Genomic DNA, 115,343 nt, shown 5'->3' with positions numbered 1-115,343 from the left:
CAGGATGAAACAGGATGTTATAAAGAATATATAGCGACTGTAGACGAGCCAACGTCGTTAGTACTTACTGAGGTTGAAGTATATCCTGAAATTTGTGAGAACGATGATAATGCAGCAATTCTTATTGATATAACAGGTGGTACTGCACCATACTCAACAAGTATGGATATGGACGAGCCGTTTGAAGTAGGTAAGGATATGTATACAGATCTTGATGGTGGACAAACCTATACCATTTATGTTAAGGATGCTAACGGATGTGTAGCCTCTATAGATGTATGGATTGATGCTCCAATAATGATTAACGCGCAACCGGAACTTGTTTACAACTGTGATGAAAATGTACTTACGGTAAATGTTGAGACAGCCGTACAGGGTGCAGTAACCTACTCACTAAACGGAGGTACTCCTCAAACAAGTAATACGTTCACTAATCTTGCAGACGGAACTTATGTGGTAGATGTACTTCATGATTCAGGATGTATAGACAGTACTGAACCTGTAACAGTAACAAATACTACTGCACTGGTAATGATACTTGCCGAATCTGATATCAATGAGATTACGGCAACAACAACAGGAGGTTCAGGAGGTTATACTTATACCTTAAATGGTGAAGATATGGGAACTGATAATGTGTTTGAGATTTATTCAACAGGAACCTATGTGGTAACTGTAACCGACAGCAGAGGCTGTGTGGCCGAGAAATTATTATACTATGAGTTTGTAGACATTATCCTTCCGGATGTGATGTCACCAAATGATGATGGTATTAATGATACATGGGCACCTGGCCATGCAGAAAATTACCCTAACCTTGAGTTCTTTGTATTTGACAGGTATGGCCGTAAACTGGCTACACTAAGACAAGGACAGGAGTGGGATGGTAGATATAACGGACAGGAGTTGCCAACAGGAGATTATTGGTATATTGTAAAACTAAATAATCCTGAGGATGACAGAGAGTTTGTCGGACACTTTACTATTTTCAGATAATAAATTCATAAATAGCCATGGCTGCTTTTTGCAGCCGTGGCTTGAATTAAATAACAAGGCCAAAATACACACACAATGAAAAAAACTTTTCTCCTACTAACTTTACTACTTACAGCATTTGTAATGCGTGCTCAGGAGTTAACAATACCAACACATACACAGTATCTGGCAGATAACCCTTATATTATTTCTCCTGCTTATGCAGGTATTGGTGACCATGTGAAAATAAGGCTTAACGGACTTACACAATGGGTAGGGATTAAAGATGCCCCTGATATGCAGTCACTGGCTGCAGATTTAAGGATAGCCGATAATACGGGTATTGGTATGTTTTTATATAATGACCGTAATGGTAATACCAGGCAATATGGTGGTAAAGTATCTTTTGCACACCATATTATATTAGATAAGTATACTAATCAGTTCCTTTCGTTTGGTATTTCGTATAACCTTAATCAGTTTAAGGTAGATATAGAAAATATTACAACACCCGATCCTTCTATAAACAACAATCGTTATGTGGTAAACCACAACTTTGATGTTGCATTACTATATAGAATAGGGGAGTTTTATATTAGTGCTACCGGTGCTAATATACTGAATAAGGATCTTGATATTTTTGCAATACAGGAGCCAAACAGACTTAGAAACTACCAGTTTTATACAGGTTATACATTTAAAGGAAGCGGTAATTGGGAAGTAGAACCATCTTCATTCGTTCAGTATTTTGAAAGTGACGGAAGGTCTACTACCGATATTAACCTTAAATTCCGTTATATGGATGGTGATGACTACTATTGGATAGGCGGGAGCTACCGTTTTCTTAACGATCAGTTAGGAAATCCAATAAATATTGGTCCAATGGTTGGATTAAATGTTTCGAATTTTTATTTTGCTTATTCATATCAGCTAACTACTAATGAGCTTCTTGCTTATAACAGTGGTACACATATGATAACTGTTGGTCTGGATATATTTCAGGGCATCAGTAACTGTCCTTGTACATGGCATTAAACACCTGCATCTGTTAATTGTTATGTTTGGGGGGATAACTAAAAATACGCTAAAAGAAAAAGAAAAGAAAGCTTAATGTTTCACTTAAAAATCTATGATTATGTATCAGGTTTTATGTTATTCGTTTGGAGCCTTCTTTTTATTAGCATCGGGGAAGCTAATCCTTGCGGGGATAGACAGAAACAATCTACGCTTTAGGAGTATAGGTGTTTTTAACCTGTTTGTCTCTGTAATCCTGCTTTTTGTAGGGGCTTGTTACCTTTGCTAAGGAAAAAACTGCTTAAACAAACAAAAAGAGCTGCCTTTTGGCAGCTCTTTTTGTTTGTTTAATGAAAGCTATAATTACTCTTTAGCATATATGAACAGTCCGTCTTCACCAAGATTTACATGAAGTTTTTTGTCTTTCATGTAAAACTCTACGTTGTCATCGGTACCGTCAGCATAAATTATTTTAAGTTTTTGCATCTCACCTTCGTTAACGATGCTGTATATACCTGTTTGTTCGTCACCCGGAACACTTTGTTTTATTTCATTTCCGTTTACAATCATTTTCATTTGTTTCAGCATATCTATTGTAGGAGCCATGCTTTCTTTAGCCTGAGCAAGAGCTTCCGCAGGAGCCTGTGCTTGTACTTCTTCCGAAAATTTTACGTCATTATTAGCAAGGTCTAAATAGATTCCCTGAGAACTTAATGCGTCTAAAGCTACCAGATTCCATGTACCCTGTAAGTCTTTATCGGTAATTTTTTGTGCAAATCCAACAGTTGTAGCCATACAAAATGCAAGGCATAGGTAAATTAAATTTTTCATAAATGTTTATTTTTCAGCGAATATAATTAAAAATAATTAGTATAGTGTTTTTGTATTTCACAAAAAAGCCTCACGCTAAGTGAGGCTCTCTCAAATTACAAAACTAACTCAACTTAACTTATCGTTTGTTCAACGATCTTAAATAATTACGGGTTTTAACACCACTTTCTTTCAAATCGTTTTCTTTCCACTCACCTGTAGAGGAGGCCGATTTTTGTAGCATACTACAGGTTTCATCCTTGTCGGATATAGACCATGTTATCCAGCTTAACCCGCGCTCTTCCATCCAGTCAATCCAGCGTTGCCATTCGTCATAATCCATGGGGCCGTCACCGCTGGCTTCCATACCAGCACTTTCAGATATAAATATCGGTAACCCCGATTCTATAGCCTTATCGGTACGGTCTCGTAGCTCCTGTTTGTGTGTCGCAGCATAAAAGTGAACGGTATACATTAGATTGTCAAAACCTTTAATAGGATCGGAAGCAGGGAGGTTAATGTCCTGATCCCAGTGTGGGCAACCTACCAGTATAATATTGTCAGGATCATTTTTCCTGATAACTTTTATAATCTGTTCACTGTAAGCCTTAACATCAGTCCAGTTTTCATCGTCCGGTTCATTAAATATCTCATAAATCACGTTAGGATAATTGCCGTACTTTTTTGATATCTGATCAAAAAACAGTTTGGCTTCTTCAAGATTAATATTATGGCTATGCCAGTCTATTATTACATAAACATCGTTTGCAATAGCACCTTCAACAACAGCCATTATTTTTTCTGTAGCGAACTGAGGATTTTGAATGTAAGTATCATTACCTACTTCAATGCCCATAGCAGCACGTACTACATTTACTTTCCAATCATCTTTAAGCCATTTTACAGCATCCTGATTGTAAAAACGGGGCCAAAAGCTGTGCCAGCCAAAACTAACACCTCTCAGCATTATATGTTTGCCTTTTTCATCTGTAAGTTTAGTGCCCTTTACACTTAACTGCCCGTGCTTTGAAACCTGAGCAAAAGCAGTAAAACCAAACAACAGCAAAAAAGCTATATGTTTTATTCTGTTTGTCATTTTTTATTTTTTAGAAAGTCTAAGTACTACAATATCATGCGGAGCAACTTTATCTTTAAATGCTTTTTTGGTTGTACCTGCTTTTTTATGATTCCATACGTCATAAATATCATAGGTTACAGAATCAAATGATGTTTCTAAATTAAAGATGTCGTCTTTAATGATGTGTTCTTTCCAGTTAAAGTTAATGCTCTTGTCTTCTTCGCTTCTGTTAAGGAAAGCAACAGCCCAGTCGCCATTTTCAAGTGGCTTAACCCATGTTTCAAGTCCGTTGTCATTTTTGTATCTAAAACCCTGTATGCCCAGTTTATCCTGATTAATGGCAATCATGTCTTTATTGGTAAGTATATCCAGAGTTTCTTTGCTCATGTTTCTAAAGTCGTTACCTGCAATAAGAGGAGATGCTACCATGCACCAAATACTAAAATGCGATTTATCTTCGGTATCGTTCATTTCGTTACCCACTTCCATCATGTCAAAATCATTCCAATGGTCTGGTCCCGAATATTTCCTGATACCTTTTCTCATATCAACAATTTTCATGAAACCCCATGAAGACCAGTTTTCAGGATGTTTGAATTCGCAGTCAAAACAAGGATAGATGTCGCCCGATATTCTCCACATGTTACCTAGTGGTTCACCCCATTCCCAAGGTTGGTTATCGCCCCATTCGCAAAGGCTGAAAAGTATGGGCCTTCCGGCAGTTTTAAGAGCATTGCTCATTGTAGTATATGCCTCTGTAGCATTAATACCTTCAGTATTACACCAATCGTATTTTAAAAAATCAATACCTAATGATGCATAAAAACGTGCATCCTGATATTCGTAACCTCTGGTTCCGGGATAACCTGCACATGTTTTAGTACCTGCACAGTTATAAAGTCCAAATTTTAAACCTTTAGAATGAACATAATCTATAAGAGCTTTCATTCCGCTTGGGAATTTTTTAGGATCGGGTACTAAATTTCCGTTTTCATCCCTTTCATGTGTCATCCAGCCATCGTCAAGCACTATGTAGGTATATCCGGCATCTCTCATGCCCGATGATACCATGATATCGGCAGTTTGTTTTACAAGGTTTTCGTCAATGTTGGTAGCAAAGGTATTCCATGAGTTCCACCCCATTGGCGGAGTCATGGCAAGGCCTTCAAATTTTGTAGGTTCCTGTTTATAAACATTTCCCTGAGCAAAAGCCGTTACACTTAGTGCCAAACTTAAAAAGCTGTAAATAATATTTTTCATTCTTAAAGTTTTATGCAAGGTTGTACTATATATTAATTATGCGATTTATTTTGGATGCCAAAAATGTTGTGTTTTCAATACTGTTTACAGTATTGGTTATTTTATGTTTGGTATTCATGCGGGCTATAAATGATTAAAACATTCCCTGATTTATAATCAGGGAATGTTTCACAAAAAACAAAATTACAATGTATGAGCTTATTAGTCTACGGTATAACCAAAGTTGTCAAAATAGTAATTGTGGGTTTCTCCGGTAAATTCCTGGAATGAAATATTTTGCAGGGCTTCAGGCATTCCGCCAAGCTCTTCCCATGTGAAACGTACATCAATCCATTCTTCGGTAGTTTCAAACGAATAATTTGCATCTCCCCAGTTATTACCATTAAAAATAAGTACCAGTTTACCTGCATCGTCAGAACGTACAGCAAAGTGGATCCCTGTGTACTGAGAGATTTGGTCATCCCAGTTCCAGTTACCCTGTATGTTATCCCATCCGGCAATTTCTTTTTTGATAAAAGTAGTTCCCTGGTAAGCATCGGCCTCATTTGTTATATATTCATGATTGTTCCATGCTTCAATATCCCAAGGGGCGTAGAAAGCATCATCATAAATAGCCGTACCAATGGCAGTATCCCACTCAGAAGAGCCTGATATAGTTTCAACCTGTACATATTTTCCGTTAGATCCCGCAGGAACAATCGCAACAATTTGGTTAATACTGCTTGAAACAATTTCTGCCTCAACGCCATCAATAGTAACTACCGGATCAAGGAAATACCTTCCGTATATGGTAATTTCTTCTCCTTCGGCAGCATTTATAGGCTGGAAGCTTTTAAGAGTAGGTGCCGGTGGAGCCACTACAAAAGCGTATATTGCAGTACCACGTGGAGTAACTACCTTAAGTTCGTTTGAAGCATTTTCATAAGGGGTATCTTCATCAATAGTTACAAAAATAACTCCGTCTGTTACTAGGGTTGGGTTGAAATAGGTATCAACGTCGTTAAAATATATTTTTTCGGTACCTGTAAAACCTGCACCACGCACAATGTACATGTTGTTTGCGTAGCCATATTCTACAAGCGAGTCGTTCTCTGCAAGGCTAACGCTTTCAATGCTCGGTTTTCCGGGTGTAATACTGTCGTCATCATTACATGAGACTACAAATAATATTGCGAATACAGAAAGTAAGCCCAATATATGTTTTAATCTAAAGTTCTTCATAACTCTGTTTTTTTAATATTAGTCAAATGAATATGGTACCGGATCTTCTAATAGCAAAGGGTTTTTAGCTACTTCATTATCAGGATAATCCAGGTAGAAGTCAGATTCATCCGGAGTAAAATGCTCTTCAAGATCTTTATTACCTCTGTTTTGTGCTGCCATTATAGCAATAGCCTGAGATCTTGGTATTCTTCCAAGGTCAAACCAAAAATCACCTTCAAAACAAAGTTCACGTCTTCTTTCAAGGAAAAGCTCATCAAAAGTAAATGAGGTAACACTTGGTAAACCAGCCCTGTTTCTTACAGCATTGTATGAGCTTAATGCAGCCGCATCTGAAGTGCTTCCCGCCCCGCCCAGGGTAGCTTCTGCATGTATAAGTAACAAGTCAGCATACCTCATAATGTAAGTGTTGTTTTCCATCATATTCCAGGCATCTATAGGGCCTGTAACATCACCATTAACGATACCTATACAGTATTTTTTAATGGCAGCACCGGCTCCCTGACCGCCTATTTGGTCTGCCTCAGGAACAACAAAACCTGTTTGTTCTTCAGTACCACTGTTAATACGAACCTTTATGTTAGGATATTCATCACCCGGCATCATGATAGTTTCTTTTCTTCTTACATCGCCCGGTTCAGTGTATACATTGAAAATTGCATCCTGAGAAGGACCGAATACACCACCATAAGAAGCGTTTGATGTAGTGATTGCTGCTGTACTGATACCAAACTGAGTGTTACAGTTGCTGGCAGAACCGTAGTTACCGTCGGTTACCCACTGGATAGCAAAAATTGATTCTTCATTGTTGTTGTTAGGGTAAGTAAATAAATCACCAAAACTTTTGTCGGGTAGCGATTCACCACCAAGTAATTTAAACTCACCGCTATTGATTACTTCTTCAGCTATTGTTTTAGCATCAGAATATCTTTGCTGATACAGGTACACCTTAGCCAGCATTGCTTTAGCTGATCCCTTAGATACACGAGCATTAGCGGTGTAGTTTGATGACCTTGTTTTGTCGTATAGATTTTCAATAGCTGCCTGATAATCCATTTCGATTAAAGTGTAAACATCTTCAATCCTGTTTTTATTGATTACAGGGTTTGCTGCAAAATCAAGGTTATTTTCAATAATTGGTACATCACCCCAAAGTCTTACTAAATAAAAGTAAGCAGTAGCTCTCATAAAATAAGCTTCCCCAATAGTGTTTTGAAGTACTTCCGGACTTACACCGGGTCCAACACGCTCTGGTAAGAAGTTAATAATAAGGTTCGCCTGAGCGATATTTGCCCATAGTGAACTCCATCCGTTAACAAGTTCAGGATCACTACCGTTTAGAGAAAAGGTTCTCATTGCATTAACGTCGCTAGATCCTGTATACATATTACCCGAACCTACTTCGGTAACAGCAAAGAAAAACTTGTTATGAAACTGGAACCAGGTTCTGGCATACATACCATTTGTGGCAGATGTAACCTGTTCGTTTGTGCTGTAGTAGCTGTCTAAAGAGATAGTATCTTCCGGCGGGCGGTTTGTAAACTCTTCGGCACAGGAGGCAAGCATTGTAAGCACTAATGCCAAACTACATATTTTGTATAGATTAAAAAATCTTTTCATTTTCATTTTTTTTAAAATTCTACATTAACTCCTACAGAAAAAGTTCTTGGTGAAGGGTATCGTCCGTTATCAATACCTGTTAGTAGCTGATTTTGGTTAAATGAACCAATTTCAGGATCATAACCTTTATATTTAGTAAAGGTATGAAGGTTTTGAACAGAGCCATAAATACGTACTCTTGACATTTTTACTTTAGAAACGATGTCCTGAGGTAGTGAGTAACCTAAAGTAAGGTTTTGAATTCTTGCATAAGATCCGTCTTCAACATAACGGCTTGATATCTGTACGTTAGTGTTAGCATTACCTGGAACTATCCTTGGAATATTTGTATCTGTATTCTCAGGAGTCCAGTAATTAGCAGCATCCGTAAGCGCATTTTGGTATAGCTGTCCGTTTTGTGTTCCGTTTCTGTAAGTAAGGTTCATTACATCGTTGCCGTAAGATCCCTGTACAAAAACAGAAAGATCGAAGTTTTTGTATTTAAAAGTATTAGTAAAACCAAAAGTAAAGTCCGGGTGAGGGTTACCTATAAATGTTTTATCATTTGCATCTATAACACCATCTCCGTTAACGTCTTTGTACTGAACATCACCAAGCCATGTTTGACCAACGCCCTCTCCAACAGACTGGTCAAACTGTATAGGAGCATTGTTAAGCTGATCCATAGTTTGGAACAGGCCTACTACTTCATATCCGTAGAACATACCAATAGGAGAACCTACTTCGGTATTAGTTACAACTACAGGCTGGTAACCGTTAGTGTTTACTTCCTGAGTTAGTGATAAACCGTTAGACAGGCTTGTTAGCTCATTTTTATAGTGTGAGAATACAAGAGTTGAACTCCATGAAAAATCACCTGAGCCTTTTGTATTGTAGTTTAAGGTAATATCATAACCTCTGTTTTCCATTTCACCAAGGTTAGAGTATGGAGCATCAACACCACCATATTGGCCACCACCACCTGTTAGGTATAAAGGCCACGGCATTTGGAAAAGGAATCCGTCTGATTTTTTAATATAGTAGTCAAGGTTAGCCGATAGCCTACCGCCAAGTACTGTAAAGTCAAGACCAAAGTTTGTTTGTTGCATTGACTCCCAGGTTAAATCAGGATTAGGGAAGTTTGAAGGAAGGAAACCAGGACCAATGCCAGAGTTTTGCTGACCAAGATAAGCAGTATACCTGTTGTTAGGAATTTGCTGGTTACCTGTTTCACCATAACCTATCCTGAACTTAATGTTGTCTATATATTTACGTGTACCCTCCATGAACGACTCGTTAGAAAGCTTCCACGAAACAGCAACTGCAGGGAAGTAACCCCACTGGTTATCTGTAGTTGGGTCAAATTTAGACGAACGGTCTGCCCTCCATGAAGCCGAAAGTCCGTAGCGATCGTTAAAGTCATAAATTAAACGCCCGAAAAATGAGTATAAAGCCTGGCTGCCTTTGTAGCTTGTTACTTTATTTTGTGCAGGGTCACTAAGGTTTAAACCGTAAACATTGTTAGTTTGGAAACCTGTACCTGTTGCAACAAGACCTTCCCAGTGACTGTCGTTAGCTTCCTGACCGGCAAGTAATGTGAAGTTATGTTTGCCTAAGCTTTTTGTATAAGTAAGCAGGTTTTTAATGTTAACCGAGTACCAGTTTTGTCTTCTTTCCATTAAGTCGGCACTTGGGTTAGTTTGTACACCCCAGCTGTAAGAAGGAGTAAAATCGGTATTTTCAGAGAATTCAGTATTAGCACCAACTTCAATTCTGTATTTTAGTCCGTCAATAATGTCAGCTTCAGCAAAAACATTACCAAGGAAATTTTTTCGTACCAGTTTGTTGTCTTTAACAAGCGCCTCAGCAACCGGGTTAAAGTAAGTAGAGTTAAGGTCGTTGCTTGTAGGTCCTGCAAAACTTCCGTCAGGATTTCTAACAGGGATATCAGGAGACTGTAGTAGCGTATTACTTATTATACCACCGTAACTCTGGTTAATGGTAAGTTTTTCGTTAGTAATACCGGTGTTTGCATTTACACCTACTTTTAACCAGCTTTTAACCTGTGAGTCAAGGTTAACACGCATGGTGTATCTTTTGTATCCTGATCCTAAAAGTATACCTTCCTGGTCAAGGAAACCGCCTGATATATAATATCTTGTAGCATCTTTAGCTCCAGAGAATGAAAGCTGATGGCTGTGTGAATATGCTGTTTGGTATACTTCATCCTGCCAGTCAGTACCTGATCCTAAAAGTTCAGGATGCTGGAATTCAGGACGGAAGTCTGATTCGTTAAAACCATAAGCCAGCCATAATGCTTTTTGCTGTCTGGCATAGCCCTGTAAGTCCAAAACGTCTAGTTTTTTGTAAATATTCTGGATAGAAGTGTAACCTTCGTAAGCAATTTTACCTTCACCCTTTCTACCTGATTTTGTAGTAATAATGATTACACCGTTAGCTCCCCTTGAACCGTAGATGGCTGTAGCCGAGGCATCTTTAAGGATGTCTATAGAGAGGATGTCGTTGGGGTTAATCATGGAAAGCGGACTCACAGCGTTGTTACCTGCGCCCCCGTTTGAAGAGAAATCACTGCCTGATATAGGTCTTCCACTGGTAGAAATATTAGTGCCGTCACCTGAAATTGGCACGCCGTCTATAATATATAAAGGCTCGTTAGTACCTGAAATTGATGTTGTACCACGAACCCTGATTGAAACAGCACTACCCGGCTGTCCGCTATTATTTGTTACCGAAACACCTGCTGCTTTACCCTGAATCATTTGGTCTACAGTGGTTTGTTTTAGGTTTTCAATGTCTTTCGTACGAATGCTGGATACCGCACTGTTTACATCATCTTTCTTTTGAGCGCCGTAACCAATTATGACTACATCGTCAAGAAGTTGTGAGTTTTCCGCAAGGGTAACGTTAAGTACGGTACGACCTTTTACCGCTATTTCCTGGGTTTCATATCCTATAAAGGTATATACAAGAACAGCATTTTCAGGCGCTTCGATGGCATAATTTCCATCAATATCAGTAGCAATGGCTGTGTTACTACCCTTAACGCTAACATTGGCTCCCGGTATACCAAAGCCAGTGTTATCTGTCACGGTACCTGTAACAGTGGTTTGCGCCTGCAACGCACTAAAAGAGCAAAACAAAAGCAGGTACAATAATGTATTGCCGCGTTTTAGCCAATTAGTAAAATAAAGTAATGTAATCCCCATAATTAATTTGTGTTAGGTTAGTTACTAATTTCTAAATAAATAAACACTTTAATTTTGCTTTCGGTAATTTTAGAGTTCATTTATTGATAAAAACAAATTTATGGGAGATGTTAAGCGTTTGTTAATATTATTTTATCATTTAATGATAATATTTTCTCTAACGTTTGCGTAAATAATATATCATAAAAATATACTTACTTTTGTAAGGATAATTAATGTATTGAGTGTCAGTGGTTAAAATATCGTAAAGCAAAGGTTTTAAGGTGTATTTTTTAGTCAGCTTTAGCTTATAAAAAGCGTTTCATTCCATAAAATTCGTCCCTGTATTGACTTGGAGTTGTGTTCTTTATGCTTTTAAATATGCGGTTAAAATTGGCAATATTGTTAAAGCCCGACTTAAATGCAATTTCTGATATGCTCAAATCTTTTTCTATAAGCCATCTTGCAGCATAACCTACTCTTATATCATTAAGGTAGTTAACAAATGTTTTTCCGGTTCGTTTCTTTATAAAACGGTTAAACGATACCGGGCTCATACTTGTAATGTCAGATACTTCATCAAGTGTAATCTTGTTAGAGAAATTTTTTTGTATGTGCTCGTATACCAGTTTCATTTTATCATCATCTTCAAAAGTATCATGATCTACGGTGAAGGTGGAAAGTAGTCGCTGGTTTCTGGAATTGGCCATGTCATGAAGTATGGAGATAATTTCCAGAAAGTAATCCATTCCGTCCAGTTTAGAAATACTTATCAATCTGTTAGCCAGTTCTTCACCTGTTTTTTTAGAGAACAGTATACCGTGGTTAGATCGGTTAAACATATCTTTAATAGGCATCATTATACGTCGTGATAATAAGGAATCGCTAAACAGATCATTATGGAACTGTATGGTTATTTCGTGTACTTTTTTGTTTTTGCAGGTATTCATTTCCCATCCGTGATGTAGGTTTGGTCCAACCAGGACCAGTTCAACATCATCTATTTCCTCTATATGATCTCCCACAATTCTTTTTACACCTTTGCCATTAAGTATAAAGTTAATTTCATACTCCGGATGGTAATGTATAGGGAAGTCAAAACTATCTTTAATCCTGTCAAAAACCAGGAAACTATCACCTTTAGATAGTGGCGGAATTTCTCTGTGAAATTTTTGAGTGTTCATTTGTGTGTTTTTATTTGCAATTATATGATATAATATTGATAAAATAATATTAACTTAAATTTAAGACTAAAATTATCTTTGACATTATCAAAAAAGTGCGTTTAAAATTGTGCTTTGTTAAATATTAAGGTCAATAAATTAAGAATTTATCAAGTTTAAAGCATTCTCTTTAAACCAACTACAAATTTAAATGAAAAATAAGATATCAATACTGTTACTTGCCTTAGCTGTAGTTTCCTGTGGGAAGTCTGGCAATAAAGAGGAGGTAACAACCAGTCAGGAAGAAAAAGAGATGGCTGTAAGTGTTTTAGCAGATAAAAATGCTACAGCACAAACAGTTACTTTGTATAAAAACTTATTTAAACTAAGGGATAAGGGATATATGTTCGGTCATCAGGACGACCTTGCTTATGGTGTGGAGTGGAAATATGAAAAGGGACGAAGCGACGTGAAAGATGTTACCGGAGACTATCCTGCCATATACGGATGGGATATAGGAAGGATAGAGAATAATGCCGATAAAAACCTTGACGGAGTGCCTTTTGATAAAATGAGGCAGTTTATAAAAGAGGTGTACGACAGGGGTGGTGTTAATACCATAAGCTGGCATGTGAACAATCCGTTAAGCGGAGGCGATGCATGGGATAATCCTGAGGGGACGGTTGCATCGGTACTTCCGGGAGGGGCTAAACATGAGGTTTACAAGGAGTGGCTGGATAATGCTGCTACTTTTCTTCTTTCGTTAAAAGGTAGTGACGGTAATTTGGTGCCAATTTTATACAGGCCATACCACGAGTTTACGGGCGACTGGTTTTGGTGGTGTAAAAATACTACCAGTCCTGAGCAGTTTAAACAGCTATGGAGATTTACGGTAGATTATTTTGAACAAAAGGGAGTACATAACCTTATATATATATACAATACGTCGGACGCTAATGTAAAAACCAAAGCCGACTTTTTGGAATATTATCCTGGTGATGATTATGTGGATATGATGAGCTTTGATGCTTATCAAACCGGAGAAGGCGAAAAGCTTAAAGAGTATACCGATAACGTGCATAGTTTAATTGGTATAATGCAGGAGACTGCCGAAGAACACGGTAAGCTTACTGCTCTTGCCGAGACTGGTTATGAGGCTATACCTTATGAAAAATGGTGGACAGAAACATTGACCAATGCAATAGGTGATTATAAAATATCATATGTATTGTTATGGAGAAATCACGGTTGGAACGAATATATGAATCCGCCAAAAATGCATTACTATGCGCCATATAGCGGGCACGCACACAAAGTTGATTTTGTTGAATACTACAATCAGGACAGGGTGCTGTTTCAAAAAGAAGTGACTAAAGAGAATTTATACCAATAAGTTAAAAGCTGTAATAGCAGCTATTTCAAGATATGAGATTAACAGCGATAGACTTAACAATAATAGCACTGTATTTTTTAATGATGATTGTTATAGGAATCATTATGAAAAACCGTGCAAAAAAGAGTAAGGACAGTTACCTTATGGGAGGTAAAAAACTTCCGTGGTACATGCTTGGGCTAAGTGATGCCAGTGATATGTTTGATATTAGTGGTACTATGCTTTTAGTGAGTATGGCCTTTTTATATGGTTTTAAAAGTGTTTGGATACCATGGATGTGGCCTGTTTTCAATCAGGTGTTTCTAATGGTTTTTCTTAGTAAATGGTTAAGGAGGAGTAATGCCACTACCGGAGCCGAATGGCTGGGTACCCGTTTTGGGCTTAGCGATAAAGGGGTAAAGCAAAGCCATGCTGTGGTGGTTGTTTTTGCACTTATGCTGTGTGTGGGCTATATGGCTTATGCTTTTGTGGGTGTAGGTGAGTTCCTGGAGATATTTATTCCTTATGAAAGTGTAAAAGAAGTATTTCCTTTCCTTGATCAGCATGTGAATGCTTTCCAGGTTGGAACTCCGGCTTATGAAACAGCTCTGTATGAAGCAAAAGATCTTACGGCAAAATTCTATGGTGTAAGTATATGTCTTGTGGCTACATTCTACAGTATTGTAGGAGGGATGCACGGCATCGTTTTGGCCGACTTTATCAAGTACATGATTATGATTGTGTGTTCGCTGTTTGTGGGTAGTATCGCCATGATGCATTTAGCTGATTCAGGAATAGCAATTAAAGATATGATGCCCGTAGGATGGGATAGCCCTATGTTTGGCTGGGAATTGGGGCTTGAATGGCAAAACATCCTTGCTGATGCACAGGTAAAACTGGAAAAGGATGGGTACAAACTATTCTCGGCTATTGTTGGGATGATGTTCTTCTCGGGTGTGCTTAAAAGTTTAGCCGGACCTGCACCAAACTACGATTGCCAGAAGATATTAAGTACTAAGTCTCCGGAAGAAGCCAGTAAGATGAGCGGATTCATTTCTATTATCCTGCTTCCTATTCGTTACTTTATGACAATGGGGCTTTGTATACTGGGAATACTTTACTTTAAAGATTTAACCCTTGGACAAACTGCTGACGGAATTAACTTTGAGAGTATAATGCCGGCTGTAATTAATAAATATCTTCCCGTGGGACTGGTAGGGCTTGTGCTTGCAGGATTCCTTGGGGCGTTTATGAGTAATTTCTCCGGCACGCTTAATGCAGGGCAGGCTTACTTAGTAAATGATATTTACCTGAAATTTATAAAACCGGATGCCGACAGAAAAAAAATCATCACCATGAGTTACCTGTCGGGTACAGTGATGGTTATACTGGGTGTTGGTTTAGGTCTTTTGATTAAAGATGTAAACATGATCTTCAATATCATTACTGCCGGACTTTACGGCGGGTTTGTATGTGCCAATGTGCTTAAATGGTACTGGTGGCGCTTTAATTCAAACGGATTTTTTTGGGGAATGCTTGCGGGTATTATCGCCAGCGCCATCCCTCCGGCATTATCAGTAAGCGGTGTAACCGATTATTTTGACGGTACCCGTATGTTGTATTACTTCCCTGTATTTATCATTATTCAGTTTGTGGCTTGTGTGATAGGTTCTTATGCGGCACCTCCTACAAATCAGGAAACACTTATAGACTTCTATAAAACAGTAAGGCCTTGGGGCTTCTGGAAACCAATTAAAGAGGCAGCTCAGGCTCAGGATCCTACTATTGTTGAAAACAAAAACTTTGGTGTCAACATGGCAAACGTAGCTATGGGTATTACCGGACAGATACTGTTAACATTACTCCCTATGTATTTTATACTTTCAAAATGGACAGGTTTTGCCATAGTGCTGGGACTAATGATAGTAATAGTACTGATAATGAAACGAACCTGGTGGAACAGGCTTACCGACTTCTAGAACAGAAAAACGAAAACTTGAATTTAATATAGATTATTATATGGCTAGTGAGATGATTACAAACAACCAGGTAAGAATACCTAACTATGAATCCCTGGTTAAAAAACATCAGGAACTGATTGAAAGAAAAAATACCCCGGTAGAAGATACCAACGGTATTTATACAAAATATAAAAACCCTGTAGTTACGGCAGCCCATACTCCTGTAGAATGGAGATATGACCTTAATGCGGCAACTAATCCGTTTGGCATGGAGCGCATTGGTATGAATGCTGCTTTTAATGCCGGAGCCATGAAATGGAATGGTAAGTATATTTTGGCTGTACGTACAGAAGGAGTAGACAGGAAATCGTTTTTCGCGATTGCCGAAAGCCCTAACGGCGTAGATAACTTTAAGTTTTGGGAAAAGCCGTGTGTAATCCCTCAGCTTGATGAGCCGGATACCAATGTGTATGACATGAGGCTTATTGAGCACGAAGACGGATGGATTTACGGTATTTTTTGTACAGAAAGAAAAGATCCTAACGCACCAAAAGGCGATACCAGTGCAGCAGTTGCTAATGCAGGTATTGTAAGGACTAAAGATTTGGTAAACTGGGAAAGATTACCTGATTTAGTATCTAATACAGGACAGCAGCGTAATGTGGTGCTTCACCCCGAGTTTGTAAACGGTAAGTATGCTTTATATACACGCCCGCAGGATGGTTTTATTGATGTGGGTAGCGGAGGCGGAATAGGTCTTGGTTTTATTGACGATATGACAAATCCGGTTGTTCAGGATGAGAAAATCATTTGTGGTAAAGTATATCATACGGTATATGAACTTAAAAACGGACTTGGACCTGCACCTATAAAAACAGAAAAAGGTTGGCTACATATGGCGCACGGTGTTCGTAACACTGCTGCCGGGCTTCGTTATACGCTATATATGTTCATGACAGATCTTAACGATATCTCTAAAGTAACACATCAGCCGGCAGGTCACTTTATGGGACCTGAAGGAGAAGAGAGAGTAGGTGACGTTTCTAACGTATTATTCTCTAACGGTTGGGTAGCAGATGAAAACGGTACTGTATATATTTATTATGCTTCTTCAGATACGCGTATGCACGTGGCGGTTTCTACAGTAGATAAGCTGGTGGATTATGTAATGAACACACCGGAAGATACTTTTACATCAGCAGGATCGGTAAATACAATTATTACTCAGGTAGAAAACAACAAAAAGTTTTTGTAATGGAATTAAAGTCACAAATGCACAATGAGCTACGCTCAATTTTGGACTATTGGGTTAACAATGCAATAGACGAAAAGAACGGAGGCTTTATTGGAACCATTGACTATACAGAGACAAAACAATATAATGACCCGAAAGGTTCAGTACTAAATGCCCGTATTTTATGGGCATTTTCTGCTTCCTATCCTATCACTCAAAATAAGGAACACCTGCAAATGGCCGAAAGGGCTTTTGATTATATAGCCTGTTATTTTTATGATAGGGAACATGGAGGGATTTTTTGGAGCCTGAATTATGACGGAACTCCAAACGATACCAAAAACCAAATTTATGCATTGGCATTTACCATATACGGCTTGTCTGAATTTTATACTGCTTCCGGAAATGAAGAGGCGCTTAAAATGGCTATTGCCTTGTATAAAAAAATACAAGAACACAGCTTTGATTCGGTACATAAAGGCTACTTTGAAGCCTTTACAAGAGACTGGCAGCCCATAGATGATTTGCGTCTTAGTGATAAGGATGCCAATGAGAAAAAAACCATGAACACGCACCTGCATATTGTGGAGGCTTATGCTAGCCTGTACAGGGTGTGGAAGGATGAAAAACTAAAACAGGTAACGGCAAATCTTCTCGAAACCATAGATAAGTATTTTATTAATACCGATACTAAACACCTGCGATTATTTTTTAATGAGGAATGGGTAGAGAAGGAAGTTGTTGTTTCTTACGGACATGATATTGAAGCAGCCTGGTTGCTGCAATGGTGTGCCGAAGTTATAGAAGATGAAAACCTTACAGCTATCTATAAAAGGCATGCTATGGTGCTTACCGAAGGTGCTCTTGAAGGGCTGGATAATGACGGTGGTTTGTGGTATGAACTGGAAATGCACAACAACCACATGATTGAGGAAAAACACTGGTGGCCACAGTCAGAATTATGGATTGGCTTAGTGAATGCATGGCAGCTAACAGGAGATAAAAAATACCTTGACCTTACCCAAAAGAACTGGGAGTTTGTTCAGGAGTATATACTCGATAAAACCAACGGTGAATGGGTTTGGGGAGTGAATAAAGATTATTCGCTTATAGAAAAAGATAAGGCCGGTTTTTGGAAATGCCCGTACCATAACTCAAGGGCATGTATAGAACTTATTAAAAGACTGCCTTAATTGAAGGAATAGTACGTCTTTTTGACAAAAAACAAGTAGTTCGAAAACGTTTGAAATCTTAATTTTCAAAAACCTAACACATTATAAAATAAGTGGTTTTTCTGCCCTGAAAAACCACTTATTCCTAAACGAAACTACTATGAAATCGAATTACAATTCAGTACTTGCGGCATTGTTTCTTACATGTATAACTTTTATAAGCTGTTCGTCAGACGGTGACAATAAAACTACAGAAGGAACAATTGATGAGCCCGTTGAAACCGTTGACGAACTTACCATAGCCAATGTACGCAGTTATATGGTGGATGCCAATGCTACCGATGAAACCGTAGCTTTATTCTACAATTTATACCACCTTTTAAAAACACAGTTTTTAGTGGGTCAGCAGGATGCCTTTAATGGTTTTTATAATAATGATGCGGGAGATTCAGACATGAAAAAGGCAACAGGCAATGACCCGGCTTTACTGGGGTCTGATTTTATGTTTATTACCGATGACCAGAATAATGAGCAGCCTGATAACTGGTTCTATCAGCAGGAAATCCTGATTACAGATGATGTTAAGGAAGCTTACAGTAAGGGAATGGTAAATATTTTCAGTTGGCATTTAAGGGAACCTTTTGAAGGTGAGAGCTTTTATACCAGTGATATGACCGACTACCAAAAGTACAATGCTTTCCCCAGTTTACTTCCGGGAGGTTTAAACCACGACTATTACAAAGCAAAACTGGATAAGGTTGCCAGTGTACTTTCTAACCTTAAGGATAATAATGATAAGCTTATACCTGTAATCTTCAGGCCGTTCCATGAGTTTGACGGAAATTGGTTTTGGTGGGGCAGTGCTTACTGTACTCCGGCACAATACCAGCAGGTATGGCAGTTTACGGTAGAATATTTAAGAGATACAAAACAGGTGCATAATGTGATTTATGCCTTCTCTCCCGATAATTCCTACACAACAGAGAGTCAGTATTTAAACCGTTACCCGGGTGATGCCTATGTGGATATACTGGGTATGGATAACTATGGTGATTTTAACAATCAGGGTACAGCAGGAGCAGTAACAGCAAATGCTAAACTTAAAATGATTTCTGATTTGGCGAAGGAAAAGGTTAAAATCGCAGCAATGACAGAAACCGGATTTCAAATAAATTCTTTAAATAGTCCTATTGACCATTTCTTTTCTGATTATATTTACAGCGCAATGACTAGCAATGATGTGGAATTGGCGTTTGTAATGTTTTGGGCAAATTCACAGGATGGGTATTATGTTCCGCCGGCGGGACAAACAGATACTCAGGATTTTGTAACTTTTGCCAACAAAGCAGGAAGCGTATTACAAAACGATATTCCTGATATGTATACTTTACCACAGTAATAAATGGATATGACAGAGACAAAGATGCTTCCGGCATCGTTAGAACAGTTTATTAAAGAAACAAGTATCGTTTCTTTTGCTCCGGGCAGAATTAACCTCTTGGGTGAACATACCGACTATAATGACGGTTTTGTTATGCCTGCCTCTATAGATAAAAGAATGTACTTTGTACTTACCCCAAGGGAGGACAGTACCATTAACCTGAAAAGCCTGGATATGAAACAGGATTTTTCAATAACAATTGAAAACCTCTCCAAAACAGATAATAAAACCTGGGCCAATTACATTTTAGGTGTAGTGGATGGTTTTATTAAAAAAGGTTTACAGGTTAAGGGGTTTGATGCCGTTTTTACAGGCAATATTCCTATTGGGGCAGGGGTATCATCTTCGGCGGCTTTAGAGTGTGCTGTTGCGGTAACTTTAAATGCCTATACTAATGCAGGTTTGGATAAAAGCACTTTGGCGCAAATCGCCCAAAAGGCCGAACATAATTTTGCAGGAGTACAGTGTGGTATAATGGATCAGTTTGCGAGTGTATTTGGTAAGAAAGATAGCCTTATAAAACTGGACTGTCGCTCGCTGGAACACGAATACAAGCCTTTAAAACTTGAAGGAGCAAGTCTTTTGCTGTTTGATAGTGATGTTAAACACTCCCTGGCATCTTCAGAATATAATGTGAGAAGAAAACAATGTGAGGAAGGTGTGGCTATGGTAAAAAAATATGTACCGTTGGTAGACAGTCTTCGTGATGTATCTCTCGAAATGCTTGATAAGTATGTATATCCAAATGATACGGTTGTATATAACCGTTGCCGCTATGTGGTAGAAGAAAACCAGCGTGTACAGCAGGTAGCTGCTTTTCTTGAAGCAGGGAACCTTAAAGCTGTTGGGCAAAAAATGTTTGAAACCCACGCAGGATTAAGAGGCCTGTATGAAGTAAGCTGTAAAGAATTAGATTTTCTGGTTTCGGCAGTAAGCGATAACCCTAATGTTTTAGGTGCACGATTAATGGGAGGCGGTTTTGGTGGCTGTACCATTAACCTTATAAAAACAGATGCTGTTGATGAGGTAATCCAACAGGTAGGAGAAAGTTATCATAAACAATATAATAAAGAACTGAAAGTATATCCTGTAAGTATAGGGGATGGCGCTACTGTAATAAAAAATGGATAAGAATTTAAACGAATACCCACACAGAAGATATAATGCCTTAACCGGAGAATGGGTACTGGTTTCTCCACACAGGAGCAAACGCCCGTGGCAGGGGCAGGTAGAGAAGCATTCGGCAGAGGTAAGACCTCAGTACGATCCCGGTTGTTATTTGTGCCCGGGTAATTCCCGTTCGGGAGGAGAACAAAACCCTGATTATAAGGATGTATATGTTTTTACCAACGATTTTTCTGCCCTATTAAAAGATTCACCTGATTTTGATGTTGTTGAAGACGATATTTTTAAAGCAGAATCAGAAAAAGGTATTTGTAGGGTAATATGCTTTTCGCCAGATCATAGCCTGACGGTTCCGCAAATGAAGGTGGAAGACATAAGGAAAGTAGTCGATTTATGGATTGAGGAATACCAGACTCTGGGTAGTGACCCCGAAATTAATTACGTACAGATATTTGAGAATAAAGGAGAGATAATGGGCTGTAGTAACCCGCATCCGCACGGACAGATATGGGCTTCCCAAAAACTTCCGGTTGAGCCTTCAAAAAAACAGCATTCACAGCAGGAGTATTTCCAAAAGCACGGGAGTACATTACTGTCAGACTATTTGCAAAAGGAACTTCAAAAAGACGAACGTGTAATTTTTGAAAACAACCATTTTGCTGCTGTAGTACCTTTTTGGGCAACATGGCCTTATGAGGCTATGATTATCCCCAAGCGTGCCATGGCAAGAATTACCGATATGACCGATGATGAGAAAACAGCTTTAGCCGAAACCTATAAAAGGCTCACCATGATATATGATAAGGTATTTGATGTTTCTTTCCCGTATTCAGCGGGTATACATCAGGCACCTACCGATGGTAAAGAACATAACGAATGGCACTGGCATATGGCTTTTTATCCGCCACTGTTACGTTCGGCTACGGTAAAAAAATTCATGGTGGGATACGAAATGCTGGCTACGCCACAAAGGGATATAACGCCCGAATCGGCAGCACAAATACTTAAAAACCTAAACTAAACCATAATATGAATAAGTTACTGGCAGGCTTGCTAACGTTGCCTTTATTGTTTTCCTGTGGAGACAAAAAGGAAAAAAACGAAGACACAGCTACGACAACCGAGATTGTTACACCCGAAAGAATAACTGTTAAAGGGACTGAACTGTACAAAGGGGACAAGCCTTATCATTATATAGGAACCAATTACTGGTACGGAACGCTGATTGCTGCTAAAGAAGGTGGCGACAGGGAACGACTGGCAAAAGAACTGGATATGATGAAGGAGTACGGTATAGACAACCTTCGTATTTTGGTGGGGGCAGAAGCCGGTACTCAGGATTTTACGGTTAACCCGGCACTGCAGCCGGAACAGGGTCAGTATGATAATAACTTGTTAGACGGACTGGATTACTTACTTAACGAAATGGCAAAACGCGATATGCATGCCGTATTATACCTTACCAATAACTGGGAATGGAGCGGCGGTATGGCGCAGTATCTTGAATGGAACGGTAAGGGGGAGTTTCCTAATCCTAATGTTCCGCCTCATACATGGCCTGAATTTATGGAGTATACAAAGCAGTTTCACAGCTGTGAGCCTTGTATGGAAGCCTTTAAAAACCATATAAAATTTATTTTAGGAAGATCTAACGCTTATAACGATAAGAAGTATACCGAAGACAATACCATTATGGCGTGGCAGGTAGCAAACGAGCCTAGGGTATTCACTGCAGATAATGAGGAGAAGTTTACATTGTGGCTTAACGATGTGGTAAACCTTATAGAAGAGTTGGATCCTTATCATTTAATATGTACAGGATCTGAAGGTAAGGCGGGCTCGGCAGATGATATTGCTATTTATGAACGTACGCACAACAATCCTAAAATAGATTACCTTACAATGCATATATGGCCTAAAAACTGGGGATGGTTTAAGCATGAAAATGCCGAAGAAACCCTGCCTGTTGCCATTGCTAATGCCCAACAGTATATTAACGACCATATCGCTGTGGCGCAAAAACTGAACAAGCCTATAGTGCTTGAGGAGTTTGGACTTCCGCGTGAAGGGGAGAGCCTTGATAAAAAGGCATCTGTAGCAAACAGGGACACTTTTTATAAGTCGATTTTTGGCAGGCTGGAGCAAAGCGTTACAAATAAGGAAGCTTTTGCCGGACTTAACTTTTGGGGTTTTGGCGGTATAGGTAAAAACAATCCTGAAAACGGTAAGTGGAATAAAGGAGATGATTTTACTACCGATCCTCCGCAGGAACCACAGGGACTTAATTCGGTTTTTGCAACAGATACTACTACTCTTAACCTTATAAAAGAGTACAATAAGAAATTACAGAAATAACAAAAGGGCTTTGCCCTTTTTTTAATGTATATTTACTGCCTTAATTTAAAACACACCATGAAAAAAGCAACATTATTTATTACCGCTTTCCTTATGGCAGGAGCCATGAAGGCACAGGATTCTGTAACACTTGATATACAGTTACTGCCAAGTAAAAAGTACGAGCAGGCATCTGTACAAAATATACAAATGGACGTGGAATATGGAGGAGGAGCCCAAAAAATGGATATGAAAATTTCTATTAACGGGGAGATTAATACTAAAAAAGAGACCAATGGGATGATACCTGTTGTTATGGGTACATCAATGTCTATGTCAATGGAAATGGAAGGTATGCCGGGAAATTCCAATGATGTTAAGATGGATATGTATGGTAAAGTTAAAAAAGGTGAATTTGTACCTGTTTTTGACTCTATCGTTGCGCCGGATATGCCTTCACAGGCTAAACAGCTGGCTCTTGAAGGCGTGAAAGATATGCTTACAAAAATCGATTACCCTAAAAAGACCCTTAAAATAGGAGAAACTTTTGTTCAGGATGTTCCTATTGATATGCCTCTTGGTGGCGGAGCTGTAAAAATAAATGATAAAATAACCTATACACTTAAAAAAGTTGAAAGTAAAAAAGCTTATTTTGATGTAGTTCATAATATCTCTATGGATGGAAGCCTTGCAGATGGTCTAAGTATGAAAGGCTCTGGTAATGGAACCGGTAAAATGGTTTATGATATAGATACTAAATATCCTGTTGTTAACAATGGAGAAATGAGTATGGACTTAGATATGGAACAGGGAGGGATGCCTATGAAAATGAAGATGGTTACCAAGGTAAGTCAAACGACTCAGGTAAGTAACTCCAAATAATATTCAATAAATAATAAAAAGGGCTTTAGCCCTTTTTTTTTGCACAAAATAGAAAACATGTCTTCAGTAAATTGTTATTGTGGTTCGGGTAAGTTATTTGTTAACTGCTGCCAGCCGTATATTAACGGCATCGAAAAAGCGCCAACAGCCGAAGCGCTTATGCGTTCCCGTTATTCGGCTTACGTGGTGCAAAATGCCGATTATTTATGGTTAACCACAGCACCAAAGGAAAGAAGGCATCATAGTAAGTCAGCCATGCTCGAGTGGTCCAGGAGCAACCAATGGATAAGGCTTGAAGTACTAAAAACTACAGAAACTACTGTTGAGTTCAAAGCGTATTACATTGATAATAACCTTACAGGGCAAATACACCACGAAAAATCTAATTTTATAAAACAGGGAGATAGCTGGTTTTATGTAGATGGGGAGTATTAATTTGCTTTTTATCGCTTTTTTATGCTGTTTATCAATTAAATAGGATTTTTTAAAACAAAAATCCTAACTTTAATATATAAATCCCACAGATTATGGAGCCCACACCCGAAATAATCAGGATTGTACAGCGTTACCTTACTTTTAAAAAGCTTAATCCGGGAGCTATTGATGGTATTGCAGGTAAAAAAACCTATGCCGCACTGGATAAGCTTAAAGATCTTCCCAAAAGCTGGAAAGAGGAAAGAAAACTGGTAGGAGCTATACAATTGTATGCAAAAGAGCAAGGCCTTGACCCCGGACCAATAGACGGACTATGGGGGCAACGTACCCAGTCGGCCTACGATCAGCTCAAATATATCCTTTTATATGGTGAAACTCCACAACCCTGGAGGGCAGAAGACAGGGAGCCTGTAAACCCTAATAACTGGCCGGTGCAAAGCCAGTCGGCATTAGAGGATTTTTACGGCAAAGCAAAACCTACAGGAAATAAAAACCTTACTACGTTTGCCATACCCTACCCTATGGTACTGGCATGGGATACTTCAAAAAAAGTTACTAAAATCACGGCGCATGTCAAAGTAAAAGACAGTATTCTCCGTGTATTAAATAAAGTTCACGATTATTACGGGCTAACCGAAATAAAAAGGCTTCGACTGGATTATTTTGGCGGATGCTTCAATTACCGTGTTATGAGAGGAGGTACATCATTAAGTACCCACTCATGGGGTATAGCCCTTGATTTCGACCCTATAAACAATCAGCTTCGCTGGGGTAGTGATAAAGCTGCCTTTGCCCGCCCGGAGTATAATAAGTGGTGGGAGTTTTGGGAAGAAGAAGGCTGGGTAAGCCTGGGACGTGAACGTAATTACGACTGGATGCATGTTCAGGCAGCAAAATTGTTTTCATAAATTGTGTTTAAGTGTATAGTTACTAGTTATTGGGGGCGAAAGCCCCCTTTTCTTTTTTAGGCTGCAAATGTTTTTTAGTATTTTTACACAAACCAATAATTCATAATATTTTAATGTATATAGTAGGGTTTCTTGTTAGTGCTGCAATTATATTTTTTGCCGGTAAAAAACTTTCTTTTTACGGCGATTTACTGGCCGATATGACCGGTATGGGTAAAGCCTTTATAGGTTTGATATTAATGTCTACCGTAACATCACTTCCGGAGCTTATGGTGGGTATAAGTTCGGTGTCCATAGTACAGTCGGCCGATCTGGCTATGGGTGATATATTGGGGAGCTGTGCCCTTAATCTTTGCCTGCTCTCGTTTATGGATGTTTTTACCTCTAAAAACAAGCCTCTTTTCTCACAGGTTTCGCAAAGCCATATACTGGCAGCTTCATTTGGTGTAATACTGCTGGCTTTTGTAGGGCTTGGGTTATTTTTTGAGACCGATATATTATTTTCCCATTCTATTGGGGTTACCAGTATTAGCTTTGCTGTATTGTATTTAATGTCGGTTCGTACCATATACAGATACCAAAAAGCAAATTCGACAGATAGTATCGAGGTTAACGATAACGGACATACCGAGGTGTATACATTACACGGGGTTATTTTAAGGTACTCTTTCTTTGCTTTAATTATTATTGTTGTAGCGCTTTCCCTGCCGTTTTTCGCCGAGCATATAGCCGAACAAACAGGACTGGGCAAATCGTTTGTGGGTACACTGTTTTTGGCAGTGTCTACATCACTGCCCGAGATTGCCGTTTCTGTAGCTGCTGTAAGAATGGGCTCTGCCGATATGGCTGTGGGGAATCTTTTAGGAAGCAACATATTTAATATATTCATCCTGTTTATAGATGATATATTATATACCAAGGGACTTCTTTTAAAAGATGCTGCCGATATTAATGTAATGACGGTTTTTATTGTGCTGATGATGACAGCTGTGGCTATTATAGGTTTTATATTCCCGTACCAGAAGAAAAGGATATTTATGGCTTGGGATACACTGGTTATATTTCTGCTTTATGTGTTTAGCCTTGTACTGCTCTATAACTTAGGTTAAAGGTGTAACAAATAGTGCTTTTTGACAACTAATAATTAATCAAATCAAAAAACAATAAAGAAAATGACATCACACGAAATTGACTACCATATATATGGTGAAGAAATGCAATATGTAGAAATAGAGCTTGATCCGCAGGAAGCTGTAGTGGCCGAGGCAGGTAGCTTTATGATGATGGATACCGGTATACACATGGATACCATTTTTGGCGACGGTTCTAACCAAACACAGGGTGTTATGGGTAAGCTGTTCTCGGCAGGTAAAAGGCTACTTACAGGGGAAAGCCTGTTCATGACAGTGTTTTTAAACCAATACCACGGTAAACGAAAAGTAAGTTTTGCTTCTCCTTACCCGGGTAAAATTGTACCTATAGACCTAAGCGAATACGGCGGACGCTTTATCTGCCAAAAGGATGCTTTCCTTTGTGCGGCAAAAGGAGTGTCGGTAGGGATTGAGTTCTCCCGAAAATTAGGCAGAGGTCTGTTTGGTGGTGAAGGTTTTATTATGCAGAAACTCGAAGGTGACGGTATGGCATTTGTACATGCCGGAGGTACACTGGCTCGCAAAGAATTACAAGCAGGCGAAGTACTTAAGGTAGATACAGGCTGTATTGTAGGCTTTACTAAAGATGTGCATTATGACATCGAATTTGTAGGCGGTATTAAAAATTCCATTTTTGGAGGTGAAGGACTGTTTTATGCGACGCTTCGTGGTCCGGGTGTGGTATATATACAATCGTTGCCGTTTAGTAGGCTTGCAGGAAGAATTTATGCTTCGGCACCTCAGGGTGGAGGTCAGCAAAGAGGCGAAGGTAGCATACTGGGCGGACTGGGTAACCTGCTTGACGGAGATAACAGATTCTAATTAAAAATAAACATAGTATACAAAAGGGCTTTTTAAGCCCTTTTGTATTTTAACACTGAGTGTTTTATTCACACCATAACTATATGTATATTTGATGCTGGCTTTAGGGGTATTCTGTAAAGAATTGAGAGAGTCCCTTTGAACCTGATTCGGTTTATACCGGCGTAGGGAAAAGCGTATCTGTATACACTTCTATATCCTGATTTCTTTTCGGGAAACTCTTAAGCCATATTTACGCACCATAAAAAACTTAAATATGAGAGAGTCCCTTTGGAAATCTGTTTTACAACTAAGGCAAAATTCCCCTTTGGTACATAATATTACCAATTATGTGGTAATGAACAACACGGCAAATGCACTATTGGCAGCAGGGGCATCGCCTATTATGGCACATGCCCATGCTGAGATTGAAGAGATGGTGAGCATTTGCGGAGCCACGGTTATAAATATAGGTACGCTTGACGAATACTGGATTGAAAGCATGTATAAGGCTGCTGCAAAAGCCCAACAATTGGGTAAGTCCTGGGTGTTGGACCCTGTAGGGGCGGGAGCAAGCAATCTTCGTAATACTACAGTGGCACAGCTACTGAAATATAAACCGACAGTAATTCGTGGTAATGCATCAGAGATTATGGCACTGGCCAATGCCGGAGGACAGTCAAAAGGGGTAGACAGTACGCATCAGTCTGCAGAGGCTATAGCTTCTGCCAAATGGCTTAACGAAAATACAGGAGCCGTAGTTTGTATATCGGGTGCTACCGATGTGATTGTTTCTGCAAATCAAAAGATATTTATCGATAACGGGCATGTAATGATGACAAAAGTAACCGGGCTTGGTTGTACAGCCACGGCTCTTATTGGTGCTTTTGTAGCTAGTGAACCTGATAATGCTGAAGGGGCTACAGCAGCAGCTATGGCATTACTTGCTATTGCTGGGGAGATTGCCGTACAACAGTCTGAAGGACCGGGTAGTTTGCAAATGCATCTGCTGGATAAGTTGTATAATCTTACCGAAGATGAATTCAACACTCATCTAAAAGTAACTATTAAAAATGACTAAGCCGTTTCCATATAAGCTATATCTGGTAATAAGCCAAGAAGCCTGCTGTGGCAGGGATATGCTTTGGGTTGCCGAACAGGCAGTGAAAGGCGGAGTCGATTTGGTACAGATAAGGGAGAAGAACAAAAGTTATCCTGATTTTCTTGAAAGCAGCTTAAGGCTAAAGGAAATACTGGACAGATATCGTGTACCGCTTATTGTAAATGATAATCCTTTAGTAGCAGTAAACTGTAATGCTTATGGAGTACATGTAGGGAATTCCGATTTACCTCCGTCTGAAATTAAAAAGAAATGGCCTGATTGTAATATGACAGGCTATTCGGTAGAATATTTGGAGCAGCTTTCAGGAACGGAAATTCAGTTTGCCGATTACCTTGGGGTAAGTCCGGTATTCAGTACGCCAACAAAAACCGATACGGTTACCGAATGGGGGTTGGAGGGGATAGCCAAGATAAAGAGTATTACAGATAAGCCTCTTGTGGCAATAGGAGGGATTAATGAAACAAATGCTCAAGAGGTAATACAGGCAGGAGCCGATTGTCTTGCAGTGGTATCGGCAATATGTGCTGCCGATAATCCAACTATTGCTGCCCAAACATTACGAAACTTAATTGAAACAGCATGAAAAAGAAATATACATACCCAACAGTGCTAACAATAGCAGGTACCGATCCCAGCGGAGGAGCAGGTATTCAGGCCGACCTGAAAACATTTTCGGCATTGGGATGTTATGGCATGTCGGTTATTACTGCTCTGGTTGCACAAAATACCACAGGCGTAAGGGGTATACATAATGTCCCTGCACAATTTGTAGAGCAGCAGTTGGATGCTGTTATGGAAGATATCCGTCCAAATGCCATTAAAATAGGAATGGTACATACCTCGCAGCTTGTTGAGGTAATTGCAGCCACACTTAAAAAGTACCCTGATATTCCGGTGGTGTTCGATCCGGTTATGGTGGCTACCAGTGGTGATGAGCTCATTGAGGATGCTACTATAGAGGTAATCGTTTCACAGCTTTTTCCGTTGGTTACACTAATTACACCAAATATGGATGAGGCTTCCTTGTTGGCCAATATGCCTATTGAAACCGTAGCCCAAATGCAGCAGGCAGGACAGGTAATAAACCGTACAGGTTGTAAGGCTCTTTTAATGAAAGGGGGACACCTGAAAACAAAACAGCTTACCTCAATCCTTATGGATAAGAACGGAATTGTAAATACCTATGTTTCCGATAAGGTAGATACCAATAATGTACATGGTTCAGGCTGCACACTGTCGTCTGCTATTGCTTCTTATCTGGCAAGGGGAGAGGAGTTGCAGGGTGCGGTTGCCCAAGCGCAGGAGTATATTAACGGTGCCATATACCACGGCAGGGATGTACTTATAGGTAACGGAAACGGACCTTTAAATCATTTTTATAACCCACAAACCATGATAAAAAATGAAATGGAGTGAAAAAGCATGGCAGGAAATTCTGCCTATTTATAACGATATTATCCAAATGCCTTTTATAACCGAACTGGCAAACGGAACACTGGACTTAGAAAAGTTTAAATACTATATGCAGCAGGATGCTCACTATCTGGAATATTTTGCACGAACACTGGCTGTGATTAGCGCCAAAGCTCAAAGTGTAGATACCATGCTGGATTTTATTCGCTTTTCAGAAGGTGCTATAGTGGTCGAAAGGGCTTTACATGATTCTTACTTCAAACAATTTAACGTGGGGGACAGGGTACCTATGTCGCCTACCTGCCATCACTATGTGCATTATATGCAAAGTACGGTGTATATGCAGCAGGTTGAGGTAGGTATGGCTGCTGTATTACCTTGCTTTTGGATTTATAAAAAAGTGGGTGATCATATACTGGAAATACAAACAAAAGAAAACAACCCTTATGCCGATTGGATAAACACTTATGGTGGAGAAGAGTTTGGACAGCTTGTGGAGAAATCCATTACACTTTGTGATGATGCTGCTAATAGTTGTACGAATACTCAAAGAGAGCAGATGACTGTGGCATTTGTAGATGCAAGCCGTTTGGAATACCTGTTTTGGGATAGCGCCTATCAATTGGAAAAATGGAAGAGGTAAATAAAAAAGCGTGGTAACAGCCACGCTTTTTTATTATTAAAAGAAACTGAATTTTATTTCAGTTCAAATTCAGTTTCCTGATTATCAACAGAACTGGTGCCTACAAACACTTTAAAAGTTCCCGACTCTACCAGATATTCACCTTCGTTGTTAAAGAAACCAAGCTCTTTATCGGTAAGGGTAAAGGTAACTGTTTTGGTTTCTCCTTTTTTAAGCGGAACCAACTCAAATCCTTTAAGCTCTTTTACAGGTCTTGACAGGCTTGCTGCTATATCCCTTATGTATAGTTGAACCACTTCCTTACCGTCATAATCTCCTGTATTGGTAACTTCAACAGATACTTTTACAGGCTCACCTTTAGCATAGGTTTTCTTGTCTAGCTTAACGGTACCATATTTAAAGGTAGTGTAGCTTAACCCGTGGCCAAATGCGAATAACGGAGTTTTTTCCACATCACTGTAGTGAGACCAGAAAACATTATTGTCGCTGTTAGTTGGTCTTCCTGTACTGTGTTGGTTATAATAAATTGGAACCTGTCCTACATTACGAGGAAAACTCATTGGTAATTTGCCACTAGGGTTATAATCACCATACAGTACCTGTGCTACGGCATTACCGGTTTCGGTACCTAAGTGCCATGCCTCAACTATTGTTGGTATGTTTTCTGCAGCCCAAGGTAAAGCTAATGGCCTGCCATTATTAAGTACCAAAACTATATTAGGGTTTACCTTATAGATTTCTTCCAGTAATTCCTGTTGTAGTCCCGGTAGGTCAAGGCTGGTACGGCTACGGCCTTCACCACTTTGGAAGCCGTGCTCTCCAAGAACCATTACCACAACATCGGCTTCTTTAGCTGCTTTTTTAGCTGCTTCAAATCCGCTTCTGTCGGTAGTATTGAAAACCAGTTCATCAAGGAAAGTAGTTTTACCAATGGTTATGTCGGCGCCTTTTTCATACACTAATGTGTTGCCTTTGTACTGCTGCATACCTTCCAGTACCGATACAGCCGTATTATCATCTGAAGCAATTCTCCAGCTTCCAAGCGGGCTCGTTTTATCATTGGCAAGCGAACCGATAAGTGCAATTTTCTGACCTTTCTTTTTAAGCGGAAGCAGGCTGCCTTCGTTCTTTAATAGTACAATTGACTTTTTAGCCATGTCCAGTACGGCTTCATGGCTTGCCTTACTGTATATGGTTTCTTTTTCGCGTTTTTCATCGCAGTAACGGTATGGGTCATCAAAAAGGCCAAGTTCAAATTTCACCCTTAAAATACGTCTTACTGCATCATCAATTAAGGCTTCGTCCACTTTGCCTTCTTCAACCAGTTTAACCAATTCGTAAACATACAGGTGAGATTCCATATCCATATCGGCACCTGCTTTAACTGCTTTTTCGCTGGCTTCGGCACCATCCTGAGCAAATCCGTGGGCAATCATTTCCCTTATCGATGCCCAGTCGGTAATAACAAAACCGTCAAAACCCCATTTCCCTTTCAGTATATCCCTTTGCAGGAAGCTATTTCCTGTTGCAGGAACTCCGTTAAGAATGTTAAATGAGTTCATGTAAGTACGCACTCCGGCATCATTAGCCGCCTTGAACGGAGGTAGTACAGTGTTGTATAATGTAGCGTTACCAATATCCACTGTGTTATAATCCCTACCGGCTTCTGCAAAGCCATAAGCGGCAAAGTGCTTGGCACAGGCTGCAATGGTAAGCGGGTTGGAAAGGTCGTCTCCCTGAAACCCTTTTACTCGGGCGATTGCCACCTGGCTTCCTAAAAACGGGTCTTCTCCGGCACCTTCCATAACACGTCCCCAGCGGGCATCACGTGAAATATCAACATTAGGGCCAAAGGTCCAGTTGATACCCGAAGCAGCTGCTTCAGAAGCTGCAGTTTTAGCAGAATTCTTTATAGCATCCATATCCCAGCTGGCAGCTTCGGCAAGTGGTATAGGGCTTAATGTTTTATAACCGTGTATTACGTCAAAACCTATAATAAGCGGAATACCCAGGCGGGTTTCCTCAACCGCGATTTTTTGTACAGCACGCACTTCCTTTACACCACGAACGGTAAGCATGGAGCCTACCCATCCTTTACGCAGGTGTTCGTATTTTGTGGCAGCGTTACCTTCTTTTGGTGACGGACCTGTTACATCCCAAAAGCCGTTATATTGATTCATTTGACCTACTTTTTCCTCAAGGGTCATTTTGGTCAGGAGTTCATCCACTCTTTGTTCTATATCCTGTTTTTTATCCATTAATTTCTTTTTTTGAGCATTAGCGGTGCAAACAGTAAGCACGGCAAGTATCAATAAAGTCCGTTTCATAATTATTCACTTAAAAAAGATGAGGCCGGTAATCCTGCACCGTTAAATAAATCGGGCTTAGCGGTGTTGTGCCATGCATAACGTACAGTAACCGGTTCTTTTACCTTTTTGGATGAAACTACTACAGTATTGTTTTTTATGGTTGCAGTTGCAGGGTAAAATTTACCGTCTTTTCCGGCTACTTCAAACAGTTCTGATTTTTTTGAAGAAAAATGTAGTCCTTCGGCATAATCAAAACGTATGGTTACTTTGTTTTTACTGATAGTGATGTCTTTATAAAGCGGACCATATACCACTCCTGTATCAATACCGTATTGTGATTTTAATACAAGGTTACCCAGCCTTTCGCCTACGGTTCTCTTATCACGTGGGTGTATATCATCGGTAGGGCTAACATCACCTACAACCACCATCCCGGTTTTAGGAACTTCATTAAGTACTTTGCGTTGTGAGTTACGTATTATTACACCACCGTATGTATCGTTCTCATAGTTAAACGGCGCTATTTGTATAAAATAGAAAGGGAAATCATCGCCCCATGCCTTACGCCATGATTTGATAAGTCCTGCCAGTGTTTTATCGTATACAGTACTACCTACATTGCTTTCTCCCTGATACCATATAGCACCTGCCAGCTTAAAGCCAACAAAAGGATTTATCATAGTGTTGTAGGTGCGTCCCGGTTCTGTAGGCCCCCAGGTAACCGGAGTAAGTTTTGCGGCTGCTTCGGCAAGTACTGGGTCTTTGGCGATATAATCTTCAGGCATCCAAATCTCTGCGGGAGTACCACCCCAGCTGGAGTTAATAAGCCCTATTGGAACATCTTTCAAATCCTTTTGTAAACGCTCACCAAAAAAGTAGGCTACAGCACTAAAGTATTTCATGGTTTCAGGAGTACATTCCTGCCAGTTGCCCACAATGTTCATTTGAGGTGAGGTACCCGCTATTTTTGGAGCTGTAAAGAAACGTATGTTCGGATAATTGGCTTTTGCAATTTCAGCTTCGGCATTGTCTATACCTATTGAAGCTGACCATTCCATGTTTGACTGCCCCGAACAGAACCATACCTCACCAATCATTATGTTTTTAATGGTAAGTTCATTGTATCCTTTAAAATGCAGGGTGTAAGGTCCGCCTGCTTCAGGAGTTTTAAGTTTTACTTCCCAGTGGGCCTGATTATCGGGCTTGATTTTAATTTCTTCTTTAGACCATCCTACAGTAAGGGTAACATCTTCAAAAGGGCTTGCCCATCCCCAAATAGTAACTTCGCTGTTGCGTTGCAGTACCATGTTGTCTGAAAAACAGGAAGGTAGTAATACATTTGCTTTTGCAGTTCCTGTAATTAGCAGGATGAAAAGCGACAGGTAAAAGCTTATTTTATTCATTTAAAAGTGATTTTAAGAATGGAGCTAACTCGTTTGCCATTTCCTGATGATCTTTTATATCAGGATGGTAACCACAACCGTGAGGAGTGATGTCGCTGAATTCAAAAACCTGGATTGGTTTATGTTTTTTATCGTCCTTATAAGCTGCCTGTACGCGTTTAAGACAGTTGGTAAAAACCTTGGCCTTTTCTCCTTTAACCATTGGGCTGGTTAATAATACGATTTGTGTGTTAGGGGAGTGACTATAAATGGTTTTAATAAAGTTTACATAGTTTTCCACATACTTGTCGGTATTGAATGGAAGCCTTTCCTTTTTGCCATCTCCGTCAGAGAAATCATTAGTGCCTAGCGCAATGCAGGTAATATCGGGATTGAACCCGAATTTATAAGGAACTGTTTTGTCAGAATTGTTCAGGTAGATGTTCTCGTATACATCAGGCATTATTTTTTCCTTTTCATGCTCGTCGTTCCAGTTACGGTAAATACCGATACCGGAAACCGAACTTAATACGAAATCGGCATCAAGGGTTCTTGATGTAACTGGGCCATATGCAAAATAAGCATTGTGTTGGTCAAACCATTCGCCCGTACCACACGGAATCTCTTCGGTTTCGTTGCCCATACCACAGGTAATGGAATCACCTATAAATTCGATTTTCTTTTTTCCTTTTTCTTTTTTGGTTTTTACGATATCTCCTTCGGCACCAGAGAATATAATGCTTCCGTTTCCGGCCTCGGTAGCTTTGTAAACCGTTACCTTATGAATGTCGTTTTCACCACTTGGTATGTTTATAAAAACATTACCGGGTTTGATGTTTACTTTTTCTTTCCCCATGTATTTACCGTCAACTTCAATAACTATATAATCATACTGGTTGTAGTTGTTAAGTGACTGTGCATTAATGGTGCATTGAGAACCTTTATAGCTGAAGGTAACAGATGATCCCGGTCCTACCAGTATTATCCTGTTGTCTTCGGTTTTATCGGTACGCCCCTGTGTAATGTATAAGTTGGGTTTTGAAGTAGGTTTGCCTGCAGATAGTGCTAATGCAGAAACCAATAGTAAACAAAGAGTTTTTTGTAGTATTTGCATGGTAATTTTTATAAGAAAGTAAATGTAGGTAAAAATGACCTTTTGCTCATGTATTATAATATCAATTCATTATAAAATTTAAACATATAGTATATTTTAATAAGGATATTTATGAACTGTGTAAAAATGTCTTTTGAAAAGTGTCAATAATTAATAATGAGGTGGTTGCTTGGTTTATATCCGTTTTTGTGCTACTAAGGTTGTGTTAAAGTGATAAGAGTTTGTTTTGAGCTTTAGTATTTTTAAGGTAAACAATACATACCTATGAAAAAGCTAGATGAAATAAACCTGCCTGCTGTTAAAAAGAACATTAGCGTGATGGAACAGTTGGTATCGGTATTGGGAGGTAGTTATCTTTTATACGATTCACTAAGGTATAAAAGAGGAGTAGCTGAATATGGGGCTGCAGCTTTTATGTTGTTTAGGGGTATTAGTGGTTTTTGTCCGGTAAGCGAATTAGGACATCGACTGTTGGATAAAAATTACAGGCATAACTCAAACGTGAATATACATACCCGAATGGTGATTGATAAGCCTATTAATGAGGTGTTTGATTTTTGGCGAAACCTAGATAATTTGCCTCTTTTTATGGATCACCTTAAAAGTGTGGAAATGTTAAGTGATACAACATCTGAATGGGTTGCTGTACTACCTGGCGGACTGGGTACTGTACAATGGCAGGCAGAAATTGTAGGGGAGGAAGCTAACCGTTTTATAGGCTGGCAGTCATTACCGGGAGCCGAAATTAAGAATGCAGGGAAAGTACAGTTTAAGGATGTCGGAGAGTTGGGTACACTTTTACATATTACTTTTTCCTATCACGCACCGTTTGGTGCTATGGGGCAGGAAATAGCCAAACTGCTTACTCCGGCTTTTGAAAAAACCATACGTGATGATATAGCTGCCTTTAAAAGCTATATGGAAACAGGTAGGGTAAAAACAAAAATAAAGCAGTCAAGAATTTATTCTTAAACACGATTGAATTAGTCGGTACAAAAATCTTCAGGGTTATACTCGTGCTGTAAGCCCGGGCTGAATTTTTCCTTTATTCTCCTGTGTCTTGATTCGTTGCCTGCATGAATTTGCTTTTCACTAGAATTTAAAACTACCTCATCCTGATTGTAGCTATTGAGGTTTTTGTCTGGTTGGTTCATGGTGATATTTTTTTGGAAGCATAAGGTAATGAATTTATTTTTAATTAGTTATGTTGGTTTTAATTGTTAATGCAGACTTAACCTGATTTGCTTTTTACAAACAGTTTCATAAACAGTATTATTCCGCACAGACTACCGGCAACAGCATTAGCTAATATTATGGGAATGTCTTTACGTAATATGCCATATATAACCCATGATATCATTCCGGCAAAAAGCAGGGCATATGTAGCTGCTGAAAGGCTTTTTGTAGACTTGGTTTTTATAACCTTGATTGCTTGGGGTATATTGGCTCCGGTAGTCAATATGGCGGCAATGAGTCCGAGTATTTGAGTATAATTCATTTTTCAGGATTTAGATTCAGGGCAAAAATAAAGGCTGTTTAAACAGCCTTTTACATGGTTAATGAGTTTTGTTACCTTTAGATATAACCGTCTTTGTCAGGATGGTTATCAGTTCTTGTAATGTGTTTACTCTGATCGTAATGATGATGATGATGTGGATGGTGATGTGAGATGTCTTTCCTTACCAGCTTGGGGAAGGTTGCAAGTTCTTGTGGATTTACTTTTGCCGGGTCTTCGTATGGTAAATATTCATAACCCCACATTTTACCATACATGTTTACGCCTTCATTTGGTGCGCCCTGATTGCCTGGATCCTGACGCCCGAAAAATTCATTTGCCATAATCGCTTAAAATTTAATTAGTTAAATATAATAAAAAATTAACGATTTAGCAACTTTTCTGTGTTAATAATATATATATTTAATATAATTATTATAAAAAATAATAATGTTTTAATAGAGAAGTGTTAAAAAAAAGCCCGAAAAGAGGCTTTCTCCTACATATAACTGTCCCTTTCAGGGTTGTCATTGGTATTTGTAATGTTTCGTCCGCTTCTTACAGCCGATTGTTTTCTGTTGGTCATATGGTTTTCCCTTTCCTCTTCCATGTCAGGATTATCAGTTTTTTTCTGTTTTGGGAAAGTTGCCAGCTCAACCGGATTTATGATTGCGGGATCGTTTGTAGGGATTAATTGTTCATCCGGATTATTTAGTGCATTATCGGGTTTGTTTGCCCTTTTTTTATCATCAGTTGCCATAACTTTCAAATTTTAATGGTTATTAATTTTTTGGTACAATCCTGCTATGATTGCTACTATAAAGTTACTAAAAGCTTACAGTGTAAATGATAATATTTTTCCAATTAACTCATCATTAACAAGTTGTGTGTTTTGTGGGCGTTTTATCCCAAAAAAACTCCATTTTAACGTTTTTTTGGAAGAATAGTCGGCTTGTAAAAATTACAAGTGTATGTTTGTGACAGGTTAGTTACGCAGAATTATTTTTTTCCAATTTGATTTAATCATAGGACACATTGATTTTTTTAGTAGTTGTGCCATCGGCTTTTTAGCCGATGGTTTTTTATTTATAACTTTACTGTATTAATTCAGTATAAGTATATGAAAATCACGTTTTACCTCCTGTCCCTGTTTTTGCTTTCCTGCAATAGTAACGATGTCTTACAGGAAAAAGGAAAGTTAGAGCTAAAAGAGGCTTCGGGCATTGAGTATGTACACCAAACCGGAAAGCTATGGGTGCTTGAGGATAGCGGAAACAAAAACAGTCTTTATAGTTTAGATGAGAATGGAAAAACCGAAAAGAAATTAAAAATTACCAATGCTAAAAATAAGGATTGGGAAGATTTAACATCTGATAAGGAAGGAAATATTTATATAGGTGATTTCGGGAATAATGATAACGACAGGAAAGATCTTGTTATTTACAGAGTAGATAAGGAAGAACTGGAAAAGAAAGAGGCGAAATCATCTTACAAAGTTTCGTTTTATTACCCTGAGCAAAACGAGTTTCCGCCAAAGCGTTCCAAAATGTTTTTTGATGTGGAAGCCTTTTTTGAACTTAACAGCAACTTCTACTTATTTACCAAAAACAGAAGCGCAAAATTTGATGGTACCTTCTTTGTGTACAAGGTGCCAAATAAAGAAGGGGAGCATGCAGCACAACGAATAGCTAAACTTAATAGTTGCAAGGTATACAGCAAATGTGCCATTACTGCTGCCGATATTAGTCCTGACGGGAAAACTGTAGCGCTTTTGTCTTCAGACAAAGTATGGTTGATTACTGATTTTGAAAATGATAATTTTAAACAGGAAAACATGTCGCAATACCCATTGGGACATATGTCCCAAAAGGAAGGTATTTGTTTTAAGGATAATTATACCCTTTATATTGTTGACGAGAAAGGAAACAAGGCAGGTGGTTATCTTTATGAATTGGGTATGGAAAGATTATTAAAATCCGAATAATAACCCAAAGGCTACCCTGCCACCATCTGAACCGTGGAAATAAAATGCTTTTGCCGTAAGAGCATCTACACCGTTTATCCATAATCCGCCACCGGCAGACTGGTGCCATTTTCTTGAACTATCATTTTCTATCCATACACGTCCGTAGTCATATCCGCCAAATATTCCATATTTAAAAGGGATAATACTACTTCTGAAATTTCCTAGAGTAAGTCTTAGATCAGTACTTTGTAAATAAGATTCCTTCCCTGTAAAACGTTGGTTTCTGTAACCGCGTAAATCACTATCTCCACCAAGTGTAGCGGCCTGGTAAAATTCAAAATTATTATTAAACAGTACATGCCCTTTAAAAGTAGTGGCAAACACCAGGTTCTCATCACGGGTAATTCTGTGGGTAAAGCCAAGAACGCTTTGCACATGGGGAAAGTTTCTTTCTGCCTGATCCATACTCATAGTCCATCCACCCGATATGGAGAACAACATTCCCATAGCAGGTAATGATTTTATGTCATAATTTTCAAATTTATACTTACCATTAATGGTAGCATATTGCCTGTGTTCCTGTAAATAATCAGGTATAACCCCTGGTTGACTTACTAAGCGGTTATTGCTTTCTTCTACCTCAATAGTCCTGAACATGGTATGTAATTCAAAGTAACTACCGTTAGGGGTTTCTTTGAAAAGAGCAGGGGCTACACTAAAGGTTTGTAGCTTTACCCTGTTATAATTCATGCCTAACTGATCGTCGTTATTAACAGTTTCATTCCCATAACCAAAAAAGTTAATACTAAAGGTAGGGCTTGTAAAGTGGGCATTAAAACCAAAATTCCACTTACTGGCTATGTTCATAAACTGACCGGTATAATCGAGCTCAAAACCTCCTGTTGCAAAATAAAGATTGGCTTTAACGGTGTGCTTGCGTGAAAACGGCCTGCGGTTAAAGCTGTTTACAGTATAGTTAGCAATCAATCCTAGTTTAAATCCGTCATCAGGGTTGTAACCTACAGTTGGTAAACCCGTATAAGCATTATAGGCTGGTTTTTTAAAGTTATAAGTATTGGTTTCATAATCATCGGTTAATAACAACTTGGTTTTACCGTCTACTTCATAAGTGTTTTTCTTGCTTTTAAAGTCGTATATCTTAACCTTTTTACCGTTTTCTATGATGTATTTGTCGTTATTTTGACCACCAAGTAAACGAACAAGTATAGGTTGCTCCGGTTTGCCTTTTACCTCAAAAACATCATCGTCGTCAAGACCGTATATCCAAAGTTCTTTCGTTTGTTTGCGGTTGTAGGTGTTATCACTAATAAGCTCTTCGTGGTGTTTCTTAATACTGTATATCTGCACCCTGGTTTGCCCTTCCGGAAGTCGGGTAATTACAAAGTGCTCGTCTTTATCGGTACCGGTAATAAGTACGGTTCTTAGTAAAACAGCACGGTATTCCAGTGCGTATTTTTCTACATCTTTCCGTCTTTTTTTCAGGTTAGACTTAATTTCTTCTATGGTTTCGTCCTGTACCTCAGGCGGGAGTTTACTAAAGGCCTCGTCTATAACTTCATCTGTAAGGTTTTCTTTCAGGTAGCGGGCTTCTTCCAGCCATGCCTGTTCACTGGAGTTCCTTATAAGTGCCATATCCATAGGGTAAGGTTCAAAAGCAAGCCATTTTACGCTCCTTATATGGTCTTTATAATCCTGCATATAACGAAGCGCAGGTATATTCATTATAAGAGGTAGTAATACGCCTTCATAATTAGGGAATGCCTGATCGCGGTCACGAGGTATGGGCTTATAAATTACACTATCATTCTCGTTAAAACGGGACCAACGCCATTGGTCAGTATGCCTGTCCCAGTCGCCTACAAGCATATCAAATAGCCTTACACGAATAAAAGCTCTTTCATCTATGGTGTATTTCGGACTCTTTCTAAGGTGTTCTAATACATCATCGGTACTTTCAATGTCGTCCGGACTGCCAAAGCTTTTAAGGTTTTTAAATTTACCCATAGGGCGTTCCTCTACCATGTACAGGGCATTACCATAATCAGCATTGTACTCCTGTAAGGCAGCCTGTTTAGGTATGTAAAACAGTTCCGGGTTTGTATGGTAAATCCCCACGGCTTCTTCCATATCACCTATAACGAATGGAGTATATGGGTGAGAGGAGGTATAAAAATCCATAAGGAAAGCCTCAGTAAGAGTATTGTTAAAATCGTCTCCTATATACTTGGTTTTAAAGGCAACGGTTTGCAAAAAACGGTCGGCACTTTTCTTTAGTCCTCTCATAACAAACTCCCTACCTTCAGGGTCTTGCATCCTTACTGAAAGCGATTGGTGTCCTCCACCTTCCCTAACAGGGGTGAGCCCGCCATGCAGGGTATCCAGGTTAACTGTGTTTACCTCAATAGGTATACTGAAGTACTTACGGTAGTAATTACCGAACATAAATTTATAAAACCCGCTTTTTTGGGTCATTTCAGGAGTGTATACAGATGCTTTTACCTTTGCAGGGAAATTGGAGTCAAATTTTTCGGCCACATATTTCTTTGGTCTTGGTCTTGTAATGTATTTTTCAAATACCTTATTCTCTACGCCATCTTTAACAGCATAGTAAGTCACTTTACAAGTATAGGTGTCATACACGTCCAGTACTGCATATCCCGATCCTCCGTATGAGAAATCCTGAGGATTTACAGTTGTGGCCGCTTCGGCTTTAGATCCTGCACCGCTTATAATCTGGTTAATATTGTCTTTATAGATGTATTGCAGATTGTGGTCATGACCGGAAACCACTATTACATTGTCCTTGCCCTGAACAAGTGTTTTTATTCTTTTGGTAAGAGCGTTATACTGCCTTCCCTGTATGTCCTGCGGACTAACCCCCGATGTTTTCCTGATCAAATTTAAAACCGAACCCAGTATAGGTAACGGAATGTCACTTTCCAGAGGGAAAAGTTGTTTTCGTAATGAAAAGTAGCCGCCGTGTGAACCATTAGTTATTAAAGGGTGGTGAATGGCAAGAATAACGGTTTTATTCTGGTTTTTGTTTAACAGGCTTTCCAGTTCGTTTAACATGGCGTCGCGGGTTTTAATATCGCAATCGTCATTAATGGTCGGGTAACGGTCCCAGTCTTCAATAAACCATTGGCTGTCTATGGCTATAACGGTAAGGCTGTCGTTTACTTTAAAGTCATCTATCCCGCAACCATTTCCGGGTAAGTAAGCTTTTTTCTGGTCAAGGTAATCTTTTACAAAATCTTCCTGTTCCTCAAGGCCTTTCAGTCCACTGTACCAGTCATGGTTACCCGGTATAAAGTGGGTAGTTCCTTTAAAAGATTCAGATAATTTTAGCTGAAACGTAAGGCTTTCTTCTGCAGCTTCTCTTCCTTTTTCACCTTTTGCAGGCATGCCATGTGGGTATATATTATCGCCAAGATAAAACAGAGAGGTGTTTTCGCCTGTTTCCTGAAGTTTTTCTTTGGCATAAGCCAGTACCTGTTGCGAATTGGGGCGTGCAGCATAGCCTGCATCGCCTATAAGTACAAAGCGGTGTGATATTGTGTAATTAAGAGTATCCTTTATAGGGAATTTAAAAGCTTCTTTTCCATATTTAGCCTCATAGGAAGCACATGAAAAAAGGGTGAACACAATAAAAACAGGTAACAGGAGTTTAATATTTCTGCACCTTATAATGTTAACCAAAAAGAATTTCATAATTTGGTGGTGTTAATTGCATACTTATGAATGTTGTTCAAAAAGCCGAAAGCTACGTTTTTCACTTATTCAAAGATAAACTATCTCCCGATTATATTTACCATAATTTCATCCATACTTTACGTGTAGTAAACAATACGAAAGCTATTGCCGATAATGAAAATGTAACAGGAGAGGAGGAAGAAATGCTTTTGCTGGCAGCATGGCTTCATGATACAGGCTACATTGTAAGCGACTTGGATCATGAGGAAGAGAGTGCCAAAATAGCAGAAGCCTTTTTGAAGGAGAATGGGTATGATGAGTCTAAAATAACTAAAATACAGTCGCTTATTAAAGTGACTAAACTAGGGGTAGAGCCCCAAACCCATTTAGAGAAAATAATTAAGGATGCTGACTGCTCGCATTTTGCTGATAAGGATTATTGTAGTCTTTCAGAGCTGCTTAGGGCCGAATGGAAATTAACCCACAATAAAAGCTTTTCTGATTTAGAATGGGCTACCATAAACAGGGGAGTGCTGTTAAACAAGCACCGTTTTTTTACGGGTTATGCCCAAAGGGAACTTCAACCGTTAAAAGAGGCTAATATTACCGAACTGCAAAACGCAATCAATAAGCTGGAAAAAGGCAATAAAAAAAGTGCTAAAGAAAAAATAAACCAGAAAAAACTGGAAAAAATGGACAGGCCTGAACGTGGTATAGATACCATGTTTAGGGTGACACTTAATAATCATACCAGGCTAAGTGATATTGCCGACAGTAAAGCGAATATCCTACTTTCGGTTAATGCTATTATTATTTCCATTTCACTTTCTACCTTAATTCCTAAACTTGATAGCCCTAACAATGCTCATCTTATTATCCCTACAATGGTAATGATGATGTTTGCAGTAGTTTCTATTGTGTTTGCTATACTTTCAACAAGACCTAAAGTTACCAGCGGTACTTTTACCCGTAAGGATATAGAAGATAAAAAGGTAAACCTTTTGTTTTTTGGTAACTTTTATAAAATGCCTCTTGATGAGTATGAGTGGGCAGTAAATGAGTTAATGAAAGATAGGGATTACCTATATAATTCTATGATAAAAGACCTGTACTTTCTGGGGAAAGTGCTCCATAGAAAGTACAAGCTTTTAAGAATGACCTACACTATTTTCATGATTGGGATAATAGTATCTGTAGGATTGTTTGTATATGCGTTTAAAATGATGTAGCGTAAAATTATTTCGTAGTCATTTCTTTTAAAAGGTCCTGGTAGCTGTATGTTCCGGATATATCAGTCTCGTCATAGATAATCTCTACTCTTAAGGCTCTTAGCCCGGTAACACCCTGTAGGTCTTCTACCTCAAAATTTTCAATAGTCTTGCCCAGCATATTTTTATGCTGTAGGTATTTAATGTACCTTCTGTACTCGGCTTCCTCCTGTTTTTGGGAATACACAATAGTAATTTTACCCTGTTGTGTAATCCTTTCCTGAGTACCTTTAATGTACGACTTGTCAATACGTTTTTTAACCACTTCATATCGGGCATTATAAGTGCCGTCTACGTCAAAGCGTTTTTCGTCCATCCTGAAACGTATTGATATAGGGGTACTGAAAACCAGTATCAGTGAAGTGACATCAAGGTCATATGGAAGGGTAGGGCGAAGTTTATGGTATTCGTTTTCCATTTCGCACATTGCCTGTAGCTGCCATAACCTAAGATTGTTTAGGTATAGCGGATTGTAAGACAGTTTAGGAGCTATAGAGGCACCTATATACAGGTTGTGTTCCACACCATCGGTTTTGAAACGCTCATAATAATGCGGGAAGAACGATTGAGCTTCGGCCTGTTTTTTGTCTAATACCTCGGCCATTTTCTTGTTGATAACAGAAAGGGCATCGTCAAAGTCCTTACGGTTTTCATAAACCATTTTTACCTTACCGTCGAGGCTTTCGAAATATTCCGAAATCCTTTCGTGTATCTTGGCATTGGTTGTGTCAAAGTGTCTAAGCAGTACATGGATTTCATTTATTATATATCCCTGTACTACCGCTTCGGTATCGGCTTTAAGCTCATGTTTTAGGTCTTCCTGTATTTTTTCCAGTTCGTAAGTATGCTGTTCGATAAGCGGTAGCTTCTCAAGCTCATTAATAAAACGGAACAGTACAATTAGTTTTTCAATCTGACGTATCAGGTCTTTCTCGGTAGATTCGTTACGTGCTGTAGATGAGCCTTTAATGTCAATTTGTCCATAAAGCGGATAAACCTCTTTAAATATAATTTCTTTATAGGCCAAATCAGGGCTGTTGCCGGCTTTAATGTGTGCCAGCGCCTCTTCCCTAAACTTCCAGTATACACTGTTATGTATTGCAGTATATTCGTTTTGGATAATAGCATCAATTTCGTTTTGAAGCTCAGAATAATACCTCTCTAACGTATCTGTAAGAAACGGAAGTATATAATTGAGTTTAATAGCGTTGATACTGTTAAGCTCTTTAGGTGTTGAGGAAACCAGTTCAATAAAGCCCAGCATCCTATCGTTTTTAATGATAGGAGCCAGTATGCAGCTTTTAATATTCTGTTCCAGTAACCTGTCGGCAAAACGGGTGTCATCAGGATTATTGGCCTTGTAAGCTTCCACATCCGATATTATAAGCTGTTGCTTTTCTCCCATCATGTTTTTCAGGGTAGAGTCACAAAACAGTTTATTACAGTTCATTTCTTCGCAATCCTGCAGAATATGGCTTTTAATATCCTTAAAAGATGCCATAGTGAAAACCTGGTCGTCTTCGTTAACTTCGGTAAAACCTATTCTCAGGTCGGATACTTTGTATATCGACTTAAAAATACTCTCAATGTCATCCTTAATTACTTCCTTAAACTCATGAGGTAATAACAGGTTTGATTTAAGGTTTGATATAGCATTCTCAACAGTTGCATCAAATAGCGAAATGATACCAAACCCTTTGGAAATCCAACTATTTTGCGGGAATTTCTCTTTCCATAACTCTAGGTTGTCAAAGTTATCTATAAGGATATCTACATCTTCCTGTGTTATTTTTATGGCTTTATCTGTAGGGATAATTTCAAGGAAATCGGCATTATATAAAATACGGTAATGTTTCATTATACCTTCGGCATCGGGTATATCGTAGAACAAAGGCTTGCTGAAGTCAAAGTTATAGCCATAATACATGTTTAAAATTAAACAACAGCAAAAAACATAAAACTGATGGTCGTCAAAATTTCTTATTTCAATGTCAAAATCCTCACCGGCATTTTCAAGTATTTTATTAAAACGCTCGGTATGGTTAAAAGTGATGTTGAAAAAAGGTATCGCAGCCGCTTTTATCTCATTATGAGTAAGGGCTGTCGGGAAAAGGTCGGCCAGCAGGTTTTTTATCAGTAGCTTGTGCTTTTCAAGAAGCGCAAGGTCGGTAATACCTTCGCGAAGTTCCGGGAAAGGCTCTGTGTGTCTAAGTAAGGCTTTAGCGTAGTCTGATCTGTAATCAACGTCCGATTCTGCTATTTCTTCGAGTTTTTCCAGTACTTTATGAAAGGATATCCGCGCAATTAAGGGGGTACATATTTCTTTAGAGCAGTCCATTTTCATGTGTGTAAAAAGTATATCAAAGTTACAAAATTTTAAGATACAGTTTAAAAAACATGATGTTTAACACATTTCATGATGTTTTTTAGATATTTTGTACTTATTTTGTGGTGTCTTTTTTGTTTTATGAACCAAACGGTACAAATTCGATTTCCAAAGAATATACATCTCGCCATAAAACGGGAAGACCTCCTTCACACCTATATATCCGGTAATAAATTCAGGAAGCTTAAGTACAATGTACAGGAAGCCAAAAGGCAGGGCAAAACTATGCTGCTTACCTTTGGCGGAGCTTATTCTAACCATATCGCGGCTACGGCAGCGGCAGGGAAAGAATACGGACTTAAAACACTTGGTGTAATAAGAGGGGAAGAGCTTGCCGGGAAGGTTAACGATAACCCTACGCTGAGTTTTGCCGAGGATTGCGGAATGGAATTTGAGTTTATAACACGTGAGGCTTACAGGCAAAAAAACGAAGAAGTGTTTATTGCTAATTTAAAAGATAAGTTTGGTGATTTTTATTTGGTGCCCGAAGGAGGGACAAACAGCTTTGCCGTAAAAGGTTGCGAAGAGATATTGACGGCAGAGGATACCGGGTTTGATTATATTGCCTGTGCTGTTGGTACAGGTGGTACAATATCGGGTATTGCAAATAGTGCTGCGCCTTATCAAAAGGTGCTTGGGTTTCCGGCTTTAAAAGCAGATTTATTTGCCGATATTGCTAAATTTGCCATAAAGGATAACTGGCAACTGATAACGGATTATCATTTTGGTGGTTATGCCAAAACTGACGAAAGGCTTATAGCCTTTATTAATGATTTTTATACTAAAACAAATATACCTTTAGATCCTGTGTATACGGGGAAAATGGTTTTTGGCGTTATAGATATGATTGAAAACGGATATTTTCCGGAAAGTTCCCGTATACTGGTTATACATACAGGAGGACTGCAGGGTATAGCCGGAATGAATAAAGAATTACATAAAAAAGGACTGCTTACAATTAAAATCTGATGCAAATGATGAAGAAAATTTTAGTTTTATTTTTACTTGGTTTAGTAGCCAGCTGCGGCTCACATAAATCGCGCATTCAAACCACTAAAGACGGAACTGCAAAGCACAGGAAAAAAGACAAAAAATCAAGGTCTAAAATAAGTACTGCTGATTCCCGTAAGGCTACAGCTTCAAATTCATCTAAAACTGAAACACTTGAATCCAGTTCAAAAACAGTAGTATATGCTGATGTGGTTAGTAATTATATTAACACCTTCAAATCAACAGCAGAGGATAATATGAGGCGTCACGGCATACCGGCAAGTATTACACTGGCTCAGGGTATACTGGAGTCTGGTGCTGGTAGGGGTACACTTTGTGTTAGTGCCAATAACCATTTTGGTATTAAATGTCATAACGACTGGGATGGGGATAAAGTATACCATGATGATGATGCAAAAGGAGAGTGCTTTAGGAAATATGAGGATCCTGCTGGGTCGTATGAAGATCACTCACTATTCCTTACTACCAGAAAGCGTTATGCTTCGCTTTTCGAATTAGATCCCGATGATTATAAAGGATGGGCGCACGGACTTAAAAAAGCCGGATATGCTACAGATCCTAAGTATCCTAATAAACTTATAGACCTTATTGAGCGCTATAATCTTGATGCTTTTGATGCTGAGGTTTTAGGTAAAAAAGGTAAACGCCGCAGGGAAGTAGAAAAACAAATAGAAAAGAACAGGGAAGATGCGGTTGCACAAACAGCTACACCTTCACGTTCTTCAAAAACATATAAGGTAATGCAGGGAGACACCTTGTATTCCATTTCAAAAAAACATAATCTGACAGTAGACGAGCTTATGAAATTGAATGACTTAACAAGCAATGCAATTTCTATAGGACAGATTTTAAAAGTTAAATAAAGATGTTATATCAAAGAAGCAGCCAGCTGTTTGCTGAAGCTGAAAAAGTGATTCCGGGAGGTGTAAACTCTCCGGTGCGTGCATTTAAATCGGTAGGAGGTACCCCAATTTTTGTTAAAGAGGCGAAAGGAGCTTACCTGTATGATGAAGACGGTAACCGATTAGTAGATTATATTAACTCATGGGGACCTATGATTTTGGGTCATGCTTATGAGCCTGTAGTAAATGCAGTTATAGAAAGGGCTAAAAAAGGAACCTCTTTTGGTACACCTACAGCTTTGGAAACCGAAATTGCCGAACTGGCAGTGAGTATGGTTCCTAATATTGATAAAATACGTTTTGTAAACTCGGGAACCGAAGCATGTATGAGTGCGGTAAGGCTTGCCAGAGGGTATACTAAACGTGAAAAGATTATAAAATTTGCCGGATGTTATCATGGGCACTCTGATTCGTTTTTAATACAGGCGGGTAGTGGTGCGGTGACTTTCGGTTCGCCAAACAGCCCGGGTGTAACTCAGGGGACGGCAAAAGATACTTTACTAGCTACATATAATGATTTACAGAATGTAAAAGATTTGTTTGAAGCCAATAAGAATGAGATTGCAGCTATTATCATAGAGCCTGTTGCAGGTAATATGGGTTGTATACCTCCTGCAGAAGGTTTCCTGCAGGCTTTAAGAGAGGTTTGTGATGCAAATGGCGCCCTGCTGATTTTTGATGAGGTTATGACAGGTTTTCGTCTTGCAAAAGGTGGTGCTCAGGAATTATTTGGAGTTAAGGCCGATATTGTAACCTTTGGTAAGGTTATAGGTGGAGGACTTCCGGTAGGTGCTTTTGCAGGAAGAAATGAAATAATGAATTATCTTGCTCCGGTTGGACCGGTATATCAGGCCGGTACACTTTCGGGTAATCCTTTGGCTATGGCTGCCGGACTTGAAATGCTTAAGGCTTTAAATAGTGATGAAGCAATATTTAGCAGGCTTGAAGAGAAAACTGCTTATTTGGAAAAAGGTATCCGTGAAAAACTTACTGCGGCTAATTTAGTTTATACTATAAACAGGAAAGGTTCTATGATCTCGGTTCACTTTGATGCTAATCCGGTAACTGATTTTAAAACCGCTGTAAACGGTGATAACGAAACCTTTAAGAAGTTTTTCCACGGCTTGCTTAAGGAAGGAGTGTATATAGCACCATCGGCTTATGAGACCTGGTTTATTACCGATGCCCTTACGTATGAAGATCTTGATTTTACAATCAACGCTATTGAAAAAGTAGCAAAAGATTTATAAAAAGAAAAGCTCCCTGAAAAGGGAGCTTTTTTTATGTTAGTACATTATATACTATTAATGACTTAAAACTTTAAGTAAGCCCGGTGTAGCAGCAAGTTTTTTGTTTTGCTCTGGTGTCAACGTAGAAGAGATTTTAGACTCAACAGATTCAGCTAAAATATCTTTACGCTCCTGGCTTAGGTCGTGAGATAAAACCTCATGTTTGTAAATGAAAAGATCCATGAAGGCTTTTTCCTGACTTCCCTGTAGTTCAACAACTTCTTTTAAGGCTTTAAGGTCTTTTTCTGCAGATGCTTTAAAACTCTCTTGTGTTTTGGCTGCAACTACCTGATTAGACGGAGCTTTTTTCTGGGCATTGGCGTTAAGACCAAAAGCCAGCATTACAACGAATAAAGCAATTATTTTTTTCATGATTAAACTGGTTTTTGTTTAGTGTTATGTACGCCAAATCTAATTAATTTATAAAACAACTCAAAACTTTAACAGAAAAAAAATTATCTTCTCTTTTCTTTTTTTAAGTTTTTACGTCTGTGTTTAAAATTATCCTTTCTTTTTTGGTGCATTTTTTGCCATTTTTCAAACTGTTCGTCATTTAAAACTTTTTTCATTTCGGCTTTCATGGCAATCTGTTCGTCCAGTCTTTTACTCTGCATTGCAAATCTTTCATCTTTTGTTGGAACTTTACCTGCTTCCCTGTCGGCTTTATGTTTAGCCATTTCGGTTTCTGCTTTTTTATTTCGGTCTAAAACCAGTTTTTGTATGTCGGCCTTCTGCTTGTCTGTAAGGTCAAGTTCAAGAGTCATCTTTTTAACCTGAAGTTCCGTGCGTTGTTCAGCCGTTAATTTTTCTCTCTCTTTATGATGATCGCCTCTTCCCGGTTGTGCAAATACACTTGTGCTAACACATAATACTGCTGCTAAAATCCATGTTTTCATAATCTTATTTTTTTAAGTTACATACTGTTAAGACATTTTTAAAAAGAAAAAGTTTAAAATGTTGAGCAAAAATTTTTTCGATAAGCCTTTTGATAGTACTTTTGTGTCGTGAAAAAATTAGTAGTCATATGTTCTATGGTGATATTCTTTAAACCGCTTATGCCGGTTTTTGAATATGTTTTTAACTATGACTATATTGCTAATGAGCTTTGTGAAAATAAAGCAAAGCCCGAGCTTCACTGTAACGGTAAGTGTCACCTGATGAAGGAGCTTGCTAAAGCTGCCGAAGACGAAAAACCGGTATCAAACAAAAAAACTTCACATCAGGAAACTGAAGTGTTATTTTTTCAGGATTCATTTAATTTTACTTTCAATACTGTAGTGCTTCAGCCTATAGAGAAAGTTACAATTCCTTATACAAATCTGTATTCTCATAATAACACGGGAGCTGTATTTCATCCACCCACATTTATTGGTTAAATAACTATGTAGTCAGGCAACACAATATGTTTTGTGTGTGCTTAAGGTGCTTTGCGGTTATGTTATAACTGTAGTAGTACAATTGGTCTGCGCGTACTTTTATGCGTGGCCGGGGAACATATATAAATGTAACAAATAAATTAAAATGAAATTTCAGTTAAAAAATACCATAGCCATATTGGCACTTACTTTCCTTTTTGTATCATGTAGTAGCGATGACGATTCTTTTTCGGTTACAGAAGGGACATCGGGCGATGTAGAATTATATTTTGATAACGGCGTTAATGGTGATGCTCTTATACTAGGAAGTACCTATACAAACTCTAATGGAGAGAGTCTAACAATTAACAGGCTTAACTATATAATAAGTAATGTAGTGCTTATTAAGGAAGACGGTACCGAATACACTTACCCAAAGGAAGAAAGCTATTTTGTTATTAGTGCCGAAGGTAATTTACTAACAGCTCATCTTGAAAATGTACCTGCCGGAGATTACACTCAGCTTAAATTTGGTATTGGTGTAGATGAACAACGTTACCTGCAGGGAGAAACGGCTCAGCAGAGTTTTTGGGATCTGGCTACAGAATATAACCTAACATGGACTTGGTCTACAGGATACCGTTTTATAAACTTTGAAGGAACTTATACTTCATCTGAGGTTGATGGTGAAAAAACATTCCAGGTGCATCAGGGTAGTAATACTGCTACTGATAATTACAGGGAGGTTACCTTATTATTACCTACTACTGCAAGGGTTAGGGAAGGTGAAATGCCTAATATACACCTTAAAACCGATGCTAATGTGATTCTTGATGGAGTGAACAAAATAAAACTTGCTGATAATATTAATGAGGCGCAAACGGCTACGGCTATTATGGGAGGTGAAAACCTTATAACCATTGCCGAAAATACACTTAATATGTTTGTTGTAGACCATGTGCATAACGGAGGCCATTCAAGTCATCAAGACTAATTGTTAATGCCTTGCTACAACCTGTAGCAAGGCTAACTTTTTATAGTATGAGAACAATTATTTTATCCCTTTTACTGGGGTGTCTTTTGGTGTCGTGTTCTAAAGAAGAGGAGTATACCGAAGTTGATAAGCCGTTAGATTTTCAGGTTCCGTCAAATTTTCCACCTCCGGCACAGGACATATCTTATAATATGCCTACGGAAAAAGGTTTTGAGTTAGGGAGAAAACTTTTTTACGACGGTCGGTTATCTGCTGATAATACTATTTCGTGTTCTTTTTGCCATGAGCAGGGATATGCTTTTACACATCATGGTCACGATTTCAGTCATGGGATATACGATCAGGTAGGGACACGTAATGCTCCGGCGGTTCAAAACATGGCTTTCCAAAGTGAGTATTTTTATGACGGAGCTTCAAATAGTATCGAGATGCTTTCTATAGTACCTATTCATAATCCTAAGGAAATGGATGAAACTTTACAAGGTATAGCAGAAAAGCTGATGCAGGATACTGAGTATGTAAAACTCTTCGGTTTGGCATTTGAAGATAAACAGGTTTCATCGGGTAATATATTAAAAGCACTTGGACAGTTTATGACCGTGATGGTTTCGGCCAATTCCCGATATGATAAGCATGTACGCAATGAACCGGGAGGTGATTTTACCAGTCAGGAAGAACAGGGTATGGTGCTGTTTCAGCTAAAATGTGCAGTGTGTCATAAAACCGATTTGTTTACCGATAGTGCTTTTAGGAATAATGGACTTCCGCCTAATCCCAATCTTAATGATTTAGGTAGGGAAATAGTAACCGGTTTTGCAACCGACAGGTATAAGTTTAAAGTTCCCAGCCTGCGTAATGTGGAACTTACTGCTCCTTATATGCACGATGGACGCTTTGGTTCGTTACAGTCGGTACTTAATTTTTACGCTAACGGGGTTGCTGATTCCGAAACACTGGATGATGAGTTAAGGCATGAAGATGTTTTAGGTATCCCGCTTACCCAGGAAGAGAAAGATGCTCTTATTGCTTTCCTGAAAACACTAACTGATGAGGAGTATATAAATAATCCTCTGTTTTACTATCAAACTTAATCGAAATGAAAAAATATATAATAGGTGTATTGCTATTGGCTACTCAGTGTTTTTATGCAGGAGTAGAAAGAGATACGCTTTATCCAAACTTCAGGCAATATGCTTATGAGTTTGAAGATTTTTGTGATGCCTGTGGCTGCTCTGCCAGTGGCGGGAGTATGGGATTTAGTTCCATGCTGGATCAAAACTTTGTAGGGGTACGCTATATGTATCAAAGCTATTCCAGTCGTGAGGGGATATTCAATAACTCGCCCTGGATAGACGAGAACTTTAATACCATACAGGCTTGGGCGAGGGTTCCGGTATTTAAAAATTTTCAGGTATCGGCATTAGTACCTTATCATTTTAATAACCGCACGCCTTCAACAGGAAAACAAACTATTGACGGTATAGGCGATATAACAGTGTTGGGTATGTATACCGTGTATCAAACCAAAACTGATACAGTGGCTTATAAACATACGCTTCAGGCAGGTGTAGGAGTGAAAGCTCCGACAGGAGAATATAACGGAAGTAACAACGGGAGTGTAAACCCAAGCTTTCAGTTAGGTACAGGTAGCTGGGATTATATGCTTGCCGCAGAGTACATTCTTAAAAAAGGGAATTATGGCTTTAATACCATGCTTAACTACACTTTTAAAACCGAAAACAATCAAAACTACCAGTTTGGTAACCAGTTTAATTATGGCGGAACTCTGTTTTATATGATAAAAGGGCAGAAGCTGGTAACGGTACCTCAGGTAGGGGTGGCCGGAGAAGTATATGCTTCAAACAGGCAGTATGGTGAGAGTATACCCGATACTAAGGGGGATATCTTTTTTGCTAAAGCTGGGGTAGAAGCCGGTATGGGTAAATTTTCTTTAGGAGTTAATGCGATGGTTCCGGTAAACCAAAACCTTACGGGAGGTAAGGTGGAAGCGAACTATAGGTTGGCAATAAATCTTAATTATAGCTTATAAAAAAAGGAACCGAAAGGTTCCTTTTTTTATACATATATATAATAGGTGTGTTATCCTTTAAATTCTACAGTTTTTACATCACCTTCAACAACAACTTTTACAAGTCCGTGTTTAGATAAACCTTTCATGGCAGCGTCCCATTTTTTACCGCTTAGTCCGGCTTCAGTTTTTAAAGCTCCGAGTTCAATTGAATTGTTGGCTTTAAGTATTTCGGTAATTAGCTTTTCGTCTTCGGTTAGTTCAGGTCCTTTTTTCTCAGGTCTCATTTGAGGGAAGAACAATACTTCCTGTATAGACTGGTTGTTGGTTAGGAACATGATTAGCCTGTCCATACCAATGCCTAAACCAGATGTAGGAGGCATACCATACTCTAAAGCCCTAAGGAAGTCGAAGTCGATAAACTGACCTGCTTCATCGTCACCTCTTTCGGCAAGTTTAAGCTGAGCTTCAAAACGCTCTCTCTGGTCAATAGGGTCATTAAGCTCTGAATAAGCGTTAGCGATTTCCTTACCACAAACCATAAGCTCAAAACGCTCGGTTAGTTCAGGGTTATCACGGTGCTCTTTACAAAGCGGACTCATTTCTTTAGGGTAATCGGTAATGAATGTTGGCTGAATAAAGTTGCCTTCACATTTCTCGCCAAAAATCTCATCGATAAGTTTTCCTTTACCCATGGTCTCGTTAACATCTATACCCATTCCTTTTGCAGCCTCAAATATTTCGGCTTCAGTTTTTCCGGTAATATCAAATCCGGTAAACTGTTTAATGGCGTCGGTCATAGTAACACGGGCATACGGAGCTTTGAAGTCTACTGTATGTTCGCCAAAAGTAGCAACGGTAGTTCCGTTTACTGCTGTAGCACAATGCTCAAGCAGGTTTTCGGTAAACTCCATCATCCAGTTGTAGTCTTTGTAAGCTACATATATTTCCATAGCCGTAAACTCTGGGTTGTGGGTTCTGTCCATTCCCTCGTTACGGAAGTTTTTACTAAATTCATAAACACCGTCAAAACCACCTACTATAAGTCTTTTAAGGTAAAGTTCATTGGCAATCCTCATGTATAAAGGAATGTCTAAGGAGTTATGATGAGTAACAAATGGTCTTGCTGCTGCACCACCCGGTATTGGCTGTAATACTGGAGTCTCAACTTCAAAATAACCTTTGTCGTTAAAGAAGCTCCTCATAGCGTTAAAAAGCTTTGTTCTTTTAACAAATACTTCTTTAACCTGAGGGTTAACCACTAAGTCTACATAACGCTGGCGGTAACGAAGTTCAGGGTCGTTAAATCCGTCGTATACTTTACCGTCGGCATCCGTTTTTGGCATTGGTAACGGTCTAAGTGTTTTGCTTAGTAGTGAGAAGTCAGTTACACGTACAGATTTTTCTCCTACCTGAGTAGTGAAAAGTGTACCCTCTACACCTATAAAGTCTCCAAGGTCAATGAGTTTTTTGAATACTTCGTTGTATTTTGTTTTATCATCACCAGGACAAATCTCATCTCTGTTGATATATATCTGTATACGTCCTTCACTATCCTGAATTTCGGCAAAAGAAGCCTTTCCCTGAATACGGAAAGACATTACACGGCCTGCAATAACAACCTTCTTGCCTTCAGCAAAATCTTCCTTAACCTGTTTAGACGTATGGTCTACAGGAAATAGGTTAGCGGGATACGGATTGATGCCGAGTTTTCTTAGCGTGTCCAGTTTTTCTCTACGAATGATTTCTTGTTCTGAAAGCTGCATGATTATTAATGTTTTTTTAAGCCTGCAAAGGTAGTGATTATTAATAAATAATCAATTTGATTTTTTAACTGTATCAGTGCTTTTTGTTAGGTTTTAAAAAGATTATATTTGGTATGAAATTAACAAAACAAACACCAATTATGAAAACAAGATTATTTTATGGGCTTAGCCTGTTAATGCTGATGTTTGCCACATCGTGTAATTTTACCGAAAGAGTTACAGTTAAAGACGACGGAAGTGGACAAATGAGTCTTGAGGTAGATGCATCACAGTTAATGGCTATGGCAGGGGATGAGATGGCTAAAGAAGGGGAGGAAAGAAAAGATTCTACTTTTACCTTTAAGGAAATTCTGGATGAAAAAAGAGATAGTATAGCAAAACTACCTAAGGCAGATCAGGAGAGGCTAAAGAAGCTTGAGAATTTCAAGGTGCATATGATGATGGATCCTAAAACTTCAGAATTCAAGATGGATATTTTTACCGATTTTAAAAAGGCAGAGGATATTACAGATATCATGCAGGCTTTTAGTGAGCTGAATAAGATGAATAGGCCTGGAGCTGCTCAGTCGGGGATGAATTTGGAGAAAAAAGAGTCTGATGTAAAGTATTTTTATGATGGTAAGAAGTTTGTGAAAACAATAAAATCAGGCAAGTCAAAAGAGGAAGAGAAAAGTGATGAAGATGCAGCAACTGAAGAGATGATGAAATCAATGTTTGAAGAGTCTACCTATACAGTTATTTATGAGTTTCCAAAGCCTGTGAAGTCTGTTTCAGATAAATCGGCAGTAATAAGTGATGATAAAAAAAAGGTAACCGTTACATATTCTTTGTTGGATTATTTTGATAAGCCGGAAGATATGGGGCTTGAAGTTAAATTTTAATAAAGATTTAGATGGTATTGTTAAACCGGATAGCCTCAAGGGGTGTCCGGTTTTTTTATAGGGTTAAACCGGGAGAAGTTTCGTAATTTTGTAATGAATTAGATATTACAGTTATGAATAAGCAGGTACAGTTCCTTGATTTAGGGATGAAAGACTATAAGGATGTTTGGGATTTTCAGGAAACCCTTTTTAGCGGTATACTTGATGTAAAGGTGAAGAACAGGCGTGAAGAGAAAAATGACCTTACACCAAATTACCTATTGTTTACGCAGCATCCTCATGTTTATACATTAGGTAAAAGCGGAGATATGCAAAACCTGTTGCTTAATGAAAAACAACTGGCAGATAAAGGCGCTACTTTTTATAAAATAAACCGCGGGGGTGATATAACTTATCACGGTCCCGGGCAGGTAGTAGGTTATCCTATACTTGACTTAGAGAACTTTTTTACCGATATACATAAGTATCTTCGTTTTTTGGAGGATGTGATTATAAAGGTGATGGCTGATTATGGTCTTAAAGGGGTTAGGAGTGAAGGGGAAACCGGAGTTTGGCTGGATGTAGGTACTCCGTTTGCCCGTAAAATATGTGCAATGGGTGTGAGGGCATCGCGCTGGGTTACCATGCATGGTTTTGCTTTTAATGTAAATGCTGATTTAGGATATTTTGATAATATAATTCCGTGTGGGATTAAGGATAAGGCTGTAACTTCCCTTAATGTGGAGTTGAGAGTGGATAGGGTAGATGAAGAGGAGATTAAACTAAAAATACTAAAATATTTCATTGAGCTTTTTGAAGCGGAAATAGTTAATGCAAAAGAAGAGCTTTTACTGAAGGTTTAGTTAAAATTTAATTAAACCTTGAAATCCAGTTCCAGTTGGTCAGGTAATAGTCTGAATGATTTACGGTGATACTTTGTTATACCATACTTTTTAATGGCTTCACGATGCTCAACGGTAGGGTACCCTTTGTTTTTCTTCCAGTTGTACATCGGGAATTCTTCATGAATTTTATTCATATACTCATCTCTGTAGGTCTTTGCAAGTACTGATGCTGCTGCGATGCTAAGGTATTTGCCGTCCCCTTTAACAATGCAGCTGTAGGGTATATTGTTTACAGGTTTAAACCTGTTGCCGTCTACTATTATATATTCCGGTTTAGGGGTTAGTTTAGTGATGCAGTCCTGCATTGCCTTAATAGAGGCGTTTAATATGTTTATTTCATCTATCACCTCTGGCTCAATATTTGTTACATGGTAGCATAAGGCCATTTCTTCAATAAGGGGTCTTAGTTGTTCTCTTATTTTTTCGGTGAGTTTCTTAGAGTCGTTCAGAAGTTTTAATTCAAAATTATCAGGCAGGATAACTGCTGCTGCAGTTACCGGACCTGCAAGACACCCGCGACCTGCTTCGTCAGTGCCGGTTTCAATAGGGAATTCTGAAAATTTTAGGGATAACATAAATCGATAAATGTATTTTTTACGTATAAAATTATACGCAAATGTAATTTAGTTGCGTTAAAATTGAAATTAATATAGGTTAATTTCTAATTATTTATATTTTTGCTTTTCTTTTTTAAAAAGGTTTCAAAATCTTTTGGTTTTGAGATTCTTGTAAAGAAAAGGTCTATTGGTTGTTTATTATTAATTTTTTTTAAAACAGTTATGAAAAAAAATACTGTATCAGCTTTAATGCTTTTGTCAGTTGGGTTAATGGCAGGTTTTTCTGCATCAGCTCAAAGTACACCAGAGCAGAGAGCTAAGATAGTTAGCCACTATAACCAGGCTGAAGTTAAAAAAGTAATTGAAGGGCTTGAGGAGGAGAATTTAAGAAGTTACGAAAGAGCTCTTGAGTTAGCGGAAGTGAATGGTTGGCCGCTAAAGGTTACTAATAAGAATGGTGTTGTTGCACGTTTAATGGGTGTTACTTCTCACGATGAGCCTATTTATAAGGCTCCTGATAATAATTTAGGACAAAAAAGTAGTGCAGCTACTTCGATGGTTACACATATTAGAACAGGAGGAGATATGGGGCTTGACCTTAATGGATCAGGTATGCTTCTTGGTATGTGGGAAATTGAAGGTTGTTTAGATGATCATGAGCAGTTAGTTGGTAGGGTTACTATAGGTGATAATGCATCTTTTAATGAAGAGGATTTTGAGGCTTCAGGTCACGCTACTCACGTTGCGGGTACTCTTATTGGTTCTGGTGATGGTGATATTGGTGCCAGAGGACTTGCATATCAGGCTGATTTACTTGCTTACGAAGCTTCTTTTGATAATAATGAAGCTTTAAGTGCGGCAACAGATCCAAATGTTGCTCTTCTTGTTTCTAATCACTCTTATGGTATACCATTAGAGAATGCTGCAGGGTGGATGCCTGGTGCTTATTCAAGTGAAAGCCGTGCGTGGGATCTTATTCATTATGCGGCTCCTTACTATCAGGCTGTAATATCTGCCGGTAACGATAGGGAGGGTGAGACAAGTGATTTACTTATTGGTAATAAGACATCAAAAAATGCTATCGTTGTTGCGGCGGTTAAGGGTGTAAGAGATATTCTTGCAGATCGTGATGTTAATGATATTTCAATGACTTCTTTTAGTAGTTATGGTCCAACAGATGATAAGAGGGTTAAGCCGGATATTGCTATGAAAGGTGAAGGAGTTTACTCTTCATATCCTACTGCTGGCGGTGGTAGTGGTTATGCAACATTACAGGGGACCTCTATGGCTTCACCTGGTGTTGCGGGTACTCTTATTTTGTTGCAGGAGCATTATTATGATACTAATGAGGAATATATGCGTGCTGCTACTCTTAAAGCCTTAATGATTAACACTGCGGATGAAGCAGGTTCTTGGGATGGTCCTGATCATAAGTTTGGTTGGGGGGTAATCAATGCTCAAAGAGCGGTAGAGGTTATTAATAATAATGGTGTAAGTTCGCTTATTGAAGAGAATGTTTTAGATAATGGAGGTGTTTATACAAAACAGGTAACTGCTCAGGGTGATCAACCTTTAAAAGTAACTGTAGTTTGGACAGATCCTGCTGCCGCTGCATTGGAGCAGGCTAATCAAAATAATCCAAGACTTATAAATGATATTGATGTAAGGGTTATGAAAGCAGGAGGTATATTGCCTACGTTTCCGTGGAAGCTTTCTAGTAATGTTATACTGCCTGCTGTAAGATCTGACAATGACAGGGATAATGTTGAGTATGTTGAGTTAACTGATGTTACTCCTGGTGTTTATACTATTACAATTAATCATAAAGGTAATCTTTCGGGAGGCTCTCAGGCCTATTCGTTAGTTGTTAACGGTATAACTGATGAGTTAAATGTAGTGGATAATCAATTCAATAAGGTGGCAATCTATCCTAATCCTGCTTCAGATGTAATCAATATTGATATGGGTGCGTTAGGTCAACCATCTGAAGGAAGTGTGATTATGTATGACTTACAGGGTCGTATTGTAAGACAGTTTGATTCTGTAGTTAATGCTGTGGATGTTTCTTCGCTTAATGCTGGTATGTATGTTTTAAATATCAACTATGATGGTTATACAGAAACAAAAAAAGTAATAGTTAAATAATATTTTATTTAACAGGTTAAAAATATGTTAACAACTGAAAAACTGCCTTTTAGGCAGTTTTTTTTGTTTTTGTAAAAAATCAACGCAACCTTTTAACAAAAAAAGTATCTAATAACTATATGATTAGCAAATTCTTGATAATGCAATTTTGCGTCTATTTAACATTATTATTCCGAAGTAATATTTGTTTTATTAATAAATTATTAAGAAGTTTGCGGTTAACTAACTCAAATTAATAAAGTATGAGATCGAAGTTTACTTGGATTATGACGCTTTTAATGGCGTTGACAATTAATTTCTCTTTTGCGCAGGAGAAAGTAGTGAGTGGTACGGTGTCGGATGAAACCGGTCCTCTTCCAAGCGCTAATGTATTAGTAAAGGGAACTCAGCGTAGTACTCAAACAGACCTTGATGGTAATTTTTCTATCAAAGTTAATGTGGGTGAAACTCTAGAGTTTACTTTCGTGAACCACACTACTCAAACAGTAGTTGTAGGGGCTCAAAATTCTTATAATGTTATACTTCCGGAAGGGACTCTTTTAGGTCCTGTTGTAAAAGACGTTTACCGTAGTATAACTAAAGAAAAATCAGCTATGGCTGTTGCTGGTATTACAGCAGAAGCTATTGAAGATAGAGCAAATGCTTCTGTTCTTCAAAACTTACAAGGTCAGATAGCTGGTCTTAATATTGGTACAGGATCTGGTCAGCCAGGTGCTGATAGTACAATTATTCTTCGTGGTATTGGTACAATTAATGGTAACGTAGAGCCGTTATTTGTTATTGATGGTGTACCGGTAGATGAAGATGGATTTAGAAGTATTAACCAGAACGATATTGCTTCTGTTCAGGTTTATAAAGATGCTGCTGCAACTTCTATTTATGGTAATAGAGGTGCTAACGGTGTAATCGTTATTACTACTAAAAGAGGTGGTTATGATGAGAAAATGGAGTTTAGGTATACATCACAATTTGGTTACAGTGAGCTTCAGCCGTTAAATATGGAGTTGATGAGCTCAAAAGAGTTACTAAGCTTCCAGAAAAGAGTTGGTGATGGTTTTGGTTCTACTTTATCTGATGCTGAAATTGATTTACTTTCAAAGCAAAACAATACTTACTGGTCAGATATTTTCTTTAGAAAAGGTGTTACTCAATCTCATAACTTAGCTATTACTACAGGTTCAAAGAATACAAATAACTTTACTTCGTTAAGTTACTTTGAGCAGGATGGTATCTTTATCAATACAAACTTTAAACGTTTCAGTGTTAGAAATAACTTCTCTGGTAAATCAGAAGATGGTAAGTTTAATTACTCATTTAACTTCAGTGGTAACTTCTCTAGATCAAATGGTGTAGATGGTGCTGGTTCAAATGCTATCTATTTTGCTCCTTTTAGAGCAGCTTTACATGGTTTACCATATTTATCTCCTTATGATGCTGACGGTAGTGTGACCAATACAGGAAGTCTTGTGTATGGAGATCCTTCTTCTATCGCGGTAGATAAAGCTCCTTATGTATTACTTAACTCTGTTCACATGAATACGGATGTTGAAGATGAGATTAAAATTCTTACAAGTTTTGCTGCAGATTGGAATTTTGCTAAAAACCTTACTGCAGGTTTCCAGATGGGTGTTGATTTTTCTAGTTTCAGGGCTCTTGAAATCTTGCATCCTAACAGTATTTTAGGTCCTTTCCAGGTAACAAGTACAGATCCTAATGATGAAGATGGTTATGCTGAATTTGGAGGTGTTCACAGTGAGTCGACTAGTAGAGATTTTAGATTTAACTCTGTTGCAAGATTAAACTATAACAATCAGTTTGGAGATCATACTATTGATGCTACTGCTTTTGTTGAGTATAATAAAGCGCATCTTGATGGTATTAGCTTTTCTCAACGTGGTCTTGATCCAAGGTTAGTTGGTACAGGTGCTGCATTTATTGATGGTACTGTAATTGAAGGAGAAGGTCAACCATATGTTCCTACTGTTGGTTCAAGTAAGGTTTCAGAAGGATTATTCTCTTACTTTGGTAACTTTGATTATGATTATAAAGGTAAGTATGGTGTTACTGCAACTGTAAGACGTGATGCTTCATTCCGTTTCATCGACGATAACAAATGGGGTACTTTCTGGTCTGTAGGTGGTAGATGGAATATCGATCAGGAAGATTTCTTTAGAAATAATTTAAAAGGTGTTGATCTTAAAATTAGAGCTTCTTACGGTACTTCTGGTAACCAACGTATAAGTAATGCTCAATATAGTTCTCTAAACTTAACCCGTAGTTTATATGGACAAGGTGGTACTTATGACGGATCTGTAAGTACAGTTCCAACTCAAATTGGTTACACTGGTTTAAGATGGGAGCAAACAGCTCAAACTAACATAGGTGTTGACTTTGGTGTATGGGAAAATAAACTTTCTGGTAGTGTAGATGTTTATAGAAAACGTACTACAGATTTATTCCAGCAAACTCCTGTATCTCCTGTTAATGCTACTTCAGGTATCAATACTAACATTGGTGCGATGGAGAACAAAGGTGTTGAGGTTACTTTAAAATATAACGTATTCCGTAATGAAGATTGGACAATACTTGTTAATGCTAATACTTCATACAATAAAAACTTCATTAGAGATTTACCGGATAGTTACAATGGTTTAGTGTTTAGTAATGGTTCTACTTCATTAATCGAAGGTTCTCCATTCAGTACTTTCTATGTAATTAAGTATGCTGGTGTTAACCCTGCAAACGGTAATCCTTTATTCTACACTGCTGACGGTGGTTTAACTGAAACTATTGATGATTCTGATAGGGTTAATACAGGTAAATCTACATACCCTGCATGGCAAGGTGGTTTTGGTACTGTTGTGAAATATAAAGGTTTCGAATTTAGTACTCAATGGAGTTACTTTGCAGATCTTTACAGAAATAATCTTGATTACGCAGAGTTAGAAGAAACTAGTAGTATATCTGATGGTTCTAACAGGGTTTCAACTACAGCAAATGCTTGGCAAAATGTAGGAGATATCACTTCAGTTCCTAGAATAAATGCTCCTTATGGTGCTGTAGATTACATTAACTCAACTGACAGATACCTTGAAGATGCGTCTTTCTTAAGACTTAGAAATATTTTATTCGGTTATTCATTCAGTGATGAGTTATTACGTGATTTACCAATTTCAGGTTTAAGACTTTATGTTCAGGGAGAGAACCTTTTAACTTTCTCTTCATACAGAGGTTGGGATGCTGAAGCTGGTTTCCGTTCTACAGACAGGGGTAACTATCCAACTCCTAAGATTTATACTTTTGGAGCTGTAATTAATTTCTAATAAAAGACAACTATGAAAAAAATATTAAGAATAAGCTTACTAGCAGCAATTATAGGGATGACTTCCTGTGAGGATGCGACTGATATAATTCAGGAGTCAGAATTATCAGAAGAAGTAGCATTTCAGACAGTAAACGATTTACGTTCTGGTTTGTATGGAGTTTATGCAGCATACAGTCCTGATAGCGGAGGTAATGGTAGTGGAGATCAAATTTTATTTAATGATCTTTTTACTGATAACATAAAAAGAGGTTTTGCTAGCTCTAATCAGGGTAATCAAACTTACAACTTTATCCTTCAGCCGGGAAGTAACTTCCCAACAACACTATGGGGTGGAAGATATGCGGTTATCAACTTTTCAAACAGGGTTCTTAGAGCTTGGGATAGAATATACCCAACACTTGAAACTGCTGATGAAAGAGTAGCAGCTAACGAAATTAAAGCTCAGTTATTAGCTATGAGAGCATTTTGCCACTTTGAGCTGATGCAATACTTTGTTTCAGATTATCAAGACTTAACTGCTCCTGGTGTTATTATTATGGACTTTGTGCCTGAAGTACTAGATGTATTTCCTCGTAACTCTGTAGGTGAAGTATTTGAATTTATTGATAATGATCTGCAGGAAGCAGCTTCTTTAATGGGGGATACTTTTGACACAGTAGGAGATTATGCAGGTGCAGCCGGAGAACAGAAGTTTTATGTTAACCCTGATGTAATTGTAGCAATGAAGGCAAGAGTAGCCTTGTTTGAAGGAGACTACACTACTGCTTTAAATAATGCTAATGAATTAATTGATGGAGGGGTGTATAGCCTTTCAGATGATGAGGATTTGACTACTTTATATGTAAATGATAATGTTGAAGCAGCTGAGTTAATTTTTGCTCTTTCTCGTCGTCAGGGTGATAACCAGATTATGGATCTATGGTCTGCAAATGGTGACGGTATTGATGGTAGTCCATTCTTTGAAGTTTCTAACAGCTTATTTAATACATTATCAGCTAACGATATCAGAAGATATATCATTATTCACTCTCAAAGTGTTATTGAAGGTTTTAACTCTCCGGATAACATTCTTCTTCAAGGTAAGTATATGGGATCTAACGATAATGCATTCATTAATGATGTTAAAGTTTTCAGATTAGCTGAGATGTACTTAATCAGAGCTGAAGCTCAGGCACGTGCAGGTAACCTAAATGCTGCTGCGGTAGCTATAAAAGCTCTTAGAGATGTTAGAACTGTAGGAGGGGGTAATACTACACTTCCAACTTATGCTAATTTAAATGCTGCTTTGCAGGATGTTTTACTAGAGAGAAGAAAAGAATTTGCTTTTGAAGGTCACAGATACCTTGACTTAAAGAGAATAGGTACTGAAATTGGTGTTGGAGTTAGTAGAGAAAGCGTTGACTGTGCTTCATTTAGTTCTGACTGTGATTTAGCTCCAACAAGCTATAAGTTCACTTTGCCTATTCCTAACTCGGAAATAAGTGCAAACCCTACTATACAGCAAAATCCTGGATACTAAAATTTAAAAAAAAGAGTATGAAGAATTTATTAAAAATATTTTGTCTGGCTGCTATCGTCGCTTCATGTGACGATGTTGAGCCAACGGTTTTCAATGGTGAAGACCCATCAAATGCAACTCTATTATCATTCTCAAGTGATGTTTATTCATTACCTGTAGAAAGAGATGCAAATGGTATTACTACTATTACTTTTACTTCAAGTACTTTATCTAGCTCAGACAGAGTTTTTAATATTGAAGTAATTGCCGGTACTGCTAATGCTGCTACTTATAATGTTCCTGCTTCGGTAACCATTCCTGCGGGTGGTTATGTAGGTACTATGGATATTACTGGTCAGGATAATAATCTTGTTGATGAGGAAATTAAAGACTTTACAATCAGAATTCCTGATTCAAACTTTGGTAATGAGTCTCTAGGTTTTACAGAAGCTCAAATTAGAGTGTATGAGGTTTGTCCTCTTCTTTCAGAATTTACAGGTAGTTATACAGCTTCGGCAACAGAATCAATGTTTACAGACCCTGTAATATTTGATGATTCAAATGTTACGCTTTCTGTAGGTGCAAATGCTTATGAGCGTGTTTTTGATATTAATCCTTACCCTGGATATGTAGGTTCTTCAAGAACTGTAAAAATAAACTTCCAGTGTGATTATCTTAATTTAGGAGGTACTGTTAGAACAGGTCTTAGGTGTACTGATGACGGTGATAACCAATTTACTTGGGGACCTGTAGATACTGGTGATCGCGCTCCCTACAATACTGAAGATGATTCTGTAATTAATGTTAACTTTATTGAGAACACTACTGGCGCTTGCGGGTATGGTTCAAATCAAAGTTCATTTACATTAACAAAAAACTAATTAAGATATAGTAAAATAAATAAATTTAAATTATGAAAAAATTTATATACGGTTTATTAGGTTTTGCAGCTATATCTTTAACTAGCTGTGATTACCATGATCCTAATAGCGATAAATTTGGTAACGATTCATCATCAGGATGGGTTCAGTTTGAAAGTGAAGGAGTAACTTATGCTAGTGTAATTCAGGGTACTGAATCTACTGTAACTGCTTCAATTCCTCTTGTAATCAAATCTGTTGATATAGTAGATTTAAATGGTAAGGTAACGCCTAATAATCCTGTTAATGAAGGATTAACTGTTAATTATACAATTGAAGATATTGATGGGTCATCGTCTTACATAAACATACCTGGATCTGTATACATACCTAAAGGGGAGTTAAGTGCTAACATCTCTTTTACGGTTCCTGCTTCAGCTCAGGTTGCTTGTTCTCACTTTAAAGTAACTTTAACATCTACAAGTAAATCTAATGTTACTGTTGGGTTTGAAGATTCTGATTTCCCTACACAAGAATTTGTAGTAAGTGCTCTTGATATTAATGATCTTGTTGGTACTTATAGTGCAGTTCGTGATGGTGCTACTCAATACACATCTAGCATTGAGTTAGGTGCTGAGGAAAACCAATTTATCATAAACAATATATATGGAGCTAACGGTACTACTACTGTTTACCTAAACAATGATGGTACATTTACTTACCCATCTCCAGAAGAGAACTTTCTTTTTAATGACAACGGTGGAGTTGGAAATGTATTTCTTGACGGTATTAACGGTTTTGCAACCTGCCTTAATGGAGGTACAGTTAATGTAAACTACAGGTTAGTATTTTCAGGAGGTTCTACTAATACTATCAATGTAGTGTTTACGAAACAATAATATAGAAATTGTTTATATTAGTTAAAAACCCGCTTTATAGCGGGTTTTTTTATATGTTTATATATCTTTAAAAAATTATCTTTGTCAGAAATTCCAATATTCAATGTTGAAGAAGCATTTCATTTTGTTGTTGTTTTTTTTTCCTATGCTTATGTTTTCACAAATAAGGGGAAAAGGAGCTGTAAAACCTAAATCAACCACCACAAAAGAGCAGGGTTCTTCTGTGCAACCTGATAATACTTCAACTTCAAAACCCTCAGGTGTTAAAGCGTCAGATTCTATAGCTACAGTTGATATGTATAAGATAATTACTATCGACAGAGATACTACTTATGTAGATACTACTTTAACTGTTCAAAATGATTATAAGGCTAATTATTTAAGGAAAGATAATTTTGGATTATTGGCTTTTCCTAACGAAGGTCAAACATATAATGTACTGGATTATGGACTTACAGAGTATAATGCTTTCCCTGAATTTGGATTTAAAGCTAAGCATGCTGCCTACATGGAGGTTAATGATATAAATTATTATCATGTACCTACTCCATATACTGATTTGTTTTATAAATCAGTTTTGTCTCAAGGGCAAATACTGGATGCTTTAGTTACCCTTAATACATCAGATAACCTAAACTTTGCTGTTGCATACAAAGGTATACGTTCAATAGGTAAGTATATTAATTCTATTTCCAGTAACGGAAATTTTAGGTTTATTACCAGCTATAATACCACTGATAAAAGATATATTTTAAAGCTTCATTTTACAGGTCAGGATATTTCCAACCAGGAGAATGGTGGTATTACTGATGTTGATTTTTTTGAAAGCGGCGAACCTCTTTATACAGATAGGGAACGACTGGATGTTTATAATAAAGATGCTACATCTTTAATGAAAGGTAATCGCTTTTTTGTAGATCATACTTTTAGATTAAGTAAATCAAACCCTAATAGTCTGGTTTTTCATCATCAGTTTAATTATGAGAATAAGTCATTCCTTTATACTCAGCCTAAGGCTAACCAAAGGTTTGGTGATTTTTATACCTCGTATATTAATAATAAAACACGTTATAACAGGTTGTATAATATGCTTGGTGCTGCTTATAGCAATGAGGATATTGGTATGATTGAGTTTTACCTTGAAGACTATACTTATAATTACTTTTATAAAAGGATCATTTTTGGTGACAATTTTATACCTAATGCTATTAACGATAGGATTAATACATATGGCGCACGGTATACTTATCATAAAGATAAGCTTAAAGGATCGGTTTTATTTTCAAACTCCATAACTAATCAGTCGCTGGCCAATATTCAGGCATCGGCCAGATATACTTTTGATGAAGAGAATGTTTTAAGTTTTAGGTATCAAAATATGAACAAACTACCTGATCTTAATTACAGATTATATCAAAGTGGCTATATAGACTATAACTGGTTTAATGAGTTTAAGAACGAAAAAATAAACAGCTTTGAATTTGAAGCTAAAACTAAATGGCTTGATGCCTCTATGCAGTACACAGTGCTTAATGATCATTTGTATTTTGAAAGGAATGAAGTCCCTTTTGACGAAGATGAAATAGAGCCTGTAATTGTTAGTCCGGCACAGTATGATGGTACTATAAATTACCTTTCTATCAAGGCTTCAAAAGAATTTAAGTTTGGTAAGTTTGGATTGGATAATACTGTGCTTTATCAAAATGTTACGCAAAGTGATAAAATACTTAATGTACCTGATTTTATTACCCGTAATACATTTTACTTTTCAGAGCACTTATTTAAAAAGGCCCTGTTTATTCAAACGGGTGTGACTTTCCAGTATTTTACAAAGTACTATGCTAATGATTACAATCCTTTACTGGGAGAGTTTTATGTTCAGGATAAGAAAAAGATTGGTGATTTTCCTTTAATGGATTTCTTTCTTAATGCGAAAATCAAGACTTTTAGAGTATTTCTTAAATACGAACATTTCAATTCTTCGTTTTCAGGATATAACTATTTCTCGGCACCAAGTTACCCATATAGGGATGCTGTAATCCGCTTTGGAGTTATTTGGGATTTCTTCTCCTAAGAATCTTTACATTAACTGTTTTTTAAACATTATCTGTATATCTTTGTCCTCATATTCAGGACACATTAATTATTGAAATGAAATACGCAAACAATATACTTGAAACCATTGGTAACACACCTTTAGTGAAGCTTAATAAAATAACTAAAGAGGTAGATGCTTTGGTTTTGGCTAAGGTAGAAACGTTTAATCCGGGTAATTCTGTAAAAGACAGAATGGCTGTAAAAATGATTGAGGATGCAGAGGCAGACGGCCGCCTAAAACCGGGAGGTACCATTATTGAAGGTACATCGGGTAATACAGGTATGGGGCTTGCGCTTGCAGCAATCGTTAAGGGGTATAAACTTATTTGTGTTATTTCAGATAAACAGTCTAAAGAGAAAATGGATATCCTGAGGGCAGTTGGAGCTAAGGTTGTAGTTTGTCCTACAGATGTTGAGCCAACAGATCCACGTTCGTATTATTCTGTCTCAAAGAGGCTGTCGGAAGAAACGCCTAATGCGTGGTATGTAAACCAGTATGATAATCCTTCTAACACATTAGCACATTACGAGCAAACAGGACCAGAAATCTGGGAACAGACTGAAGGTAAGATAACTCATTTTGTTGTTGGTGTTGGTACTGGTGGTACCATATCGGGAGTGGCTAAATATCTGAAAGAACAAAATCCTAATGTTAAGATATGGGGAGTTGATACATATGGTTCAGTTTTCAAGAAATACCATGAAACAGGAATATTTGACGAGAACGAAATCTACTCTTATATCACCGAAGGTATAGGTGAAGATATTCTTCCTAAAAATGTAGATTTCTCCCTTATTGATGGGTTTACTAAAGTAACCGATAAAGATGCTGCAATATTTACCAGAAAGCTGGCTATAGAAGAAGGAATATTTGTAGGTAACTCTGCAGGGGCAGCTATAAAGGGAGTGCTTCAGCTTAAAGAGAACTTTAAGCCGGAGGATGTTGTTGTAGTGCTATTCCATGACAGTGGTAGCCGTTACGTAGGTAAAATGTTTAATGATGACTGGATGCGTGAAAGAGGCTTCCTTGATGAGGAGCTTACTAAAGCTGAAGACCTGATTAAAGATCATGCCGACAAACCTCTTGTGGTAGTTAGAACAGAAGAATTGGTATCTCACGCTATAGAGCGCCTTCGTAAATATAAAATATCACAAATTCCTGTTATAGACACGAATGGGTTTGTAGGGTCGGTTGATGAGACAGATTTGTTTAGAAGCTATGTTGAAGATAAGGATATAGCCGAAAAACCTATCAGGGAGGTTATGGGTAAACCTTACCCGGTTGTTAAGGCAAACACCTCTATAGAGGAAGTTTCCAAACTTATCGATAAAGACAATCAGGCAGTGTTGGTTGATCTTGGTAACGGACGACATCACATTATAACCAAACACGACATTATAAGTTCAATAAAATAATATTGAGTATATTTGAAAAGAGCCTTATGGCTCTTTTTTATTTGATATGAGTACGTTTACAGCTATAGATTTTGAAACTGCAACCGGGCATCCTTATAGTGCCTGTGCTGTGGGTATCGTGACTGTGGAAGACGGAGTGATAACAGAGGAGTACTATACTCTTATCCAGCCTCCGGAAAACGAATATTGGTACAGGAATATTCAGGTACACGGCATACAGCCAAACGATACATTAAAGGAACCTACGTTTTATGAGCTCTATCCTGAAATAAGGAATCGTTTGCTGGGTAAAAAACTTGTGGCTCACAATGAAGTTTTTGATCGTAATGTGCTTTCCAAAACAATGGGGTTTTACGGGCTGGATTATAATGAACTTAATCTGGCAGAAAGATGGGAGTGTACCTGTCGCATTTACAGGAAAAAAGGGTATAAACCGGCTAACCTTAAATATTGTAGTGAACGTAATGGTATTGAGCTTACGCACCACGAAGCACTCTCTGATGCACGTGCCTGTGCTAAATTATATTTATTAGTACACAATCAAATTAAGCTTTTTTAAGTTTTTTCTGTATTTTAGAGGCTTATAACCACACCCTCATGAAAGAAGACTTCCTGCATTACTTATGGCAGTTTAAAAAGTTTGATATACTTAATCTGCATACCGTTAAAGGAGAAAAAATCGAGATTATCAATTCCGGACAATACCTGCAACAGGCCGGACCTGATTTTTTTAATGCCCGGCTTGCCATTGGTAATCAAAAATGGGCTGGTAACGTTGAGATTCATTTAAAGTCTTCTGATTGGTATATACACAATCATGAAAACGATTCGGCTTATGATAATGTCGTTTTACATGTGGTGTGGGAGCATGATACTGAGGTATACAGGAAAGATAATACCGAAATTCCTGTTTTACAACTTAAAGATTTTACCGATAAAGCTACTGTTGAGAATTACAGGGTGCTTACTACTCCTAAAACATGGATTTATTGTGAGAAGGAGCTGGCTTCCATAAACAGTTTTGTGATGTCTAACTGGAAAGACAGGTTGTTTTTTGAACGGTTGGAACGAAAATCAAAACCAATACTTGAGCTGGCTACTGAAACGGCTAACGACTGGGAAGCTGTGTTGTTTTGTTTTCTGGCAAAAAACTTCGGACTCAATACTAATGGAGAGGTGTTTTATGAACTTGCAAAATCAATTCCGTTTGCGGTGATAAGAAAAGAGGCTTTTGAAGCCGAAAATCTCGAGGCGCTTTTTATGGGTAGGGCAGGTTTGCTAAAGGCTGATAAACAGGATATGTATTTTAAGGATTTGAAGTCAAGGTTTGATTATATAACACATAAGCACAGGTTGCCGGAAGTATACTTGGATGAGCTTCAGTTTTTCAAATTGAGACCTGATAATTTTCCAACAATACGATTATCTCAACTGGCACAGTTGTATCATTTACATCAAAACCTGTTCTCTAAGCTTATAGAGGCTACTAGCCTTCAGGATATATATGATTTGTTTACTTTACAGGTAAGCGAATATTGGAAAACGCATTATCAGTTTGATAAAGAAAGCACAAAAAAACGAAAAGCGCTATCGCCTGCTTTTATCGATTTGCTTATAATTAATACCATAGTGCCGTTTAAGTTTGCATACAACCGCCATATAGGTAAAGAAACTGATGATGAAGTACTGGATTTACTTACTGTTTTAAAGTCTGAGAAAAATGCTGTAATTGATAAGTTCCGGTTTTATAAGGTTGCTGTAGAGTCTGCTTTTGATAGTCAGGCGTTACTTCAGCTTAAAAAAGAATATTGCGATCATAAAAAATGCATGCAATGTGCTTTAGGGCTAGAGCTTATTAAAAGTTAATTGTGTAAATTTGGAATCTAAACTAAAGCTATGTCATTTGTAACAAACATCAGGCATTTTTTTGAAAGGAACGGCTTTCATGTTTCCGCACGTCTTTCCGACAGGTTAGGTATGAGGGTGACTAATGTTAGGTTGTTTTTTATTTATATTTCCTTTTTCACTGTAGGGCTTTGGTTTGGTGTGTACCTAACACTGGCATTTTGGCTTAGGCTAAAAGATGCTGTGTATACCAAACGCAGTTCGGTGTTTGATTTATAAACATAACCTTCCTTTAAATTTTACCGAATGAAAAAGCCTTACGATTTCTTTTTGCGTTTTACCAAACAGCAGCAAAAAGGAGTTGTTGCATTATTGGTTTTAATGCTGGTTATCCAATTAGGTTACTACATATATGTATCGGTTTTATTTACCGGAGATAAATTTATTTCGCAGCAAGAGAAGGAATGGCTATCCCATCAAGCAGAAATAGATAGGCTACGATCACTAAAGTCTACCAAGAGGGATACTATATTTCCTTTTAACCCTAATTATATTTCAGACTACAAAGCGTATGTTTTAGGGATTAATCTTCAACAATTAAAAAAGCTAAACGAATACAGGCAAAGCGGTGCATTTGTAAATTCGGCTCAGGAATTTCAAAATATAACAGGAGTACATGATACTTTATTTGTGAAACTATCTCCTTATTTCAGGTTTCCTGTTAAACCGATTAGTAAACAAAGCGTTATTGGGCAGGATATTGTCTCTGTAACGAGTAACAAGGAAGAAATAACAATCATCGATATTAATAAAGCCACTAGAGAAGACTTGATTAAAGTATATGGAATAGGAGATTTCTATTCTAAGCTTATAATAGAGAGAAGAGAACAAATGGGTGGCTATGTAAGTATGGAGCAAATGGATGATTTTTCTCAGATTCCCCAACAAGCTATAATACTTCTAAAGGAGCGTTTTCAGGTTATAGAAATACCACAAACCTTAAAGATAAATGTGAATAACGCCTCGTTGAATCAGCTGTCCCGTTTTCCTTATTTTGATAAGGAGCTGGCGAGGGCTATTATTACCCATAGGAGTATGTTGGGAAAATTCGTTAAAATTGAGGATTTGTTAAAAATAAATGGTTTTCCTGCTCAAAAAGAAAAAATAATTGCGTTATATTTGGAATTCTAAAAAATAATCAGTCAAAATGAATTTTGAATATAACGAAACGCAAAAAATGATCGCTGACTCTATCAAAGATTTTGCAGAGCAGCACATACGTTCTAATATTATGGAATGGGACGAAAAACAACATTTTCCTGTAGATCTTTTTAAGAAGCTTGGTGAGATGGGCTATATGGGAGTTTTAGTCCCTGAAACATATGGAGGGTCTGGTCTTGGTTATCACGAATATATTACAGTAATAGAAGAAATATCAAAAGTAGATCCTTCAATAGGATTATCTGTGGCAGCACATAACTCATTATGTACAAACCATATCCTTACTTTTGGTAATGAAGAACAAAAAAAGAAATGGTTACCTAAACTGGCTACTGCCGAGTTTATAGGAGCTTGGGGTCTTACTGAACACAATACAGGGTCAGATGCCGGAGGTATGAATACCACAGCAGTTAAAGATGGAGATCACTGGATTGTTAACGGTGCTAAAAATTTTATCACGCATGCTAAATCAGGAGATGTAGCTGTGGTAATTGTTCGTACCGGAGAGAAAGGTGACTCAAAAGGTATGACAGCTTTTGTTTTTGAAAAAGGAATGGAAGGTTTTACCAGCGGAAGAAAAGAAGATAAACTGGGTATGCGTGCCAGCGAAACTGCCGAACTTATTTTTGATAACTGCCGTATACCGGATGCTAACAGACTGGGTGAGGTAGGAGAAGGTTTTATTCAGGCTATGAAAGTGCTTGATGGAGGAAGGATTTCCATTGGAGCCCTATCGTTAGGTATTGCAAAAGGAGCTTATGAGGCAGCTTTAAAATATTCTAAAGAGCGTTACCAGTTCGGTCAGCCAATCAGCAGCTTCCAGGGTATTGCTTTTAAGCTTGCCGATATGGCAACTGAAATTGAAGCTTCTGAGCTATTACTTCATAAAGCGGCTTACCTTAAAAATACAAATCAGAAAGTTACACTTGCCGGAGCAATGGGTAAAATGTATTCTTCAGAAGTTTGTGTCAAGGTTTCTAACGAAGCGGTACAGATACACGGAGGTTATGGTTATACTAAAGATTTCCCGGTTGAGAAGTTCTACAGAGATTCTAAATTATGTACCATAGGGGAAGGAACTACTGAGATTCAGAAACTTGTAATTTCCCGTAACATTTTAAAAGAGTAATTATTTATATTTTAAATAATTAAAAAGAGCAACCTGCATCAGGTTGCTCTTTTTTTTGTATAATTTATTAACATTACAACGTTATAGTTGGTTGAGAAATAAAAATTTCATAAAAAATTAAGGCTATTTTTTTAGATTAAATAAAATTTAATCCTTTTAATTATGAAGTACATATCTGTTTTATTGCTTGCTGCAGCTTTTGTAAGCTGTGGTGAGGAAGCGGATGTTAAGCAAGACATCCAGACCAACAATGAAATCCCGTCAACCGAGTTTAATGCCAAGGCTGCTGGGGGTAAAGTAATGATGCAGGCTTTCTATTGGGATGTGCCTGCCGGAGGAACATGGTGGAGTACTGTACAAGGGAAAGTTTCTTCCTGGAGTAGTGCAGGTTTTGATGCTATTTGGCTACCGCCTGCAACCAAGGCGCAAAACGGAGGTTATTCAATGGGATACGATCCGTTTGACTATTTTGACTTTGGTAGTTATAACCAAATGGGGAGTGTAGAAACCCGCTTTGGGTCACTTAGTGAGATACAGGCGCTTATATCGGCAGCTCATACTAATAATCTCGATGTGATTGCTGATATTGTTATTAATCATAACAGTGGAGGAGCTTCGCAGTATAATCCTTTTACGGGAGGTAATACGTGGACTGATTTCCAGCCGGCTTCCGGTATGTTTGTAAGGTCGTACTATGATTTTCATCCAAATGATTTTCATTCGGCAGATGCTGGTGCTTTCGGTGGTTTCCCTGATTTGTGTCATGATAAGCAGTATGTTCAGGATTGGCTCTATAATAATTCTAACTCCATTGCTAAGTATTACAAAAATGTAATGGGTTTTGATGGCTGGCGTTTTGATTATGTAAAAGGTTTTGAGCCATGGGTAGTAAAGAATTTTAAAAATGCAGTAGGAGGTTTTACTGTGGGAGAGTATTGGGATGGTAATGCTGCTACGCTTGAGTCGTGGGCTAGTCAGGCCGAGGCTAGTGCGTTTGACTTTGCCTGCTATTACAGGATGCGTGATGCCTTTATGGGGAACGACCTTACTCAGCTTAACGGAGATATGCTGTTAAAGCGTAATTCGTATAAGGCGGTTACATTTGTAGCTAATCACGACACCGATGAAATTTATAACAACAAACTTTTGGCTTATGCATATATAATGACTCATGAAGGTTATCCGTGTGTGTTCTATAGGGACTATGAGGAATGGCTTGATAAAAATAAAATGAACAATCTTATCTGGATACATAATAATAAGGCGTCGGGTTCTACCTCATACCTGTATGCTGATAACGATGAGTATGTTGCCAGAAGGAATGGTAGTCCGGGGCTTATAGTGTATATTAACAATAGTGACTCATGGCAGGAACGATGGGTAGATACCAATTGGGCGAATACCGTTATTAAGGATTATACCGGTAATTCAGGATGGGAGCCTACTACCCAGGCTGACACGTGGGTTAAGGTGGAGGCGCCGCCGCATGGGTATACAGTATGGTCGGTTAAATAAAAATCGAAATTAATTGGTTGGTAATCAAAAAATATTTTATAAGTTTGCACCCTTAACGAGAGGAGGTGTTATATTATGTTGATTATACCAATTAAAGACGGAGAAAATATTGATAGAGCTCTAAAGCGCTACAAGAGAAAATTTGATAAAACAGGAGTTGTTAGACAGCTAAGAAGTCGTCAGCAGTTTACGAAACCTTCTGTTGTAAGAAGAGCTCAAATCCAGAAAGCAGCTTACGTTCAAGGACTAAAAGACTCTCTAGAGAACTAGTAGTTTTTTGAACTAAAAATAATAACCGTTAGCAGAAAAGTTGATTAACTTTGCTGTTAACGGTTTTTTTATGGTTGATTCTAAACAGGCATATGGAGATTATTTGTTAAAGGAGAAAAATTATTCTCTTTTAACGCTTCGGGCTTATACTAATGATCTTTCTGAATTTGAAAAGTTTATAAAGCAGGAAGATGAAAGTATAATGCTTGAGGATGTGGTGTATGCGCATATAAGAGGGTGGATTGTTTTTCTGGTAGAGCAGGGCTTGTCCAATCGCTCTGTGAACCGTAAGATGTCATCGCTAAAATCATTTTACAAATTTCTGTTGCGTTCCAAACAGATAACGGTTAATCCGTTGCAAAAACACAAGTCTCTCAAAACTGAAAAAAAAGTACAGGTTCCTTTTTCTGAAAAAGAACTTCAGGAGGTGTGTACAGGAGTAGAGTATTCCGATGATTTTGAAGGAATAAGGGATAGACTTATTATTGAGCTTTTTTATACTACCGGTATGCGTAGGGCAGAGCTTATTGGGTTGAAGCTTTCTTCGTATGATAAAAGTGCGAATACTTTAAAGGTTTTGGGTAAGCGTAATAAAGAAAGAATTTTGCCTGTATTACCCTGTACGGCTGAACTTATTACAAAATATCTTACAGAAAGAAGTGAGCTTGAAAACTTTGTTGACAGGGATGTGTTAATTTTAAATAAGAGAGGGCAAAAAGTAAGTGAATCTTTTGTTTATAGGTTAATAAATAGTTACTTTAGTGTTGTCTCTGTGAAAGTGAAAAAGAGTCCGCATGTGCTTAGGCATACTTTTGCGACCCATTTGCTTAATAACGGAGCAGATTTAAACTCAGTAAAAGAATTATTAGGTCACGCAAGTTTGTCTTCCACTCAAATATATACTCACAGCAGTTTATCGGAGCTTAAAAAAGTGTATAAGGACACGCATCCCCGTAACCGAAATAATTCATAATGTTTAACTATTTAAAAGTTATGTTTATGAAAGTAAATGTTCATGCAGTCAACTTCAATGTTGACAGAAAGCTAATTGGCTATGTACAGACAAGGTTAGATAAGCTTGATAAGTATTACGACAGGGTAGTTCATTCTGATGTGTTTTTTAAGCTGGATAATACGAGTGCAAAAGTGAATAAAATTGCAGAGCTCAAAATTAATGTGCCGGGTGATGAGTTTATAGTTAAAAAGCAGTGTAAAACATTTGAAGAGGCTGTAGAATTGGCAGCTGACTCGATGGAGCGTTTATTAGTAAAGAGGAAGCAAAAAATTAGAGCCCACTCATAACTGAAAAAAAAGTTCAAAAATGTTTTGATTAAAATAAAAAATCTATACATTTGCAGTCCGTTAGAAATAGCGGACTTTTTTATTGTAAGTTGCCGGTGTAGCTCAGCTGGCTAGAGCAGCTGATTTGTAATCAGCAGGTCGTGGGTTCGAGTCCCTCCATCGGCTCAAGGTTTTTTTTGAAAAGCAACTGAAAATAAGGTTAGGGGAGATACTCAAGCGGCCAACGAGGACGGACTGTAAATCCGTTGGGAAACCTTCGCAGGTTCGAATCCTGCTCTCCCCACAAAATTGAAGGTAACGAGCCTTCAGGGTTAAGCCGGTGTAGCTCAGGGGTAGAGTGCTTCCTTGGTAAGGAAGAGGTCACGGGTTCAAATCCCGTCATTGGCTCGATATTAGTAAATATTTGAACACTAATTATATAACTAAGATTAAATTATTAAATCATGGCAAAGGAAACTTTTGATCGTTCCAAACCGCACTTGAATATTGGTACTATTGGACACGTTGACCACGGTAAAACTACATTGACTGCTGCTATCACTAAAGTATTAAGTGATGCGGGTCTTTCTGAAGCAAGATCATTTGATCAAATTGATAATGCTCCTGAAGAAAAAGAAAGGGGTATTACTATTAATACATCTCACGTAGAATATGCAACTGCTAAGCGTCACTACGCTCACGTTGACTGTCCAGGTCACGCTGACTACGTTAAGAACATGGTAACTGGTGCTGCTCAGATGGACGGTGCTATCCTTGTTGTTGCTGCGACTGATGGTCCTATGCCACAAACTCGTGAGCACATCCTACTAGGTCGTCAGGTTGGTGTTCCAAGAATCGTTGTATTCATGAATAAAGTTGACATGGTTGACGATGCTGAGCTTTTAGAGCTTGTTGAGATGGAAATCCGTGACCTATTATCATTCTATCAGTATGATGGTGATAACGGTCCTGTAATTAAAGGTTCTGCTCTAGGTGCACTTAACGGTGAGCAAAAATGGGTAGATACTGTAATGGAGCTTATGAATGCTGTTGATGAGTGGATTGAAGAGCCGGTACGTGATATCGAGAAGCCATTTCTAATGCCGGTTGAAGACGTGTTTACAATTACAGGTCGTGGTACTGTTGCAACAGGTCGTATCGAAACAGGTGTTGCTAATACAGGTGATCCTGTAGAAATCATCGGTATGGGTGCAGATAAATTAACTTCTACTATTACAGGTGTTGAGATGTTCCGTAAAATCCTTGATAGAGGTGAGGCTGGTGATAACGTAGGTCTACTTCTTCGTGGTATTGATAAAGCTGACATCCGTCGTGGTATGGTAATCTGTAAGCCAGGTTCTGTTAAGCCACACGCTCACTTCAAAGCTGAGGTTTATATCCTTAAGAAAGAAGAAGGTGGTCGTCACACTCCATTCCATAACAACTATCGTCCACAGTTCTACGTTCGTACAACTGACGTAACTGGTACTATTAGCTTACCAGCTGGTGTTGAAATGGTAATGCCTGGTGATAACTTAACTATCGACGTACAACTGCTTAACCCAATCGCTCTTAGCGTAGGTTTACGTTTCGCTATCCGTGAGGGTGGTAGAACAGTAGGTGCTGGTCAGGTTACTGAAATTCTAGACTAATTTATTAGTTTAAATAAATAAATTAAGGCCGGCGGCTTTTGTTCGCCGGCTTTTATAACAAACGGGTGTAGTTCAAGGGTAGAATAGCGGTCTCCAAAACCGTTGATGGGGGTTCGAATCCCTCCACCCGTGCAAAAACTAAAAATATATGGCAAAGGTTACCAATTATGTATCAGAGGCATTTGCAGAATTAAAGACAAATGTAACGTGGCCTGAGTGGGCAGAAGTTCAAAAGCTGACCATTATTGTTGCTCTTTTTTCGATAATATTTGCCTTGGCAACGTTTGGGGTTGATAGAGGGTTTGAGGTTGTTATTGCGAATATTTATAGTTTCTTAAAAAATTAATTTTATTACGATGACTGATAACAATGTCAAAAAATGGTATGTGGTTAGAGCGGTAAGCGGTCAGGAAAATAAAGTTAAAAACTACATCGAAACTGAGATAAGCAGGTTAGGAATGTCTGACTATGTTTCTCAGGTTCTTGTGCCTACAGAAAAAGTGGTGCAGGTTAGAGATGGTAAAAAAATTAGCAAAGACAGAGTTTATTTTCCGGGATACGTTATGGTTGAAGCTAACCTTACCGGAGAAGTTCCTCACGTTATAAAATCAATCTCCGGAGTTATTGGTTTCCTTGGTGAAACTAAAGGTGGAGATGCTGTGCCTTTACGTATGTCTGAAGTTAACAGGATGCTTGGAAAAGTTGATGAGCTTTCTGTTAAGACAGATAATGTTGCTATACCTTATACTGTTGGAGAAACGGTTAAGGTAATAGATGGTCCTTTTAACGGGTTTAACGGTACAGTTGAAAAAGTAAATGAGGATAAGCGTAAGCTTGAAGTGATGGTGAAAATTTTCGGAAGAAAAACACCGTTAGAGTTAAGCTTTATGCAAGTTGAAAAAGTATAATTTTTGTTACACTAATATAAAATCACATCATTCGCTTCCAATGAAGATGTGCTAAATCTTTTAAAGAAATGGCTAAAGAAATTAGTAAAGTAGTTAAACTACAAGTTAAGGGAGGTGCTGCGAATCCGTCGCCACCGGTTGGACCTGCTTTGGGGGCTGCTGGGGTTAATATCATGGAGTTCTGTAAGCAGTTTAATGCTAGAACACAAGATAAACCTGGCAAAGTGTTACCAGTTCAAATTACTGTGTACAAAGACAAGTCTTTTGACTTTGTTGTTAAAACGCCACCTGCAGCTGTTCAGTTATTAGAGGCTGCTAAAATCAAATCAGGTTCAGGGGAACCAAACCGTAAAAAGGTTGCTAGCGTTACTTGGGATCAAATCAAAGCTATCGCTGAAGATAAGATGCCTGACCTGAATGCTTTCACAATTGAAAGCGCAATGAGTATGGTTGCCGGTACTGCAAGATCTATGGGTATAACAGTATCAGGAACAGCTCCTTTTTAATCTAATTAAGAAAAAAAAGACATGGCAAAATTAACAAAAAAGCAAAAAGAGGCTGCTTCAAAAATTGAAAAGAACAAACTGTACTCTCTGAAAGATGCATCTGCATTAATCAAAACAGTTTCTTCTGCAAAATTTGATGAGTCTGTTGATATCGCAGTTCGTTTGGGTGTAGATCCTAGAAAAGCGAATCAAATGGTAAGAGGAGTTGTAACACTACCACACGGTACGGGTAAAGATGTAAGAGTTCTTGCTCTTGTAACTCCTGATAAAGAAGAAGAGGCTAAAGCTGCTGGTGCTGACTATGTAGGTTTAGATGAATATCTTCAGAAAATCAAAGACGGTTGGACAGATGTTGATGTTATCATCACTATGCCAAGCGTTATGGGTAAATTAGGTCCGTTAGGTCGTATTTTAGGTCCAAGAGGCTTAATGCCTAACCCTAAAACCGGTACTGTAACAATGGAAGTAGGTAAAGCGGTTCAGGAAGTGAAAGCTGGTAAAATTGACTTTAAAGTTGATAAAACAGGTATCGTTCACGCTGCTATCGGAAAAGTATCTTTTGATGCTGAGAAGATCACTGAAAACGCTCACGAAATAATTCAAACATTAGTTAAATTAAAACCAACTGCAGCAAAAGGTACATATATTAAGAGTATTCACATCTCTAGTACTATGAGTCCTGCTATTGCTTTAGACCCTAAAGCGGTATAATTGGTAGTTAAAAAGTTTTATTATGACCAGAGAAGAAAAATCAAGAGTTATTGAAGATTTAACTGCACAATTAGCCGGAACAAACGTAATTTACGTTGCTGATATTTCAGGTCTAGATGCAGAAACTACTTCAAACTTAAGAAGAGCTTGCTTTAAAGCGGGTATCAAGCTAGAGGTTGTTAAGAACACCCTGCTTGAGAAAGCGATGGAAACTTCTGAGAACAATTATGGTGACCTTCCTACTACTTTAAAAGGAAATACGTCTATCATGATTGCAGAGGTTGGAAATTCTCCTGCTAAAGTGATAAAAGAGTTCCGTAAAAAATCAGACAAACCTGTTTTAAAAGGAGCTTATATAGATGAAGCAGTATTTATTGGTGATGAGCAACTAGAGGCTCTTGCATCACTTAAATCTAAAGAAGAGGTTATCGGTGATATCATCGGCTTACTTCAGTCTCCTGCTAAAAATGTTGTATCTGCTCTTAAATCAAGCGGCGGTAAACTTGCAGGAATCATTAAAACATTATCTGAGAAAGAAGGATAATATTTACAGCGTGTACGCACTTAATAAATTATATATTTTTTAAAATTATTAAAACGATAGAAAATGGCAGATTTAAAACAATTCGCAGAACAATTAGTTAACTTAACAGTTAAAGAAGTTAACGAACTAGCTACAATATTAAAAGATGAGTATGGTATCGAGCCTGCAGCTGCTGCTGTAGCTGTTGCTGGTCCTGCTGCTGGTGGTGGTGAAGCTGCTGCTGAGCAAACTGAGTTCACTGTAGTTCTTAAAGAAGCTGGTGCTTCTAAATTAGCAGTAGTTAAAGCTGTTAAAGAACTTACAGGTCTTGGACTTAAAGAAGCTAAAGACATGGTAGACTCTGCTCCGGCAAACGTTAAAGAAGGCGTTGCTAAAGATGAGGCAGAAGGTCTTAAGAAAGCTTTAGAAGAAGCTGGTGCAGTAGTAGAGCTTAAATAAGCATACTCTTCGGTTTAAAAAACCCAGGTTTAGGCCTTGAGAAAGACTCTCAAAGGCCTAAACCATTTTTCGTATAATAAACATTTATACGTTTTCTTATAAAACTTTTTTAATCAAAATTTTGTCCATTGATGATAACAAATCAGACTGAGAGATTAAATTTTGCCTCTACGAAAAACATTCCTGCATATCCGGATTTTCTAGATATCCAGGTGAAGTCTTTCAAGGATTTCTTTCAACTGGAAACCAAATCTGACGAAAGAGGCAACGAAGGTCTTTACAACACCTTCATGGAAAACTTTCCGATTACTGATACCAGAAATCAGTTTGTACTGGAGTTCCTTGACTACTTTGTTGATCCGCCAAGGTATACAATTGAAGAGTGTATTGATAGGGGTTTAACTTATAGCGTGCCTTTAAAAGCTAGGCTTAAGTTATATTGTACAGACCCAGAACATGAGGATTTTGAAACAATTGTACAGGACGTGTATTTAGGTACTATACCATACATGACTCCTAGCGGTACTTTTGTTATCAACGGTGCAGAACGTGTGGTTGTATCTCAGTTACACAGGTCTCCGGGTGTTTTCTTCGGTCAGTCGTTCCACGCTAACGGAACAAAATTATATTCGGCCAGGGTAATTCCTTTTAAAGGTTCTTGGATAGAGTTTGCAACCGATATTAATAATGTGATGTATGCGTACATTGACAGGAAGAAAAAATTACCGGTTACAACATTATTTAGGGCAATAGGTTTTGAAAGGGATAAAGATATCCTTGAGATATTTGACCTTGCAGAAGAGGTTAAGGTTTCTAAAACTGGTCTTAAAAAGTATATAGGCAGAAGACTTGCTGCACGTGTTCTTAATACATGGCACGAAGATTTCGTGGATGAAGATACAGGTGAAGTTGTTTCTATCGAGCGTAATGAAATTATATTAGACAGGGATACTATTATTGATAAGGATAATGTTGAGGAAATTATCGACTCTAATGTAAAAACAATTCTGCTTCATAAAGAGGATAATAATCAGGCAGATTATGCTATTATCCATAATACTTTACAAAAAGACCCAACAAACTCAGAAAAAGAAGCTGTAGAGCACATCTACCGTCAGCTGCGTAACGCAGAACCGCCTGATGAAGAGACTGCTCGTGGCATCATAGATAAATTGTTCTTCTCTGATCAACGTTACAACTTAGGTGAGGTAGGTCGTTACAGAATGAACAAAAAACTTAGTCTTGACATCCCTATGGATAAGCAGGTGCTTACCAAAGAGGATATCATTACTATCGTTAAGTACTTAATCGAGCTTATCAACTCTAAAGCAGAGATTGATGATATCGATCACTTATCAAACCGTCGTGTAAGAACTGTAGGTGAGCAACTTTCAGCACAGTTTGGCGTAGGTTTGGCTCGTATGGCGAGAACCATTAGAGAGCGTATGAACGTTAGGGATAACGAGGTGTTTACACCAATTGACCTTATCAATGCTAAAACATTGTCGTCAGTTATCAACTCTTTCTTTGGTACGAACCAGCTTTCTCAGTTTATGGATCAAACCAATCCACTTGCTGAGATTACACACAAAAGAAGATTGTCTGCATTAGGGCCTGGTGGTCTTTCGAGAGAGAGAGCAGGTTTCGAGGTGCGAGACGTTCACTATACGCATTACGGACGTTTATGTCCTATTGAGACACCAGAGGGTCCAAACATTGGTTTGATCTCTTCTCTGGGTGTTTACGCTAAGGTAAACGGAATGGGCTTTATCGAAACTCCTTACCGTAAGGTTGAAAACGGTAAAGTTGATATTGTTTCAGAACCTATTTACCTAAGTGCAGAAGAGGAAGAAGGTAAACTGATTGCTCAGGCGAACATTGAGATGAACGATGACGGTAATATTACTGCAGAAAAAGTAATTGCCCGTGAGGAAGGTGACTTCCCGGTTGTTGAGCCAAACGTTGTACATTATACTGACGTTGCTCCTAATCAGATTGCTTCTATCTCAGCTTCGTTGATTCCTTTCCTTGAACACGATGATGCGAACCGTGCACTGATGGGATCAAACATGATGCGCCAGGCCGTACCATTGTTACGTCCTGAGTCTCCTATCGTGGGTACTGGTTTAGAGCGTCAGGTAGCTTCAGATTCAAGGGTACTGATAAATGCCGAAGGCAATGGTACTGTTGAGTATGTAGATGCTAACGAGATTACTATTAAGTATGACAGAACAGACCGTGAGAGAAGTGTAAGCTTTGATACGGATGAGAAAACATACAAGTTAATTAAGTTCAGAAAAACCAACCAGAGTACAAGTATTAACCTTAAGCCTATCGTTAGAAAAGGTGACAGGGTTGCTAAAGGACAGGTACTTTGTGAAGGTTATGCAACTCAAAACGGTGAGCTTGCTTTAGGTAGAAACCTTAAAGTAGCGTTCATGCCTTGGAAAGGGTATAACTTTGAGGATGCGATTGTAATTTCTGAAAAAGTTGTTCGTGATGATATCTTTACATCGATCCACGTAGACGATTATTCACTAGAGGTAAGGGATACTAAGTTAGGTAACGAAGAGTTAACTAACGACATTCCTAACGTAAGTGAAGAGGCTACTAAAGATCTTGATGAAAATGGTATGATCAGGATTGGTGCAGAAGTTAAGCCTGGTGATATCCTTATCGGTAAGATTACTCCAAAAGGAGAATCTGATCCAACACCTGAAGAAAAACTACTTAGAGCAATCTTTGGAGATAAAGCAGGTGATGTTAAGGATGCTTCGTTAAAAGCTTCTCCATCATTACATGGTGTTGTTCTTGACAAAAAATTATTTGCAAGAGCTGTAAAAGATAAACGCAAACGTACAAAAGATAAAGACGATTTAACTAAACTTGAAATGGAGTTTGAAGTTAAGTTCACTGAGCTTAAAGACAGACTTATTGATAAGTTGTTTAACATCGTTAACGGAAAAACTTCTCAGGGAGTAATGAATGATTTGGGTGAGGAGATTTTACCAAAAGGTAAAAAGTACACTCAAAAAATGCTTTATGCAGTTGAAGATTTCGCTCACTTAACAAAAGGTCAGTGGACAACGGATGACGAAACCAATGCAATGGTTAACGACCTTATCCACAACTATAAAATTAAGCTGAACGACCTTCAGGGTGCATTAAGAAGAGAGAAATTCACTATCACTGTAGGAGACGAGCTTCCGTCAGGAATCTTAAAACTTGCTAAGGTTTACATCGCTAAGAAACGTAAACTTAAAGTGGGTGATAAAATGGCAGGTCGTCACGGTAACAAAGGTATTGTTGCTAAAATTGTACGCCACGAGGATATGCCATTCCTTGAAGACGGAACTCCGGTAGATATCGTTCTTAACCCGCTAGGGGTACCATCGCGTATGAACATTGGTCAGATTTATGAAACTGTACTTGGATGGGCAGGTATGAACTTAGGCAAGAAATTTGCAACGCCAATTTTTGACGGTGCTTCTCTTGATGAGATCAACGCGCTTACAGATGAGGCAGGTGTGCCAAGATTTGGTCATACATATTTATATGACGGAGGTACAGGAGAGCGTTTCCACCAGCCGGCTACAGTAGGTGTAATTTATATGCTTAAGCTGGGTCACATGGTAGATGATAAGATGCACGCACGTTCTATCGGTCCTTACTCGCTTATCACGCAGCAGCCTCTTGGAGGTAAAGCACAGTTTGGTGGTCAGCGTTTTGGAGAGATGGAGGTTTGGGCACTTGAGGCATACGGTGCTTCAAGCACACTGAGAGAGATCCTGACAGTTAAATCGGATGACGTTATAGGTAGGGCTAAAACTTACGAGTCTATCGTTAAGGGTGAAACCATGCCGGAACCAGGGCTACCGGAATCATTCAATGTATTGATGCACGAGCTTAAAGGTCTTGGACTAGACATCAGATTAGAAGAATAAATTTCCACGGGAATGGTGCTTTTAGCGCCATTCCCTTTACAGCGTTTTTAATATAATTGATAGATTCATATCATGACGAGATTAAAAGATAAAAATACCGTTAAAAGATTTAACCAGATATCGATAGGTCTTGCTTCTCCGGAGTCCATCCTTGCAGAGTCAAGAGGTGAGGTTCTAAAACCGGAAACCATTAACTATCGTACTCACAAACCGGAAAGAGACGGACTTTTCTGTGAGCGTATTTTCGGTCCTGTAAAAGACTTTGAATGTGCTTGTGGTAAATACAAAAGAATCCGTTATAAAGGGATTGTTTGTGACCGTTGTGGTGTAGAGGTTACGGAGAAAAAAGTACGTCGTGACAGAGTAGGACACATCAACCTTGTTGTGCCTATTGCTCATATTTGGTACTTCCGTTCATTACCAAACAAAATAGGTTATCTTCTTGGCCTTCCGTCTAAGAAATTAGACATGATCATATACTATGAAAGGTATGTGGTTATACAGCCAGGTATTGCTAAGGGTCCTGATGGGGAACCGCTTAAAGAACTAGACTTTTTAACTGAAGAAGAGTACCTGAATATTGCAGATACCCTTCCGATGGAAAACCAATATTTAGATGACACAGACCCTAACAAGTTTATCGCTAAGATGGGGGCTGAGTGTATTATGGACTTATTGGCAAGAATTGATCTTGACCAGTTGTCATACAACCTTCGCCACAGTGCTAATACCGAGACATCTAAACAAAGAAAAACTGAAGCACTTAAAAGACTACAGGTTGTAGAATCTTTCCGTGAGGCGAACCTTAACAGGGAAAACCGCCCTGAGTGGATGATTCTTAAAGTTATTCCTGTTATCCCGCCAGAGCTTCGTCCGTTAGTGCCTCTTGATGGTGGACGTTTTGCTACGTCTGACCTTAATGACCTTTACAGAAGGGTTATTATACGTAACAACCGTCTTAAGAGACTTATGGAAATCAAAGCACCGGAAGTTATCCTTCGTAACGAAAAACGTATGCTTCAGGAATCTGTTGACTCGTTATTCGATAATACAAGAAAAGCTTCTGCTGTTAAAACAGAATCAAACAGGCCACTTAAATCACTTTCTGATTCATTAAAAGGTAAACAGGGACGTTTCCGTCAAAACCTTCTTGGTAAACGTGTTGACTATTCTGCACGTTCGGTTATCGTTGTTGGGCCTGAAATGAAACTTTTTGAGTGTGGTTTACCAAAAGATATGGCTGCTGAGCTTTACAAACCATTCGTTATCCGTAAGCTTATCGAAAGAGGTATTGTAAAAACAGTTAAGTCGGCTAAGAAGATTATAGATAAGAAAGAGCCGGTAGTATGGGATATCCTTGAAAATGTAATTAAAGGTCACCCGGTACTGCTTAACCGTGCCCCTACTCTTCACCGTTTAGGTATTCAGGCATTCCAGCCTAAACTTATTGAAGGTAAAGCGATCCAGCTACACCCGTTAGTATGTACGGCATTTAACGCTGACTTTGATGGTGACCAGATGGCGGTTCACTTACCTCTAGGGCCGGAGGCTATACTTGAAGCACAGCTTTTAATGCTTGCTTCACACAATATTCTTAACCCTGCTAACGGTGCACCTATTACTGTACCATCTCAGGACATGGTTCTTGGTCTTTACTATATGACCAAAGAGCGTTTGTCTACAGAGACGCACAAGATTTTAGGTGAAGGCCTTACTTTCTATTCTGCAGAAGAAGTAAACATTGCTTTAAATGAGGGTAGAGTAGAGCTTAATGCATCTGTTAAGGTTAGGACTAAAGACTTTAATGACAAAGGAGAGCTTGTTTATCAGGTTATCAAAACTACAGCAGGTAGGGTATTATTCAACGAAGTAGTACCAGAGCAGGCTGGATATATCAATGAGGTATTGACTAAAAAATCGTTAAGGGATATTATCGGTAAGATTTTAAATGCTACTGATGTACCTACAACGGCTGCCTTCCTTGATAATATTAAAGATATGGGTTACCGTTTCGCATTTAGAGGTGGTCTTTCTTTCAGTTTAGGTGATATTATTATCCCTGCAAGAAAGCAAGAACTTATTACTGATGCAAACGAACAGGTTGATGCGATTACCATGAACTATAACATGGGTCTTATCACCAACAATGAGCGTTACAACCAGGTGATTGACGTTTGGACTTCTACCAACGCGCTTCTTACAGAGCTTGCAATGAAGAACATTAGAGAGGATCAGCAAGGATTCAACTCGGTGTACATGATGCTTGACTCTGGGGCGAGGGGTTCTAAGGAACAGATTCGTCAGCTTACCGGTATGCGTGGTCTTATGGCTAAGCCTAAGAAATCTACTGCCGGTGGTGGTGAGATTATTGAAAACCCTATCTTATCTAACTTTAAAGAAGGTTTATCAATCCTTGAGTACTTTATCTCTACTCACGGTGCCCGTAAAGGTCTTGCGGATACGGCTCTTAAAACGGCCGATGCGGGTTACCTTACAAGGAGGCTGCATGACGTTTCTCAGGACGTTATCGTAAACTCTGTAGATTGTGGTACATTAAGAGGTATTGAAGTAACTCCACTTAAGAAAAACGAAGAGATTGTAGAATCTCTTGGTGAAAGAATATTAGGTCGTGTAGCTTTACAGGATGTTATTAATCCGCTAACTTCTGAGGTTCTTGTTCACGCTGGTGAGCAAATCACAGAAGCTGAAGTCAGAGCTATTAATGCTTCTCCGGTTGAGAGTGTTGAAGTACGTTCTCCACTAACATGTGAGGCTAAAAAAGGTATTTGTGCTAAATGTTACGGTCGTAACCTTGCAACAGCCAAAATGACACAAAAAGGTGAGGCAGTAGGTGTTATTGCAGCACAGTCAATTGGTGAGCCTGGTACACAGCTTACATTACGTACGTTCCACGTGGGTGGTACAGCGGGTAACATTTCTGAGGAGTCTAGTATTATCACTAAATTCCGAGGTAAGCTTGATATCGAAGATCTTAAAACAGTTAAAGGAGAAGACAACGAGGGTAACGAAGTGGATATCGTGGTATCACGTTCTACAGAGTTAAAACTTGTTGACGAAACTACAGGAATTGTATTAAATACACATAACATACCTTACGGTTCAAGTATCTATGTGAAAAACGGAGATGTTGTATCTGAAGGAACTGTAATATGTAAATGGGACCCTTATAACGGTGTAATTATTTCTGAATTTACCGGTAAAATTGCTTATGAAGATATCGAACAGGGACAAACGTTTATTGTTGAAATCGATGAGCAAACAGGATTCCAGGAAAAAGTAATCTCTGAGGCCAGGAATAAGAAATTAATCCCAACCTTATTAATTTACGGTAATGACGGTGAGTTAATCCGTTCTTACAACTTACCGGTAGGTTCTCACCTTATGGTAGATAACGGAGAGAAAATCAAGGCAGGTAAAGTACTTGTTAAGATTCCTAGACGTTCTTCTAAGGCGGGTGATATTACGGGTGGTTTACCAAGGATTACAGAGCTTCTTGAAGCACGTAACCCTTCTAACCCGGCTGTGGTTTCTGAAATCGACGGTGTTGTATCATTCGGTAAGATTAAGAGAGGTAACCGAGAGATTATAGTTGAGTCTAAGTTTGGTGAGATCAAGAAATATCTTGTGAAACTTTCTAACCAGATACTTGTTCAGGAGAATGACTACGTGAAGGCGGGTCTGCCACTTTCAGACGGTGCCATCACTCCGGACGATATCCTTAGAATACAGGGACCATCTGCAGTACAGCAGTATCTTGTAAACGAGATTCAGGAAGTTTACCGACTACAGGGTGTAAAAATCAACGATAAGCACTTTGAGGTTGTTATCCGCCAGATGATGCGTAAAGTTAAGATTGAAGATCCGGGAGATACATTATTCCTTGAAGATCAGTTAGCTCACACGAGCGACTTTATCGAGGAGAATGATAAACTGTACGGAATGAAAGTTGTAGAAGATGCAGGAGATTCTGATACTCTTAAACCAGGTCAGATTATTACTCCGCGTCAGTTAAGGGATGAGAACTCAATCCTTAAGCGTACGGATAAAAACCTTGTTGTAGCAAGAGATGTTGTTCCGGCAACGGCTACTCCAATACTACAGGGTATTACAAGAGCATCGCTACAAACTAAATCGTTCATCTCGGCAGCATCGTTCCAGGAAACAACTAAAGTACTTAACGAAGCAGCTGTAGCTGGTAAAGTAGACGGACTTGAAGGACTTAAAGAGAACGTTATTGTAGGACACAGAATACCTGCTGGTACAGGTATGAGGGATTACGACAACATTATCGTAGGTTCTAAAGAAGAGTATAATGAATTATTAACTCCTAAAGAGGAATTTAATTACTAATACAACATGAGTGATCAAAAACAGCAACCGGGGCAAATTAACATTGAACTGGATGAGAAAACAGCCGAAGGCATCTATTCTAACCTGGCAATTATAAACCACTCGGCTTCCGAGTTTGTAGTGGACTTTGTAAGCATAATGCCGGCAGTACCTAAAGCTAAAGTTAAATCACGCATTGTATTAACGCCTCAGCACGCCAAAAGGCTGCTAAAGGTACTTGGTGAGAATATTCATCGTTTTGAAGCCGCTCATGGTGAGATTAAGGAATCAGAACAACCACCAATTCCATTAAATTTCGGGCCTGCAGGTCAGGCTTAATATAAAATATAAGCCCACTCAAATGAGTGGGCTTTTTTATTTAAATTAGGTCAAATCTTCAGGAATCAAATAACAGTTACCTCTAGTTCGGGTTAGGGCAACATATAATTTGTTTTTAGTAATAGGATTTAAAGATTTTAGGTTTTGTTTTTTATAAAGGTTATAGGTGGTCTTGTTTAGAATAATACATGTATCAACATAGCTATCTTCACCTTTACAATCTCCCCAGTTTTTAGAATTAAAACTTCTTTTATTACTATTGTTGTATACCAGTTTTATTATCGAATCATCTGATAAGATATTACTAATTTCAGTTGGATTATCTACATATTTTATTTGAGTAATATTGTCATTAGCTGAGCTAATTGATATACCTAAATTTTCACTAACATAATTACAAATTGTAGGGCTACAGCGATGACTCTTTTTTAAAGTGTCCAAATCTATAGTAATGTTCTGTTTGCTGTAATAATTTAAAAAAGTTTCTAAATTGCTATATAGATTTTTATGTAAATTACCATCTCTACTTGTGTTATAAGTATGTTGATAGAAATCTCCGACTAGTAAAAAATTCACATTTGTATTTAATAATCTCAGTACAAAATCAAAATCATGTCCAGATAAATCTTGAACTTCATCTATCAAAACGTAATTATAAAATTTCTTGATCCTATCATTAACAGATTGTGAGAGATTGGCTACATCGATTAGCTTTGCCATCCGATTATGATATAAATAACCATTGTTTACATAAAATCGTTTATCATTTCTATTGAGTTGATTTGTCCATGTAGGAGGTAAGTCCCATTTAATACCTTTAACTTTTAATTCTTTAAATAAAAATGGTTTTATACATGTATTATAAATGAAATCGAAATAAGTAAGTATAGTAATGTTTTGAGGTAGATAGTTGAATTTTTTTAATACTTTATTTTTTAAATTTTTACAATTTGAAACCGTATATGTAACAAGCAAAAAGTTTTTATCTAAATCTAATTGATTTATTAACATAGTTGTCTTACCAGAACCGGCAACAGCTAATACTATTCTTTTGTCAACCATAAAATCCCATTTTTTATATATTGTGGCACTTTTATAGAGTCATGCTTTTTATCTAAAATTCTAAATGCACAATCAGCTTTTTCAGATAACATATATTCTAGAGTAGTTAAAGTTTTTCTGCCTTTTGAAAACAGTTCTTCGCACAGTTCAGTATTATTGTTATACATTGATATTTCAAAGGTTGAAATTGAATTGTCCTCCTCAGAAAAAACTTTAATTTTATCAGATAAATATTTGCTGTATCTTTCTACACAGTTTACTTGATAATTTTCGTCATTATCTCTAATAACTAGTGTTTTAATGTCTAATAAAACAGCGACATCCAAATATCTTTTAAAGCTTGTTCCGCCAACTGAAATTATATGTATGCCGTATTCTTCAGGGGGATTTTTTAAGACTATTTCACAAAATCTATTCATCATTATATATTCAGAGTCGCCTTCAACAAGAATTACTTTTTCAGATAATATGTATTCTAAAATATTATTATCAGGGGCTTTCATGAAGAATTTTGCTGTGTCTTCTTTTAATGATTTTAAGCTTATCGATTTGTTGCTACTGCTATTTAATAATGTTGTATTCCTTAAATCTAAACGTGTACTGATTAAGCTGTTGTGAGTTGCGATGAATATCTGTTTATTCTTGGAGTCGTTTATTCGATTAATAAGCTTTTTCATGTGAGAGTGACTAAGGTGATTTTCAGGCTCTTCTAGTAATATGAAATCTATTTCAGTACCTTTTTTTTGTAGAGCAAACTCTGTTTTTATAAAACATTGCCTTCCTTTTCCTCTATTATCAATGTCAATATCGTTTTCAGTAATTGTTAAATCTGATTCTAAATTTGATTTAGAATTGTTTTTGATTGAAAAAGCAAAAGGACCTGTTTTAGAGTTTAAATCATTTAATACTCTTTCTCTAAACTCATTTTTATAGTATCTATATTTGTTTGAATGTCTATTCTTTTCAGCTATCGAAGTGTAATTGTTATACAGTGTTTTAATATAAGATTTTGTAGCATATTCATTATTAATTTGGGTATTGTCTAATAATAGATGTTTGAAATATTTTTTAAAGCCAGAATATGCCTGTCCAGCAAAAGTGTGAAAAGAGATAGAATAATATTCAAAAGGAAAGTTTTGATTATTTTGACTTAAAATTTCTATAATTTCAGCACTCAATTCGTCCTTAGGTTCACAAACCATGTATAAACCATAACAATCGGTATTGTCTAAATTATTTCGACCGTGAAAATAAGGGTCGTTTAATTCTGAAAAATAAATTTCTATAGTTAATTGTGGTAATGACGAATATTGATTTGATGAAAAAAAGTTGTTGATTGTGTTAAAGTTAAAAAGTGAGTCTAGTCCTAATGTTTCAACTTTAGATCGACTACCACTTAAAACTAAATCTATTGCTAATAAAATTGAACTTTTTCCTGATTCATTATCACCTATTAAAACATTTAAGTTGTCCTCAAAATCTATGTCTAATGTTTCAAAACGTTTAAAATTTAATGCTTTTAATTTTCTTATTTTCATTGTCTAGCGTTGGTAAGGTTATTTAACATAAATATACAATAAATGTTAAAATTAACTTTATTATTCATTCAATAAATAATTTTTCTAACCTGAATATCTCATTTCCAAATCCGCAATATTTCCTTAACTTTGAGGTTCATCAATTAATCCCTATTTACTTTCCAATGTCGAGTATAATTCAACTTCTTCCTGACCACGTTGCCAACCAGATAGCTGCCGGAGAGGTAGTACAAAGACCGGCTTCGGTGGTGAAAGAATTAATGGAAAATTCGGTTGATGCGGGCTCTACAGAGATAAAACTTGTAGTTAAAGATGCCGGTAAAACCCTTATTCAGGTTATAGATAACGGTAAGGGTATGAGTGTTACCGATGCCAGGCTGTGTTTTGAGCGCCATGCGACCTCAAAAATACGCCATGCAGAAGATTTGTTTGCCTTGGGTACAAAAGGCTTTAGGGGAGAGGCATTGGCTTCTATAGCGGCTATTGCCCACGTGGAAATGAAAACCAAACAGGATCAGGACGAGCTGGGTACACATATCGTTATCGAAGGGAGTAAATTTGTAAGTCAGGATGTGGCGGTATTGCCTAAGGGGACTTCTTTTTCGGTTAAGAATCTTTTCTTTAATATTCCGGCAAGGAGAAACTTCCTAAAGTCTGATACGGTTGAGTTTCGCCATGTGGTAGATGAGTTTGAACGTGTTGCTATGGCACATGCCAATATTCATTTCGTTTTAATACATAACGGAAGCGAAATGTTTAACCTTCCGGCTTCTAATACACGCCAGCGTATTGTAAATATTTTTGGCGGACGTACTAATGAGAAGCTTGTTCCGGTAAATGAAACTACCGAGATTGTAAGTATTAACGGGTTTGTTTGCAAGCCCGAATTTGCCAAGAAAAACAGGGGAGAACAGTTCTTTTTTGTAAACGACAGGTTTATAAAAAGTGCCTACCTACACCATGCGGTAATGGCTGCCTACGAAGGTTTGCTTAAAGACGGTACACAACCGGGATATTACCTGTATCTTGATGTTCCGCCTAATACAATTGATATCAATATCCACCCAACAAAAACGGAGATAAAGTTTGACGACGAGCATGCGCTTTATGCCATACTCAGGTCGGCCATAAAACATAGTTTGGGGCAGTTTAACGTAGCGCCTGTACTGGATTTTGACAGAGATGCCACGCTTGATACCCCTTATGATTACGAAAAGAAGGATGTAGGCATGCCTACCATTCAGGTAGATTCTTCATTTAACCCGTTTGCCGATGATAGTGATGATAAGCCAACACAAACCTTTTCGGGAGGTGGTTCGCGTTCTTCTTCGTCATCGTCTTTTTCATCCTCATATTCCTCACCTACGTTCAAAAAGGATAAAATGCCATCGTGGGAGAGCCTTTATAACGGACTGAACACATCGACTGACGAAATTGCCGAAATCAGCTTTGAATCGGAAGAAGTGACAGGTTCACTATTTAATGATGAGGAAGTAGAGCAAACGGCTCATAAAACATACCAGATACATAAAAAATATATCGTGAGCCCTATTAAGTCGGGCATGGTGATAATAGACCAGAAAAGAGCACACCAGCGCGTGCTATATGAGCAATTTCTGGCTAATATTACTGTACAGCACGGTTCCAGTCAGCAGTTGTTGTTTCCGCTAACGCTTCATTTTAATAAAAGTGAACTTGGTATAATAAAGGAAATGAAGGAATCGTTACAAAATACTGGCTTTGTTTTTGATGAATTTAGCGACGACCATATAGTTGTTTCGGGACTGCCTGTGAATGTTGCCGAAAGCGAGGTTTCCATACTGCTTGAAGAGTTACTTAATGATTTAGAACAGGAAGTGCCCGATACCAGTTTTAGCCAAAGCGACAGCATTGCAAAGTCAATGTCTCGAAGCCTTGCTGTTAAAACCGGAGTGGCGTTGACCGAGAAAGAACAGGAAACTATGGTAAACGCGCTTTTTGCCTGTAAGGAGCCCGGAGTTTCACCTTTTAATAAACCTACTTTTATTACACTAAGCGTAGAAGATTTAGATAAACGATTTGCCCTATGATGTTTAGAATGACCGAAGTTGTAAAACAACTTATAATTATAAATATAATTTTCTTTGTAGGTAAAGTAATAATTGGCCAAAATATAATTGATGAGTATTTGGCCTTTCATTATTTTGGCAATCCTTCTTTTAAACCATGGCAGGTAATTAGCTACATGTTTATTCATGCGGATGTAGGACATATATTTTTTAATATGCTGCTTCTGTTTTTCTTTGGTCCCTCGCTTGAGGATCAATGGGGAGGGAGTAAATTCCTGTTTTTTTATCTGTCCTGTGGTGTAGGTGCTATATTAGCAACTCAGGGGATATCGTATTTTGCTTTTCACGATAGTTTAAATGTATTGGTGACAGAAGGCTTTAATAAAGCAGATGTTATGGCAGTTTTGAGCGAGGGCAAGTATATGGTTAAATGGGAGGAGATTCTTAATCAAAGACAGTTTAATAACCTTATAGGTAGTTATAATATAGCTACAATGGGGGCTTCCGGAGCTATATATGGTGTGCTGGTTGCATATGCATTTCTTTTCCCTAACAGAGAAGTGTATTTAATGTTTATCCTGCCTGTAAAAGTTAAGTACCTGATTGCTTTTTATATAATAGGAGATTTAATTGCCGGGTTTAAAGGGCAAATGCTTATAGGTAATGCTGGTGGAGTAGGGTATTTTGCACACATAGGAGGAGCACTTATAGGTTATCTTATGATGTTGTATTGGAAAAGACATCAGTTTAAAAATAATAGATGGAATTAATATGGGAATTTTAGACGACTTAAAAATGGAATACCGTATGGGAGGTATTACGCAAAGGCTTATATTTTGGAATGTAGGTTTATTTGCAATACCAATGATTCTGTTCGGGATACTTCCTTTATTTAGTGTTAACCTCTCTTTTTTAAACTGGAATAGTTTAGGGGTTGACTGGCTTAGTTTATCATCAAATCCTGCCGATTTACTGTGGAAACCCTGGTCGCTAATAGTATATATGTTTTTACATGCAGGCGTACTCCATTTGCTTTTTAATATGCTTATGTTGTATTTCTCTGCAAGGTTTTTCCTGACTTTCTTCACCCAAAAACAGTTTTTTGGACTTTATATATTAGGAGGTGTTTTTGCAGGCTTAATGTTTATTATAAGCTTTAACATCCTTCCGGGATTAGTATTGTCACAGGCAAAAATGGTAGGTGCATCGGCAGCTATTATGACTATTTTAATAGCATCGGCAGTATATGCGCCTTATTATGCTGTTAGATTGCCGCTTATAGGCACACTTAAACTATGGCATATTGCGTTATTCTATGTAGTGCTTGATCTTATTCAGGCTTCAGGAGGTAATTCAGGCGGGCATATAGCGCACCTTTCGGGAGCTTTATTTGGATATATTTATATTAGGTTATTACAAAGAGATACTGACCTTAGTAAAATAGTAACAGCGGTAATCGATTTTTTTGCTAACTTGTTTAAGCCTAAAAAGTCTACCCCGTTTAAAAAAGTACACAAAAATAAAAATACTGCTACGACTAATAACAGGAGTACAGCAAATTCAACCTCCGCAAGGCAGTCTAAAGATATTACACAACAAAAAATAGATGATATACTGGACAAGATTAGTAAATCAGGCTATGACAGCCTGACTAAAGAGGAGAAAGAATTCTTGTTTAAAGTAGGTAAATAACAACCAATAAATAACCGGGTTTCCCCATGAAAAACCTTTCCTGGTTTAATAAGCTAATGTATTTTATCAACATGGTTTTAACCGTGTTGACGTTCTTGGCTTATGTCCTGCCTTTTTTGGCGCCAAAGTTATTTCCGTTACTTTCTGTTTTTACTTTAATATTGCCATTACTGCTGGTACTTAACTTCTTCTTTTTTATGTACTGGCTATTGCAAACCAAAAGGCAGATGCTGCTTTCAGGTTTGGTTTTGCTACTGGGAATTACTTTTGTTAGTAAACTTTACAGATTCTCTTCGGACAAAGAGGAAGTTACCCCTGATGATTTTGTAGTGATGAGTTATAATGTGAGGATGTTCAATTTGTACGAATGGATTGATGATACTCTTGTACCTCAAAAAATAGATAATTTCGTTAAAGAACGAAAGCCCGATGTAGTTTGTCTTCAGGAGTATAATAAAAGGGGTGACGATTTGTTTAAACAATTTGAGTATCGTTATATATACAAAGAAAAAGGTAAGAGCCAGCATGCCTTTTTTTCTAAGTTCCCTATATTGGATACCGGAAGTCTTACTTTTCCAAATACTGGTAATAGTGTTATCTATGCCGACGTAGTAAAAGATAAAGATACATTGAGGTTTTACAGTATGCACCTGCAGTCGGTAAAAATAAGTCCGGATATTCATGAGAAAATTGATGAGGAGAAATCAAAAATCATATTCAGGCGTTTAAGTGGGGCCTTTAAAGAGCAACAATTACAGGCCGAAATACTGCAGCAGCATAAAAAAGACTGTCATTACCCTATGATTATTTGCGGTGATCTTAACAATAGCGCTTTTTCTTATGTTTACCGAAGCATAAGGGGAGATTTGAAAGATTCATTTGAAGAGGCAGGTAGTGGTTTTGGTAAGTCGTATAACTACAAATATTACCCTGCAAGAATAGATTATATATTTACAGATAACAGACTGCATGTAAAAGAATTTAAAACATATGATATGTTTGTAAATTCCGATCATTATCCTATAATATCAAGACTGGCTTTTGTAAAAGAGGGTGAGGAGTAATTATTTTACAGCTCCTGATTTTTTAAGTACTCCATTGCATAACGACCTTCATTAAATAAAAGATCAAGTATACTCAGGTTGTTTATAAAGCCGTGTTTTTCCTCAAAAACCTGTGTGTAAGCTTCAAATTGTGAAGGGTCTTTTTTTCCATTGGTAAGATATCTTAAATCCTGTATGTCTTCAACCTCATGAAAATACTCTATGGTTTTTTCATAAGAGAAATCCATGCCAAGACAACTTGTAACGATTTCCATTATCCGGAAGTTAAGATCCATCATGAATGTGTGTTTTTTCTCAAATACAGGCCTTATGTCGTCTTCAAAGTACTCGAAGAAGGGCGAAGTACGGTAAGCGGCCTCAAGGGATTTAAAATGCTGTTTTTGCCAGTTAAAAGCAGGTTCTATCTTAACATCCTTAAACTTTTGATGCTTGCTGTCGGTATTATGTTTTACGGGGATGTTTAATAGCTGAATACCATTAGGGCTGTATATGTACATCCTGTTCCTGTTTGTTTGCTTTTGGAAATTATCTTCAACTTCAAAAACCGTTTTATCTGCTTTTGTCATAGCAACAAAATGACTAATGGAAGGGAAATAGGTAGGATGTATTAAAATGCTCATTATGGAAGTATGTTTGTGAATACGCTTATTTGTTTATTTGGTAGTTGCGTAATGCATTTAATTTGTTAGTAATACTTTCTATTAATAGCCTAAGTTCTTGGTATACATTATTGTTAATAAAACCTAATTCAAATGATATTATTATTTGATTTAAAACTTCAACTGCTGATCCAAATGCCATTGTAGTAAAATGCGCTTTGTCTTTGTTTGTATTTCTTGCAGACCCTTCGGCAATATTTGAACATACAGAAACCGAGGCTCTCCTTAATTGTGAAACCAAGCTGAATTTCTCAGAATCCGGAAAATTATTAGTTACGCTGTAGAGTTTTTTTGTAAACTCTTTAGCTTCTATCCATACTTCTAATTTTTCAAAAGAATATGTATACATCAACTATCAAATAAACCAATAAACAAAAATCAAATTAATTGGTTGCTTTTTTCTTCTTCTTTCTGAAATAATCAAATACAAACCATCCGGCAAGTAGTATAAGGAAGTACTTAAAGTAAGAAACAGGTTTGCCTTCACCTCCTACAGTGGTAAACATTCTGTCCCAACGTACTTTTTTACTAAAGTTTTTCCAAGGTACGTTTTGATCAAGGCTCATCCAGATAAATACAGGCTTACCAACAATATGGTCTTCCGGTACAAATCCCCAATAGCGGCTGTCTAGTGAGTTATGACGGTTATCACCCATCATCCAGTAGTAGTTTTGCTTAAAGGTGTATGAGGTGGCTATCTCTCCGTTTATCCTGATTTCATTACCTGTAACCTGAAGTTTGTTTCCTTCATATTCCTTGATGATATCTTCGTAAAATGGTAGTGTCTCTTTTGTTAGGGATACTGTTTTTCCTGCTTCAGGGATATAAATAGGTCCCATGTTATCCTGACTCCAGGACTTAGTCTTAGTTGTAGGGAATATTGTAGGGTCAGCTTCTGAGGCTACATTGCGTTCTACAGAAATAATGCCGTTTAAGCTTTTAATAGTTTCGGCACTGCTATTTGTTAGGGCTCTAAAAAAATAAGTGTTTTTACCAACTAAGCCATACTCATCAGTAATGTGTAATTTTTGCTTAAGATAGGCATCATTTAAAATGGTTCCATCTGTTTTAATAATGTAAGAGTACTGTATATCAGCCCTGCTGGAGAGGATCAATTCTTTATTATCAATATAAACAACACCGTCTTTAATAGAAAGGCTGTCTCCCGGTGTACCTACACACCTTTTAACGTAGTTTGTTTTTTTGTCAATTGGTTTGTAAGTGCCATCAGTTCTTTTGTCTGTTGGCCAATTAAATACAACGATGTCATTTTTCTCTGGCTTTTCAAAACCAGGAAACCTAAATGATGGTAGTTGAGGCCAGCTAAGATATGACTTGGTATTTACTACAGGAACAGAGTCATGTACCATAGGTAGTGCAACTGTAGTCATTGGGGTGCGGGCACCATAATGAAACTTGCTTACAAACAGAAAATCGCCAATAAGTAATGTTTTTTCAAGGGAAGCCGTAGGTATTGTAAACGGCTGCATCACATAGGTGTGTACTATTGTGGCAACTACAATGGCAAATAATAATGAGCCTAAAGTACTTTCTTTTTTCTTTTCGGCATCATATTCTTCTTTAGTGATGTATTTTACATCTTCAGCATAGTTTATGTAATAAATATAAAACCCTAAGGTTACAATCCCTAAAATGGTATCTAATGATGATTTTTTACCAAAGCTTTTTAATGTAAGCACCCATACTACAGGGAACATAATAAGATTTACAATGGGGATAAATAATAAAGCTGCCCAGTAAACCGGTTTTCTTATTATTTTCATCAGTATAACTGCATTGTATACAGGAACTGCAGCTTCCCATGTTTTTCTACCTGCTTTTTTGTAAAGTTTCCAGGTTCCTAGGTAATGTACTACCTGTACTGCCAGGAAAAAAATAAACCACTGTAGTAAAGTCATCTTTAAATTGTTTTTTATATATGTATGTCTTTTGGTAAAAATGTTACTTTAAATCTAAAACATCTTTCATGGTAAAGACACCCTGTTTACCAATTATCCATTCGGCAGCTACTACAGATCCTAAGGCAAAACCTTCACGACTGTGTGCTGTATGCTTAATTTCGATTGAGTCAATCTCTGAATCATAGAATACCGAATGTGTACCCGGAACATTCTCTATACGTTTGGCGTCAATAAGTATTTCATCCTGTTTAGCATCACTAAGTGCCCAGCTGGAGTAGTTGCTGTTTTCTATAATCCCTTTTGCTAAGCTGATGGCTGTACCGCTTGGAGCATCCAGTTTTTGAGTATGGTGGATTTCTTCCATCGAAACCTTATACTGATCCAGTTTGCTCATCATTTTAGCAAGGTATTCGTTTAACTGAAAGAAAATATTAACCCCAAGGCTAAAGTTAGAGCCATAAATAAAGGCCCCCTTTTTTTCTTCACACAGCTTAACTATGTTGTGATATTCTTCAAGCCAGCCTGTTGTGCCCGATATTACAGGTACATTTTTATTAAGGCATTGTGAAATATTTTCAACGGCTGCATCAGGAATACTGAATTCTATTGCTACATCGGCATTTTCAAGTCCGTCAAAAGAATTGTCTCTTGTTTTTCTTAATACAATTTCGTGGCCTCTTTCCAAAGCAATCTTTTCGATTACTTTTCCCATTTTTCCGTAGCCTAAAAGTGCAATTTTCATATATTAAAATTGGTAACTAAGGGTTAGCCCCATGTTATGTTTGTAATCAATTTGGTTTTGTTGCAGTTGTGGTCTTAACGACAGGTTGTCGCTAACATTAAATTGCATAAGGTGGGCATTAACATTGGCTTCAACAATATTTAAAACATAAAATCCCAATGCAAGGAGCATTGAGAGGTCTCTGTTTTTTTGATGAAACTTTTGGGCTCTAATAAGTCTGTCTTCGCCAATGTTGGCTAGCTCTCCTGTTACGGTTCCGCCTGCCAGAAGTGTTTTATAGGCATCCCTGTACTCATGGTATTTTTTGTTGTTCCAGGAGTAGTAATAAAGAGAAGTACCTATTGCAGCATATACAATAGGTATTTTCCAGTATTTTTTATTGTAAGCCTGTCCCAGTCCCGGAAGTACTGCCGAATAAAACGCTGCTTTAGACGGTGCTAAGGGATCCTGATGAACATGTTTGTTTACAGTAACATCGGTATTCATTGTAAGTTGCAGGGAGTCGTTCTCTGTTTCCTGTGCAAATGAAGCCGAAGTAATTAAAAAGATAAATATGAACAGTGCGTTTTTCACTAACTTTTGATAAGTTTAATAATCCTTTTGAAATCTTCTTCCGAGTGAAAAGGAATAGTTATTTTACCTTTTCCTTTTGCATCAACCTTTACATCAACTTTTGCGCCAAAGAATTCAGTGATTGTATTTTTCTGCTCGTCTTCTACAGCAAAAGAGTTTGTTTTTACCGTAGTTTTTTCATTTTCAGGTTTCAGGCTTTCCTGATAAGCTTTAACCAAGGCTTCTGTTTCCCTAACCGAAAGGTTTCCGCTAACGATTTTCTGGTAAATGTTTGCCTGAGCATCCTGATCTTCAATATTAATTATGGCACGGCCGTGTCCCATAGAGATAAAACCATCACGAATACCGGTTTGGATTATAGGGTCCAGTTTTAATAAACGAAGGTAGTTTGCGATTGTAGAACGCTTTTTACCCACACGGTCACTCATTTGTTCCTGAGTAAGCTGTATTTCATCTATAAGCCTTTGGTAAGAAAGGGCAATCTCAATAGGGTCAAGGTCATGACGCTGTATATTCTCTACAAGAGCCATAACAAGCGACTCATTGTCGTCTGCAAGGCGAATGTAAGCAGGAATAGTAGTTAAGCCTGCCAGTTTAGAAGCACGTAAACGACGCTCTCCCGATATAAGCTGGTATTTATTGTATTCCAGTTTTCTAACGGTGATAGGTTGTATAACACCAAGTTCCTTAATGGAGGTGCTTAGTTCCTGCAGCGTTTCTTCGTTAAAGTTTGTTCTTGGCTGGAACGGATTAATCTCTATAGCATCAATTTCAAGCTCTATTATGTTACCAACAACTTTATCTGCATTTTTATCCTCAACTGATTTGATGTCGTTTTCCGGATCTTTTAATAATGCCGATAATCCTCTTCCAAGTGCTTGTTTTTTAATTGCTTTTGTCATGAACCTACTGTTGTACTAGTGTTTTTCTTTATTATTTCTTCTGCAAGGTGAATGTAATTAATAGCACCTTTACTTGTTGCGTCATAGTTAATGATGCTTTCGCCAAAACTCGGTGCTTCACTAAGCTTCACGTTTCGTTGTATAACGGTATTGAAAACCATATCGTTGAAGTGTTTCTGTACCTCTTCAACCACTTGGTTTGATAATCTTAAACGTGAATCATACATGGTAAGTAACAGTCCTTCAATATCCAGTGAAGGGTTGTGTATTTTTTGTACACTCTTAATGGTATTAAGCAGTTTGCCTAATCCTTCGAGGGCGAAATATTCACACTGTATAGGTATTACCACAGAGTCTGCAGCCGTTAGGGCGTTAAGTGTTAAAAGCCCAAGAGACGGGGCACAGTCTATCAGTATATAATCATACTTATCCTTTACACTTTCCAGTGCAGTTTTAAGCATGTATTCTCTGTTTTCTTTATCCACAAGCTCAATTTCAATAGCCACAAGGTCTATGTGTGCCGGGATAACCGAAACATTAGGAGCATTACAGTCAATAGTAGCCTCATCCGGAGTATTGGTATGTTCCAGTATCTGGTAGGTGCCTTTCTCTACAGTTTCTACGTCAATGCCAAGCCCGGAGCTGGCATTAGCCTGAGGGTCAGCATCTATTAGTAATACTTTTTTTTCCAATACACCCAGCGCTGCGGCTAAGTTTACTGAAGTTGTCGTTTTTCCTACGCCACCTTTCTGGTTGGCAATAGCAATGATCTTACCCATGAATGTTTAATAATTTTAGAACGTAAAAATACAATTATTTATGGTTTTTGAAAGTGGAATTTGTTAACATTAATTTTTGTTTTGCTATTACCCTGAGTTTCCAGTAATAATGCAGAAAAGCCGATAAAGTTAATTATCGGCTTTTCCTGAAAGGCTAATTGGATGACTTGTTATTTAATGATAAGCTTTTTAGTATCAGTATAGTTACCTGCCTGTACCTTTACTAAGTATAAACCGGAGTTAAGTGCAGAAAGATTTATTTGTTGTGGTTGCCCGTTTGTAATAACAGTATTATAAATTATGCTTCCTGTAATTGAATATACGGTTATGTTTGCCTGGGTTGCATCAGTGTTTTGAGAGCTGAAGTTTACCGTTACATTTTTATCTGAAGACGGGTTAGGGTATACGCTAAAGTTTGTTGTTGACAAGTTAAAATCATCATTGTCCAGAAGGTTTGTAAACATAACATTATCAATGAAAGCTGCATGGTGAGCAGTGTCTGTATTTATCATGAATACAAGGTGAGTTTCCTCATCAAAGCTTCCCTGAGCAAATTCTACAGTATAGTTTTGGTTTTCTTCTGTAAGAGCTATTGGTTCACCTACTGCTGTGAAAGTTTCAGTATCAGCAGGGTTTGTCATTGTACCTAGCTGAACTGTTACGCTACCGGCACCTTCTTTATACGAATTAAAAGTTACTCCATAAGCATCCTGAGTTGCTATTATAGACGGACTGATAAGATATCCCGGTGAGTTGGTAGACATCATACTGTAGTAAGTAACAAATTTGTTTTGTGTTTCTTCATCCTGATCGATATAAACAAAAGTACCATCAGTTAAGCTGCTCCAGCAGTTTTGTGGGAACGAAGCTGTAGGGCCGGCAACTATAAAATCTTCAAAGCCTTCTTCTAATCCTGCCTGTGCTTCACAGTTTATTTCCCATTTTACATTATCAAGAATTGCAGCGTTGTGAACAGCATCTGCCATAAACTGGAAAGCGATATAAGTATCCTCTGTAGCATTTATTACAATATCACTGTAAGTTGTTACATCTGCCGATAGAGTAATAATATCTCCAAAAGCAGTAAAGGTTTCTGCATCTGCCGGATCTGTCATTGTACCTATCTGTACAGTTACATTAGCCTCGGTTAGTTTAGCTGCATCAAACGATAGTTTATGGTTTCCGTCAATTGTAGAAAGTGCAGGTGTTATAAGATAACCAGCTTCATTTATCGACATACCTGTGTAAAAAGTAGCTGCTATTTCACCTTCTTCACCATCAAGATAAACCATGGTATTGGTTGTTAGTTTTGACCAACAGTTTTGAGGGAAATCTGTTGCAGGACCTGTTATTTCAAATTCATTAAAGTTTTCATCTAAAGTATCAGCAGCTTCGCATGTATTAGGGATTTCACTCCATACCACATTGTCTATAAAAGCAGCATTGTGTGCTGTATCGCCGCTTATTTTGAAAGCTATATAGCTGCCTTCGGCTGCAGTTATAGCTATATTAGTGTGAGTAGTATATTCGTCTGTAACTGTGATTGGTTCACCAAAGGCAACAAATGTTTCGGCATTGGTATTATCGGTTAATGTACCTATTTGGATGGTAACGGTACCCGGTGCCGGCGGAGGCCCCATAACTACTCTTTGAGTGTCAAATGATAGTTCGTAGTTGCCGTTTAAGGTGTTAAGTTCCGGTGTTATGAGATAGGCATCAGTATCTACAAATGTTGAAGCATAAAAAGTTACAAAGTTCTCGCCTTCTTCACCATCTATATATATCATAGGTCCGTCTGATAGACTTGACCAACAGTTTTCAGGTAAATTTTCGAATGTGTTGAAGTTTTCTGATAATGTAGCGGTTGGATCACACTGTGCATTTGCCATTATTGATGCACAAACTAAAGATGCGGTGAGTAATAATTGTTTCATATCTTTTATTTAGATTGATTTAAAATAATGATGCAAATATATTGTTTTTATTTAAACCTATTCTAAATAGAGTAAAAAAATTAAGCCCGAATTAATATTCGGGCTTCGTTGTTTTTATGTAGTAATGTAACTATTTATTTTTCTTGGCTTTAATCATTGTTTCAAGCATATCCCACATTTCTTCGGGGATTGCTTCAAGCAGGTTAAACTGTCCGGCACCTTTTAGCCATTCGCCACCATCTATAGTAATCACTTCTCCGTTTACATAGGCAGAGTAGTCAGAAACCAGATAGGCGGCAAGGTTTGCCAGTTCCTGATGGTCTCCCACACGCTTAAGCGGAACTTTTTTAGCCAGATCAAATTTTTCTTTTAAATCGCCGGGTAATAATCTGTCCCAGGCACCTTTTGTAGGGAATGGTCCCGGTGCTATAGCGTTACTTCTAATGCCATATTTTGCCCACTCTACAGCCAGGCTTCGGGTCATTGCAAGAACACCTGCTTTTGCCGTAGCACTAGGTACTACATAAGCCGATCCTGTCCATGCGTAAGTGGTTACTATATTAAGTATTGTTGTGTTTTCCTGTTTAGTATCTATCCAGTGCTTACCAAAAGCAAGTGTACAGTTTTTAGATCCTTTAAGAACAATATCAATAATGGTATCAAATGCATTTGCCGAAAGCCTTTCGGTAGGTGAGATAAAGTTACCGGCAGCATTGTTAAGCAGTACATCAACTTTTCCGTAATTGTCTAAAATTACTTTTAGCATATTTTCAACCTCTTCATAATGGCGAACATCACATTGCACAGCAAGGCACTTGCCTCCGGTTTCCTGCTCCAGTTCTTTGGCTGTGTTTTGCAGTTTTTCCAAATCTCTTGAGGTGATGGCAACTTTTGCTCCCAGTTCCATAAAATATTTGGTCATGGATTTACCAAGGCCACTTCCGCCTCCTGTAACAACAACAACCTTACCCTCAAGCGCATTGTCACGAAGCATTTTATTAGTATAGTTCATAATTTAATTCTGAATTAGTTTTTTACCAAGTTACAAATTATTTGGCTTGGAAATTTTTTATGCGTGCATATTAAAAAATAAAAGGGATAAAACCAATAGCTTATCCCTTAAGTGTTTATTTTATTCTGTTTTTATTCATTTTTACCGAAAAAACTTTTGTAAACAAGCCCGGCGAGTATAGCTCCTATTATAGGGGCTACCCAAAATACCCATAACTGACTTAATGCCCAGGCATCGGCAAAAAATACCTGGCTAGTGCTCCTTGCAGGGTTTACAGATGTATTGCTTACCGGTATGCTTATAAGGTGAATAAGGGTTAGCCCGAGTCCAATAGCTATTGGAGCAAGTCCTTTAGGAGCCCTTTCATCAGTAGAGCCTAAAATAATAATCAGGAACATAAAAGTCATTACTATTTCACATAGTAGTACGGCCTGTAGGCTGTAGCCGCCCGGAGAATGCTCGCCATAGCCGTTTGAAGCAAAACCTCCAGCAATAAAGCCTTCCTTGCCCGATGCTATGGTGTATAAAACATAAGCGGCAAGTATGCCCCCCAATACCTGTGAAATAATGTAAGGGATAAGTTCTTTTTTATCAAACCTGCCGCCTACCCATAAGCCTATAGATACTGCGGGGTTTAAATGGCAGCCTGATATGTGGCCAATAGCAAAAGCCATTGTTAAAACGGTGAGACCAAAGGCGAGGGCTACGCCCACAAAACCTATTCCGTGTTCAGGGAAAGAACAGGCAAGTATGGCGCTTCCGCAACCGCCAAGTACCAGCCAGAATGTGCCAATGAATTCTGCGATTAATTTTTTTGTCATAATTTATTGATTTAGGTGATTAATATTATGAGCTAAAAAAAAATAGAATCTTTTTACAGTTGTTTTTTGGAGATTATTCGCTTAATAATGAACTGTATGGCTTTGAAAAAATGCAGGCTTGTTTTTAATGATTTAGGTTAAATTTAGTTTAAAACTTGTGAATATTGTATGACCTGTAAGAATACTTTAACAAATTATAGTTAAAAATTTACTAAAAACTAAATTGTCTAATTTTCTTTTTATGATTTTTTTTTATTTTTTAAGTACTTTTATCAAACAAAGTTATATCCCCACCGTATAACGAGAAATAGTATGAATATATTGATAGCCGATGACCACAGTGTTGTAAGGCAGGGTGTAGCATTGATTTTGAGGGAAGCGTTCAAGACCATTGAAATATATCACGCAGACAGTTTTCAGGAAGTTGTAGTAAAATTGAAGAAGCAATCTGTTAATTTACTTCTTCTTGATATTAATTTGCCCGGCGGCAACAGTGTTGGAATGATTAGCAGGGTTAAGGATTTACAGCCTGCTACAAAAATTTTGATGTTCTCAGCTTTTGATGAAGAACAATATGCTTTAAGGTACCTGCATGCAGGAGTTGATGGCTATTTGAATAAGCTTAGCTCTGAGGAAAAAATAATAGAAGCCGTAACCGAGATATTACAGGGCGGAAGATACTTTAGTAATAAAGTAAAAGAACGCATTTTTGAAAATGTAATAAATAAAATGCCTGATAATCCTTTAGACAGCCTTTCTAACAGGGAACTTGAAATTGCAGATTTGCTGGCAAAGGGAGAGGGTAACCTTGAAATTGCCAACAGGCTAGACATTAAAATGTCTACAGTAAGTACCTATAAGAGCCGAATATTTGACAAACTGGGTATAACAAATGTTGTATCTCTGGTAGAGAAGTTTAAAATGTACCGGGAGCAGACCTAAACCGTAAAGCTTATTGTAATGTTTGTTCCGCCTTTATGGGTGCGGGCAATGTTTATTTTTCCTTCTAAAATATGAACAAGCTCTGCAACCATTGGTAATCCCATTCCTTTAGTTGAGGTTTCTTCCTGCATAAAATTACCCTGAAGTATTTTATTGTAGTATTTAAGCTCCTTGTTGGTCATGCCTTTTCCAGTGTCTTCAATGGATAGGGTTAATCCGTTTTTTTCTGTAACCGAACTTATTATAACCGACCCGTCTGTAGTGTTTTTTGTAGCATTGTCTATAAGATTATGCAGTATTATAGATAACAGATGTCGGTTTATGGTAGTTGTAAAGTATTGAGGTATCTTATTGTGAATATATGTTTTTTGGGCAAGTGCTATATTTCTGAAAAACTCTTTTTTCTCTTCGGCTAACTGGTATAAGGAGTAAGGTGTAGACTCATCGTTATTAATGTTTGTCTCCTTTGCATATTCCAAAAAGTTATCTACAAAGTGATAAAGCTGGAACGATGAGGTATATATAGACTGCAGGTTCTCTTTTAAACTGTCCTGATTAGTATCTATATTGTTATACAGGTACCTACCGGTGATGGAAAGGAACTTGAGCGGACTCTTTATATCATGTGTTATGGACTTGATAAGCTTTTTATGGTTATCAATCTGTTTACTCAGGTCATCTTTTGTTTTTCTAAGGGCTAATATTGTTTCCTGTAGCTGTGCGGTTTGTAATATGACCTTGCTTTCCAGTACGGTATTTTTATATCTTATATACTTTATACGCAGTTTAATAATAAGTAACACAAGTACTATACCTAGCGCAAGAGCAAAGAGTTGGAACCATGTTGTTTGCCAAAATGCCGGTTTTATGGAGAAAGCTACATTTTTATAAGTCCATTTTGAGCCAAACCCGGTTAGTTTTCTTGTTTTTAGAATGTATTCTCCCGGAGGTAGGGTGGAAAAGGATATTGTTTTTTCGGTTAGTACAGTCCATTGTTGATTAACCGGACCTTCCAGCATGAACTCAATATTCTCATTATAGGATTCTCCAAAGTAAGGACTACTCACTGTAAAATTCAATCGTTCAAAATTACGATTAAGCTCAACTGCTTTACAGGTATGAAGTGTTTTGTCGTCTACTATAATCTCATCTATATATAAAGGGTTTTTGGGTACAATGGCGGATATGTTATCCGGATTGAAAAAAACAATACCTTCCATCGAAGGGAAATATATAGTTTGGTTTTTAAGGTATACACCGCAGGGTTGGCATCCGCCATTAAACTCATTGTTAGGGAAACCGGAGTTTTTATTATAACTATGATAATATATACCGGTGGATTCTTTTGCCGCATAGTTTAATAAATCCTGTTTCTTAACCTGGAATATACCTTTGTTTGTGGTAATCCAAAAAAAACCGTTATTGTCCTCTATTATACAATGGCTGGTTAACAGATATTGGTTTTTATCTGGTGGAAACTGCGTGGTCTTATTATGTTTATAAAGGAAAAAACCTTTACCATAGCTACAAGCCCAAACTTCTCCGGTGGGTTCTATATATAGTGCCCGTACATTGCAGTTGGGAAAATCAGGTATTTTGTAACATTTTTTACTTTTTATATCATACTTGCATAGTCCTTTCCATGTTCCTGTCCAAATTGTAGTGTTATTAGGTACGCTAATAGACGCGGCAGCCTCTTTTACTCTCAGGTAAACAGTAGGGCGGCAATACCTGTCTTTTGGATCAATGTAATAGAGGTATCCGCCTTTTTCATTTGGTTTAGAGAAAGTGCCAAACCATATTTTTCCGTCGGGAGCCTTAGTCATTGCTGTAATGCTTACATCGAGCTTCCATTTGTCAAAAGTTTTATAATCAGAATCTTTTTTAAAACGATACAGTATTTTGCTGTGCTTAGTCCAAACATCACCATGATTATCAACTACCATCATGTATTTGTCTGAATAGCCTGCCATGTCGGTAATTTCTTTGTAACCTTTTGAAGTAAATATTTCTCCTGTACTACTTAAAACTTTATTTTGCCCAATATCTGAAAGAGCATAATACACCCCATCTGTTCCTATGGTATGTGGAAGCGATGGGATGATATGATTAAAACCTACTTTTCTTACTTCAAGCAATCCTTTATTAGCACTTCCCAGGTATAGTTTTTTAGAGAACTCGTCATATAGAAACGATATGATATTATTATGAGGTATATCAAAGTCTTCAGAAACCAAAATGGTTTCTATAGACTTGTTATTTGGTTTTAAATAATAAAGTTTCTTTTTATGATATATAAATGATTGCCTTGCTACATTGTTTGTGAATATAAAATAGGATGATGAGAACTTCCTGTCATACTCTATAGGTTTGGCTCTTAAGTTTGAATCAAAAGCGATGGCTTTACTATTTTTAGTGTCTAGGTAAAGTGATGAGTTTATAGTAAAGAATTGAGAGTTAACAGGGTATTTGTAAGCAATCTCTACAGATGTACTTGTTTGTTTGTTGTATAATTTTATACTGTCGTTACCTATTATGTATAAATTTTGATTAGCCTGGATGTCTATGTATTCACTATCTTCTGTGAATGAAAGTGACGATACAGGGTTGTGATTACTTTCGATAATCTCTTTAACCGATTTGTAAGGCTCAGATATTCTTTTGTTGAGGTTTTTTATTTTTCTGTTGTTTATCAGTAAAAACTGGTGAGTTTCATTCAATAAATAAATGCTGTCTTTTTCTGGGATGCCACTAAAAAACCGCATTCTGTTTGATATAAGACCGTGAATATTTTCTGAGTTGTAAATGTCAAATGTCTGTCCGTCATATCGGGCAATACCATTTTCTGTTGATAGCCAAATATACCCGTATTTATCTTTTACTATGGAGTTAACCGTATTTTGGGGAAGGTTATTATTATCGGCTGTATACCAAGTGTGCAGGAACTTCTCCTGCGCACTAATAGTATTACAGCTAATGCATAGCAGTAATAAGATAAAAGATTGAAAATAATTCATTTTGGGGGCTATGAATTTTATTTATAAATCAACCAAATTTATTGTATGTTTTTGATCAATTCCTAGTTTGTAGAAATAATTCTACAGAACTAAAAATGTAATTTTATGCAATGATATAAATTTAATACATAGATTTGCAACGCCCCATTAAATAAAAATACAACTAAAAATTAATTTACTAATGCTATGTTTTTAAAATCCCCCCAAAAAGTTTTAAAGGCATTTAATTACAATAATGCTCATCAATCTGATAACAAACTTTACAAAACAGAAGTAGATTAGTTTTAGTCTGATTTATTCATGATTGTTTCCTGGTTTAATTACTATGGGAAGTTTTCGTGTATTTATTTCAGGAGAATTTTGATTATGTAACTGATTTTTTAACTGAATTGTATAAGATAAGCAGAGTAATCTTTTAACTGCATACGTGCACAAATTGATTATTTGTTATGATTGAATTAGTATTAATTGGCCTGCTCGTACTAACAGCAGCGACACTTTATATTGCATCGCAAATAAAGTCGGTTTTATTATTCGACAGGATATGTAATGCCTTTTTGGTGTTTACATCACTACAGGCATTGTTTGCTTTAGTTAGTATATATGCCGGAGGTAATTATACCTTTATGGCAGTGCCTTTCTTTTTGGCATATGGTCCGTTTAAGTATTATGCGGTTAGCTCGAGGGTAAATAGTCTGTTTTTGAGAAAAACAGTTTATGTGCATTTCATTCCGTCTTTTATTTTCTGTCTGGCTTATTTTATTATAAATGAGTTTAGTTTATTAAGTGATTACTTACCAATTTATAATACTTTGCTATTTCTTTCGGTTTTTGTATCTATGACGGCTTATTCTGTTTGGGTTCTTTTTAATAATAGTAAAGCTAAATATGAACGGGGTAATGATCCTCTGGCTCGCAGGCTTTTAAATTTTTCTTCAGTTTTTATAATAGTTGTAAGTGCAGTTTCTTCAGTTTATCTGATTAAAGGATTTTTGTATACAGGTAAAGTGAATCCGATAATTTTCAGTTCAATTTTTTATCTGCTTGCTTTGTTTTTAGTAGCAGTAGTTTTTAGGTACAAAGTATATAGTTTTATTGCTTACATCCGATCGGCTAATGACGACTTTAATCAGGAAAAAAATAAAAAAGAAGAAAATGAATTACCTGAAAATTTAAGTTTACAACCTGAATTTATGTCGAATAATGTAATTGATATAAACAGGGGAAATCAGAATTCTGATAATAATAACAATGTTGTTTCTTTGAAAACTTCCCCTAAAAAATACGCTAAATCAGCGCTTAATGAAGGTATGTTTGAAGTATATGAGGAAAAGTTGCATCACTTTTTTAATGATGAAAAAGTATATCTGGATAATGATATATCTCTGGAAGTACTGGCCGAGAAAATGAAACTTTCTAAGCATCATCTTACTCAGCTCTTTAATGTTTATATAGGAGAGAACTTTAATCAATATATCAATAAATATCGCATTAGTTATTCATGTGGATTGCTTCAGAGTAATGAAGATGAAATGACAATGGAAGAAGTGGCCTTTGAGAGCGGATTCAATTCGAAAGTCTCTTTCAACAGGCATTTTAAAAATATTATGGGCTGTACTCCGTCAGATTATACTAAGAAGGCAGGAGTGGCATAACGTTTTTTAGAGTGTTTATTTTAATTAATAATAATCTTTTCTGTTTGTTTATGATTAGTGAATGCCTGAATGACACAATAGGTATCATAGTTTAAGAACCACCAATACCATTCCATATATTTATCTTTAAGCCGGATCTTGTTTTATAGGTTCGGCTTTTTTATTGTGTTTTTGTACGGGATGATATATTAAGTTTCTCTATTTGATGAATTATAATGGAGTAATTTCTATAAATTGTTTAATATGTTGTTTTCTGTTTAACGGTTTCTTTTGCATATGCCTTATCTCGATTATTTTTTGTTTTCAAAAATTTATGGAGTGTCTATTTAAGAGAAAAATAATCCAAAATTGTAATTGTTTTGTAAATATTATAGTCATTTAAGTATTAAACTTTATTTAAAGCTTAAATTCTATGTTTTGTCTATGTTCAAATAATTGGGAAAGACATTTTTCCAATTATTTTTTACACCATATGCGATTTAAAATTAGACATTTGCATTAGAAATTAAGTTTTTATTAACAGAGAACGATAACTGCCCCCAAAAAGTAACCGTTCCTGATTTTTTCCCCTGAGGAGTAAAAAATCTGTAGAAATAATTCAAGCAATTAATGCTTTTTACAGTTTTTTGAAACAAAAAAGAACATGATGCAAGAGGTGATGTGGGTTTGTTAGGACAACCCCGTCCGGGTGATTAAAAATTGGAATTTACATGAGGCAGTATTTAAGGCTTTGTTATATGTTAGAATATAATGAAATGTTAAATATGTCTAATATAAATCTATAAACAAAAGATGTAAATTACAAAATTGCCCCCACAAATACCGTAAAATATTTAAAAGTTTTCCCCAAAGACTTTTAGACATCAAAAACCCAAAAAGAAATTTAATTACTAATGACGATGAAAAACTTATTGTCTGCCCTGGTCTTGTTACTGGGAGCGGCAGCTGCAAATGCGCAGGTAGGTATAGGTACCTCCAGCCCAAATGCCTCCGCACAACTGGAAATAGTATCTGAAGATAAAGGTATTTTAATACCGCAGGTTTCCCTGACAGATACGACAGACGCCACAACCATAACAAATGGTAACATTTCAAGCCTTTTAGTTTACAATACTTCACAAATAGCAGATGTAATTCCGGGCTACTATTATTGGTATGATAATAAATGGAACAGAATTTTAACCAATCTTGACATCTTTAACGAAACGATTACTACGCTTGTAGACAATGGCGACGGTACCTATACTTACACCAGTGAAGGTGGAGTGGTAACGGTTATAGATGTTCCGGGTAATCAAACACTTACTACTTTAGTTTACGATCAGGTAACAAATACACTTACATATACCGATGAGAATAACAATCCGGTTGTAATTGATTTGCCTACATTGGTTCAAAATGCCGAGACATTAACTTCGTTAGTAAAGAACGAGGACGGAACAATTACATACACCGATGAAAACGGTAACCAAACCAATATCGATATTACGGGTATAATACAGGATAACCAGGTAGTAACAAGTATTGTAGCTAATGTTAGTGCAGGTACAATAACTTTTACAAATGAGCTTGGAGAAACTACTGTAATAAATATATCAGATTTTGTTTCACAATATGAAACAGTAACTACATTAGTAGATAATGGTGATGGAACTGTTACTTATACTAATGAGGAAGGTACAGCTGTAACAGTAACACTTCCGGCCGGAGCAAATGGAGTTGATGGTGTAAATGGGCAAAGTGCTTACGAGCTATGGTTAGCCGAAGGTAATACAGGGACTATCACTGACTTTTTAACTTCATTAGTTGGAGCCGATGGTGCAGCCGGAGCAAATGGAGTTGATGGTGTAAATGGACAAAGTGCTTATGAGCTATGGTTAGCCGAAGGTAATACAGGGACTATCACCGACTTTTTAACTTCATTAGTTGGAGCAGATGGTGCAGCCGGAGCAAATGGTATTGATGGTGTAAATGGACAAAGTGCTTATGAGCTATGGTTAGCCGAAGGTAATACAGGAACAATAACAGACTTTTTAACTTCATTAGTTGGAGTTGATGGTGTAAATGGGCAAAGTGCTTACGAATTATGGTTGTCTGACGGTAATACTGGGACACTGGGAGAATTTCTTACTTCTTTAATAGGTTCAGCAGGACCAGCTGGTACTGGTATCACTTCTGCTACTAATAATGGTAATGGAACTTTTACATTATCATTTTCAGACGGAACATCATTTACAACAGATAATTTAACAGGTCCACAAGGCGCACCCGGAACAAACGGTTCTAACGGAGTTAACGGATTAAGTGCTTATGAAATATGGCTTGCATCGGGTAACACAGGAACCGAAGCTGACTTCTTAGCCTCACTTGAGGGTACGGACGGAACTAACGGTATAGATGGAGTTAACGGGCTAAGTGCTTATGAAATATGGCTTGCATCGGGTAACACAGGAACTGAAGCAGAT

General features: G+C 37.7%; 97 protein-coding genes, 4 tRNA genes, 1 pseudogene and 1 riboswitch (1 of these 103 running past the window's edge). Of the genes and pseudogenes, 69 read left to right on the top strand and 33 right to left on the bottom strand.

Annotation, left to right across the window (positions count from 1 at the left end; translation table 11 throughout):
- From ABS768_RS14315 to ABS768_RS14305, 3 genes are all read left to right on the top strand, one after another.
- A protein-coding gene (locus ABS768_RS14315) for a T9SS type B sorting domain-containing protein (protein ID WP_408075625.1) crosses the window boundary here: on the top strand, positions 1 to 996 show its 3' portion. It extends 16,980 nt beyond the left edge of the window; the window shows 996 of its 17,976 coding nt (coding positions 16,981-17,976); its start codon lies off the left edge, out of view; the stop codon is at positions 994 to 996.
- A 75-nt stretch (positions 997 to 1,071) separates the two neighbouring features.
- Positions 1,072 to 2,010 (top strand): PorP/SprF family type IX secretion system membrane protein, encoded by a 939-nt coding sequence (locus ABS768_RS14310; protein WP_035135378.1) that lies wholly within the window; start codon positions 1,072 to 1,074, stop codon positions 2,008 to 2,010.
- Positions 2,011 to 2,110: 100 nt separating this feature from the next.
- Complete coding sequence (locus ABS768_RS14305) at positions 2,111 to 2,278, top strand: hypothetical protein (RefSeq protein WP_408075624.1); 168 nt, start codon at positions 2,111 to 2,113, stop codon at positions 2,276 to 2,278.
- A 74-nt stretch (positions 2,279 to 2,352) separates the two neighbouring features.
- On the opposite strand, the gene ABS768_RS14300 is transcribed toward ABS768_RS14305, so the two are convergent.
- The 7 genes from ABS768_RS14300 to ABS768_RS14270 form a co-directional block, all read right to left on the bottom strand.
- Positions 2,353 to 2,820, bottom strand: coding sequence for a hypothetical protein (locus tag ABS768_RS14300; protein WP_408075623.1), 468 nt, complete (start codon positions 2,818 to 2,820; stop codon positions 2,353 to 2,355).
- A 118-nt stretch (positions 2,821 to 2,938) separates the two neighbouring features.
- Positions 2,939 to 3,895: a glycoside hydrolase family 5 protein gene (locus ABS768_RS14295; RefSeq protein WP_408075622.1), complete on the bottom strand. Its 957-nt coding sequence runs from the start codon at positions 3,893 to 3,895 to the stop codon at positions 2,939 to 2,941.
- Positions 3,896 to 3,898: 3 nt separating this feature from the next.
- On the bottom strand, positions 3,899 to 5,137 hold the full coding sequence (locus ABS768_RS14290; RefSeq protein WP_408075621.1) for a glycoside hydrolase family 27 protein: 1,239 nt from the start codon (positions 5,135 to 5,137) through the stop codon (positions 3,899 to 3,901).
- Positions 5,138 to 5,338: 201 nt separating this feature from the next.
- A complete protein-coding gene (locus tag ABS768_RS14285; RefSeq protein WP_408075620.1) occupies positions 5,339 to 6,358 on the bottom strand; it encodes an IPT/TIG domain-containing protein in 1,020 nt (339 codons plus the stop codon).
- A gap of 18 nt (positions 6,359 to 6,376) precedes the next feature.
- Positions 6,377 to 7,978: a RagB/SusD family nutrient uptake outer membrane protein gene (locus tag ABS768_RS14280; protein WP_408075619.1), complete on the bottom strand. Its 1,602-nt coding sequence runs from the start codon at positions 7,976 to 7,978 to the stop codon at positions 6,377 to 6,379.
- Positions 7,979 to 7,989: 11 nt separating this feature from the next.
- Complete coding sequence (locus ABS768_RS14275; RefSeq protein WP_408075618.1) at positions 7,990 to 11,184, bottom strand: SusC/RagA family TonB-linked outer membrane protein; 3,195 nt, start codon at positions 11,182 to 11,184, stop codon at positions 7,990 to 7,992.
- 287 nt (positions 11,185 to 11,471) lie between these two features.
- Complete coding sequence (locus ABS768_RS14270; RefSeq protein ID WP_157481395.1) at positions 11,472 to 12,347, bottom strand: AraC family transcriptional regulator; 876 nt, start codon at positions 12,345 to 12,347, stop codon at positions 11,472 to 11,474.
- Positions 12,348 to 12,537: 190 nt separating this feature from the next.
- Between ABS768_RS14270 and ABS768_RS14265 the strand changes: the two genes are divergently transcribed.
- From ABS768_RS14265 to tenA, 17 genes are all read left to right on the top strand, one after another.
- On the top strand, positions 12,538 to 13,719 hold the full coding sequence (locus tag ABS768_RS14265; RefSeq protein ID WP_408075617.1) for a glycoside hydrolase family 26 protein: 1,182 nt from the start codon (positions 12,538 to 12,540) through the stop codon (positions 13,717 to 13,719).
- A gap of 32 nt (positions 13,720 to 13,751) precedes the next feature.
- Positions 13,752 to 15,677 carry a sodium:solute symporter family protein gene (locus tag ABS768_RS14260; RefSeq protein WP_408075616.1) on the top strand — a complete coding sequence of 642 codons (1,926 nt, stop codon included), beginning with the start codon at positions 13,752 to 13,754 and terminating at the stop codon, positions 15,675 to 15,677.
- 40 nt (positions 15,678 to 15,717) lie between these two features.
- Entirely contained in the window at positions 15,718 to 16,914 is a 1,197-nt protein-coding gene (locus ABS768_RS14255; protein ID WP_408075615.1) for a glycoside hydrolase family 130 protein, read from the top strand.
- A complete protein-coding gene (locus ABS768_RS14250; protein WP_408075614.1) occupies positions 16,914 to 18,086 on the top strand; it encodes an AGE family epimerase/isomerase in 1,173 nt (390 codons plus the stop codon). Before ABS768_RS14255 ends, ABS768_RS14250 begins: the two co-directional genes overlap by 1 nt.
- Positions 18,087 to 18,225: 139 nt before the next feature.
- Positions 18,226 to 19,464, top strand: coding sequence for a glycoside hydrolase family 26 protein (locus ABS768_RS14245; RefSeq protein WP_408075613.1), 1,239 nt, complete (start codon positions 18,226 to 18,228; stop codon positions 19,462 to 19,464).
- Positions 19,465 to 19,473: 9 nt separating this feature from the next.
- Positions 19,474 to 20,637, top strand: a complete 1,164-nt coding sequence (gene galK, locus ABS768_RS14240; protein WP_408075612.1) for a galactokinase — start codon at positions 19,474 to 19,476, stop codon at positions 20,635 to 20,637.
- Complete coding sequence (locus ABS768_RS14235) at positions 20,630 to 21,652, top strand: UDP-glucose--hexose-1-phosphate uridylyltransferase (protein WP_408075611.1); 1,023 nt, start codon at positions 20,630 to 20,632, stop codon at positions 21,650 to 21,652. The genes galK and ABS768_RS14235 overlap by 8 nt, the downstream gene beginning before the upstream one ends.
- Before the next feature lie 8 nt (positions 21,653 to 21,660).
- The gene (locus tag ABS768_RS14230; RefSeq protein WP_408075610.1) at positions 21,661 to 22,986 is read left to right on the top strand and encodes a glycoside hydrolase 5 family protein; all 1,326 of its coding nucleotides are present in this window, start codon (positions 21,661 to 21,663) and stop codon (positions 22,984 to 22,986) included.
- Between the two features lie 57 nt (positions 22,987 to 23,043).
- Positions 23,044 to 23,847 (top strand): hypothetical protein, encoded by an 804-nt coding sequence (locus ABS768_RS14225; protein ID WP_408075609.1) that lies wholly within the window; start codon positions 23,044 to 23,046, stop codon positions 23,845 to 23,847.
- 57 nt (positions 23,848 to 23,904) lie between these two features.
- A complete protein-coding gene (locus ABS768_RS14220; RefSeq protein WP_408075608.1) occupies positions 23,905 to 24,282 on the top strand; it encodes a YchJ family protein in 378 nt (125 codons plus the stop codon).
- 92 nt (positions 24,283 to 24,374) lie between these two features.
- On the top strand, positions 24,375 to 25,190 hold the full coding sequence (locus ABS768_RS14215; protein WP_408075607.1) for a hypothetical protein: 816 nt from the start codon (positions 24,375 to 24,377) through the stop codon (positions 25,188 to 25,190).
- 113 nt (positions 25,191 to 25,303) lie between these two features.
- A complete protein-coding gene (locus ABS768_RS14210) occupies positions 25,304 to 26,299 on the top strand; it encodes a sodium:calcium antiporter (RefSeq protein WP_408075606.1) in 996 nt (331 codons plus the stop codon).
- A 63-nt stretch (positions 26,300 to 26,362) separates the two neighbouring features.
- Positions 26,363 to 27,163, top strand: a complete 801-nt coding sequence (locus tag ABS768_RS14205) for a TIGR00266 family protein (RefSeq protein WP_408075605.1) — start codon at positions 26,363 to 26,365, stop codon at positions 27,161 to 27,163.
- Between the two features lie 95 nt (positions 27,164 to 27,258).
- Positions 27,259 to 27,351, top strand: a riboswitch (TPP riboswitch).
- Positions 27,352 to 27,419: 68 nt separating this feature from the next.
- Entirely contained in the window at positions 27,420 to 28,223 is an 804-nt protein-coding gene (gene thiM, locus ABS768_RS14200) for a hydroxyethylthiazole kinase (RefSeq protein WP_408075604.1), read from the top strand.
- Complete coding sequence (thiE, locus tag ABS768_RS14195; RefSeq protein WP_408075603.1) at positions 28,216 to 28,848, top strand: thiamine phosphate synthase; 633 nt, start codon at positions 28,216 to 28,218, stop codon at positions 28,846 to 28,848. The genes thiM and thiE overlap by 8 nt, the downstream gene beginning before the upstream one ends.
- On the top strand, positions 28,845 to 29,681 hold the full coding sequence (gene thiD, locus ABS768_RS14190) for a bifunctional hydroxymethylpyrimidine kinase/phosphomethylpyrimidine kinase (protein WP_408075602.1): 837 nt from the start codon (positions 28,845 to 28,847) through the stop codon (positions 29,679 to 29,681). Before thiE ends, thiD begins: the two co-directional genes overlap by 4 nt.
- Entirely contained in the window at positions 29,668 to 30,321 is a 654-nt protein-coding gene (tenA, locus tag ABS768_RS14185) for a thiaminase II (RefSeq protein ID WP_408075601.1), read from the top strand. Before thiD ends, tenA begins: the two co-directional genes overlap by 14 nt.
- A gap of 53 nt (positions 30,322 to 30,374) precedes the next feature.
- Here the strand turns inward: tenA and bglX are convergent, their stop codons facing one another.
- The 3 genes from bglX to ABS768_RS14170 are packed head-to-tail and all read right to left on the bottom strand — an operon-like array spanning position 30,375 to position 35,126.
- Complete coding sequence (gene bglX, locus ABS768_RS14180) at positions 30,375 to 32,648, bottom strand: beta-glucosidase BglX (RefSeq protein WP_408075600.1); 2,274 nt, start codon at positions 32,646 to 32,648, stop codon at positions 30,375 to 30,377.
- A gap of 2 nt (positions 32,649 to 32,650) precedes the next feature.
- A complete protein-coding gene (locus tag ABS768_RS14175) occupies positions 32,651 to 34,033 on the bottom strand; it encodes a sialate O-acetylesterase (protein ID WP_408075599.1) in 1,383 nt (460 codons plus the stop codon).
- Complete coding sequence (locus tag ABS768_RS14170; RefSeq protein WP_408075598.1) at positions 34,026 to 35,126, bottom strand: SGNH/GDSL hydrolase family protein; 1,101 nt, start codon at positions 35,124 to 35,126, stop codon at positions 34,026 to 34,028. Before ABS768_RS14170 ends, ABS768_RS14175 begins: the two co-directional genes overlap by 8 nt.
- A 264-nt stretch (positions 35,127 to 35,390) precedes the next feature.
- On the opposite strand from ABS768_RS14170, the gene ABS768_RS14165 reads away from it, so the two are divergent.
- Positions 35,391 to 36,098 carry an SRPBCC family protein gene (locus ABS768_RS14165; RefSeq protein WP_408075597.1) on the top strand — a complete coding sequence of 236 codons (708 nt, stop codon included), beginning with the start codon at positions 35,391 to 35,393 and terminating at the stop codon, positions 36,096 to 36,098.
- Positions 36,099 to 36,109: 11 nt separating this feature from the next.
- Here ABS768_RS14165 and ABS768_RS14160 read toward each other — a convergent pair whose 3' ends face one another.
- The 4 genes from ABS768_RS14160 to ABS768_RS14145 all read right to left on the bottom strand — a co-directional run bounded on the left by ABS768_RS14160 (position 36,110) and on the right by ABS768_RS14145 (position 37,381).
- Positions 36,110 to 36,280, bottom strand: coding sequence for a hypothetical protein (locus tag ABS768_RS14160; RefSeq protein ID WP_408075596.1), 171 nt, complete (start codon positions 36,278 to 36,280; stop codon positions 36,110 to 36,112).
- Positions 36,281 to 36,357: 77 nt separating this feature from the next.
- Complete coding sequence (locus tag ABS768_RS14155) at positions 36,358 to 36,624, bottom strand: SemiSWEET family sugar transporter (RefSeq protein WP_157481373.1); 267 nt, start codon at positions 36,622 to 36,624, stop codon at positions 36,358 to 36,360.
- Positions 36,625 to 36,701: 77 nt separating this feature from the next.
- Positions 36,702 to 36,965: a hypothetical protein gene (locus ABS768_RS14150; RefSeq protein ID WP_408075595.1), complete on the bottom strand. Its 264-nt coding sequence runs from the start codon at positions 36,963 to 36,965 to the stop codon at positions 36,702 to 36,704.
- A 155-nt stretch (positions 36,966 to 37,120) separates the two neighbouring features.
- Positions 37,121 to 37,381 carry a hypothetical protein gene (locus tag ABS768_RS14145; protein WP_408075594.1) on the bottom strand — a complete coding sequence of 87 codons (261 nt, stop codon included), beginning with the start codon at positions 37,379 to 37,381 and terminating at the stop codon, positions 37,121 to 37,123.
- Positions 37,382 to 37,741: 360 nt separating this feature from the next.
- Between ABS768_RS14145 and ABS768_RS14140 the strand changes: the two genes are divergently transcribed.
- Positions 37,742 to 38,605, top strand: coding sequence for a hypothetical protein (locus ABS768_RS14140; protein ID WP_408075593.1), 864 nt, complete (start codon positions 37,742 to 37,744; stop codon positions 38,603 to 38,605).
- On the opposite strand, the gene ABS768_RS14135 is transcribed toward ABS768_RS14140, so the two are convergent.
- On the bottom strand, positions 38,591 to 42,319 hold the full coding sequence (locus ABS768_RS14135; protein ID WP_408075592.1) for a metallophosphoesterase: 3,729 nt from the start codon (positions 42,317 to 42,319) through the stop codon (positions 38,591 to 38,593). The two genes, ABS768_RS14140 and ABS768_RS14135, sit on opposite strands and share 15 nt — an antisense overlap.
- A gap of 26 nt (positions 42,320 to 42,345) precedes the next feature.
- On the opposite strand from ABS768_RS14135, the gene ABS768_RS14130 reads away from it, so the two are divergent.
- Entirely contained in the window at positions 42,346 to 43,530 is a 1,185-nt protein-coding gene (locus tag ABS768_RS14130) for a Pycsar system effector family protein (RefSeq protein ID WP_408075591.1), read from the top strand.
- A 7-nt stretch (positions 43,531 to 43,537) separates the two neighbouring features.
- Here ABS768_RS14130 and ABS768_RS14125 read toward each other — a convergent pair whose 3' ends face one another.
- Positions 43,538 to 45,913, bottom strand: a complete 2,376-nt coding sequence (locus ABS768_RS14125) for a GAF domain-containing protein (RefSeq protein ID WP_408075590.1) — start codon at positions 45,911 to 45,913, stop codon at positions 43,538 to 43,540.
- A gap of 72 nt (positions 45,914 to 45,985) precedes the next feature.
- On the opposite strand from ABS768_RS14125, the gene ABS768_RS14120 reads away from it, so the two are divergent.
- From ABS768_RS14120 to hemL, 3 genes are read left to right on the top strand one after another with little or no spacing between them, the layout of a single operon-like run.
- On the top strand, positions 45,986 to 46,924 hold the full coding sequence (locus tag ABS768_RS14120; protein ID WP_408075589.1) for a 1-aminocyclopropane-1-carboxylate deaminase/D-cysteine desulfhydrase: 939 nt from the start codon (positions 45,986 to 45,988) through the stop codon (positions 46,922 to 46,924).
- Between the two features lie 5 nt (positions 46,925 to 46,929).
- Positions 46,930 to 47,829, top strand: a complete 900-nt coding sequence (locus ABS768_RS14115; RefSeq protein WP_408075588.1) for a glucosaminidase domain-containing protein — start codon at positions 46,930 to 46,932, stop codon at positions 47,827 to 47,829.
- Positions 47,830 to 47,831: 2 nt separating this feature from the next.
- Entirely contained in the window at positions 47,832 to 49,118 is a 1,287-nt protein-coding gene (gene hemL, locus ABS768_RS14110; protein WP_408075587.1) for a glutamate-1-semialdehyde 2,1-aminomutase, read from the top strand.
- A 54-nt stretch (positions 49,119 to 49,172) separates the two neighbouring features.
- Here hemL and ABS768_RS14105 read toward each other — a convergent pair whose 3' ends face one another.
- Both ABS768_RS14105 and ABS768_RS14100 read right to left on the bottom strand, forming a co-directional pair.
- Positions 49,173 to 49,529: a hypothetical protein gene (locus ABS768_RS14105; RefSeq protein WP_408075586.1), complete on the bottom strand. Its 357-nt coding sequence runs from the start codon at positions 49,527 to 49,529 to the stop codon at positions 49,173 to 49,175.
- Between the two features lie 83 nt (positions 49,530 to 49,612).
- Positions 49,613 to 50,053 (bottom strand): hypothetical protein, encoded by a 441-nt coding sequence (locus tag ABS768_RS14100; RefSeq protein ID WP_408075585.1) that lies wholly within the window; start codon positions 50,051 to 50,053, stop codon positions 49,613 to 49,615.
- A 108-nt stretch (positions 50,054 to 50,161) separates the two neighbouring features.
- Between ABS768_RS14100 and ABS768_RS14095 the strand changes: the two genes are divergently transcribed.
- The 4 genes from ABS768_RS14095 (at position 50,162) to ABS768_RS14080 (ending at position 53,556) form a co-directional block, all read left to right on the top strand.
- Positions 50,162 to 50,533 (top strand): hypothetical protein, encoded by a 372-nt coding sequence (locus ABS768_RS14095; protein ID WP_408075584.1) that lies wholly within the window; start codon positions 50,162 to 50,164, stop codon positions 50,531 to 50,533.
- Between the two features lie 145 nt (positions 50,534 to 50,678).
- Positions 50,679 to 51,506, top strand: a complete 828-nt coding sequence (locus ABS768_RS14090; protein WP_408075583.1) for an MbnP family protein — start codon at positions 50,679 to 50,681, stop codon at positions 51,504 to 51,506.
- A gap of 47 nt (positions 51,507 to 51,553) precedes the next feature.
- On the top strand, positions 51,554 to 52,597 hold the full coding sequence (locus tag ABS768_RS14085; RefSeq protein WP_408075582.1) for a cytochrome-c peroxidase: 1,044 nt from the start codon (positions 51,554 to 51,556) through the stop codon (positions 52,595 to 52,597).
- Positions 52,598 to 52,602: 5 nt separating this feature from the next.
- The gene (locus tag ABS768_RS14080) at positions 52,603 to 53,556 is read left to right on the top strand and encodes a transporter (RefSeq protein WP_408075581.1); all 954 of its coding nucleotides are present in this window, start codon (positions 52,603 to 52,605) and stop codon (positions 53,554 to 53,556) included.
- A 50-nt stretch (positions 53,557 to 53,606) separates the two neighbouring features.
- Here ABS768_RS14080 and lysS read toward each other — a convergent pair whose 3' ends face one another.
- Positions 53,607 to 55,301 carry a lysine--tRNA ligase gene (gene lysS / locus ABS768_RS14075; RefSeq protein ID WP_408075580.1) on the bottom strand — a complete coding sequence of 565 codons (1,695 nt, stop codon included), beginning with the start codon at positions 55,299 to 55,301 and terminating at the stop codon, positions 53,607 to 53,609.
- Between the two features lie 140 nt (positions 55,302 to 55,441).
- Between lysS and ABS768_RS14070 the strand changes: the two genes are divergently transcribed.
- Positions 55,442 to 56,182, top strand: a complete 741-nt coding sequence (locus tag ABS768_RS14070; protein WP_408075579.1) for a hypothetical protein — start codon at positions 55,442 to 55,444, stop codon at positions 56,180 to 56,182.
- A 113-nt stretch (positions 56,183 to 56,295) separates the two neighbouring features.
- On the top strand, positions 56,296 to 57,024 hold the full coding sequence (gene lipB, locus ABS768_RS14065) for a lipoyl(octanoyl) transferase LipB (RefSeq protein WP_408075578.1): 729 nt from the start codon (positions 56,296 to 56,298) through the stop codon (positions 57,022 to 57,024).
- 11 nt (positions 57,025 to 57,035) lie between these two features.
- Here the strand turns inward: lipB and ABS768_RS14060 are convergent, their stop codons facing one another.
- Positions 57,036 to 57,641, bottom strand: coding sequence for a ribonuclease HII (locus ABS768_RS14060; protein WP_408075577.1), 606 nt, complete (start codon positions 57,639 to 57,641; stop codon positions 57,036 to 57,038).
- A 204-nt stretch (positions 57,642 to 57,845) separates the two neighbouring features.
- Between ABS768_RS14060 and ABS768_RS14055 the strand changes: the two genes are divergently transcribed.
- From ABS768_RS14055 to ABS768_RS13910, 30 genes are all read left to right on the top strand, one after another.
- Positions 57,846 to 59,768: a S8 family serine peptidase gene (locus tag ABS768_RS14055; RefSeq protein WP_408075576.1), complete on the top strand. Its 1,923-nt coding sequence runs from the start codon at positions 57,846 to 57,848 to the stop codon at positions 59,766 to 59,768.
- Between the two features lie 242 nt (positions 59,769 to 60,010).
- On the top strand, positions 60,011 to 63,091 hold the full coding sequence (locus ABS768_RS14050; RefSeq protein WP_408075575.1) for a SusC/RagA family TonB-linked outer membrane protein: 3,081 nt from the start codon (positions 60,011 to 60,013) through the stop codon (positions 63,089 to 63,091).
- A 12-nt stretch (positions 63,092 to 63,103) separates the two neighbouring features.
- Positions 63,104 to 64,612, top strand: a complete 1,509-nt coding sequence (locus tag ABS768_RS14045; protein WP_408075574.1) for a RagB/SusD family nutrient uptake outer membrane protein — start codon at positions 63,104 to 63,106, stop codon at positions 64,610 to 64,612.
- Between the two features lie 17 nt (positions 64,613 to 64,629).
- A complete protein-coding gene (locus tag ABS768_RS14040; protein WP_408075573.1) occupies positions 64,630 to 65,472 on the top strand; it encodes a hypothetical protein in 843 nt (280 codons plus the stop codon).
- A gap of 32 nt (positions 65,473 to 65,504) precedes the next feature.
- Positions 65,505 to 66,350 (top strand): hypothetical protein, encoded by an 846-nt coding sequence (locus ABS768_RS14035; RefSeq protein ID WP_408075572.1) that lies wholly within the window; start codon positions 65,505 to 65,507, stop codon positions 66,348 to 66,350.
- A 151-nt stretch (positions 66,351 to 66,501) separates the two neighbouring features.
- Complete coding sequence (locus ABS768_RS14030; protein WP_408075571.1) at positions 66,502 to 68,424, top strand: putative porin; 1,923 nt, start codon at positions 66,502 to 66,504, stop codon at positions 68,422 to 68,424.
- A 77-nt stretch (positions 68,425 to 68,501) separates the two neighbouring features.
- Positions 68,502 to 69,863 carry a pyridoxal-phosphate dependent enzyme gene (locus ABS768_RS14025; RefSeq protein WP_408075570.1) on the top strand — a complete coding sequence of 454 codons (1,362 nt, stop codon included), beginning with the start codon at positions 68,502 to 68,504 and terminating at the stop codon, positions 69,861 to 69,863.
- A 46-nt stretch (positions 69,864 to 69,909) separates the two neighbouring features.
- The gene (locus tag ABS768_RS14020) at positions 69,910 to 70,422 is read left to right on the top strand and encodes a 3'-5' exonuclease (protein WP_408075569.1); all 513 of its coding nucleotides are present in this window, start codon (positions 69,910 to 69,912) and stop codon (positions 70,420 to 70,422) included.
- A 38-nt stretch (positions 70,423 to 70,460) separates the two neighbouring features.
- Positions 70,461 to 71,729: a DUF2851 family protein gene (locus ABS768_RS14015; RefSeq protein ID WP_408075568.1), complete on the top strand. Its 1,269-nt coding sequence runs from the start codon at positions 70,461 to 70,463 to the stop codon at positions 71,727 to 71,729.
- 30 nt (positions 71,730 to 71,759) lie between these two features.
- Positions 71,760 to 71,987: a hypothetical protein gene (locus ABS768_RS14010; RefSeq protein WP_035135473.1), complete on the top strand. Its 228-nt coding sequence runs from the start codon at positions 71,760 to 71,762 to the stop codon at positions 71,985 to 71,987.
- A gap of 27 nt (positions 71,988 to 72,014) precedes the next feature.
- Positions 72,015 to 72,899, top strand: a complete 885-nt coding sequence (locus ABS768_RS14005) for a ComEA family DNA-binding protein (protein ID WP_408075567.1) — start codon at positions 72,015 to 72,017, stop codon at positions 72,897 to 72,899.
- Positions 72,900 to 72,915: 16 nt separating this feature from the next.
- The gene (locus ABS768_RS14000; RefSeq protein ID WP_408075566.1) at positions 72,916 to 74,058 is read left to right on the top strand and encodes an acyl-CoA dehydrogenase family protein; all 1,143 of its coding nucleotides are present in this window, start codon (positions 72,916 to 72,918) and stop codon (positions 74,056 to 74,058) included.
- 162 nt (positions 74,059 to 74,220) lie between these two features.
- Positions 74,221 to 75,573: an alpha-amylase gene (locus ABS768_RS13995; protein ID WP_408075565.1), complete on the top strand. Its 1,353-nt coding sequence runs from the start codon at positions 74,221 to 74,223 to the stop codon at positions 75,571 to 75,573.
- Between the two features lie 75 nt (positions 75,574 to 75,648).
- Positions 75,649 to 75,843 carry a 30S ribosomal protein S21 gene (rpsU, locus tag ABS768_RS13990; RefSeq protein WP_408075564.1) on the top strand — a complete coding sequence of 65 codons (195 nt, stop codon included), beginning with the start codon at positions 75,649 to 75,651 and terminating at the stop codon, positions 75,841 to 75,843.
- Positions 75,844 to 75,913: 70 nt separating this feature from the next.
- Complete coding sequence (locus ABS768_RS13985; protein ID WP_408075563.1) at positions 75,914 to 76,816, top strand: tyrosine-type recombinase/integrase; 903 nt, start codon at positions 75,914 to 75,916, stop codon at positions 76,814 to 76,816.
- Positions 76,817 to 76,842: 26 nt separating this feature from the next.
- Positions 76,843 to 77,145, top strand: coding sequence for a ribosome hibernation-promoting factor, HPF/YfiA family (hpf, locus tag ABS768_RS13980; protein WP_408075562.1), 303 nt, complete (start codon positions 76,843 to 76,845; stop codon positions 77,143 to 77,145).
- A 91-nt stretch (positions 77,146 to 77,236) separates the two neighbouring features.
- Positions 77,237 to 77,310, top strand: a tRNA-Thr gene (locus ABS768_RS13975).
- 37 nt (positions 77,311 to 77,347) lie between these two features.
- Positions 77,348 to 77,428, top strand: a tRNA-Tyr gene (locus ABS768_RS13970).
- Positions 77,429 to 77,460: 32 nt separating this feature from the next.
- Positions 77,461 to 77,532: transfer RNA gene (locus tag ABS768_RS13965), tRNA-Thr, on the top strand.
- A 56-nt stretch (positions 77,533 to 77,588) separates the two neighbouring features.
- Positions 77,589 to 78,776 carry an elongation factor Tu gene (gene tuf / locus ABS768_RS13960; RefSeq protein WP_408075561.1) on the top strand — a complete coding sequence of 396 codons (1,188 nt, stop codon included), beginning with the start codon at positions 77,589 to 77,591 and terminating at the stop codon, positions 78,774 to 78,776.
- 61 nt (positions 78,777 to 78,837) lie between these two features.
- A tRNA-Trp gene (locus ABS768_RS13955) sits at positions 78,838 to 78,908 on the top strand.
- Between the two features lie 16 nt (positions 78,909 to 78,924).
- Positions 78,925 to 79,122, top strand: coding sequence for a preprotein translocase subunit SecE (gene secE, locus ABS768_RS13950; protein WP_157481341.1), 198 nt, complete (start codon positions 78,925 to 78,927; stop codon positions 79,120 to 79,122).
- Between the two features lie 10 nt (positions 79,123 to 79,132).
- The gene (gene nusG, locus ABS768_RS13945) at positions 79,133 to 79,684 is read left to right on the top strand and encodes a transcription termination/antitermination protein NusG (protein ID WP_035135489.1); all 552 of its coding nucleotides are present in this window, start codon (positions 79,133 to 79,135) and stop codon (positions 79,682 to 79,684) included.
- 68 nt (positions 79,685 to 79,752) lie between these two features.
- A complete protein-coding gene (gene rplK / locus ABS768_RS13940; protein WP_035135491.1) occupies positions 79,753 to 80,190 on the top strand; it encodes a 50S ribosomal protein L11 in 438 nt (145 codons plus the stop codon).
- Between the two features lie 21 nt (positions 80,191 to 80,211).
- Complete coding sequence (rplA, locus tag ABS768_RS13935; RefSeq protein ID WP_035135493.1) at positions 80,212 to 80,901, top strand: 50S ribosomal protein L1; 690 nt, start codon at positions 80,212 to 80,214, stop codon at positions 80,899 to 80,901.
- A 22-nt stretch (positions 80,902 to 80,923) separates the two neighbouring features.
- Complete coding sequence (gene rplJ, locus ABS768_RS13930; protein ID WP_408075560.1) at positions 80,924 to 81,445, top strand: 50S ribosomal protein L10; 522 nt, start codon at positions 80,924 to 80,926, stop codon at positions 81,443 to 81,445.
- Positions 81,446 to 81,508: 63 nt separating this feature from the next.
- On the top strand, positions 81,509 to 81,883 hold the full coding sequence (rplL, locus tag ABS768_RS13925; protein WP_035135497.1) for a 50S ribosomal protein L7/L12: 375 nt from the start codon (positions 81,509 to 81,511) through the stop codon (positions 81,881 to 81,883).
- A gap of 131 nt (positions 81,884 to 82,014) precedes the next feature.
- Positions 82,015 to 85,827: a DNA-directed RNA polymerase subunit beta gene (gene rpoB, locus ABS768_RS13920; protein ID WP_408075559.1), complete on the top strand. Its 3,813-nt coding sequence runs from the start codon at positions 82,015 to 82,017 to the stop codon at positions 85,825 to 85,827.
- A gap of 72 nt (positions 85,828 to 85,899) precedes the next feature.
- Positions 85,900 to 90,198: a DNA-directed RNA polymerase subunit beta' gene (rpoC, locus tag ABS768_RS13915; protein WP_408075558.1), complete on the top strand. Its 4,299-nt coding sequence runs from the start codon at positions 85,900 to 85,902 to the stop codon at positions 90,196 to 90,198.
- 6 nt (positions 90,199 to 90,204) lie between these two features.
- A complete protein-coding gene (locus ABS768_RS13910) occupies positions 90,205 to 90,516 on the top strand; it encodes a DUF3467 domain-containing protein (protein ID WP_035135501.1) in 312 nt (103 codons plus the stop codon).
- A gap of 45 nt (positions 90,517 to 90,561) precedes the next feature.
- Here ABS768_RS13910 and ABS768_RS13905 read toward each other — a convergent pair whose 3' ends face one another.
- Together ABS768_RS13905 and ABS768_RS13900 are read right to left on the bottom strand one after the other, a co-directional pair.
- Positions 90,562 to 91,578, bottom strand: a complete 1,017-nt coding sequence (locus ABS768_RS13905; RefSeq protein ID WP_408075557.1) for a UvrD-helicase domain-containing protein — start codon at positions 91,576 to 91,578, stop codon at positions 90,562 to 90,564.
- Complete coding sequence (locus tag ABS768_RS13900; protein ID WP_408075556.1) at positions 91,560 to 93,116, bottom strand: ATP-dependent nuclease; 1,557 nt, start codon at positions 93,114 to 93,116, stop codon at positions 91,560 to 91,562. The genes ABS768_RS13905 and ABS768_RS13900 overlap by 19 nt, the downstream gene beginning before the upstream one ends.
- Positions 93,117 to 93,280: 164 nt before the next feature.
- On the opposite strand from ABS768_RS13900, the gene mutL reads away from it, so the two are divergent.
- The 4 genes from mutL to ABS768_RS13880 are packed head-to-tail and all read left to right on the top strand — an operon-like array spanning position 93,281 to position 97,920.
- Complete coding sequence (gene mutL / locus ABS768_RS13895; protein ID WP_408075555.1) at positions 93,281 to 95,185, top strand: DNA mismatch repair endonuclease MutL; 1,905 nt, start codon at positions 93,281 to 93,283, stop codon at positions 95,183 to 95,185.
- Positions 95,182 to 95,934 carry a rhomboid family intramembrane serine protease gene (locus ABS768_RS13890; protein WP_408075554.1) on the top strand — a complete coding sequence of 251 codons (753 nt, stop codon included), beginning with the start codon at positions 95,182 to 95,184 and terminating at the stop codon, positions 95,932 to 95,934. The genes mutL and ABS768_RS13890 overlap by 4 nt, the downstream gene beginning before the upstream one ends.
- A gap of 1 nt (position 95,935) precedes the next feature.
- Positions 95,936 to 96,856: a rhomboid family intramembrane serine protease gene (locus ABS768_RS13885; RefSeq protein ID WP_408075553.1), complete on the top strand. Its 921-nt coding sequence runs from the start codon at positions 95,936 to 95,938 to the stop codon at positions 96,854 to 96,856.
- 26 nt (positions 96,857 to 96,882) lie between these two features.
- Positions 96,883 to 97,920, top strand: coding sequence for an endonuclease/exonuclease/phosphatase family protein (locus tag ABS768_RS13880; RefSeq protein ID WP_408075552.1), 1,038 nt, complete (start codon positions 96,883 to 96,885; stop codon positions 97,918 to 97,920).
- 5 nt (positions 97,921 to 97,925) lie between these two features.
- Here the strand turns inward: ABS768_RS13880 and ABS768_RS13875 are convergent, their stop codons facing one another.
- From ABS768_RS13875 to aqpZ, 10 genes are all read right to left on the bottom strand, one after another.
- Positions 97,926 to 98,540 carry a WbqC family protein gene (locus ABS768_RS13875; RefSeq protein ID WP_408075551.1) on the bottom strand — a complete coding sequence of 205 codons (615 nt, stop codon included), beginning with the start codon at positions 98,538 to 98,540 and terminating at the stop codon, positions 97,926 to 97,928.
- Between the two features lie 25 nt (positions 98,541 to 98,565).
- On the bottom strand, positions 98,566 to 98,928 hold the full coding sequence (locus tag ABS768_RS13870; RefSeq protein WP_408075550.1) for a four helix bundle protein: 363 nt from the start codon (positions 98,926 to 98,928) through the stop codon (positions 98,566 to 98,568).
- A 34-nt stretch (positions 98,929 to 98,962) separates the two neighbouring features.
- On the bottom strand, positions 98,963 to 100,498 hold the full coding sequence (lepB, locus tag ABS768_RS13865) for a signal peptidase I (RefSeq protein WP_408075549.1): 1,536 nt from the start codon (positions 100,496 to 100,498) through the stop codon (positions 98,963 to 98,965).
- 43 nt (positions 100,499 to 100,541) lie between these two features.
- Positions 100,542 to 101,243, bottom strand: a complete 702-nt coding sequence (gene dapB, locus ABS768_RS13860) for a 4-hydroxy-tetrahydrodipicolinate reductase (protein WP_408075548.1) — start codon at positions 101,241 to 101,243, stop codon at positions 100,542 to 100,544.
- A 3-nt stretch (positions 101,244 to 101,246) separates the two neighbouring features.
- Entirely contained in the window at positions 101,247 to 101,816 is a 570-nt protein-coding gene (locus ABS768_RS13855) for a DUF5683 domain-containing protein (protein WP_408075547.1), read from the bottom strand.
- Positions 101,816 to 102,718, bottom strand: a complete 903-nt coding sequence (locus ABS768_RS13850; protein ID WP_408075546.1) for a ParB/RepB/Spo0J family partition protein — start codon at positions 102,716 to 102,718, stop codon at positions 101,816 to 101,818. The genes ABS768_RS13855 and ABS768_RS13850 overlap by 1 nt, the downstream gene beginning before the upstream one ends.
- Entirely contained in the window at positions 102,715 to 103,497 is a 783-nt protein-coding gene (locus ABS768_RS13845) for a ParA family protein (protein ID WP_408075545.1), read from the bottom strand. Before ABS768_RS13845 ends, ABS768_RS13850 begins: the two co-directional genes overlap by 4 nt.
- 170 nt (positions 103,498 to 103,667) lie before the next feature.
- Positions 103,668 to 105,431 carry a T9SS type A sorting domain-containing protein gene (locus ABS768_RS13840; protein ID WP_408075544.1) on the bottom strand — a complete coding sequence of 588 codons (1,764 nt, stop codon included), beginning with the start codon at positions 105,429 to 105,431 and terminating at the stop codon, positions 103,668 to 103,670.
- A gap of 130 nt (positions 105,432 to 105,561) precedes the next feature.
- A complete protein-coding gene (locus tag ABS768_RS13835) occupies positions 105,562 to 106,443 on the bottom strand; it encodes an SDR family oxidoreductase (protein ID WP_408075543.1) in 882 nt (293 codons plus the stop codon).
- A 131-nt stretch (positions 106,444 to 106,574) separates the two neighbouring features.
- Positions 106,575 to 107,264 carry an aquaporin Z gene (gene aqpZ, locus ABS768_RS13830; protein ID WP_408075542.1) on the bottom strand — a complete coding sequence of 230 codons (690 nt, stop codon included), beginning with the start codon at positions 107,262 to 107,264 and terminating at the stop codon, positions 106,575 to 106,577.
- Positions 107,265 to 107,576: 312 nt separating this feature from the next.
- Between aqpZ and ABS768_RS13825 the strand changes: the two genes are divergently transcribed.
- Complete coding sequence (locus ABS768_RS13825; protein ID WP_408075541.1) at positions 107,577 to 108,206, top strand: response regulator; 630 nt, start codon at positions 107,577 to 107,579, stop codon at positions 108,204 to 108,206.
- Here the strand turns inward: ABS768_RS13825 and ABS768_RS13820 are convergent.
- The gene (locus ABS768_RS13820; protein WP_408075540.1) at positions 108,203 to 111,223 is read right to left on the bottom strand and encodes an ATP-binding protein; all 3,021 of its coding nucleotides are present in this window, start codon (positions 111,221 to 111,223) and stop codon (positions 108,203 to 108,205) included. The genes ABS768_RS13825 and ABS768_RS13820 overlap by 4 nt on opposite strands.
- Positions 111,224 to 111,672: 449 nt before the next feature.
- Between ABS768_RS13820 and ABS768_RS13815 the strand changes: the two genes are divergently transcribed.
- Entirely contained in the window at positions 111,673 to 112,878 is a 1,206-nt protein-coding gene (locus ABS768_RS13815) for a helix-turn-helix domain-containing protein (protein ID WP_408075539.1), read from the top strand.
- An 899-nt stretch (positions 112,879 to 113,777) separates the two neighbouring features.
- Positions 113,778 to 115,343 (top strand): annotated as a pseudogene (locus tag ABS768_RS13810) (hypothetical protein); the annotation flags it as partial.

The sequence above is a fragment of the Flavobacterium rhizophilum genome, assembly GCF_046000485.1.
Taxonomy (GTDB): domain Bacteria; phylum Bacteroidota; class Bacteroidia; order Flavobacteriales; family Flavobacteriaceae; genus Flavobacterium; species Flavobacterium rhizophilum.
Note: the sequence above shows the minus strand (reverse complement) of the source record. Positions and strands in the feature narration are given on the sequence as shown.

Excerpts from the sequence above, each read along its gene's own strand:
- ABS768_RS14310 (WP_035135378.1), top strand. The coding sequence starts at position 1,072 with ATGAAAAAAACTTTTCTCCTACTAACTTTACTACTTACAGCATTTGTA.
- ABS768_RS14305 (WP_408075624.1), top strand. The coding sequence starts at position 2,111 with ATGTATCAGGTTTTATGTTATTCGTTTGGAGCCTTCTTTTTATTAGCA.
- ABS768_RS14300 (WP_408075623.1), bottom strand. The coding sequence starts at position 2,820 with ATGAAAAATTTAATTTACCTATGCCTTGCATTTTGTATGGCTACAACT.
- ABS768_RS14295 (WP_408075622.1), bottom strand. The coding sequence starts at position 3,895 with ATGACAAACAGAATAAAACATATAGCTTTTTTGCTGTTGTTTGGTTTT.
- ABS768_RS14290 (WP_408075621.1), bottom strand. The coding sequence starts at position 5,137 with ATGAAAAATATTATTTACAGCTTTTTAAGTTTGGCACTAAGTGTAACG.
- ABS768_RS14285 (WP_408075620.1), bottom strand. The coding sequence starts at position 6,358 with ATGAAGAACTTTAGATTAAAACATATATTGGGCTTACTTTCTGTATTC.
- ABS768_RS14280 (WP_408075619.1), bottom strand. The coding sequence starts at position 7,978 with ATGAAAAGATTTTTTAATCTATACAAAATATGTAGTTTGGCATTAGTG.
- ABS768_RS14275 (WP_408075618.1), bottom strand. The coding sequence starts at position 11,184 with ATGGGGATTACATTACTTTATTTTACTAATTGGCTAAAACGCGGCAAT.
- ABS768_RS14270 (WP_157481395.1), bottom strand. The coding sequence starts at position 12,347 with ATGAACACTCAAAAATTTCACAGAGAAATTCCGCCACTATCTAAAGGT.
- ABS768_RS14265 (WP_408075617.1), top strand. The coding sequence starts at position 12,538 with ATGAAAAATAAGATATCAATACTGTTACTTGCCTTAGCTGTAGTTTCC.
- ABS768_RS14260 (WP_408075616.1), top strand. The coding sequence starts at position 13,752 with ATGAGATTAACAGCGATAGACTTAACAATAATAGCACTGTATTTTTTA.
- ABS768_RS14255 (WP_408075615.1), top strand. The coding sequence starts at position 15,718 with ATGGCTAGTGAGATGATTACAAACAACCAGGTAAGAATACCTAACTAT.
- ABS768_RS14250 (WP_408075614.1), top strand. The coding sequence starts at position 16,914 with ATGGAATTAAAGTCACAAATGCACAATGAGCTACGCTCAATTTTGGAC.
- ABS768_RS14245 (WP_408075613.1), top strand. The coding sequence starts at position 18,226 with ATGAAATCGAATTACAATTCAGTACTTGCGGCATTGTTTCTTACATGT.
- galK (WP_408075612.1), top strand. The coding sequence starts at position 19,474 with ATGACAGAGACAAAGATGCTTCCGGCATCGTTAGAACAGTTTATTAAA.
- ABS768_RS14235 (WP_408075611.1), top strand. The coding sequence starts at position 20,630 with ATGGATAAGAATTTAAACGAATACCCACACAGAAGATATAATGCCTTA.
- ABS768_RS14230 (WP_408075610.1), top strand. The coding sequence starts at position 21,661 with ATGAATAAGTTACTGGCAGGCTTGCTAACGTTGCCTTTATTGTTTTCC.
- ABS768_RS14225 (WP_408075609.1), top strand. The coding sequence starts at position 23,044 with ATGAAAAAAGCAACATTATTTATTACCGCTTTCCTTATGGCAGGAGCC.
- ABS768_RS14220 (WP_408075608.1), top strand. The coding sequence starts at position 23,905 with ATGTCTTCAGTAAATTGTTATTGTGGTTCGGGTAAGTTATTTGTTAAC.
- ABS768_RS14215 (WP_408075607.1), top strand. The coding sequence starts at position 24,375 with ATGGAGCCCACACCCGAAATAATCAGGATTGTACAGCGTTACCTTACT.
- ABS768_RS14210 (WP_408075606.1), top strand. The coding sequence starts at position 25,304 with ATGTATATAGTAGGGTTTCTTGTTAGTGCTGCAATTATATTTTTTGCC.
- ABS768_RS14205 (WP_408075605.1), top strand. The coding sequence starts at position 26,363 with ATGACATCACACGAAATTGACTACCATATATATGGTGAAGAAATGCAA.
- thiM (WP_408075604.1), top strand. The coding sequence starts at position 27,420 with ATGAGAGAGTCCCTTTGGAAATCTGTTTTACAACTAAGGCAAAATTCC.
- thiE (WP_408075603.1), top strand. The coding sequence starts at position 28,216 with ATGACTAAGCCGTTTCCATATAAGCTATATCTGGTAATAAGCCAAGAA.
- thiD (WP_408075602.1), top strand. The coding sequence starts at position 28,845 with ATGAAAAAGAAATATACATACCCAACAGTGCTAACAATAGCAGGTACC.
- tenA (WP_408075601.1), top strand. The coding sequence starts at position 29,668 with ATGAAATGGAGTGAAAAAGCATGGCAGGAAATTCTGCCTATTTATAAC.
- bglX (WP_408075600.1), bottom strand. The coding sequence starts at position 32,648 with ATGAAACGGACTTTATTGATACTTGCCGTGCTTACTGTTTGCACCGCT.
- ABS768_RS14175 (WP_408075599.1), bottom strand. The coding sequence starts at position 34,033 with ATGAATAAAATAAGCTTTTACCTGTCGCTTTTCATCCTGCTAATTACA.
- ABS768_RS14170 (WP_408075598.1), bottom strand. The coding sequence starts at position 35,126 with ATGCAAATACTACAAAAAACTCTTTGTTTACTATTGGTTTCTGCATTA.
- ABS768_RS14165 (WP_408075597.1), top strand. The coding sequence starts at position 35,391 with ATGAAAAAGCTAGATGAAATAAACCTGCCTGCTGTTAAAAAGAACATT.
- ABS768_RS14160 (WP_408075596.1), bottom strand. The coding sequence starts at position 36,280 with ATGAACCAACCAGACAAAAACCTCAATAGCTACAATCAGGATGAGGTA.
- ABS768_RS14155 (WP_157481373.1), bottom strand. The coding sequence starts at position 36,624 with ATGAATTATACTCAAATACTCGGACTCATTGCCGCCATATTGACTACC.
- ABS768_RS14150 (WP_408075595.1), bottom strand. The coding sequence starts at position 36,965 with ATGGCAAATGAATTTTTCGGGCGTCAGGATCCAGGCAATCAGGGCGCA.
- ABS768_RS14145 (WP_408075594.1), bottom strand. The coding sequence starts at position 37,381 with ATGGCAACTGATGATAAAAAAAGGGCAAACAAACCCGATAATGCACTA.
- ABS768_RS14140 (WP_408075593.1), top strand. The coding sequence starts at position 37,742 with ATGAAAATCACGTTTTACCTCCTGTCCCTGTTTTTGCTTTCCTGCAAT.
- ABS768_RS14135 (WP_408075592.1), bottom strand. The coding sequence starts at position 42,319 with ATGAAATTCTTTTTGGTTAACATTATAAGGTGCAGAAATATTAAACTC.
- ABS768_RS14130 (WP_408075591.1), top strand. The coding sequence starts at position 42,346 with ATGAATGTTGTTCAAAAAGCCGAAAGCTACGTTTTTCACTTATTCAAA.
- ABS768_RS14125 (WP_408075590.1), bottom strand. The coding sequence starts at position 45,913 with ATGAAAATGGACTGCTCTAAAGAAATATGTACCCCCTTAATTGCGCGG.
- ABS768_RS14120 (WP_408075589.1), top strand. The coding sequence starts at position 45,986 with ATGATGTTTTTTAGATATTTTGTACTTATTTTGTGGTGTCTTTTTTGT.
- ABS768_RS14115 (WP_408075588.1), top strand. The coding sequence starts at position 46,930 with ATGATGAAGAAAATTTTAGTTTTATTTTTACTTGGTTTAGTAGCCAGC.
- hemL (WP_408075587.1), top strand. The coding sequence starts at position 47,832 with ATGTTATATCAAAGAAGCAGCCAGCTGTTTGCTGAAGCTGAAAAAGTG.
- ABS768_RS14105 (WP_408075586.1), bottom strand. The coding sequence starts at position 49,529 with ATGAAAAAAATAATTGCTTTATTCGTTGTAATGCTGGCTTTTGGTCTT.
- ABS768_RS14100 (WP_408075585.1), bottom strand. The coding sequence starts at position 50,053 with ATGAAAACATGGATTTTAGCAGCAGTATTATGTGTTAGCACAAGTGTA.
- ABS768_RS14090 (WP_408075583.1), top strand. The coding sequence starts at position 50,679 with ATGAAATTTCAGTTAAAAAATACCATAGCCATATTGGCACTTACTTTC.
- ABS768_RS14085 (WP_408075582.1), top strand. The coding sequence starts at position 51,554 with ATGAGAACAATTATTTTATCCCTTTTACTGGGGTGTCTTTTGGTGTCG.
- ABS768_RS14080 (WP_408075581.1), top strand. The coding sequence starts at position 52,603 with ATGAAAAAATATATAATAGGTGTATTGCTATTGGCTACTCAGTGTTTT.
- lysS (WP_408075580.1), bottom strand. The coding sequence starts at position 55,301 with ATGCAGCTTTCAGAACAAGAAATCATTCGTAGAGAAAAACTGGACACG.
- ABS768_RS14070 (WP_408075579.1), top strand. The coding sequence starts at position 55,442 with ATGAAAACAAGATTATTTTATGGGCTTAGCCTGTTAATGCTGATGTTT.
- lipB (WP_408075578.1), top strand. The coding sequence starts at position 56,296 with ATGAATAAGCAGGTACAGTTCCTTGATTTAGGGATGAAAGACTATAAG.
- ABS768_RS14060 (WP_408075577.1), bottom strand. The coding sequence starts at position 57,641 with ATGTTATCCCTAAAATTTTCAGAATTCCCTATTGAAACCGGCACTGAC.
- ABS768_RS14055 (WP_408075576.1), top strand. The coding sequence starts at position 57,846 with ATGAAAAAAAATACTGTATCAGCTTTAATGCTTTTGTCAGTTGGGTTA.
- ABS768_RS14050 (WP_408075575.1), top strand. The coding sequence starts at position 60,011 with ATGAGATCGAAGTTTACTTGGATTATGACGCTTTTAATGGCGTTGACA.
- ABS768_RS14045 (WP_408075574.1), top strand. The coding sequence starts at position 63,104 with ATGAAAAAAATATTAAGAATAAGCTTACTAGCAGCAATTATAGGGATG.
- ABS768_RS14040 (WP_408075573.1), top strand. The coding sequence starts at position 64,630 with ATGAAGAATTTATTAAAAATATTTTGTCTGGCTGCTATCGTCGCTTCA.
- ABS768_RS14035 (WP_408075572.1), top strand. The coding sequence starts at position 65,505 with ATGAAAAAATTTATATACGGTTTATTAGGTTTTGCAGCTATATCTTTA.
- ABS768_RS14030 (WP_408075571.1), top strand. The coding sequence starts at position 66,502 with ATGTTTTCACAAATAAGGGGAAAAGGAGCTGTAAAACCTAAATCAACC.
- ABS768_RS14025 (WP_408075570.1), top strand. The coding sequence starts at position 68,502 with ATGAAATACGCAAACAATATACTTGAAACCATTGGTAACACACCTTTA.
- ABS768_RS14020 (WP_408075569.1), top strand. The coding sequence starts at position 69,910 with ATGAGTACGTTTACAGCTATAGATTTTGAAACTGCAACCGGGCATCCT.
- ABS768_RS14015 (WP_408075568.1), top strand. The coding sequence starts at position 70,461 with ATGAAAGAAGACTTCCTGCATTACTTATGGCAGTTTAAAAAGTTTGAT.
- ABS768_RS14010 (WP_035135473.1), top strand. The coding sequence starts at position 71,760 with ATGTCATTTGTAACAAACATCAGGCATTTTTTTGAAAGGAACGGCTTT.
- ABS768_RS14005 (WP_408075567.1), top strand. The coding sequence starts at position 72,015 with ATGAAAAAGCCTTACGATTTCTTTTTGCGTTTTACCAAACAGCAGCAA.
- ABS768_RS14000 (WP_408075566.1), top strand. The coding sequence starts at position 72,916 with ATGAATTTTGAATATAACGAAACGCAAAAAATGATCGCTGACTCTATC.
- ABS768_RS13995 (WP_408075565.1), top strand. The coding sequence starts at position 74,221 with ATGAAGTACATATCTGTTTTATTGCTTGCTGCAGCTTTTGTAAGCTGT.
- rpsU (WP_408075564.1), top strand. The coding sequence starts at position 75,649 with ATGTTGATTATACCAATTAAAGACGGAGAAAATATTGATAGAGCTCTA.
- ABS768_RS13985 (WP_408075563.1), top strand. The coding sequence starts at position 75,914 with ATGGTTGATTCTAAACAGGCATATGGAGATTATTTGTTAAAGGAGAAA.
- hpf (WP_408075562.1), top strand. The coding sequence starts at position 76,843 with ATGAAAGTAAATGTTCATGCAGTCAACTTCAATGTTGACAGAAAGCTA.
- tuf (WP_408075561.1), top strand. The coding sequence starts at position 77,589 with ATGGCAAAGGAAACTTTTGATCGTTCCAAACCGCACTTGAATATTGGT.
- secE (WP_157481341.1), top strand. The coding sequence starts at position 78,925 with ATGGCAAAGGTTACCAATTATGTATCAGAGGCATTTGCAGAATTAAAG.
- nusG (WP_035135489.1), top strand. The coding sequence starts at position 79,133 with ATGACTGATAACAATGTCAAAAAATGGTATGTGGTTAGAGCGGTAAGC.
- rplK (WP_035135491.1), top strand. The coding sequence starts at position 79,753 with ATGGCTAAAGAAATTAGTAAAGTAGTTAAACTACAAGTTAAGGGAGGT.
- rplA (WP_035135493.1), top strand. The coding sequence starts at position 80,212 with ATGGCAAAATTAACAAAAAAGCAAAAAGAGGCTGCTTCAAAAATTGAA.
- rplJ (WP_408075560.1), top strand. The coding sequence starts at position 80,924 with ATGACCAGAGAAGAAAAATCAAGAGTTATTGAAGATTTAACTGCACAA.
- rplL (WP_035135497.1), top strand. The coding sequence starts at position 81,509 with ATGGCAGATTTAAAACAATTCGCAGAACAATTAGTTAACTTAACAGTT.
- rpoB (WP_408075559.1), top strand. The coding sequence starts at position 82,015 with ATGATAACAAATCAGACTGAGAGATTAAATTTTGCCTCTACGAAAAAC.
- rpoC (WP_408075558.1), top strand. The coding sequence starts at position 85,900 with ATGACGAGATTAAAAGATAAAAATACCGTTAAAAGATTTAACCAGATA.
- ABS768_RS13910 (WP_035135501.1), top strand. The coding sequence starts at position 90,205 with ATGAGTGATCAAAAACAGCAACCGGGGCAAATTAACATTGAACTGGAT.
- ABS768_RS13905 (WP_408075557.1), bottom strand. The coding sequence starts at position 91,578 with ATGGTTGACAAAAGAATAGTATTAGCTGTTGCCGGTTCTGGTAAGACA.
- ABS768_RS13900 (WP_408075556.1), bottom strand. The coding sequence starts at position 93,116 with ATGAAAATAAGAAAATTAAAAGCATTAAATTTTAAACGTTTTGAAACA.
- mutL (WP_408075555.1), top strand. The coding sequence starts at position 93,281 with ATGTCGAGTATAATTCAACTTCTTCCTGACCACGTTGCCAACCAGATA.
- ABS768_RS13890 (WP_408075554.1), top strand. The coding sequence starts at position 95,182 with ATGATGTTTAGAATGACCGAAGTTGTAAAACAACTTATAATTATAAAT.
- ABS768_RS13885 (WP_408075553.1), top strand. The coding sequence starts at position 95,936 with ATGGGAATTTTAGACGACTTAAAAATGGAATACCGTATGGGAGGTATT.
- ABS768_RS13880 (WP_408075552.1), top strand. The coding sequence starts at position 96,883 with ATGAAAAACCTTTCCTGGTTTAATAAGCTAATGTATTTTATCAACATG.
- ABS768_RS13875 (WP_408075551.1), bottom strand. The coding sequence starts at position 98,540 with ATGAGCATTTTAATACATCCTACCTATTTCCCTTCCATTAGTCATTTT.
- ABS768_RS13870 (WP_408075550.1), bottom strand. The coding sequence starts at position 98,928 with ATGTATACATATTCTTTTGAAAAATTAGAAGTATGGATAGAAGCTAAA.
- lepB (WP_408075549.1), bottom strand. The coding sequence starts at position 100,498 with ATGACTTTACTACAGTGGTTTATTTTTTTCCTGGCAGTACAGGTAGTA.
- dapB (WP_408075548.1), bottom strand. The coding sequence starts at position 101,243 with ATGAAAATTGCACTTTTAGGCTACGGAAAAATGGGAAAAGTAATCGAA.
- ABS768_RS13850 (WP_408075546.1), bottom strand. The coding sequence starts at position 102,718 with ATGACAAAAGCAATTAAAAAACAAGCACTTGGAAGAGGATTATCGGCA.
- ABS768_RS13845 (WP_408075545.1), bottom strand. The coding sequence starts at position 103,497 with ATGGGTAAGATCATTGCTATTGCCAACCAGAAAGGTGGCGTAGGAAAA.
- ABS768_RS13840 (WP_408075544.1), bottom strand. The coding sequence starts at position 105,431 with ATGAAACAATTATTACTCACCGCATCTTTAGTTTGTGCATCAATAATG.
- ABS768_RS13835 (WP_408075543.1), bottom strand. The coding sequence starts at position 106,443 with ATGAACTATACTAATAAAATGCTTCGTGACAATGCGCTTGAGGGTAAG.
- aqpZ (WP_408075542.1), bottom strand. The coding sequence starts at position 107,264 with ATGACAAAAAAATTAATCGCAGAATTCATTGGCACATTCTGGCTGGTA.
- ABS768_RS13825 (WP_408075541.1), top strand. The coding sequence starts at position 107,577 with ATGAATATATTGATAGCCGATGACCACAGTGTTGTAAGGCAGGGTGTA.
- ABS768_RS13820 (WP_408075540.1), bottom strand. The coding sequence starts at position 111,223 with ATGAATTATTTTCAATCTTTTATCTTATTACTGCTATGCATTAGCTGT.
- ABS768_RS13815 (WP_408075539.1), top strand. The coding sequence starts at position 111,673 with ATGATTGAATTAGTATTAATTGGCCTGCTCGTACTAACAGCAGCGACA.